71 protein-coding genes and 1 pseudogene (2 of these 72 running past the window's edge) are annotated in these 115,343 nt (G+C 64.3%); 29 read left to right on the top strand and 43 right to left on the bottom strand.

Annotation, left to right across the window (positions count from 1 at the left end; translation table 11 throughout):
- Positions 1 to 248, bottom strand: the beginning of a protein-coding gene (locus tag J5X93_RS15640; protein WP_043206929.1) for a nitrite/sulfite reductase. Its footprint begins 1,405 nt before the window's first position; the window shows 248 of its 1,653 coding nt (coding positions 1-248); its start codon is at positions 246 to 248; its stop codon lies beyond the left edge, outside the window.
- Between the two features lie 217 nt (positions 249 to 465).
- Between J5X93_RS15640 and J5X93_RS15635 the strand changes: the two genes are divergently transcribed.
- Positions 466 to 1,548 (top strand): ABC transporter substrate-binding protein, encoded by a 1,083-nt coding sequence (locus tag J5X93_RS15635; protein WP_182942963.1) that lies wholly within the window; start codon positions 466 to 468, stop codon positions 1,546 to 1,548.
- 265 nt (positions 1,549 to 1,813) lie between these two features.
- Here J5X93_RS15635 and J5X93_RS15630 read toward each other — a convergent pair whose 3' ends face one another.
- Together J5X93_RS15630 and metH are read right to left on the bottom strand one after the other, a co-directional pair.
- On the bottom strand, positions 1,814 to 2,032 hold the full coding sequence (locus J5X93_RS15630) for a DUF2970 domain-containing protein (protein ID WP_043206924.1): 219 nt from the start codon (positions 2,030 to 2,032) through the stop codon (positions 1,814 to 1,816).
- Between the two features lie 159 nt (positions 2,033 to 2,191).
- The gene (metH, locus tag J5X93_RS15625) at positions 2,192 to 5,899 is read right to left on the bottom strand and encodes a methionine synthase (protein WP_090344815.1); all 3,708 of its coding nucleotides are present in this window, start codon (positions 5,897 to 5,899) and stop codon (positions 2,192 to 2,194) included.
- Positions 5,900 to 6,072: 173 nt separating this feature from the next.
- Between metH and J5X93_RS15620 the strand changes: the two genes are divergently transcribed.
- The 5 genes from J5X93_RS15620 to J5X93_RS15600 all read left to right on the top strand — a co-directional run bounded on the left by J5X93_RS15620 (position 6,073) and on the right by J5X93_RS15600 (position 11,586).
- Positions 6,073 to 8,373, top strand: a complete 2,301-nt coding sequence (locus tag J5X93_RS15620) for a fatty acid cis/trans isomerase (protein WP_043206919.1) — start codon at positions 6,073 to 6,075, stop codon at positions 8,371 to 8,373.
- A gap of 214 nt (positions 8,374 to 8,587) precedes the next feature.
- The gene (locus tag J5X93_RS15615; RefSeq protein ID WP_090344817.1) at positions 8,588 to 9,622 is read left to right on the top strand and encodes an acyltransferase family protein; all 1,035 of its coding nucleotides are present in this window, start codon (positions 8,588 to 8,590) and stop codon (positions 9,620 to 9,622) included.
- Positions 9,623 to 9,680: 58 nt separating this feature from the next.
- Positions 9,681 to 10,265, top strand: coding sequence for a Fe-S biogenesis protein NfuA (gene nfuA, locus J5X93_RS15610; protein ID WP_043206916.1), 585 nt, complete (start codon positions 9,681 to 9,683; stop codon positions 10,263 to 10,265).
- A gap of 233 nt (positions 10,266 to 10,498) precedes the next feature.
- Positions 10,499 to 11,107 (top strand): SCO family protein, encoded by a 609-nt coding sequence (locus tag J5X93_RS15605; RefSeq protein ID WP_043206915.1) that lies wholly within the window; start codon positions 10,499 to 10,501, stop codon positions 11,105 to 11,107.
- A complete protein-coding gene (locus J5X93_RS15600; RefSeq protein WP_070571594.1) occupies positions 11,107 to 11,586 on the top strand; it encodes a copper chaperone PCu(A)C in 480 nt (159 codons plus the stop codon). Before J5X93_RS15605 ends, J5X93_RS15600 begins: the two co-directional genes overlap by 1 nt.
- Positions 11,587 to 11,704: 118 nt before the next feature.
- Here J5X93_RS15600 and J5X93_RS15595 read toward each other — a convergent pair whose 3' ends face one another.
- Complete coding sequence (locus J5X93_RS15595; RefSeq protein WP_043206911.1) at positions 11,705 to 11,932, bottom strand: hypothetical protein; 228 nt, start codon at positions 11,930 to 11,932, stop codon at positions 11,705 to 11,707.
- 255 nt (positions 11,933 to 12,187) lie between these two features.
- Between J5X93_RS15595 and J5X93_RS15590 the strand changes: the two are divergent.
- A pseudogene (locus J5X93_RS15590) lies at positions 12,188 to 12,311 on the top strand (MFS transporter); the annotation flags it as partial.
- Positions 12,312 to 12,376: 65 nt separating this feature from the next.
- Here the strand turns inward: J5X93_RS15590 and J5X93_RS15585 are convergent.
- From J5X93_RS15585 to J5X93_RS15555, 7 genes are all read right to left on the bottom strand, one after another.
- Complete coding sequence (locus J5X93_RS15585) at positions 12,377 to 13,210, bottom strand: AraC family transcriptional regulator (RefSeq protein WP_043206909.1); 834 nt, start codon at positions 13,208 to 13,210, stop codon at positions 12,377 to 12,379.
- Complete coding sequence (locus J5X93_RS15580; protein WP_043206906.1) at positions 13,207 to 13,521, bottom strand: AzlD domain-containing protein; 315 nt, start codon at positions 13,519 to 13,521, stop codon at positions 13,207 to 13,209. The genes J5X93_RS15585 and J5X93_RS15580 overlap by 4 nt, the downstream gene beginning before the upstream one ends.
- On the bottom strand, positions 13,518 to 14,219 hold the full coding sequence (locus J5X93_RS15575; protein WP_043207072.1) for an AzlC family ABC transporter permease: 702 nt from the start codon (positions 14,217 to 14,219) through the stop codon (positions 13,518 to 13,520). The genes J5X93_RS15580 and J5X93_RS15575 overlap by 4 nt, the downstream gene beginning before the upstream one ends.
- Before the next feature lie 93 nt (positions 14,220 to 14,312).
- Positions 14,313 to 14,975, bottom strand: coding sequence for a hypothetical protein (locus tag J5X93_RS15570; RefSeq protein WP_043207070.1), 663 nt, complete (start codon positions 14,973 to 14,975; stop codon positions 14,313 to 14,315).
- A 190-nt stretch (positions 14,976 to 15,165) separates the two neighbouring features.
- Positions 15,166 to 16,260, bottom strand: coding sequence for a hypothetical protein (locus tag J5X93_RS15565; RefSeq protein ID WP_090344819.1), 1,095 nt, complete (start codon positions 16,258 to 16,260; stop codon positions 15,166 to 15,168).
- A gap of 39 nt (positions 16,261 to 16,299) precedes the next feature.
- Entirely contained in the window at positions 16,300 to 16,929 is a 630-nt protein-coding gene (locus J5X93_RS15560; RefSeq protein ID WP_043206902.1) for a LysE family translocator, read from the bottom strand.
- Between the two features lie 2 nt (positions 16,930 to 16,931).
- Positions 16,932 to 17,708, bottom strand: a complete 777-nt coding sequence (locus J5X93_RS15555; RefSeq protein WP_043206900.1) for a YqcI/YcgG family protein — start codon at positions 17,706 to 17,708, stop codon at positions 16,932 to 16,934.
- Positions 17,709 to 17,862: 154 nt separating this feature from the next.
- Here J5X93_RS15555 and J5X93_RS15550 point away from each other — a divergent pair, with 154 nt between their 5' ends.
- From J5X93_RS15550 to J5X93_RS15535, 4 genes are all read left to right on the top strand, one after another.
- Positions 17,863 to 18,783, top strand: a complete 921-nt coding sequence (locus J5X93_RS15550) for a LysR substrate-binding domain-containing protein (protein WP_043206898.1) — start codon at positions 17,863 to 17,865, stop codon at positions 18,781 to 18,783.
- A 125-nt stretch (positions 18,784 to 18,908) separates the two neighbouring features.
- Positions 18,909 to 21,269: a DNA polymerase II gene (locus J5X93_RS15545; RefSeq protein WP_182819116.1), complete on the top strand. Its 2,361-nt coding sequence runs from the start codon at positions 18,909 to 18,911 to the stop codon at positions 21,267 to 21,269.
- A 101-nt stretch (positions 21,270 to 21,370) separates the two neighbouring features.
- The gene (locus J5X93_RS15540; RefSeq protein WP_182942965.1) at positions 21,371 to 25,894 is read left to right on the top strand and encodes an NEL-type E3 ubiquitin ligase domain-containing protein; all 4,524 of its coding nucleotides are present in this window, start codon (positions 21,371 to 21,373) and stop codon (positions 25,892 to 25,894) included.
- Between the two features lie 226 nt (positions 25,895 to 26,120).
- On the top strand, positions 26,121 to 26,684 hold the full coding sequence (locus J5X93_RS15535) for a DUF4174 domain-containing protein (protein WP_043206895.1): 564 nt from the start codon (positions 26,121 to 26,123) through the stop codon (positions 26,682 to 26,684).
- Between the two features lie 56 nt (positions 26,685 to 26,740).
- Here the strand turns inward: J5X93_RS15535 and J5X93_RS15530 are convergent, their stop codons facing one another.
- A complete protein-coding gene (locus J5X93_RS15530; RefSeq protein WP_043206893.1) occupies positions 26,741 to 27,697 on the bottom strand; it encodes a DMT family transporter in 957 nt (318 codons plus the stop codon).
- 106 nt (positions 27,698 to 27,803) lie between these two features.
- On the opposite strand from J5X93_RS15530, the gene J5X93_RS15525 reads away from it, so the two are divergent.
- Both J5X93_RS15525 and J5X93_RS15520 read left to right on the top strand, forming a co-directional pair.
- Positions 27,804 to 28,688 (top strand): LysR substrate-binding domain-containing protein, encoded by an 885-nt coding sequence (locus J5X93_RS15525; protein ID WP_090344825.1) that lies wholly within the window; start codon positions 27,804 to 27,806, stop codon positions 28,686 to 28,688.
- Between the two features lie 149 nt (positions 28,689 to 28,837).
- Complete coding sequence (locus tag J5X93_RS15520; protein ID WP_090344828.1) at positions 28,838 to 29,998, top strand: GGDEF domain-containing protein; 1,161 nt, start codon at positions 28,838 to 28,840, stop codon at positions 29,996 to 29,998.
- A gap of 50 nt (positions 29,999 to 30,048) precedes the next feature.
- On the opposite strand, the gene J5X93_RS15515 is transcribed toward J5X93_RS15520, so the two are convergent.
- Positions 30,049 to 30,864 (bottom strand): protein phosphatase 2C domain-containing protein, encoded by an 816-nt coding sequence (locus J5X93_RS15515; RefSeq protein WP_102081553.1) that lies wholly within the window; start codon positions 30,862 to 30,864, stop codon positions 30,049 to 30,051.
- A 293-nt stretch (positions 30,865 to 31,157) separates the two neighbouring features.
- Between J5X93_RS15515 and J5X93_RS15510 the strand changes: the two genes are divergently transcribed.
- Positions 31,158 to 31,637 carry a VOC family protein gene (locus tag J5X93_RS15510; RefSeq protein WP_043206885.1) on the top strand — a complete coding sequence of 160 codons (480 nt, stop codon included), beginning with the start codon at positions 31,158 to 31,160 and terminating at the stop codon, positions 31,635 to 31,637.
- A gap of 5 nt (positions 31,638 to 31,642) precedes the next feature.
- On the opposite strand, the gene J5X93_RS15505 is transcribed toward J5X93_RS15510, so the two are convergent.
- Complete coding sequence (locus J5X93_RS15505; protein WP_182942967.1) at positions 31,643 to 33,433, bottom strand: thiamine pyrophosphate-requiring protein; 1,791 nt, start codon at positions 33,431 to 33,433, stop codon at positions 31,643 to 31,645.
- Positions 33,434 to 33,681: 248 nt separating this feature from the next.
- Here J5X93_RS15505 and mqo point away from each other — a divergent pair, with 248 nt between their 5' ends.
- Positions 33,682 to 35,271, top strand: coding sequence for a malate dehydrogenase (quinone) (gene mqo / locus J5X93_RS15500; RefSeq protein WP_043206880.1), 1,590 nt, complete (start codon positions 33,682 to 33,684; stop codon positions 35,269 to 35,271).
- A 42-nt stretch (positions 35,272 to 35,313) separates the two neighbouring features.
- On the opposite strand, the gene J5X93_RS15495 is transcribed toward mqo, so the two are convergent.
- Positions 35,314 to 36,228 carry a LysR family transcriptional regulator gene (locus tag J5X93_RS15495; protein ID WP_182942969.1) on the bottom strand — a complete coding sequence of 305 codons (915 nt, stop codon included), beginning with the start codon at positions 36,226 to 36,228 and terminating at the stop codon, positions 35,314 to 35,316.
- A 96-nt stretch (positions 36,229 to 36,324) separates the two neighbouring features.
- Between J5X93_RS15495 and J5X93_RS15490 the strand changes: the two genes are divergently transcribed.
- The 3 genes from J5X93_RS15490 (at position 36,325) to J5X93_RS15480 (ending at position 38,691) form a co-directional block, all read left to right on the top strand.
- Positions 36,325 to 36,630 (top strand): putative quinol monooxygenase, encoded by a 306-nt coding sequence (locus J5X93_RS15490; RefSeq protein ID WP_090344839.1) that lies wholly within the window; start codon positions 36,325 to 36,327, stop codon positions 36,628 to 36,630.
- A gap of 14 nt (positions 36,631 to 36,644) precedes the next feature.
- Positions 36,645 to 37,490, top strand: coding sequence for a type 1 glutamine amidotransferase domain-containing protein (locus J5X93_RS15485; protein WP_182942971.1), 846 nt, complete (start codon positions 36,645 to 36,647; stop codon positions 37,488 to 37,490).
- Between the two features lie 154 nt (positions 37,491 to 37,644).
- Positions 37,645 to 38,691: a class I SAM-dependent methyltransferase gene (locus J5X93_RS15480; RefSeq protein ID WP_090344841.1), complete on the top strand. Its 1,047-nt coding sequence runs from the start codon at positions 37,645 to 37,647 to the stop codon at positions 38,689 to 38,691.
- A 116-nt stretch (positions 38,692 to 38,807) separates the two neighbouring features.
- On the opposite strand, the gene J5X93_RS15475 is transcribed toward J5X93_RS15480, so the two are convergent.
- Together J5X93_RS15475 and nspC are read right to left on the bottom strand one after the other, a co-directional pair.
- Complete coding sequence (locus J5X93_RS15475) at positions 38,808 to 40,052, bottom strand: saccharopine dehydrogenase family protein (RefSeq protein ID WP_043206871.1); 1,245 nt, start codon at positions 40,050 to 40,052, stop codon at positions 38,808 to 38,810.
- A gap of 33 nt (positions 40,053 to 40,085) precedes the next feature.
- Positions 40,086 to 41,183: a carboxynorspermidine decarboxylase gene (nspC, locus tag J5X93_RS15470; protein WP_043206869.1), complete on the bottom strand. Its 1,098-nt coding sequence runs from the start codon at positions 41,181 to 41,183 to the stop codon at positions 40,086 to 40,088.
- 310 nt (positions 41,184 to 41,493) lie between these two features.
- Here nspC and J5X93_RS15465 point away from each other — a divergent pair, with 310 nt between their 5' ends.
- On the top strand, positions 41,494 to 41,664 hold the full coding sequence (locus tag J5X93_RS15465) for a KGG domain-containing protein (RefSeq protein ID WP_070571654.1): 171 nt from the start codon (positions 41,494 to 41,496) through the stop codon (positions 41,662 to 41,664).
- A 7-nt stretch (positions 41,665 to 41,671) separates the two neighbouring features.
- Here J5X93_RS15465 and J5X93_RS15460 read toward each other — a convergent pair whose 3' ends face one another.
- From J5X93_RS15460 to J5X93_RS15425, 8 genes are all read right to left on the bottom strand, one after another.
- Complete coding sequence (locus tag J5X93_RS15460; RefSeq protein WP_182942973.1) at positions 41,672 to 42,589, bottom strand: pyridoxal-phosphate dependent enzyme; 918 nt, start codon at positions 42,587 to 42,589, stop codon at positions 41,672 to 41,674.
- Positions 42,590 to 42,772: 183 nt separating this feature from the next.
- Complete coding sequence (locus J5X93_RS15455; RefSeq protein ID WP_043215839.1) at positions 42,773 to 44,476, bottom strand: amidase; 1,704 nt, start codon at positions 44,474 to 44,476, stop codon at positions 42,773 to 42,775.
- A gap of 299 nt (positions 44,477 to 44,775) precedes the next feature.
- The gene (gene yghU / locus J5X93_RS15450) at positions 44,776 to 45,612 is read right to left on the bottom strand and encodes a glutathione-dependent disulfide-bond oxidoreductase (protein WP_090344847.1); all 837 of its coding nucleotides are present in this window, start codon (positions 45,610 to 45,612) and stop codon (positions 44,776 to 44,778) included.
- A gap of 223 nt (positions 45,613 to 45,835) precedes the next feature.
- Entirely contained in the window at positions 45,836 to 49,915 is a 4,080-nt protein-coding gene (locus J5X93_RS15445; RefSeq protein WP_250342644.1) for an inverse autotransporter beta domain-containing protein, read from the bottom strand.
- A 411-nt stretch (positions 49,916 to 50,326) separates the two neighbouring features.
- Positions 50,327 to 50,644, bottom strand: a complete 318-nt coding sequence (locus tag J5X93_RS15440) for a DUF2388 domain-containing protein (protein ID WP_043215867.1) — start codon at positions 50,642 to 50,644, stop codon at positions 50,327 to 50,329.
- A gap of 91 nt (positions 50,645 to 50,735) precedes the next feature.
- Positions 50,736 to 52,085, bottom strand: a complete 1,350-nt coding sequence (locus tag J5X93_RS15435) for an APC family permease (RefSeq protein WP_090346378.1) — start codon at positions 52,083 to 52,085, stop codon at positions 50,736 to 50,738.
- 49 nt (positions 52,086 to 52,134) lie between these two features.
- Positions 52,135 to 53,769, bottom strand: coding sequence for an amidohydrolase (locus J5X93_RS15430; protein ID WP_182815318.1), 1,635 nt, complete (start codon positions 53,767 to 53,769; stop codon positions 52,135 to 52,137).
- A 9-nt stretch (positions 53,770 to 53,778) separates the two neighbouring features.
- A complete protein-coding gene (locus tag J5X93_RS15425) occupies positions 53,779 to 55,107 on the bottom strand; it encodes a hypothetical protein (protein ID WP_182942977.1) in 1,329 nt (442 codons plus the stop codon).
- Between the two features lie 213 nt (positions 55,108 to 55,320).
- Here J5X93_RS15425 and J5X93_RS15420 point away from each other — a divergent pair, with 213 nt between their 5' ends.
- The 4 genes from J5X93_RS15420 to J5X93_RS15405 all read left to right on the top strand — a co-directional run bounded on the left by J5X93_RS15420 (position 55,321) and on the right by J5X93_RS15405 (position 69,571).
- Positions 55,321 to 56,250 carry a LysR family transcriptional regulator gene (locus J5X93_RS15420; RefSeq protein ID WP_182942979.1) on the top strand — a complete coding sequence of 310 codons (930 nt, stop codon included), beginning with the start codon at positions 55,321 to 55,323 and terminating at the stop codon, positions 56,248 to 56,250.
- 151 nt (positions 56,251 to 56,401) lie between these two features.
- The gene (locus tag J5X93_RS15415; RefSeq protein ID WP_182942981.1) at positions 56,402 to 61,066 is read left to right on the top strand and encodes an Ig-like domain-containing protein; all 4,665 of its coding nucleotides are present in this window, start codon (positions 56,402 to 56,404) and stop codon (positions 61,064 to 61,066) included.
- 143 nt (positions 61,067 to 61,209) lie between these two features.
- Positions 61,210 to 65,796 (top strand): Tc toxin subunit A-related protein, encoded by a 4,587-nt coding sequence (locus tag J5X93_RS15410; protein ID WP_182942983.1) that lies wholly within the window; start codon positions 61,210 to 61,212, stop codon positions 65,794 to 65,796.
- Positions 65,797 to 65,899: 103 nt separating this feature from the next.
- Positions 65,900 to 69,571 carry an Ig-like domain-containing protein gene (locus J5X93_RS15405; RefSeq protein WP_182942985.1) on the top strand — a complete coding sequence of 1,224 codons (3,672 nt, stop codon included), beginning with the start codon at positions 65,900 to 65,902 and terminating at the stop codon, positions 69,569 to 69,571.
- Between the two features lie 56 nt (positions 69,572 to 69,627).
- Here the strand turns inward: J5X93_RS15405 and J5X93_RS15400 are convergent, their stop codons facing one another.
- The 12 genes from J5X93_RS15400 to J5X93_RS15345 form a co-directional block, all read right to left on the bottom strand.
- Positions 69,628 to 70,239, bottom strand: coding sequence for a cell wall hydrolase (locus J5X93_RS15400; protein ID WP_102081861.1), 612 nt, complete (start codon positions 70,237 to 70,239; stop codon positions 69,628 to 69,630).
- A gap of 49 nt (positions 70,240 to 70,288) precedes the next feature.
- Positions 70,289 to 71,206, bottom strand: coding sequence for an AEC family transporter (locus tag J5X93_RS15395; protein ID WP_182942988.1), 918 nt, complete (start codon positions 71,204 to 71,206; stop codon positions 70,289 to 70,291).
- A 132-nt stretch (positions 71,207 to 71,338) separates the two neighbouring features.
- Positions 71,339 to 71,470, bottom strand: coding sequence for a hypothetical protein (locus J5X93_RS28320; protein ID WP_269475619.1), 132 nt, complete (start codon positions 71,468 to 71,470; stop codon positions 71,339 to 71,341).
- A gap of 426 nt (positions 71,471 to 71,896) precedes the next feature.
- Positions 71,897 to 72,823 (bottom strand): LysR family transcriptional regulator, encoded by a 927-nt coding sequence (locus J5X93_RS15385; protein WP_232092084.1) that lies wholly within the window; start codon positions 72,821 to 72,823, stop codon positions 71,897 to 71,899.
- 66 nt (positions 72,824 to 72,889) lie between these two features.
- Positions 72,890 to 73,765, bottom strand: coding sequence for a metal ABC transporter substrate-binding protein (locus J5X93_RS15380; RefSeq protein WP_102081862.1), 876 nt, complete (start codon positions 73,763 to 73,765; stop codon positions 72,890 to 72,892).
- On the bottom strand, positions 73,762 to 74,661 hold the full coding sequence (locus J5X93_RS15375) for a metal ABC transporter permease (protein ID WP_182942990.1): 900 nt from the start codon (positions 74,659 to 74,661) through the stop codon (positions 73,762 to 73,764). The genes J5X93_RS15380 and J5X93_RS15375 overlap by 4 nt, the downstream gene beginning before the upstream one ends.
- Positions 74,661 to 75,407, bottom strand: a complete 747-nt coding sequence (locus J5X93_RS15370) for a metal ABC transporter ATP-binding protein (RefSeq protein WP_102081863.1) — start codon at positions 75,405 to 75,407, stop codon at positions 74,661 to 74,663. The genes J5X93_RS15375 and J5X93_RS15370 overlap by 1 nt, the downstream gene beginning before the upstream one ends.
- Positions 75,404 to 76,306 carry a metal ABC transporter substrate-binding protein gene (locus J5X93_RS15365; RefSeq protein ID WP_182815303.1) on the bottom strand — a complete coding sequence of 301 codons (903 nt, stop codon included), beginning with the start codon at positions 76,304 to 76,306 and terminating at the stop codon, positions 75,404 to 75,406. Before J5X93_RS15365 ends, J5X93_RS15370 begins: the two co-directional genes overlap by 4 nt.
- 16 nt (positions 76,307 to 76,322) lie before the next feature.
- The gene (locus tag J5X93_RS15360) at positions 76,323 to 76,892 is read right to left on the bottom strand and encodes a DUF6162 family protein (protein ID WP_182942992.1); all 570 of its coding nucleotides are present in this window, start codon (positions 76,890 to 76,892) and stop codon (positions 76,323 to 76,325) included.
- Positions 76,889 to 77,206, bottom strand: a complete 318-nt coding sequence (locus tag J5X93_RS15355; RefSeq protein WP_182942994.1) for a hypothetical protein — start codon at positions 77,204 to 77,206, stop codon at positions 76,889 to 76,891. The genes J5X93_RS15360 and J5X93_RS15355 overlap by 4 nt, the downstream gene beginning before the upstream one ends.
- Entirely contained in the window at positions 77,203 to 77,736 is a 534-nt protein-coding gene (locus J5X93_RS15350; RefSeq protein WP_070571318.1) for a PA2404 family protein, read from the bottom strand. The genes J5X93_RS15355 and J5X93_RS15350 overlap by 4 nt, the downstream gene beginning before the upstream one ends.
- Positions 77,733 to 78,905, bottom strand: coding sequence for a PepSY-associated TM helix domain-containing protein (locus J5X93_RS15345; RefSeq protein ID WP_043214078.1), 1,173 nt, complete (start codon positions 78,903 to 78,905; stop codon positions 77,733 to 77,735). Before J5X93_RS15345 ends, J5X93_RS15350 begins: the two co-directional genes overlap by 4 nt.
- Positions 78,906 to 79,159: 254 nt before the next feature.
- Between J5X93_RS15345 and J5X93_RS15340 the strand changes: the two genes are divergently transcribed.
- The 5 genes from J5X93_RS15340 (at position 79,160) to J5X93_RS15320 (ending at position 105,328) form a co-directional block, all read left to right on the top strand.
- Complete coding sequence (locus J5X93_RS15340; RefSeq protein WP_182942997.1) at positions 79,160 to 88,351, top strand: non-ribosomal peptide synthetase; 9,192 nt, start codon at positions 79,160 to 79,162, stop codon at positions 88,349 to 88,351.
- A 67-nt stretch (positions 88,352 to 88,418) separates the two neighbouring features.
- On the top strand, positions 88,419 to 89,468 hold the full coding sequence (locus tag J5X93_RS15335; protein WP_182942999.1) for a TauD/TfdA family dioxygenase: 1,050 nt from the start codon (positions 88,419 to 88,421) through the stop codon (positions 89,466 to 89,468).
- A 12-nt stretch (positions 89,469 to 89,480) separates the two neighbouring features.
- The gene (locus J5X93_RS15330) at positions 89,481 to 92,549 is read left to right on the top strand and encodes a non-ribosomal peptide synthetase (protein ID WP_182943001.1); all 3,069 of its coding nucleotides are present in this window, start codon (positions 89,481 to 89,483) and stop codon (positions 92,547 to 92,549) included.
- The gene (locus J5X93_RS15325) at positions 92,546 to 104,284 is read left to right on the top strand and encodes a non-ribosomal peptide synthetase (RefSeq protein ID WP_250033727.1); all 11,739 of its coding nucleotides are present in this window, start codon (positions 92,546 to 92,548) and stop codon (positions 104,282 to 104,284) included. Before J5X93_RS15330 ends, J5X93_RS15325 begins: the two co-directional genes overlap by 4 nt.
- Before the next feature lie 84 nt (positions 104,285 to 104,368).
- Positions 104,369 to 105,328: an alpha/beta hydrolase gene (locus tag J5X93_RS15320; RefSeq protein ID WP_090346424.1), complete on the top strand. Its 960-nt coding sequence runs from the start codon at positions 104,369 to 104,371 to the stop codon at positions 105,326 to 105,328.
- 211 nt (positions 105,329 to 105,539) lie between these two features.
- Here J5X93_RS15320 and J5X93_RS15315 read toward each other — a convergent pair whose 3' ends face one another.
- From J5X93_RS15315 to pvdM, 6 genes are all read right to left on the bottom strand, one after another.
- On the bottom strand, positions 105,540 to 107,930 hold the full coding sequence (locus J5X93_RS15315; RefSeq protein ID WP_070571324.1) for a TonB-dependent siderophore receptor: 2,391 nt from the start codon (positions 107,928 to 107,930) through the stop codon (positions 105,540 to 105,542).
- Between the two features lie 131 nt (positions 107,931 to 108,061).
- Positions 108,062 to 109,708, bottom strand: a complete 1,647-nt coding sequence (locus J5X93_RS15310; protein ID WP_182943005.1) for a cyclic peptide export ABC transporter — start codon at positions 109,706 to 109,708, stop codon at positions 108,062 to 108,064.
- A gap of 27 nt (positions 109,709 to 109,735) precedes the next feature.
- Positions 109,736 to 111,070 carry a lysine N(6)-hydroxylase/L-ornithine N(5)-oxygenase family protein gene (locus tag J5X93_RS15305; RefSeq protein WP_182943007.1) on the bottom strand — a complete coding sequence of 445 codons (1,335 nt, stop codon included), beginning with the start codon at positions 111,068 to 111,070 and terminating at the stop codon, positions 109,736 to 109,738.
- 83 nt (positions 111,071 to 111,153) lie between these two features.
- Positions 111,154 to 112,062 (bottom strand): dihydropyoverdine dehydrogenase, encoded by a 909-nt coding sequence (pvdO, locus tag J5X93_RS15300; RefSeq protein ID WP_182943009.1) that lies wholly within the window; start codon positions 112,060 to 112,062, stop codon positions 111,154 to 111,156.
- 22 nt (positions 112,063 to 112,084) lie between these two features.
- On the bottom strand, positions 112,085 to 113,365 hold the full coding sequence (pvdN, locus tag J5X93_RS15295; RefSeq protein ID WP_043211589.1) for a pyoverdine-tailoring periplasmic protein PvdN: 1,281 nt from the start codon (positions 113,363 to 113,365) through the stop codon (positions 112,085 to 112,087).
- 17 nt (positions 113,366 to 113,382) lie between these two features.
- Positions 113,383 to 114,726, bottom strand: a complete 1,344-nt coding sequence (gene pvdM, locus J5X93_RS15290) for a pyoverdine-tailoring dipeptidase-like protein PvdM (RefSeq protein WP_043211591.1) — start codon at positions 114,724 to 114,726, stop codon at positions 113,383 to 113,385.
- Positions 114,727 to 114,911: 185 nt separating this feature from the next.
- Between pvdM and J5X93_RS15285 the strand changes: the two genes are divergently transcribed.
- Positions 114,912 to 115,343 carry the 5' portion of a hypothetical protein gene (locus tag J5X93_RS15285; protein WP_182943011.1) on the top strand. Its footprint extends 3 nt past the window's final position, so 432 of the gene's 435 nt are visible here — the first part of the coding sequence; it begins with the start codon at positions 114,912 to 114,914; its stop codon lies off the right edge, out of view.

Here is a 115,343-nt window from a genome sequence, read left to right as displayed (position 1 = left end):
GCGTAGCCCTTGTCGTAGTCACGGGCGATCTTCGCCAGTACGCGGACTTGGCGTGCGTTCAGCTGGCCATAGGGCACGGCGACACGCAGCATGGGCGCAAAACGTTGGATATACAGGCCGTTCTGCAGGCGCAGAGGGCGGAATTCTTCTTCGCTCAGCTCACCGGCCAGGTAGCGGCGGGTCTGATCCCGGAACTGCTTGACGCGGTCCTCGATGATCCGCTGGTCGTACTCGTCGTATACGTACATATAAGTCCTGTCTCAGGCTGCAGGCAGCTATTCGCGCGCACGGCCGCGCACTCCGCTTCGGAGCCGGAGCACGATATCAGGTTGTGTTTATGCGCTAAAGTGATGTTTTTGCATATGAAAAGAACCAATAGGACTAAGTGAGATCCACTGGCATTTGCCCGCCTTCAGGCCCCGTCCGTTTATACTCGCGCGTTTGTTTCGCAACGGATGTCATCGAATGCTCAAGGCCTTGTGCCAGGCCCTGTCGCTGAGCTTGCTCCTGGCAGCAGCGAACGCGCAGGCCGCCTCCGTGGTGTTCCTCAACCCGGGCTTTTCCCATGAGGCTTTCTGGGTCGGCTACTCGCGCTTCATGCAGGCGGCCGCGCAGGAGCTGGGCATGGACTTGCGCATCGAATACAGCGAGCGGCGCACGGACCTGGCGCTGGCCCAGGCCCGCGCGGTGCTGACCGGGCCCCAGCGCCCGGACTACCTGGTCTTGGTCAACGAGCAATACCTGGCCCCGGAAATCATCCGCCTGGCACAGGGGCTTGGCGTCAAGTTGTTCCTGGTCAACAACGGCCTGACCGAAACCCAGGCGCGCGGCATTCAGGCTCAGCCGGACCGCTATGCGCAGGTGCTGGGCACCCTGACTGCCAACGACGAGCAGGCGGGCTACCAGATGCTGCGGCAGATGGTTGCCATGCTGCCGCCAGGTCCGGGACCGGTGGACCTGGTGGCGTTCGCCGGGGTCAAGACCACCCCGGCCTCCCAATTGCGCGAGCAAGGCATGCGCCAAGCCCTGGCGGACTTCCCCCAGGTGCGCCTGCGCCAGGTGGTCTATGGCGGCTGGAGTCGCAAGCGCGCCTATGAACAGGCCCAGTTGCTGGCAGAGCGCTATCCGGATACGCAGTTGGTGTGGTCTGCCAACGACGAGATGGCTTTCGGTGCCATGCAGGCATTTGAAGAGAAGGGACGCACGCCTGGGCGTGATGTGATCTTCGGCGCCATCAACAGCTCTCCCGAAGCGCTGCGCGCGCGAATCGATGGGCGTCTGAGTGTGCTGATGGGCGGGCATTTCACTTTGGGCGGCTGGGCCATGGTGATGTTGCATGACGATGCCTTGGGGCTGGCGATCAATCGTGATGGTCTGCAAGCGCACACGATGCCGGTGTTGCAGTCCTTCGACCAGGCCAAGGCCCGCCGCTGGCTCAAGTTGCTTGAAAGCTGCGACGACATGGGGGTGGATTTTCTGCGCTACAGCGCAGAAGGGCGACCGGAAGGTTTTCGTTATCCGTTTTTGGCCAAGCCTGTCGACTATTGAAAGACCTTGCTTGAGAGAAGGCCATTGCTGGGCTTAACTGCTGGTTGAAGTGCATTCCCATAACCACTACAAGAGGCAATGCAATGGGAAACTCGACCAAGTTGCGCAAAGCTGACAGCACTGTCGACGCCTGGGCGATCCTCTGCCTGATCGTCCTGGTCGTCGTGGCCGCCGTGTATTGGGTCAGCCACCAATAGCGCCGATCTTCAGACCTTGAGCAAACCGGAACCGCCCGCGGAAGGGATATCCGCGGGCGGCTTGCGTTCTAGCGGGCGGTCAGGTGCATGGCCAATTGCACCAGGCCGATCAGTGCGAGGATGAACACCAGGGTGAACAAGGTGCCCAGTGCGATGAAGTGACTGGCCTTGCCATGGGTGAAGTCGCGCGCGCGGTTCTTGCCGCTCTGCACGCCGAAGGCGGCGGCGAGGATGCTGTGAAGCATCTGCCAGAAGGTGGGCGGTTTGCCGGGGTCGTTGTCATCCATGAAGGGCTCCTGAAAACAGAGACAATCACACGACAGTGTAGACAGGCCTGTGGACGCTGCGCAGGTCTTCGCGGGTAAACCCGCTCCCACAAGGATCACTGTGAACCCTATGGGAGCGGGTTTACCCGCGAGAGTGCCGCAGCGCGGCCGCCTAGCAGATCAGCTCTCGTAACCGAGGTTCGGTGCCAACCAGCGCTCGCTGACGCTGATGTCCTGGCCCTTGCGCGCGCTGTAGCGCTCGATCTGGTCTTTGTCCACCTTGCCCACGGCGAAGTACTGCGCCTGCGGGTGAGCGAAGTACCAGCCGCTGACCGCCGCTGCCGGGAACATGGCGAAGTGTTCGGTAAGGAACACACCGCTCGGCCCGGTCTCGCCGATGGCTGTGCCGTCGAGCAGGCGGAACAGCGTGGCTTTCTCGGTGTGGTCCGGACAGGCCGGATAACCCGGAGCAGGGCGAATACCGCTGTACTGCTCCTTGATCAGCGCTTCGTTGTCCAGGTGTTCGTCCTTGGCATAACCCCAGTACTGCTTGCGGACCTGCTCGTGCAGCCACTCGGCGCAGGCTTCGGCCAGGCGATCGGCCAGGGCCTTGACCATGATCGAGTTGTAGTCGTCGCCTTTGTCCTGGTAGGCCTTGGCCACTTCCTCGGCACCGATACCGGCGGTGGTGATGAAACCGCCGACGTAATCGGTCACGCCGCTGTCCTTGGGCGCGACGAAGTCGGCCAGGGAGAAGTTCGGCTTGCCGTCCGGCTTGATGGTCTGCTGACGCAGGTGGTGCAGGGTGGCGAGCTTCTCGCCGTTGTCGCCGTAGACCTCGATGTCGTCATGCTCGACCTGGTTGGCCGGCCAGAAGCCGAAGACCGCACGGGCACTGATGAGCTTTTCGTCGATCAGCTTGTCGAGCATCTCGCGGGCATCGTTGTACAGCGAGGTAGCGGCCTCGCCGACCACTTCGTCGGTGAGGATACGCGGGAATTTGCCGGCCAGGTCCCAGGAAATGAAGAACGGCGTCCAGTCGATGTATTCGGCCAGTACGCGCAGGTCGATGTCCTCGAGCACCTTGACGCCCGTGAAGGAGGGCACCGCTGGGGTGTAGCCGGCCCAGTCATACTGAGGCTTGGCGGCGATGGCCTGGTCGTAGCCCAGGCGCTCGGTGCGGGCGCTGCGGTTGGCGGTGCGCTCACGGACTTCCACGTATTCTTGGCGGGTCTTCTCGACGAAGGCCGGCTTGAGTTCCTTCGACAGTAGCTGAGTGGCCACGCCCACCGCACGCGAGGCGTCGGTGACGTAGACCACCGCGTCGTTGGAGTACTTGGGCTCGATCTTGACCGCCGTATGGGCCTTGGAGGTGGTGGCACCGCCGATCATCAGCGGCAGCTCGAAGCCTTGGCGCTGCATTTCGCGGGCGACGTGGACCATTTCGTCCAGCGACGGGGTGATCAGGCCGGAGAGGCCGATGATGTCGCATTTCTGCTCTCGGGCGGTCTGCAGGATCTTCTCCGCTGGCACCATCACGCCCAGGTCGACGATGTCATAACCGTTGCAGCCAAGCACCACGCCGACGATGTTCTTGCCGATGTCGTGCACGTCGCCCTTGACCGTGGCCATGAGGATCTTGCCCTTGGCCTCGGGGGTATCGCCTTTCTCGGCTTCGATGAACGGGATCAGGTGGGCCACGGCTTGCTTCATCACTCGGGCGGACTTGACCACCTGAGGCAGGAACATCTTGCCGGCACCGAACAGGTCGCCAACTACGTTCATGCCGCTCATCAGCGGCCCTTCGATGACCTCGATGGGGCGCGCGCACTGTTGGCGGCACTCCTCGGTATCCTCGACGATGAAGGCGGTGATGCCTTTGACCAGCGCGTGCTCCAGGCGTTTTTCCACCGGCAGCGTGCGCCACTGTTCGTTTTCCACTTCCTTGGTCGCGCCGCCGCCCTTGTAGTCGTCGGCAATCGCCAGCAGTGCGTCGGTGCCGTGCGGGGTGCGGTTGAGCACCACGTCCTCGACCTTCTCGCGCAGCGCCGCCGGGATCTCGTCGTAGATTTCCAGTTGGCCGGCGTTGACGATGCCCATGGTCAGGCCGTTCTTGATGGCGTGGTAGAGGAATACCGAGTGGATCGCCTCGCGCACCGGGTTGTTGCCGCGGAAGGAGAACGACACGTTGGACACGCCGCCGCTCGACAGGGCGAATGGCAGATGGTCGCGGATGTAGGCGCAGGCTTCGATGAAGTCCACGGCATAGTTGTTGTGTTCCTCGATGCCGGTGGCCACGGCAAAGATGTTCGGGTCGAAGATGATGTCTTCCGGCGGGAAGCCCACTTCATTGACCAGGATGTCGTAGCTGCGCTGGCAGATTTCCTTCTTGCGCGCGGCGGTGTCGGCCTGGCCGACCTCGTCGAAGGCCATCACCACCACGGCGGCGCCGTAGCGCTTGCACAGGCGGGCATGGTGCTTGAATTGCTCGACGCCTTCTTTCATGGAGATCGAGTTGACGATGCCCTTGCCCTGGATGCACTTGAGGCCCGCTTCGATTACCTCCCATTTGGAGGAGTCGATCATGATCGGCACCCGGGAGATATCCGGCTCGCCCGCGATCAGGTTGAGGAAGCGGACCATGGCAGCCTTCGAATCGAGCATGCCTTCGTCCATGTTGATGTCGATCACCTGCGCGCCGGCCTCGACCTGCTGCAGGGCCACTTCCAGTGCTTCGGTGTAGTTCTCCTCGCGGATCAGGCGGGCGAACTTGGCGGAACCTGTGATGTTGGTGCGCTCGCCCACGTTGACGAACAGCGACTGGCGATCGATGGTGAACGGCTCCAGACCCGACAGGCGGCAGGCCTTGGGGATGTCCGGAATTTCGCGTGGTTTGTACTTGGCCACGGCCTCGGCGATGGCCTGGATGTGCGGCGGGGTGGTGCCGCAGCAACCGCCGATGATGTTGAGAAAACCACTGGCAGCGAATTCCTCGACCACCGCGGCCATTTCAGCCGGGGTTTCGTCGTACTCGCCGAAGGCGTTGGGCAGGCCGGCGTTGGGGTGGGCCGAGACGTGGGTGTCGGCCTTGGTGGCCAACTCTTCAAGGTAGGGGCGCAGGTCCTTGGCGCCCAGGGCGCAGTTCAGGCCTACGGAGATTGGCTTGGCGTGGCGCACCGAGTTCCAGAACGCCTCGGTGGTCTGGCCCGACAGGGTACGGCCGGAGGCGTCGGTGATGGTGCCGGAGATCATGATCGGCAATTCGACGCCGTCTTCCTCGAACACTTGCTGCACGGCGAAGATCGCCGCTTTGGCGTTGAGGGTGTCGAAGATGGTCTCGATCAGCAGCAGGTCGGCGCCGCCTTCGATCAGGCCGCGGGTGGCCTCGGTGTAGTTTTCGACCAGCTCGTCGAAGGTGACGTTGCGATAGCCCGGGTCGTTGACGTCCGGGGAGATCGAGCAGGTGCGGCTGGTAGGGCCGAGCACGCCAGCGACGAAGCGAGGCTTGTCCGGGGTTTCCAGTGTCTTGGCGTCGGCCACCTGGCGGGCGATGCGCGCGCCTTCGACGTTGAGCTCGTACACCAGCGCTTCCATGCCGTAGTCGGCCTGGGAAATCTGCGTGGCGTTGAAGGTGTTGGTCTCGAGGATGTCGGCGCCGGCGTCGAGGTAGGCTTTCTCGATCGAGGCGATGACATCGGGGCGGGTGAGCAGCAGTAAATCGTTGTTGCCCTTGACGTCGCTTGGCCAATCGGCGAAGCGCGTGCCACGATAGTCGTGTTCCTCGAGGCGGTAGCTTTGGATCATAGTACCCATGCCGCCGTCGAGGATCAGTATGCGCTCCTTGAGTGCTTGCTGGAGTGCTTGGAAACGAGCGCTGCGGTCGGACATAGGAACTACCTGGTCGGGCGAATTTCGGAAGGTGCTGAATAATAACAAAGCTGCACGGATTTTAGGCGTGCCGGCCATTTGCATGAATTTCCTTCATGTTGGTGAGCGCGCCAAAGCACCCAAGGACCGGTCAGGCAATCGTGATGGCTTTCAGGAATCAGGACATTCGGCACATGGTGCATCGTTTACTTGCTGGCGCTTTCGCCCTGCTCATCAGCGGCGTGGCGTTCGGGCAAGCCCCTCAATCGAGCCCGGCGATTTCGTACACCCGGGACATTCAACCGATCTTCACTGAGAAGTGCGTGGCCTGCCATGCATGCAACGACGCGGCCTGCCAGCTCAAGCTGGAAAGCCCAGAAGGTGCAGTGCGCGGTGCTTCCAAGACGCCGGTGTACCAGGGGGAGCGCAGCAAGGCGGTGCCCACCACGCGGCTGTTCTATGACGCCCACGACGAGCAGGCCTGGCGCAAGATGGGCTTTTATTCGGTGCTCGACAACCAGGGCAGCCAGGCCGCGTTGATGGCACGTATGCTCGAGCTGGGTCACAAAACGCCGCTGACGCCCAACGCCAAGCTGCCCGAGGAGATCGTCTTGGGGCTCAACCGTAACAACATGTGCCCATTGCCCCATGAGTTCGACGCCTACGCCGGTGCCCACCCCAAGGAGGGGATGCCGCTAGCTGTCACCGGGCTCACCGATGCCGAGTACCAGACCCTGCAGCGCTGGCTGGCGGCCGGTGCGCCGGTCGAATACCAGCCGATCCAGCCCAGCGCCATCGAGTCCCGGCAGATCGCCGAATGGGAAGAGCTGCTCAACCGTCCGGGTTCCACCGAGGCCCTGGTGGGCCGCTGGCTGTACGAGCATCTGTTCCTGGCGCATGTCTATTTCACCGGGGGCGAGCCGGGGCACTTCTTCCAGTGGGTGCGTTCGCGCACCCCAAGCGGCAAGCCGGTGGACATCATCGCCACCCGCAGGCCCAACGACCCGCCCGGCACTGACTTCTATTACCGCCTGATCCCGGTACAGGGTGTGATCGTGCACAAGACACACATCACCTACCCGATGGGCCCGCAGAAGCTCAAGCGCGTCAAGCAACTGTTCTACAGCGGCGACTGGCACGCCACGTCACTGCCGGGGTACGGCCCGCGCCACCGCTCCAACCCGTTCGAGACCTTCGAGGCGATCCCGGCGGTGGCGCGCTACCAGTTCATGCTGGACAACGCCGAATACTTCGTGCGCACCTTCATCCGTGGCCCGGTGTGTCGTGGGCAGATCGCCACCGATGTGATTCGCGACAACTTCTGGGCGCTGTTCCAGGAGCCGGCCCATGACCGCTACATCACCGATGCCGAGTACCGCGGCAAGGCGACACCGCTGCTGGCGATGCCTGGGCAGATCGACGACGTGGGCAGTGTGCTGAGTCTGTGGCATGCCTATCGCGACAAGCGCAACGAGTACGAGAAGCTGCGTCGCGAAGCTTATGCCCAGATGCCTGCACCGAGCTGGTCGACCCTGTGGGCGGGCAATGACAATGCGCTGCTGACCATCTTCCGCCACTTCGACAGCGCGTCGGTGAGCAAGGGCCTGATCGGCGACGTGCCGCTGACCACCTGGTTGTTCGACTACCCGCTGTTCGAGCGCACCTACTATCAATTGGCGGTGAACTTCGATGTATTCGGCAACGTCTCGCACCAGTTGCAGACCCGCCTGTACTTCGACCTGATCCGCAATGGTGCCGAGATCAACTTCCTGCGCCTGATGCCGGCCGACCAGCGCGGCGCGATCCTGAGCGACTGGTACCAGAACAGCGGCAAGGTAAAGATGTGGCTCGACTACGAGGACATCGACACCAGTACACCAAGTGCGCTGAAGCTGGACGAGGCAAATCCCAAGCGTGATTTCGGCCTCAAATTGCTGCAACGCACTGGTAGCCTCAACGCGGCGCCCGATCCGATCAACCGCTGCACTGGTGCCCATTGCTCGCGTCCGCAGATGAGCGCCGAGTTCCAAGATGCCGAGCAGAGTCTTAGCCGCCTGGTCTCGCGCCCGGCTGCCGGGCTCAAGGTGATCAACCAGTTGCCCGAGGCGACCCTGCTGCGCATCGAAGGGCAGGGCGGCCAGCGCCAGGTCTACAGCCTGTTGCGCAACCGCGCCCACAGCAACGTCGCCTTCCTGCTCGGCGAGGCCTATCGCTACCAGCCAGGCCTGGACACGCTGACCCTGTACCCGGGCGTGCTCAGCAGCTACCCGAACTTCATCTTCAACATCCCGACCCAGGATGTACCGGAGTTCGTCGAGGATATGGAGGCTGCCCGCGACGATACGGCCAAGTTCGAGCGGATCGTCATGCGCTGGGGCGTGCGCCGCAGCCACCCTGAGTTCTGGCGCTACTTCCATGACCTGAACACGTTCATCAAGGAGACCGAGCCTGTGGAAGCGGGTGTGCTGGACATGAACCGCTACGAGAACCTTTGATCGGGTCGGGCTGACCTTTTCGGATACGTTGCGGTCGGACCTGCCGGGTGGTCCTGATCCATCGCGGGGGCTGCGTGGCAGCCCTTGGCGGGTAAACCCGCTCCCACGGTTTCGCCGCAAGCCGTGCGCAAGCGGGTTTAGCTTCGACGAGCGCGCAGTGCGCGCCGCTGCGTTCGATCGGGGCCTCAATGCACCGAAAACCGCAGGAACCGGCATGCTGTATTCGCTTCAGGCTCTCCGGGCATTCGCCGCCTGGGTGGTGGTCTGCCACCACTTCATGCAGATCTTCTTCGACTTCCACGCTACCGGGCCGATCGGCCGACTGCTCGCCGAACGAGGCGCCGTGGGCGTGGATATCTTCTTCGTCATCAGCGGGCTGGTGATATACCTCTCGACCCGCGACAAACCTATCGCGCCCGGGCAGTTCCTGCTCAATCGGGTGCTGCGCATCGTTCCTGCCTATTGGTTCTACACATTGCTGATGGCCTTGCTGTTGCTGGTGGCCAGTCGCTGGATGCCGCACCAAGTGTTCGACGGGCAGCATCTGCTGCTGTCACTGTTGTTCATCCCGGCGGAGAACCCCGGCGGCTACGGCTTGTATCCGACACTCAACGTCGGCTGGACGCTGAACTTCGAGATGTTCTTCTACCTGTTGTTCGGCCTGGCCTTCCTGGTGCGACGGCGACACCATCTGTTGCTGGTGAGCGCAGCTCTGTTGATGGTCAGTGAGGTGCTTGGACGCATGGGCGTACTGAGCCGCTTCTACAGCAACGGCATCATCTACGAGTTCTTGCTGGGCATCGGCATTGGCGTGCTGTACCGCCGCGGGCTGGTGCGCGAAGGGCTGTGGTTGCCGCTGATGGTACTGGGGTTGGCGGGGTATGCCTTGTATCAGCTGGATGCCTCCGTGCGCCTGCTGCACTGGGGCGTGCCGAGTGCGTTGGTAGTGTTGGCGTTTGTCGCACTGGAGCCGTATTTCCATGGCAACCGGGTGCTCAAGGCACTGGGCGACTGCTCCTATTCGGTGTACTTGATTCACGTGCTGGTGCTCTATGGCGGCTGGTTCGCCAGTCAGCGCCTGGGCTTGAATCCCTATGCGGTGTTTGCCGTCTGCGTGCTGTCCATTGGACTAATGTCGTGGCTCAGCTTCCACTGGCTGGAGCGCGGCCTGTACCGGCGTATGCAGGCCTGGTTGCGTGAAGACAGGGAGCCAGCCCAGGTGCTGGCGCTTTCCCGAGTCAAATACTAGGACTTTGTTCGGGGGCCAGGTTGGCGTACACTTGCCGACAAGTCTGTGAGGAACTTCCATGAGCGCTATAACCATTACCGACGCCGCCCATGATTACCTGGCCGATCTGCTGTCCAAGCAGAACACCCCGGGCATCGGCATCCGCATTTTCATCACCCAGCCGGGTACCCAGTACGCTGAAACCTGCATTGCCTACTGCAAACCAGGCGAGGAGAAGCCCGACGACACGGCCGTGGGCCTGAAGAGCTTCACCGCGTACATCGATGCGGTCAGCGAGCCGTTCCTGGAGGACGCGCTGGTCGACTACGCCACCGATCGCATGGGTGGTCAGCTCACCATCAAGGCACCCAACGCCAAGGTGCCGATGGTCAACGAGGACAGCCCGCTCAACGAGCGCATCAACTATTACCTGCAGACCGAGATCAACCCGGGACTGGCCAGCCACGGCGGCGCCGTGAGCCTGGTGGATGTGGTCGATGACGGCATCGCCGTGTTGCAGTTCGGCGGCGGCTGCCAAGGCTGCGGCCAGGCCGACGTCACCCTCAAGGACGGCATCGAGCGCACCCTGCTCGAGCGTATCCCGGAGCTCAAGGGTGTGCGTGACGTGACCGACCACAGCAACAAGGAAAACGCCTACTACTGATCCATGCTGCCTGGCGTGGGTTCATCCAGCGTTCTCTTTGCAAGATGTTGCACCTAGCAACAAAGTGTTACGGAATCAAGCCCTGCGACAACAGGCCGCAGCCCGGATTTCAAGGGCTGCAGGCCGATCCCTCCTTCGTCGGGTGGATGCCCCTGGGGTGTCATGCCAGAATGCCTCGGTTTTTTCGTCGGCCCATCCCAGGGGCCGGCACCTTCCCTATAAAGGATGGTTCCATGACTGATTTACTGACCCGGCGTGCTGTCGTCGCCGGGATGGGCGTTCTGGGGCTTGGCCTGCTGGCCGGTTGCAACCCGGCCCGGGGGCTCGAGTTCAAGTACGGCAAGAACATGAGCAACGAAATCCTCGGGCGCAAATTCCGCCTGAAGGACACCCAAGGCAACGAGCGCACCCTGTCGAGCTTCTATGGCTCCATGCCGATGATCTTCTTCGGCTTCACCCAGTGCCCGGCTGTCTGCCCGACCGCCATGGCGCGCGCGGCGCAAATCAGGAAGTTGCTCAGGGGCCGCGACCGCGACCTGTTCCAGGTGGTGCTCATCACCCTGGACCCGGAGCGTGATACCCCAGAAGTGCTCGATGCCTACGTCAAGGCCTTCGACCCGTCGTTCACCGCCCTGACCGGCACCCCCGAGGAAATCGCCGAGGTGGCCAAGGAATTCAAGGTGTTCTACGAGAAGGTCCCCGCCGGCGATACCTACACCGTCTCTCATTCGTCCACCAGCTACGTCTATGACACGCGTGGCACTCTGCGCTTGAGTCTTGGCCATTCCCTGACCGCCAAGGAATGCGCCGAAGACCTGGTCACCCTGATGGAGATTTGCTAATGGCTGTTTCACTGCAACCTGCCAAACGTGCGCTGGCCGTTCTGGCCATGATGGGCCTGGCCTTGCCGGCCCTGGCCCAGACCACCGTGAGTGATGCCTGGGTTCGCGCCAGCGTGCCGCACCAGCAGTCCACTGGCGCGTTCATGACGCTGACTGCCGACACCGACAGCAAGCTGCTCAGCGTGGCCTCGCCGGTCGCCAAGACCGTGCAGATCCACGAGATGAGCATGAAGGGCGACGTGATGAGCATGGGGGAGGTCAAGGCCGTCGACCTGCCCGCCGGTAAAGCGGTCTCCCTCGACCCTAACGGCTACCACGTGATGCTCATGGGCCTGACCCAGCAGGTCAAGGAAGGCGAGCAGGTGCCGCTGACCCTGACCATCGAAGATGCCAAGGGAACAAAGCAGACCCTGGAAATCCAGGCACCGGTTCGCCCGCTGGGGGCTGAAGCCGGGCATGATCACGCGCACATGCACTGATCGGTGGCATGGGCTGCCGCGCAGCCCAACGCGACACAAGGCCGCTCCCACCGTGTGGGCGCGGCCTTGCTACATAAAAGGGGCGCCAAAGCGCCCCGATCGACTTTACAAATACTGCTCAGCTACGAAACCTCGGCAAAGGTCGCTCGATGGTCAGCGAGGTCAAGGTCTTGCGTACCTGGGCGTCTTCGGCCTCCAGTGCCTTGAGGCTGGCGCGGATCTTGCCAGCCGCGGGCACATCGCCCTGCCGGTCGATCCAGTCGGCAATCTCCTTGCAGGCACTGCTCAGACAGGCTTGGCGCTGGTTCATCAGCGTCAGGAGGGTGGTGAGCTCTCTATCGGACATGGCAGGTTCCTCCGTTCAGCCCTTTCAGTGTAGCAGGGGGTGGGGCTCCTGCCTGATGTGGGGGCTAGGTACTCACTGCGCATCACCCTCACGTCTCGCGCGATGCACAACGACTGCATTATCCATTGAATGGCATATATACACGGCTTGGGTAAGACGGTCTTCATCCTCTCTATATGGGTCTTGTTCGGAGTGCGAGGCGTCTGTTGGAAGTGGTGTGGGGCAGATGTTGTTTACAATGTTTTGAGCGCGTGGTTCTCCTCGGAGGCGGCGGTTGGCTACGTTTTCTCGCTGCTGGCCACGGGTACCGTGCTGGGCGGCCTGCTCTACACCAGGGTTCAATCGACACACCTCGGTGCGTCTTGTGTTGCGCTATTGGGGGGCGACGCAAGGCATTGACCCGCCTGCAATTGGAGCTGCCTTTTTGAACTGTGTGACCGGGTGCTAAACGAACCGACACGCCTGCCGATACGCCCCCGGCGTCACGCCATAGGCCTGCTTGAATTGCCTGCTGAGGTGGCTCTGGTCGGCAAAACCCAGGGCGAAGGCGACTTCTGAGGCGGGGAGGCCGCTCTTGAGCAGCTCTCGGGCGCGGGACAGGCGGCGCTGCTTGAGCCAGGCGTGGGGTGGCAGGCCGGTGGCCTGGCGGAACACCCGGGCGAAGTGGAAGGGGGAGAGGTTGACCGCTGCGGCCAAGGCTTCGAGCGACGGTGGGTCGGCCAGCTGGCTTTCGAGCAGTTCGCGGGCGCGGGCCACAGCGCGCGGTTCGTTGCCGGGGGCGGGCGCCTCGGCGCCGTGGCCATGGCGTTGTACCAGCGCCAGGACTGCCTGGCGCCAGGCGGTCTGTTGTTCCAAGGCGCTTGCGTCGGACTCCGACAGCCGATGCAACTCGCTGAACAGGGCGGCCAAGGCGGGGTCCTGGATCACGCTGTCCTTGAAGTGCGGCATGCCATGGCGACCCAGCTCCAGCTCGTCGAGCACGCCGGTGACCCGTTCGTGCTCGGGGTAGAAGCCACGATAGCGCCAGCCTGCCTCGTGTGCCGTGGCGCCGGTGTGCAACTCGTCCGGGTTGATCAGCACCATGCTGCCCACCGGTGCCAGGTGCTCGCTGCCACGATGCCAGAATCGCTGGGCGCCGGACTCGATCACAGTGAACACGTAGCCTTCATGCACATGGGGGGCGAAGCGTTGCTGGAAATACCGCGCGTGCAGCATTTCCACATCGCCCAGTGCCGGGGCTTGCCAGAGGTGGGTCTGTTCGCGCGGGGGCGTGTTCATGCCAGCCAACTGCGCAGGAGGAAGAAGATCAACATGCTCACCAGCATGCTCAGCAACACACTGCGGGTCAACAGCACCAGGGCGATGGCCACCAGTGAGCCGAGCAGGTAGGGGTTGGTGAGGCTCAGGTCCAGTTGATGCCCAGGCAGGAAGATGATCGGCCCGCAGATGGCCGTCAGCATGCCAGGTACGGCGAAGCCCAAGAATTGCCGGGCATTGGAGCTCAGGCGCAGGGGCAGGCGCGGTTCCAGGAAAGCGTAGCGGTTAAGAAACACCACAAGGCCCATGGCGAAGATCAGCAGCCAGGTCATGAGCGGCCTCCGGTGAGTTTCTGGCAAGCGAAGCCGGCGCTCATGCCCAGCAGGCCGGCGGCGACCAGAGCGGTCTCCCAATGCCAGTGGCTGAACAGCACCGAACACAACAGCGACACCGCCACGCACACCACTGTCGGTAGGTTACGCACCAGCGGTGCGATCAACGCGACGAACGTGGCGACGATGGAAAAGTCCAGGCCCAGCTGGTCCAGGTGTGGAATGTTCTGGCCTAGCAGGATGCCGGCCAGGGTGAACAGATTCCAGGCCACATAGAACGTCAGGCCGACGCCCAGGGCGTACCAGCGGTTGAACTGCTGTTGGTCGTAGCGGCTGGTCAGGGCAAAGAATTCATCGGTGAGCAGAAAGCCCAGCCCCAGGCGCCAGCGCAGCGGCTGGCCGGACAGCACCGGACGCATGCTCAGGCCGTAGAGCAAATGTTGGGAAGTCAGCAACAAGGTTGTGAGCAGGATCGAGAACAGGTTGGCACCGCCCTTGAGCATGCCGATCGCTACCAATTGCGCGGCCCCTGCGAAAACGATGGCCGACAGCCCTTGGCCCTCCCAGGCGCTGAGGTTGGCCTCGATGGCCATGGAACCGGCGAGCAGGCCCCAGGGGGCTACGGCCAGGGATAAGGGCATGATGGCGATGGCGCCATGGAGGAATGCTTGGCGGGCGACAGGTGGGCTGCAGGGCATGGTGGTGACTTGAATCGGCAAGGCAGTCCAGCATGCCAGAGCGGATGGGGCATGGCTTGAACATTCTTGCTGCCTGCCCCTTGCTAAGCGAGTCTAGCGTTTGCTGGTCAGGTGTCGTTGGGCTGCGGCGCAACCATTGATGTCCACTGCCTTTTGCAGCAAGGTCTGGCGTTGTTGAGGATCGAGGTCGCCGAGCAGACGATACACCTCCGCCTGGTAGTCCCGCTGGCGCCCCCACTGCATTTCCAGGCCTTGGGGTTGACTGCGGTTGCAGGCCAGCCGTATCGCAGGCTGAGGGTAATAGGCGGCATAACGGGTGGCCATGCTGGGGATCGCTTCCAGCGCCTGACGGTAGGCGGGGCTTGCGTTGTAAGGCGGGCACCAGGTCGCGATCGCCGGGGCGGGTGGCGCGAATCCTTGTTGCAGGCTGGCTTCGAGCAGCGGGCAGGCCGCATCCGGAATTTGCGCCGTCGGCAGGTAGGTCATGTAGTACAGCGCCAGGCGGTACTGGGCGACCGGATGGTTGAGTGCCACCGATTTTTTCAGCAAGGCCACGGCGGTGGGTAGGGTTCGCGCCAGGGCCTGGCCTTGGCGGCTGAGTTCCGGGTCGCTGCCAATCGAGGTGCGCAGTGGGCTGGGGCTGTCGTCCTGGAGGTCGGCCTGCTCCAAGAGGGGCAGGGCCTGGCGGTAGAGCAGATCGGCATGGGGGTCGATCTGTACTTCCAGCGCTTGGGCGTCGAGCGCCAGCACGGCCATGAACAACGGCGACCAGAAGAAGGCGCGGTTCACAGGTAGGCCTCGCAGGCGGACTGGCCAGGGTGGGCCAGATACGGCAGGACGGCTTCGATCATCATGGCAGTTACGCATGTACCTCAAGCGAATCAAGAGCGACGACGCCGTATTCTAGCCACCCAACGCTGCCTGCCGAAAGGCCAATCCTGTTTTGTCAGACTAGCCTGACGGGCGGTGGTCGATAATTGGCGTGCTTTTCCTGGGCCAGCCCGAGCTTGGCGGTGATCACCTTGGCCAGTGCACTGTTGCCCAAGTCGTTGAAATGCAGGCGGTCGACGAACAACGGTTGGTCGAACATCGCGCAACTGCTGAGCATGCAGTTCATGTCATAGCAGGGCACCTGCGCGGCCTGTTGCTTGATGCGTCGAAAGAAGTCCGTGTGCAACTGGCTGTCGAAGACGTCGGCCAGCAGGCGGTCGAAGTTCGTCGGCTGGCGTTGCAGGTGCTGCAGCATGAGCTGCTCGCCCTGTGGAATGGCCTCCCGGCACCAGGGCAACAGGGGCTGAAGGATGAAGGTGAGGGTGGCGTAGCCACCGCCCAGCAGGCGGTCCCACTGCTGCAGGCTGCGGCCGATGGTGTCGGCGGCGCGTGCCAGGCGTTTGTCGGGGGGCGACAGCTTCCAGGCGGGGGCCGGCGATTGTCTGCGAGGCGCCAGGGCTTGGCCCAGGCGGCGCCAGAGCGACTCGCCGGGTGGTGGATGGGCGGTGTGCACGCCTTCGTTGAAGCTGTTGAGCAGGTCCTGGTAAGCCAGGGCGTGCCCTTGTTCGTGATCGCCCGCCAGCACTTCGCCCAACGCCTCGTGTGCCAAGGTGTTCAGGCCGCTGAGTACGACTACGTGGCCGACCTCTGTGAAGCGATGTTGGTGGGTCAGGAACATCAGCAGTTCCTGAGTGGCATTGAGGCCGCAGCCGGCCAGGCTCAGCCAGACCTCGCCGGTCAGCGCCGACAGGTAGGAGGCGATCGTGTGTTTGTCGGAGCTGGCGCCGATCCCCAGGGTGGTCGAACCACCTACCAGCAGATTGACCCGCTTGACGCCGCTGTGCTCGGTCACCGAGCAGCGTCTGTCGGCACAATGGCTGTAGCGCATGCCATGGCTGTCGGTGTTGATGGTGCCGGAGCGATAGCCTCGTTCATGCATGTAAAGGGTATGCGGTGCGCGACGGCTGCCCAGTAGCAGGAAGCGCTGATAGTCCTGCTGCAGGGGAAGAGGGCTGCCCTGGACGTTCGTGTCATGGTCGATCGGTCTCATGGGCGCTCCTTTGGCACGCGAGGTCGAGGGTGGCGCGGTTCAGCCGGCCAGCTCCTTGATGTTGTAGGCCAGTCCGGCAAGGGCAATCAGCAACAGGGCAATGCCCGAGGCAAGTGTGATGATGCGGTTGCTGCGTTGCGAGGCGATCTTGCCGATGGCGAATATGTACAGGCTGAGCACGGCGAAATCGATGGCAATCCACAATAGCGACAGCACCACCATGCTCTTGCCGAACGATTCGGTGATCTGGATGAACTGCGGGAAGAAGGAAATGAAAAAGATGATGTCCTTGGGGTTGGAGATGCCCACCATGAACCCCTGGAGCAGCCCGCCGCGTCCAGGCTGTTCAGGGGCCTGCGCTGGCACGTCGAGGGCTGGCGCTTGCAGCGCTTCCCGAAGGGTAGTGATGGCGATGTAGGCGATGAACAGGCAGCCCAGCAGGCTCATGCCGCTGAGCCAGGTCTTGTCGACCGCAGCGCTGGTCATGATGATCCAGGCAGCGGCGGCGATCAGGACAAGCGAAGCCCAATTGGTGCCGATGGCGGTCGACAGCGCCTTGCGCGAGCCTGAGGTAGCCGCGGTATTGACGATCAGTGCCACCACTGGGCCAGGGGTGGCGATCAGCAGCAGCACGGTGAGGGCATAGGTGGCGGTGAGTGCGGTGTTCACGGTCAGTTCTCGATCAGGGTTTCAGGTGTTGCATGCGCATGGAATGGGCAGCGCGAAGGGTTGAGCGAGCCCGGTTCCTGGAGTTGATACTGGCGCCATTCGAAATTGTCCTCCTGGCCGAAGAAGCCCAGGGTATCGGGTACGACGCCATCGTTGTAATGGCGTACCCGCTCGCGAATGCGTGCACGGATGCGACGGCCGCTTTCGGTGGCGGCGCTGGCGACCTCGTCGAAGCTCTCCCGCGGGTTGATGACGAAGGCGATGTGCGCGCCCAAGTTGCGGCTTTTCATCTGCCGGTGGGCCGGGAAATTCATGTTGATGAACAGCGCCATGCCAGCGAAGCAGAACGACCAGCCGCTGTCATGAGGGTCTGTGGGTAGCGTCCGAGGCCAGGGTTGCGGGTCCAGTTCATGGACTTGTTGCAGCACCGACCAGGCCAGCGCCTGCTGTTCGGCCAGCGTGCTGTCTGGCTCGGTTTCGAGAAACACCAGCAAGGGGTTGCCGATGCGCTGCCTGAGCGGGATGGGTTCGAGGATGCTCACGTAATCGGCGAGCCCTCGGGCAATGTCTGTCGCCAGTTGCGTCGCGCGCGCGAAGACAAGATGGCAGGTGCCGGCGGCGACCGCCTTGCGGCCGAACAGGCAGGGAAAGTCGGGATGGCCGAGCAAGGTACGAAACTGTGCGAGGGTTTGATACGCCCAATGTTGGCATTTTTGGATATGTTCAGCGGCCAGCTCTAGCGCATCCAGGCGATAGCAATTTCCATAACCCGTAAACATGGTGTCCCCAGAGATTCAGTGACATCTAAGCAAGATGTATGCGGTTTCCATTGTAAATTTGTGATTTAACAGCATTTTCTGAGAACCCTCCGACGTTGTAAAACGTGTGGAACTATGACCTACTATTAGTCTCACTCATGCTTTGGGCAGGACCATGTCAGAACGGATTCAAGCACTCCACGCCTTACGCGCCTTCGAAGTGGCCTCGCGCTACGGCTCCTTCACCCGAGCAGCCCAGGAGTTGGCCTTGACCCAGGGAGCGGTAAGCCATCACGTCAAGACCCTAGAGGCCATGTTCGGCTGCGACCTGTTCGAGCGGCGCGGACCCAAGCTGCGCCTGACCGAGCATGGCCGGTTGCTGGCCCAGGAGCTCAAGGTGGGTTTCAAGATCATCGAAAACGCCTGCGCCTTACTGCGTCAGGACCGCTACGGCCTTCGTCTGAAGGCGCCTTCGACGCTCACTGTGCGCTGGTTGCTCAAGGCGCTGGATGGCTTCAAGAAAATCGACAATAGCTGCACTGTGCAGTTGTCGAGCGTCTGGATGGACATCGACACGGTGGACTTCTATTCCGAGCCCTACGACTGCGCCATCCTGTTGGGCAATGGACGCTTCGCCGCGGATGTCGAGAGCCTGAAACTGTTCGACGAGTGGCTGATCCCGGTGTGCCATCCTGAGTATCTTCAAGGCGCTGAGCCGGGGCTATCTGCGCTGCAGCATTGCGACCTGTTGCACCCCTCGCCGGATCGGCGCGACTGGCGGCGCTGGCTGGCGCGGATGGACGCCCAGGACATCAGCATCGACCAGGGACAGGTTTTCGACACTCTCGACCAAGGTATTTCGGCGGCCCAGCAGGGCCTGGGCATCTCGGTGGTCGACCTGGTGCTGGCCAGCGCCGACCTGGCTGCGGGCCGTCTGGTGACGCCGTTCAAGCACGCGGTGGCCACAGGTGATGGCTATTACATGACGTGGCTCAAGTCCAGCCCCAAGGCGCGCCACATGCAGCGCCTGCGGGACTACTTGCTCAGCCAGGTGCCGCCACTGGCTCACAAGGACATCGATTACCTCTACGGCTGATGACAAGCCCAGCGTACGGATCGGGCGCGCCCTGGATTGAATGGCCCCATGCAATCAAGACAGTCGCTCCCGTCCCGGCGCGGTAGAATGACGCTTTGCCAACGAACATGATCGAGGTCGACGCGGTGCAGTTGCAGCAGGGCTTTGTCCTCACCCGCCATTGGCATGACACGCCCGAGGGCACCTGCGTGGAGTTCTGGCTGGCCACCGACCAGGGCCCACGGCAGTTGCGTCTGGCGCCGCAGGTGTCGGTGGCGTTCATCGCAGCCGGGCAAGGCGAGCACGCGCGGCTGTTGCTGGGGAACGAGCAAGGGGTCGAGCTGCGCCCGCTTGGCTTGCGCGACTTCGAACAGCGTCCGGTATTGGGCCTGTATTGCCGGCAGCACCGTCAATTGATGCAACTTGAGCAGCGCCTGCGCAGCGCCGGCATCGAGGTTTTCGAGGCTGACATCCGCCCACCGGAGCGCTACCTGATGGAGCGTTTCATCACCGCGCCGGTGCTGTTCAGCGGTCAAGCCGATGCCCAGGGCGTGATCTGCGATGCCCATCTCAAACCAAACCCTGACTACCGCCCTGCGTTGCGCCTGGTGTCGTTGGACATCGAGACCAGCGAGCGCGGCGAACTCTACAGTATCGCCCTGGAAGGCTGCGGCCAGCGGCAGGTCTATATGCTGGGGCCGGCCAACGGCGATACCGGCGAAGTGGATTTCGACCTCGAATACTGCGAGGACCGCGCCCAGTTGCTTGAGCGCCTCAACCAGTGGTTCGCACGCCATGACCCGGACGCGATCATCGGCTGGAGCCTGGTGCAATTCGACCTACGCCTGCTGCATGAGCATGCCGCGCGTCTGCAGGTGCCACTGACCCTGGGACGCAACGGTGCGCCGCTGACTTTGCGCGCCCATGGCAGCCGCAACCACGTGTTCGCCGATGCCCCAGGCCGGCTGTTGATCGACGGCATCGAATCACTGCGCTCGGCCACCTGGAGCTTTCCGTCGTTCAGTCTCGAGAGTGTCGCCCAGACCCTGCTGGGCGAGGGCAAGGCCATCGACTCGCCCTACCAGCGCATGGACGAAATCAACCGCATGTTCGCCGAGGACAAGCCTGCGCTGGCGCGCTACAACCTCAAGGACTGCGAACTGGTCACGCGCATTTTCGCCCATACCCGTCTGCTGGAGTTTCTCCTGGAACGCGCCACAGTCACGGGCCTGCCGGTCGATCGCAGCGGTGGTTCGGTGGCAGCGTTCTGTCATTTGTACATCCCGCCCATGCACCGGCTGGGGTATGTCGCGCCGAACCTGGGCAGCCGCCCGGACGAAGCCAGCCCCGGCGGCTTTGTCATGGATTCGCGCCCTGGGTTGTACGATTCGGTGCTGGTGCTCGATTACAAGAGTCTGTATCCCTCGATCATTCGTACCTTCCTGATCGATCCGGTGGGGCTGGTCGAAGGCCTGGCCCAGCCGGACGATGCGCATTCGGTGGAGGGATTTCGCGGGGCCCGGTTCTCCCGTACCCGGCACAGCCTGCCGGCGATCGTCGAGCGGGTCTGGCAGGGCAGGGAGGCGGCCAAGCGCGCAGGCAATGCGCCGTTGTCCCAAGCACTGAAGATCATCATGAACGCCTTCTATGGTGTGCTGGGTTCCAGTGGCTGCCGGTTCTTCGACCCCCGGTTGGCATCGTCGATCACCATGCGCGGTCATCAGATCATGCGTCAGACCCGGGCGCTGATCGAAGCCCGTGGCTTCGATGTGATCTATGGCGACACCGACTCTACATTCGTCTGGCTCAAAGGGGCGCACAGCGAAGAGGCCGCCGCGCGTATCGGCCGTGAGCTGGTAAACGAGGTCAACCAGTGGTGGCGCCAGCACCTTGAGACAACCATGGGCCTGGACAGCGCCTTGGAGCTGCAGTTCGAAACCCACTATCGACGCTTTCTCATGCCGACCATCCGCGGTACCGACGAGGGCAGCAAGAAGCGCTACGCCGGCCTGGTCCGCCGCGCCGAGGGCCAGGAGGAGATGGTCTACAAGGGGCTGGAGTCGGTGCGCACCGACTGGTCACCGCTGGCCCGGCAGTTCCAGCAGGAGCTGTATGGACGTATTTTCCGCGGCCAGCCCTATCGGGATTATGTGTGCGATTTCGTGCGACGCACTTTGGCCGGTGAGCAGGATGACTTGTTGGTCTATCGCAAGCGCCTGAGACGTCCTCTGGCCGACTACCAACGCAACGTGCCCCCGCATGTGCGCGCCGCGCGCCTGGCCGATGAGTACAACAGCCGCCTGGGGCGAGCGCAGCAGTACCAGAACGGCGGCTGGATCAGCTACGTCATCACCACGGCCGGTCCCGAGCCGTTGGAAAACCAGCAGTCTCCGATCGATCACGAGCATTACCTGTCGCGTCAGTTGCAGCCAGTGGCCGACGCGATCCTGCCTTTCGTCGGTGATGACTTCGGCACATTGACCGGTCGGCAACTGCAGTTGTTTTGAGGTGGTAGCTATCTAGCGTTCCTTCGCCAAGCCAGGCGCCTAGCCTCGTCGCTCCAGTCAACCAGGAGATGGACATGGGCGGCGAGCGCAATGAACCGCAAGTGAACGAAGCAACGCAGCTGGCAGCGGAGCGTGCCTATCAGGATGGCTTCATCGCCGAACGCCTGCCGCTGTGGATGAAGTCGGCGACGCCGCAGCAACGGGCTCGGTTTGCAGATGCGATGGACGAAAGCGTGGTGCTGCGTTCGCATCTCAAACACGTGCTGGGGCGCATCGAGGCGCTGGACGGCTTTATCAAATCCAAGCTGCAGGCTGCATTGCGAGCGCGCTATTCGGCTCAGTTCAATCTTCATCAGTGGAGCTTTATCGGCGGGTACCCGGAGCCTGTGATCAATGCCCAGCCCGTTGGCGTCCACCTGACCAAGCAGCAGTACGACCAGCGTTCGCTTCTGGAGGTGGCAGTACGCAACTTCACCGCTGAGGAAGCCGTAGCGGGCGGGCAACCGCGCGGCAATCGCTTGACCAGCGCCAGGCAGGGCAGGATCAAGGCGCCGTCTGCAACCGAGTTTGCCAAGCTGTGTCGTGAACTCGATCTTGGCAGCGCGTACCAAGCGCATCTGGCCAAGGTTTTGAGCGGACCTGTGACAGACGACAAACCGGCATGGACCGTCCCATGCTTGCTGGCTGACTGGAGCCGCCATGCCATGCTGTTTGATGCCTACCAGGCCCGTGACCGCGCTGGACTGAGCGAGCGTGAGCTCGAGACGATTGCCGAACTCTGCGCGAAACAGGGCGCGCAAAACAAGGCTTCGACCGTGACAGCGCAACGTCTGCGTCTGCTGGACTGCGACCTGCAGCAGATCGTAGTCATCGATGAGTCGCACAACGACGGAAGGTTGCTGCTCTATGTGCCCGGCGATCCAAACGGGGCCTGGAGCGCGTTCTCCAGCCTTCGCAAGCTCGCCAACGAACTGGGAAGGCGCCTACGCAGCCAGGCGTACCAGACATTCTTTCGCCGCTTCGTGCGCAGACGCGACAGTCATGCGTTCTATTCAATCGTGATCCCCGCGTACAAAGACTTGGTCATCTGGGCCAACATCAGCCTGGATGAAAGCCTCGTGCCCTATGGCACGCCGTTTTTTCAACGCCTGGCCCATGCGCGTATCGAGCAGATAAAAGATGACGCGAAGGTGCTCGTGGCGCCGGTTGAAGAACTGGACCGCACCCTGCAGCGCGAATACGACGAGCGCCTCGCTGCCGATGGCCAGGCATTGTTGTCCGCCGCAGGCCTGTTTGTGCCGGTGCTTGGCGAGGTGCTTTTGGCCGTCAGCGCCTGGGATACGCTCACAGAGGTCTACCACGGCATCGAGGCCTGGCAAGACAACCACACCCGCCAGGCATGCAAGCACCTGCTCAATGTCGTTACCGCGGTGTCGGTGGCCGGCGCCACCACCGCGGCGGTCGCTGGGGTAGAGGCCCTCTCGGCGCGCTCGAGCATCATGGACAACCTGCTGCCGGCCTATCTGGAAGACGGTTCGGCAAAGCTGTGGGCTGCGGACGTCAAGGCCTTTCGCAGTGACGTGCCACCGTCTGGCGCGACGAGCGATACAGCCGGGGTCTTCCGGTTGGGGGAGCAGGCCTGGATCGAGATGGACGGACATTACTACCGCGTGCGTCAGCGAACCCAGGACGGGCAATGGCAACTGCTGCCGCAGGCTGGGCATGGGCCGTTGTTGAGACACAACGGTGCGGGTGCCTGGCGGTTGTGGTTCGAGCAGCCGGCCCAGTGGGAAGACGTCCATTACTTGTTCCGTCGATTGGGTGGGCACTTTCGCGAGCTGGATGACGAGCGGATCGATCTGGTCCTTAGTTTCCACGGGCTAAAGGCGGATGATCTGCGGGGGTTGCACGTGTATGGTCGCGCGCCGGCTTCCGGGTTGCTGGACAGCACGGTCCGTGCCCACCTGGACTTGCGCATCCGCGACATGGTCGAGCGCTTGCGCTCGGGCAAACAGGTGGAGGATGCCTTCGCATTGCAAGGCGCCCAACGTCTTCCCGGAGCTGGCGGGCTGCCTGACCAGGCATTGGCCGAGGTGGCATGGAAGGCTCGGCGCGAGTTGCTGCAGGATCTCTACGAACACATGCCCAACGGCGAGAACCTCGCCAGCACGATGTTGCGTCGGGTGTTTCCCAGTCTGCATTGGCGTGCTGCGCAGGGGTTGGTGGACGCGGCGACGACTACGGACCGGCAACGCTTACTCGACAGTGGACGGGTGCCGCTGCAATTGGCGGAATCGTCCAGAGCGTATGTACAAAACATGCGTGTGACACGCGTGTATGAAGCGCTGCACCTGGACACGCCGCAAAACGCTGATGTGGCCCGGGTCGCCATCGGCATGCTGCGCTATTTGCCCGGTGCTGCCACGGGTATCCGCTGGCGTTTGTTCGAGGGCAGTGCGAGCGGCCTCTTGCTCGTTGCGAGCGAGCAGGGGGCCACCGCCTGCGATCTGATACACGTCGAGGGTAAGTTCCTGGTCGTCGATCCCAAAACGAACCTGTTAAGTGAGCCGCATGAGTTGTTCGACGCGATGGCCACCGCCTATAAAGGCCAGCAAGCGGCCATGGGCATTGCCGATCCCTTTGCCCACAACCTGCGCGTGCTGCTGGCCCGCCAGGCGATCGAACGCCCCAGCGAGGTCGGGGAGCTGTTGAACAAAGGGCAAGGCAAGGACCGCTGGCTGGCCCCGCTGCGCCAGGACGATGGCCGGCTCGGTTATCCCTTGAGTGGGCGCCTGTCCGGTAGCAGCCGGAGCCGAGGAGGGCCCTGGATGATCCAGGCGGAACTGCGGCGGATCTATCCCACTTACTCCGACGCCCAGGTCAGCGCCTGGCAAGTGAAAATGCAGCGTACCGGCAGGGACATGGCGCAGGAACTGCGTCAGCTTCGTCACGAACTCAAGACCCTGGAACAATCGCTCAATACTTGGCTCACAGCCACCACTGCGCTGTTGGAAAGGTCAGACCGCAGGCGGGTCACGGGACAATTGCTGGCGTGCTGGCAGCGAGTCATCGACGAGCCTTCGCAGCTCAATTCGTTGGCGATCGACTATCGCTTGGAACTTAACGGCCTGAGGCCAGGATTCTTGCCCCCTCTGCCTACCCGCAGCTTCTCCCATGTTTCTGAGCTGGCGATTCTGGATATGGACTTGGCGCATGTGCCGGACTATTTCCTGCAGGCGTTTCCCAACCTCCGGACGCTGCGGGTCAGCGGCAACCGACTGTCTCGACTGCCGGCACGCCTGCATCAACTGCCGCGCCTGCGTGAACTGAACCTGTACGACAACCAAATCGCCCTGGATGACAGCCAAGCCTCTGAGCTGACTCGCTGCTCCCGCCTGGAATACATCAATCTTTCGCACAACCCTCTGGGGCTGGTGTTTTCCGTCAGCGGATTTTCCAGGCTCAGGCGACTGCTGCTGCGCAACACTTTCATCGATGTGCTGCCTCCGGGATTGCTAGAGTGCACGGAGCTGGACTATGCGGACCTGAGCGACAATCGAATCACCCGGATACCGCCGATGTTCCATCAGGCCCCCTTGTGGCTCAGGCATCGCGTGCTGTTGATGGGCAATCCGCTGGCCGAGGACGATGTACAGGCCTTGCGCGTGGCGTTCCAGTCCGTCAGGGGAGCCAATACCCATGCCATAGCCTGGAGCAATGCCGTTGCGAGCGCTGACCGGGACCGGCTGCTCGAACTGTGGCACTCGATCGAGGCGGTCGAGGGCTCGGCTGGGCTCATGACTCTTCTGCGCAGGTTGCTCGATACCGCGGATTTCCAGAAACAACCGCAGGTATTGGCCCAGCGTGTGCTGACCATGCTGAAAAACATGCACGAGCAGACTGATTTGCTTACAGAGTTGTTTACCCATGCTGACGATGACCTGACTTGCCAGGACAGTGTGGCGTTGCGGTTTCACAATCTGGAGGTGCGGATGTTGGCGGTCCAGGCCAAGGCCCAGGCCGGCACCGAGCAGGGCGCTACGACGCAGGCATTGCTTAGGCTCGGACGGCGCCTGTGGCGCCTGGCGCAGGTCCAGGATCATATCTTGAGCTTCCTACGTGCCCAGGCTGAAGCCGGCACCCCCCTAGATGAGGTCGAGGTAATGCTGGGCTATCAGCTGGCATTGCGTGGATCACTCGATTTACCCATCGAGGCGGGCGAAATGGCGTTTCCCGAGTATGCCCATCTGGATCCGGCCCGGGTCGACCGGATCCGTACACAGGTTCGCGCCGCAGAACAGCATGAAGCGCTGGCCAGCTGGATGGTGGATCAGGATTTCTGGCGTGAGCATCTGTTGGCGGAAAACCCAGGACACTTCGACCAAGGCAACGCACGGCATCACCGACAGCTTGAGCAATTGACGGCGCAGCGGGATGCGTTGACGCAGGGCGACACCCAGGCGCAGGCCTTATCGGCCCAAGTTCTGCAACAGGTGGAAAACATCGAAGACCAGATGAAACAAATCCAGAAGCTGCAAAAAGCTGATGAGCGATACGAGATGCGTGTATTGACCAACCGGGTGCTGGGGACGGCCCCGGCCGGTGCTGGCATCGATGTCCGTTGATGCAAGTATTGCCTGCAGGTGCCGCGCTGGCTGGAGGGCTTTGGACTATGCTCAGTTCGGGGGCCCGCGGTTTCTGCAGAGGTCGCAAGCCTGGTTCGACGCGCTGCTGGTAATGGCCAGTTACCTTTCGCCTTATCACCTGACTTGTCAGGTGGTTTAGGCTCGCACGTCGGATCTTTCTCAATGATCTGTAGTCTTTGAGTTATCGAGAAATAAGGAGATGCGCATGCTCGTCCGGTCACTGACCCTCGCCACTCTGCTTGCCCTCGCAAGCCCTGTGTTCGCTGCGGACAGCGATGCTCCGCTGGCCAAAGAACTGGGCAAGGCAAGGCCCTTGGTCATCATCGCACCCAGCAGCGCCGACCCGACCTTGCGCGGGTTGAACGAGGCACTCCAGGACCCCGCTACCCAAGCCGCCTTCAAAGAGCGCAGCCTGGTGCTGTACAGCGTTGCCAACATGATGGGCAAGCGCGAGGACAAGAACCTCGAACAGCAGACCACCATGGCGTTGATTCGCGAACTCAAGCTCGGCGCCAGCAAGGGCACCAAGGTGATCCTGGTGGGCAAGGATGGCGAGCGGCATGTGCTCAAGGACGACGACAGCGGCGAGAAGATCGATCCGCAGGTGATCATCAAGGCCGTGGACGAACTACCTGCCAGCGAGAAGGCTGTGAGCGCGCCGGAGCCGGTGGCGGCTTCCGCGCCTGCTGAGCCCAAGTCCAAGGGCAAGGACAGCAAGCCTGCCAAGCCGGCAAAACCGGCGGCACCGCCAAAGCCGCTCGAGGACTGATCGATACAAGCAAGGCGCCGGTTGGCCTGGCGCCTTGCCTGCGTGAGCAGATGACCCTACGCTTCGGCTTGCTTGGGCTGCGTCGAAGCTTGCTGTTTCTTCGCAGGCTTCAGGCGTGTCACGCCGTACAACACCAGCGCCAGACCCGCCAACTGATACCCCGAGATCTGCTCGCTGAGGATTGCCCACGACGCGAGCATCGTCAGCACCGGACCCAGATTGCCCACCGCTGCGGTATGGGTGGGGCCCAGGCGCTGGATCGCCAGGGCCACCCAGTAGATCGGCAACACCGTGGAAAACACCGCCATCAGCCCCGCATGTATCCAGATCGCCAGTGGCTGCTGCCACAGCTGGCCGATGTCCGCCACCAGCAGGTAGTGCGCCAGCACCATCAATGACGAGGCGATGCCGCAGAGCCCAGCCAGACGCATCGAGCTCATGCGCTTGAGCATGATGCCGGTACCCGAGTAATAGAGCGCGTAGCTCACCGCACTGGCCACCACCCACAACGATCCCAGCACCACTTGCTCGCCGACCCCGGCCACACTGACATCGTGTACGAAGGCGATGCCCAGGCCCAGGTAACACAGGCCCATGGCCGTCAGGGTCCGCAGGGTAGGGCGCTCGCGCAGGGCGATGGCCTGGAACACCAGCACGAGCGTGGGATAAGTGAACAGGATCAGCCGCTCGAGGCCGGCGCTGATGTACTGCAGACCATAGAAGTCGAACAGGCTCGCCAGGTAGTAGCCCAGCAACCCGAGCCCGGCCACGCGCAGGCCGTCCCCAAGCCCCAGCTTCGCAGCGGACTGGCCACGGCTGAGCCAGGTCAGCCAGGCGAACAGCGGCAGTGCCAACCCCATGCGCATGGCCAACAGGGTGATGGCGTCCACCGGACCTGCGGCATAGGCCAGCTTGACGAAGATGGCCTTGAAGCTGAATCCCAAGGCCGCCAGCACGGCATAGACACCGCCGTTGTGGATCGCAGTCTGAAGGCGAAGGTGCAAACGCGTCATGGCAAAGTCCAGGCAATTGAAGGCAGGACTTATTCTGTACAGAACGGGTTGTGGCTAGAATCGCTTTTTCTCGAACATGGCTTTCGCTTTTGGAGAACGCACAAGGATGCACTTCGACTTGCCCGATCTGCGCCTGTTTGCCGCCATTGCCGTTACCGGCAGCCTGAGCAAGGCGGCGGCGACCATTCCGGTGGCGGTGTCCGCCGCCAGCACCCGCCTGCGCCTGTTCGAGTCTCGCTGTGGCTTTGCCCTGTTCGTTCGCAAGGCTGATGGCATGCAACTGACCCCCGCTGGCCGGCTGGTACTGGAGGCGGCCCGTGGTGTGCTGGGGGAGGCGCAAAAGCTGCAGGACACCTTGAAGGAGTTGGCAGGGCAGCGGCGCATCACGCTGCACCTGGCGGCTTCCACCGTCAGCAACAGCACGCTGTTGCCGGCGGTGCTCGGACCGTTTCTGGCCGACTACCCTGAGGTCGACCTGCAACTGGTCGAGCACAAGAGCATCGATGTATTGCGCGTGGTGCTGGCCGGTGAATGCGAGTTAGGGGTGTATGACGGCAACCTGATCGACGAAGGCATCGTCTCGCTGCCGTTTCGCAACGAGCGCCTGGTAATGCTTGTACCAGTGGATCATCCCTTGGCCGGTCGCGAACAATTGCGCTTGGTTGATGCCCTGGGTTACCCGTTTGTGTGTCTGCCGGCAGAGCGGGCGATGCAGCGCTTCGTCGAGGAGCTGGCGATGAATCTGGCCATGCCGTTGAAGGTGCGTGTGCGTGCGCCGAGCTTCGAGGCCATCGCTCAATTGGTGGCCCAGCGCGCGGGTATCGCCATGCTGCCGGAAACCGCCGCTGTGCGCGCCGAGCAGGAGCTGGCGGTTCGCAGGGTGATGCTGGAGGAGCGCTGGGCCACCCTGGAGCTGCGTATCTGTTTTCGTGACTGGGAGCGCCTGAGTTCTCATGGTCGGCAATTGGTCAGCTATCTCTCGACGGCGTGAGCCCACCGGATCGGCGACTGACATGTTGATGTTTCGCCGCCCGCGAGGCGCTTTTGAAAAGACCCTCCAGTCGGTAGCGACCTGCTAAAAGTGCATCCGAACGCTTACAATCCACGCCCTTCAATACGATCGCTCAGGCCTGTCCGCTCATGGCTCTAGACCCCCTCACGATGTTGACCATCAGCATTGCCCTCGCGGCTGCGGCTGCTTTGTACCTGGCGGTCGAGTGGCGCACCGTGCGTGCCACCTCGCTGCTGTTCTGGGCCGCTGGGTTCGCCACCATCAGTGTGGGGTCGACCTTGGCATTGTTGCGCGTCAGTGGGCTGATGCTCGTCGGGGTGTGGTTCGCCAATGGCTTGCTGGTGTTGGCGCATTGGTTCTTTCTCGTGGGTGTGGCGCGGTTTACCGAGATGCGGCTTTCCCGTGGCTGGTACCTGTTGCCGGTTGTCTGGCTGATGCTGTTGCTGCTGCCTGAAAGCCCGCAGTGGTCGAAGGTGATGTTGCTGGCCAACTCGCTGCTGGTGGCCTTGCCCACCCTGTGGGCCTGCGTGCTGCTGCGGCCCCATGGCAAGTCGTTGCGCGTGGGGGCGGTGCAGCTGCGTTATGTGCTGCTGGCCCACGGCATCTTCTACCTGGCCAAGATGATTCCGCCGTTGGTGCCTGGGACGCTGATCGATCTGGCGGCCTTGCGTGGCGCGATCATCCAGGTGTCGCTGGTCGAGGGCACGATGGCGATCATGCTCATCGCCTTGTCCATGACTGGCACCGAGCGCCACCGACGCGAACGGCAGATCGCCCGGCTGGCGGCGCGCGATCCCTTGACCGCCCTGTATAACCGGCGCGCCTTGGAGGCACGCGCCCCGCGTCTGCTGGATGACGTGGCAACGGACCGCCCCGGTGCGCTTTTGCTGATCGACATCGACAACTTCAAGATGGTCAACGACCTGCATGGCCATACTGCCGGTGATCGCCTGCTGGTTGCATTGGGCGAGATGATTCGCGCCTCGACCCCCGCCAGTGGCTTGGCCGCCCGGTTGGGCGGCGATGAGTTCGTCATCCTGCTGGGTAACGCGACCCGTGAAAAAGTCGAAGGGTTGGGGAGCGCTTTGCGCGAGCAGTTCCATCGGATGACCGCGCAGACGTTCCCTACGCCTGCGGCGGTCACCCTCAGCATCGGCGTCAACCTGTTCGATCGGGCGCCTGCCAGCCTGGCGGCACTGATCGAACAGGGTGACGTTGCACTCTACGAATCCAAGCGAGGCGGGCGTGACAGCATCCGCCTGGTCGATCGCACCCAGCCTAAGGCATAGCGAAGGGTCGTCTTGGCATCGGAACCGCATCGGCCCGGCGTTTTTCTTCTTCAGCCCACCCGCAACCAGAGCGCCGATGCGTCGTCGCTCATTTTGAACCGTGGATAACGAACGCAGGCGGCATCGTCGCGCTCGATCTGCCGTAGTCGCAGCGCAAGTTCTGCCAGGCCCTGCTCGCGCAGCTGGGTCATGAAGGTGTGGGGCGTGCAGGCCCGGTAGGTATCGAACAGGGCCGCGAAACCATCGCTCATCAGCACCAGGTCGTCGCCGCGCCTTACCGGTGCGCGGGTGTATACGGTACCAGCCCTGGCCACTTCGGCATCGACGCTGAGCACGGCCTTGGGACGCTCCCGGGCGATGCGCCGATCTGCCTGCACGGCAGGTGTGCGCACGCCATGGGCGCCGGTGCCAGGGCCCAGGGCGAGCGCCTCGGCGCGCTCAGTTTCGCGGTCCGGCTCAGGTGTCAGGAAGGCAATGCCGTGCTCGCTGCGGTGAAGTACGACGCAGTCCGCCAGATGGGCGCAGACTACTTCGTCATCTTCCAGCGCCACCGCCGCAAAGGCCGCGCGGGGCAGCTCCCAGCCGGCGACCGGCTCACGTCGGCGGTCGCGTTCGTAGGCTGCGGCCACGGTAGCGAACACCTGTTCGCACAGGCTCTGCAACGGCCCGCTTGCGCTGACAAAGGCAGCCTGCGCTGCCGCTGCCAACCAGGCCGCGCCCCCTTGTTCACCCAGCAGACCAGGCGGGCCCAGATCGGTTGCGCCGTCGATGACCCAAGCATGACGGCTTGCACAGCCAATACGGTCGTCATTGGGAACATCGGCCCTGCCGGCCAGGTTGAGACTTTGGATCAGGTCGAAATGCATGGTGTGTCTTCTATCTCGTGAAAAAAGAAGCTTCGACAAGCGCGGCTACCTTGAGTTGTGCTGCGCCGGCTCGTTGTGCAGCCGATGCTGGTGAAGCAGCGCCAAGCGCTCGAGACTAGGCCAAATACCGTTTCAATTATGTAGGAAACCACCGTGAACCACGCTCTGACTGCGCGACTATCGCCTGGCCCATCCGCAAGCGTCTGCAACCGACGAAGCGCTTGCCCAGGCCATCGCCTGCCAGGGGTGAAGGTCTAGACTCTAACCTTTGCGATGTGATCGTGGAGACTCCAATGCCCAGCAAAAACACCATCTGCCTCTGGTTCGACGACGATGCCCTGGAGGCGGCGACTTTTTACGCCAAGACCTTCCCCGACAGCGCAGTAGGGGCGGTGCATCACGCACCGGGCGACTACCCGTCGGGCAGGGCCGGCGATGTCATCACTGTCGAGTTCACCGTGGCCGGTATTCCCTGCGTCGGCCTGAACGGGGGGACCGCGTTCAAGCACAGCGAGGCATTTTCGTTCCAGATCTGCACGGAGGATCAGGCCGAGACCGACCGTCTGTGGCAGGCCATCGTCGGCAACGGCGGCCAGGAAAGCGTCTGCGGCTGGTGCAAGGACAAGTGGGGCATCTCGTGGCAGATCTCGCCCCGGGTGCTGCTCGAGGCCATGGACAACCCAGACCGGGCCGCCGCCAAGCGCGCATTCGACGCCATGATGCAGATGGGCAAGATCGACATCGCCGGGATCGAGGCGGCGCTCAAAGGTTAGCGGCATCATGCTTTGCCGTGCCCTGGCAATAGCCCGCTGATCAGCTGGCGCGCGGTTTGGCGCAGGATGCCGGCTTGGTCCGGGTCGCCTTGCAGCAGGGCGCCGGCGAACTTCTTCGCCTGCTCCAGGGTGATGTGCGGCGGCAGCGGCGGGACATCGGGGTCGGTACGAAAATCAATGACCACGGGCACCTCGCTGGCCAAGGCCTGCTCCCAGGCGCCGGCCACGTCCTGCTCGCGTTCGACATACAGGCCCTTCAGACCGATCGAGAGGGCGAACAGGTGGTAGGGCACGTCAGGAATGTCCTGGCTGGCGGCAAACTTGGGGTCTCCCTCCATCACCCGCTGCTCCCAGGTGACCTGGTTGAGATCCTGATTGTTGAACACCGCGCAAATCCAACGTCCGTTGCCCCATTGTCGCCAGTACTTGGCCACGGTGATCAGTTCGGCCATGTTGTTCATCTGCATGGCACCGTCGCCTACCAGGGCCACCACGCAGCGCTCGGGGTGAGCGAACTTGGCTGCGATGGCGTAGGGCACTGCCGCGCCCATCGAGGCCAAGCCCCCGGACAACGAACATTCCATACCCGGGCGGATCCGCAGGTCGCGGGCGAACCAGTTGGCGCAGGAGCCCGAGTCGCACGTGATGATGGCGGCGTCCGGCAGGCGAGGCGAGAGTTCATGGACGACCCGCTGCGGATTGATCGGCGCAGCCTTGCTCAGGGCGCGTTGCGTCAGCTTCTTGTCCCACGCCTTGCGCCAACCTTCGACCTTGGTTCGCCAACTGCGGCGGGTCTTATGCTCGATCAGCGGTAGCAGGGCGTCCAGCGTCTGTGCGGCATCGCCCATCAAGTTCACTTCCATGGGATAGCGCAGGCCGAGCATGTCGGCAGCGATGTCGATCTGTACGCCGCGGGCCTGACCTTCCTCTGGTAGGAACTCGGCGTAGGGGAAGCCTGAACCGATTATCAGCAGCGTGTCGCATTCGTTCATCAGCTTCAGGCTGGGTTCGGTACCCAACAGACCGATGCAACCGGTGACCCAAGGCAGGTCATCGGGCAATACGGCCTTGCCCAGCAGGGCCTTGGCGACGCCTGCACCGAGCTTTTCGGCGATTGCGCTCACCTGCTCACGGGCCTGCAGCGCGCCGGCCCCCACCAGGATCGCGACTTTCTTGCCGGCGTTGAGTATCTGCGCAGCCTGCTGCAATGCGTCGGGGTGGGGCACGATCCTCGGTGGGTTGAAGCCTGTGCCCGAATGCAAGGTGCCATGGGCCCGTGCAGGCGACTCGTAGGGCGTTTCCTGCAGATCGTTGGGCAGCACCAATGCGGTGACCCGGCGTTCGCCCAGCGCCGTGCGTACGGCGCGATCCAGCAAATGGCGCACTTGGGCCGGGGCCGTGGCCTGCTGGACGAATGCACCGGCCACGTCCTTGAACATCGAGACCAGGTCCAGCTCCTGCTGGTAATGCCCACCCAGCGCGGTGCGGGCCTGCTGGCCGACGATGGCCAACACCGGCATGTGGTCCAGGCGGGCGTCATACAGGCCTGTCAGCAAGTGCGAAGCGCCAGGCCCGGACGTTGCGATGCACACGCCAAGCTCACCTGTGAACTTGGCATGGGCGCTGGCCATGAATGCCGCCATTTCTTCATGGCGGCACTGCACGAATTCGATCGTACCGGCCCGACGCAGTGCACCGAACACGCCATTGATGCCATCGCCCGGATAGCCGAATACCCGCTTCACGCCCCATTGGCTCAAGCGCTCAACCAGAAAATCGCCTACGGTGCTCGCCATCGTTCCTACCTCCATGCAAACCGTCACAGCAGTGAAACTTCCGACGACCCCCAGGGCCGGATGTTCAGATTCATTTGACAGGCTGAATGAATCCAACTGGTGGCTTGGGGAAAGTTGCGCTAACTATCTAGAGGGCTGACTTCGCTTGCGAGGCCGATCAGGCGCAGGGGCGGCAGACAGATACGCCGCACGAGCCTTGCGCACGACAGGGAGTACACAACGAGGCATCACGTCTCGCAGGAGGAAACATGAACACCACGAAGACGTTGCGATGGGCCTTGGTAGGCCTCACGTGCGGCATGCTCAGTGCCCAGGCCGCCGAGACCAAACGGGTCGACGTACTGCTGGTCGGGGGCGGGATCATGAGTTCGACCCTGGCGGTCTGGCTGAATGAGCTGGAGCCGGGTTGGTCGATGGAAATGGTCGAACGCCTGGACAAAGTCGCCGAGGAAAGCTCCAACGGCTGGAACAACGCAGGCACCGGGCACTCGGCGCTGGCAGAGCTCAACTACACACCGGAGAAGAACGGCAAGATCGACATCGCCAAGGCCATCGAGATCAACGAGTCGTTCCAGATCACCCGGCAGTTCCTCGCCTGGCAGGTCAAGCAGGGCGTGCTCAAGGACCCGCATTCGTTCATCAACACCACACCGCACATGAGTTTCGTGTGGGGTGACGACAACATTCGGTTTCTGAAAAAACGCTACGAGGCCCTGCAGGCCAGCCCCCTGTTCAAGCCCATGCAGTATTCGGAGGACCCGGAACAGATCAAGCAGTGGGTGCCGTTGATGATGGAGGGCCGTGACCCCGCGCAGAAGCTCGCGGTGACCTGGACCCCCATCGGCACCGACGTCAATTTTGGTGAGATCACCCGCCAGTACGTGGGCTACCTGCAAGGCCGACCGAACTTCGACCTGAAGCTCTCGAGCGAAGTCCAGGACATCACCCGCAACGATGACGGCTCCTGGCACGTCGAATACAAGAACCTCAAGGACGGTACCACGTCCGCCACCGACGCCAAGTTCCTGTTCATCGGCGCCGGCGGCGCCGCCTTGCCGCTGCTGCAAAAGTCGGGCATCCCTGAAGCCAAGGACTATGCGGGCTTCCCGGTGGGCGGCTCGTTCCTGGTGACCGACAACCCGGCCATCGCCCAGCGGCACATGGCCAAGGCCTACGGCATCGCCGCGACCGGCGCGCCGCCCATGTCGGTACCCCATCTGGATACCCGCGTGCTCGATGGCAAGCGCATGATCCTGTTCGGCCCATTCGCCACCTTCTCCACGCGTTTTCTAAAAGAGGGCTCGCTGCTGGACCTGTTCGCCAGCATGTCCGTGCACAACACCTGGCCCATGGTGCGCGTCGGGGTACGTGAATTCGACCTGGTGCAGTACCTGATCGGGCAATTGATGCAATCCGACGATGACCGCTTCGAGGCGCTGCAGACCTACTTCCCCCACGCCAAGAAAGAGGACTGGCGCCTGTGGCAGGCGGGGCAGCGGGTGCAGATCATCAAGAAGGACCCGGAGCTGGGCGGGGTCCTCAAGCTCGGCACCGAAGTGGTGATGGCCAAGGACGGCAGCATCGCTGGCTTGCTGGGCGCATCGCCGGGGGCCTCGACCGCGCCGCCGATCATGCTCGACCTGCTGCACAAGGTGTTCAAGGACAAGGCTGCCTCTGCGCCCTGGCAGGAGAAGTTCCGGCAGATCATTCCGTCCTACGGGATTCGCCTGAACGATCATCCTGACAAGCTCGAACAGGAGTGGGCCTACACCAACGAGTTGCTCCAGTTGGCGCCGCCGTCGAGCCACGCAGGGCAGACCGAAATCGCAGCGCCGTAGTGTGCACGATGCCCCGGGTGGCCTTGCGCCTCCCGGCGGCTTCTACTCCACGTGATTGGCCACCTCCCAGACTTTTTGGCGGAACCACCTGCGCAATGGATCGGCGTGCGTGCGCTCGTGCCAGATCTGCATCAATTCGACCCTCGGTAGCGCCAGGGGCAGCGGGTATACCGCAAGCTCCGGGTCCCGTGCCACCGCATCTTCGGCCAGCGAACGCAGGCAGGTGAGCAGCAGGTCGGTGCCACTGACCAGGCGGGCTGGGGCAAGAAAGCTCGACAACCCCGCAATCACACGTCGTCGATGGCCTTGGGCGCGCAGCGCGCGGTCCACCAGCCCATCGAGGTCACCGGTGAGGGTGGTCAGCACATGCTCGCAGGCCAGAAACGCCTCCAGGTCCAGGCCGTCGGTCAGGTGTGGGTTGCTCCTTGCGGCCAGCACCACCAACTCTTCGCCGAGCAGACGCTGCTGGTGGAAGGTGTCCGGCAGGTCGGTGAAGAATCCGGCGATGGCCAAGTCGCACGTGCCTTTCTCCAGGGCTTCGCGCGGCAACTGGCCACGGGTGTTGTGGGTGACCAGCACCAGGTTGGGGGCCTGGCTGCGCAGTATCGGCAGCAGACGGGGCAGCAGGGTTTGCTCCAGATAGTCGGTGCTATACAGGTGCAGGCGGGCAGGGCGGGTGAGCATGTCCGCGCCGTCGCAACGTTCGTAGAACAGCTCCAGCTGCTCCACCAAGTGCTGAACCTGAGGCGCCAGCTCATGGGCGCGAGGTGTCGGTGTCAGCCCGCGAGGCGCCCGGACGAACAGCGGGTCGCCGAATTGATGGCGCAGCTTGTTCAGCTTGTGGCTCAGCGCCGGCTGGCTGAGCGCCATGCGCTCGGCGGCCAGGGACGCGTTACGTTCCTGATAGAGCATCTGGAAGACCAGCAGCAGGTTCAGGTCCTTGTTTACGATATTCATATTTTGGATCGCTGAAATTAGATCTTTAGAATTATCGAATCATAGCGCAGTCGATAGCATGGCCTCACTGACCGATACCGACCTTGGAGTCCAGTCATGCCTATCAGCATCTTCGCCACTATTTTCCCCAAGCCCGAACACCGCGACGCGGTGGAACAGGCCCTGCGGGTGATGGTGGAGCACTCGCGCGCCGAGCCCGGCAACCTGCGCTATGACCTGTTCGTTCGTGAAGCAGACGAACTGGCCTTCGACCTGTTCGAGCTGTATGTCGACTCGGCGGCCATCGATGCACACCGCAACAGTGCTCATTACCAGGCCTATCGCGCTGCCACCGCTGACTGGGTGGCTGCACCGACCCAGGTCCGCGTTGCCCACCCACTCGACATTGTCCCCTTCGCCTGAACAGGAACCTGACCATGAACAAGATTTCCACCCTGGCGCTCACGGTGGCTGGCGCATTGCTGGCCGGCCAGGCCACTGCCGCGTCCAAAGGCGAGGTGCTGGTCTTGCTGTCGAGCGAGCATCAACTGCAGCTCAAGGACGGCAAACCGTACCCGACCGGCTATTACCTCAACGAGTTCGGCGTGCCGGCCGACCAACTGCTCAAGGCCGGCTACACGCTGGTGCTGGTGACGCCCAAGGGCAATGCGCCGAGCGTCGATGAGCGTTCGGTCGACCCGCAGTATTTCGGTGGCGATGCGGCCGAGATGCAGCGTATTCACAAGATTGTGCAGAGTCTGCCGGGCATCGACGACACCTTGCCGGTCAAGGAGGTGTTGGCGGGTGACCTGGACCGTTACGCCGGCCTGTTCATCCCCGGTGGCCATGCGCCGCTGATCGATCTTGCCAACAACCCTGACGTCGGGGCATTGCTGCGCCACTTCCATCAGGCAGGCAAACCGACCGCCGCGATCTGCCATGGCCCGATCACCCTGCTGTCGGCCCAGCAGGACCCGGTTGCCTACCGCGCGGCCTTGGCACGCGGCGAGACGCCGGCCGCCAGTGACTGGGTGTACCAGGGCTATCGCATGACGATCTTCTCGGATCCGGAAGAACAAGTGTTCGAAAGTTCGCTCAAAGATCAACGCCTGCAGTTCTACCCGGCCAAGGCCATGGCTGCGGCGGGCGGCGACATGAGCTACGCGAAGGCCTGGGCGCCCCATGTGGTCATCGACCGTGAGCTGATCACCGGACAGAACCCGTTCTCCGACAAGGCGCTGGCCAAGGCATTGGTGGAGAAACTGGACGGTGCCAGGCAGTAAGGCCAAGCCTTCGGTGCCGGCGGTGGCACTTGCCATGCTCGTCTAGACTTAAAGCCCGGGCCTGTTTCGCGCAGGCCCGGCAATCATCCATCCGACCACCGCCTCCCGGCCCGGACGTCGCCGACGGTGGCCTTCTTGCAGAGGAGGGCAGGTCATGGACGAGGCAAGACTTCACGAGTTCATGGGCAAGCTGGTGGGCGACATGGGCGCGGCGGCGACACTGGCCAACGTGATCCTGGGCGATGAGCTGGGGCTGTATCGGGCCATGGCCGATAGCCAACCCGTGACCCCCGAGGTGCTGGCTCAGCGAACCGGCTGTCATCCACGGCTGCTGCGAGAATGGCTCAGCGCCCAGGTAGCAGCCGGCTACATGGTTCACCACGACGGTACGTTCAGTCTTCCCGAAGAGCAGGCTCTGGCCCTGGCCATCGAGGAGTCGCCAGCCTACATGGCCGGCGGCGCGTCGGTGGTAGCGGCACTGTTTCATGACAAAGACAAGCTGATCGCCGCCATGCGTGGCGATGGAGGGCTGCCCTGGGGTGACCATCATCCGTGCATGTTCAGCGGCACCGAGCGTTTCTTCAGGCCCGGTTACCGCACCTTCCTGGTGGCTGAGTGGCTACCGGCGCTGGAGGGGGTGACCGCCAAGCTGCAGGCCGGAGCCAAGGTGGCCGATGTGGGATGCGGCCACGGCGCCTCGACCATCGTCATGGCCCAGGCTTTTCCCGCGTCTCGCTTTATCGGCTACGACTACCATGGGCCCTCGATCACGACCGCCACTGCGCGTGCCGAGGAGGCGGGCGTAGCCGGGCAGGTCAGCTTTGCCCAGGCCTCGGCCAAGGACTATCCGGGGCATGATCATGACCTGGTGTGCTTTTTCGATTGCCTGCACGACATGGGGGATCCGGTCGGTGCGGCCAGGCATGCCTACCACGCGCTCAAGGACGACGGCACGGTGATGCTGGTCGAGCCCTATGCGGAGGATTCGCTGGAAGGCAACCTGAACCCGGTGGGGCGGTTGTTCTACGCGGCCTCGACATTCATTTGCACCCCCAACTCGCTGTCTCAGGAGGTAGGGTTGGGGCTGGGGGCCCAGGCCGGCGAGGCGCGGCTGCGGGCGGTGTTCGAGGAGGCGGGGTTCACGCGGTTCCGGCGGGCGACGCAGACACCGTTCAACCTGATCCTGGAGGCGCGCAAGTAGCGGGCGAGCCTGTGAGAGCGTTGCGACTTCAAAAAGAGCACCGTGCGCAGTGGGGCGTCTGTGGGCACTGGCCACACGCAGAAGGGGCGCCATCTGGCGCCCCTTCTGTTTGCTGCTTAGGCTTCAGCGTCCCAAGGACGATCGCCTTTTTCGTCTTTGATGCGGGTCGGCAGGCCCATCACGTCCAGCGCCTTGAGGAACGGCTCGGCCGGCAGCTCCTCGACGTTGACCATGCGCTTGGCATCCCATTCGCCACGGGCGACCAGCAGGGCCGCGGCCACTGGCGGCACACCAGCGGTATAGGAAATACCCTGGCTGTCGGTCTCGGCGAACGCCTCTTCGTGGTCGGCCACGTTGTAGATGAACACTTCACGCGGCTGGCCATCCTTGGTGCCCTTGACCAGGTCACCGATGCAGGTCTTGCCGGTGTAGCCCGGAGCCAGCGAGGACGGGTCAGGCAGCACGGCCTTGACCACTTTGAGTGGCACCACTTCCAGGCCTTCGGCGGTCTTGACCGGCTGCTCGGAGAGCAGGCCCAGGTTCTTCAGGACGGTGAACACATTGATGTAATGCTCGCCGAAGCTCATCCAGAAGCGGATGTTCGGCACGTCGAGGTTCTTCGACAGCGAGTGGACTTCATCGTGGCCGGTCAGGTAGAGGTTCTGCGAGCCCACCACCGGCAGGTCGTCGGTGCGCTTGACCTCGAACATTTTGTTGCTGGTCCATTGGCTGTTCTGCCAGCTCCAGACTTGACCTGTGAATTCGCGGAAGTTGATTTCCGGGTCGAAGTTGGTGGCGAAGTACTTGCCATGGGAGCCGGCATTGACGTCGAGAATGTCGATCGAGTCAATGCGGTCGAAATACTGTTGCTGCGCAAGTTTGGCGTAGCTGTTCACCACACCCGGGTCGAAGCCGACGCCGAGAATGGCGGTGATGTTCTTTGCTTGGCACTCTTCGAGGTGTTTCCACTCGTAGTTGCCGTACCAAGGCGGCGTTTCGCAGATCTTGCCCGGCTCTTCGTGGATCGCGGTGTCCAGGTAGGCGGCGCCGGTATCGATGCAGGCACGCAGCACCGACATGTTGAGGAAGGCGGACCCGACGTTGATCACGATCTGCGATTCGGTCTCGCGGATCAGCGCCTTGGTTGCCTCGACATCGAGGGCATTGAGCGAGAAGGCCTGGATGTCGGCGGGTACCTTGAGGCTACCCTTGGCCTTGACGCTGTCGATGATGGCCTGGCATTTGGAGATGTTCCGTGACGCAATCGCAATACGACCGAGCTCGTCGTTATGCTGTGCGCACTTGTGGGCCACCACCTTGGCGACACCTCCTGCACCAATGATAAGAACGTTCTTCTTCAATTTACCTTTTGCTCCTTACTGAAAGGGCCTGCCTCAGGACAGGCTGGAAACGTAGTCTTCGAAACCGAACTCGCGCACCACCTCGACGCTGCCGTCGAGCTGCTTGACCACGATGGCCGGCATTTTCAGACCGTTGAACCAGTTTTTCTTGACCATGGTGTAACCGGCGGCATCGACGAACGACAGGCGGTCACCGATAGCCAGAGGCTTGTCGAACTGATACTCGCCGAAGATATCGCCGGCCAGGCACGACTTGCCGCAGACCATGTAGGTGTGCTCGCCGTTGTTGGGGGCCATCTTGGCGTTGAGGCGATAGATCAACAGGTCGAGCATGTGCGCTTCGATGGAGCTGTCGACCACGGCCAGGTGCTTGCCGTTGTACAGGGTGTCGAGAACGGTGACTTCCAGCGAGGCGCTCTGGGTGATGGCTGCTTCGCCGGGCTCCAGGTAGACCTGCACGCCGTACTTCTCGGAGAAGGCCTTCAGGCGCGCGCAGAATGCGTCCAGGGCATAGTCTTCGCCGGTGAAGTGGATCCCGCCACCGAGGCTGACCCACTGGACCTTGTGCAGCAGGTGACCGAAGCGCTCCTCGATGTGCGAGAGCATCTTGTCGAAGAGGCCGAAATCGCCGTTCTCGCAGTTGTTGTGGAACATGAAGCCGGAGATCTGTTCGATCACCTTCTCGATCTTCTCAGGGTCCCATTCGCCCAGACGGCTGAACGGGCGTGCCGGGTCGGCCAGCAGGTAGTCGGAGCTGCTCACCTGCGGGTTGACGCGCAGACCGCGCACCTTGCCCTGGGACTGTTCGGCATAGCGTTGCAGCTGGCCGATGGAGTTGAAGATGATCTTGTCGCAGTTCTCGAGCATCTCCTCGATCTCGTCGTCGGCCCAGGCCACGCTGTAGGCGTGGGTTTCGCCGGCAAACTTCTGGCGACCTAGCTTGAGCTCGTAGAGCGACGAAGAAGTGGTGCCATCCATGTACTGCTGCATCAGGTCGAACACCGACCAGGTGGCGAAGCACTTGAGTGCCAGCAGGGCCTTGGCCCCGGAGTGTTCGCGCACGTAGGCAATCTTTTCCATGTTGCCCAGCAGCTTTTGTTTATCGATGAGGTAGTACGGCGTCTTGATCATTTAAAGGCCCCCGGCCAGGCCGGCCAAAAAAAGGACACGCATTGTGCCTTCACTTGCCCCGGATCGAAAGGGTCGAAGGCGCATTTCGTCCGAGTTGCACGTGTATTTGTTGTCCCTTTGCCATCAAGGCATCGGTCGCTTCGGTCAGAGGAGCCTCATCAGGGTATCTGCAGCCTCGTGGCAGACCCAGTTGAGCAGATGAATGTGACCGTTGCGGTCACAGGGTTTGCGCCGCCATCTGTCGGAAGGAGGGAGCAGGGCATGTGCCGTGGGGCTCGAACCTTCAGAACTGATCCATGAGGAGAACCCCATGACCAAGCATCACGAAAGCTCCCACGGTTTTGCCGACGACCCACAGAAAGTCCACGATGCCGGCCGCAAGGGCGGCACCAACCAGGATGTGAAGACCGACCGGGCAGAAAAGGCCCGGGTCGGTGGCCAGCACAGCCATGGCGGTACCCCGCGGCGCAGCGATCGCTGAGCGCCGTTCAGCCCTGGGCCGCCAGCCACGCCTGGATCTGCTCCAGCGTGGCGGTGGCCCCGCCGCAGACGATCACCAGGACATTGCGGTACGCCGCCACGGCCTCGGGTTGGTAGGCCAAGGCCAGTGCCGCGCCGCAGGCCGGCTCGACCAGTACGCGGTGATCCAGTAAAAAACGCTCGCAGGCCTGCAGCGCGGCGCGGTCGCTGACCAGGCAACTTTCGACTGGGTGACGCTGTGCACAGGCCAGCGCCTGTTCTGCGACGCGCTTGGCGCCCAGGGAGGTGGCCACCGAAGTGATGCGTGGCAGTTCCACGGTCTGTCCGGCTTCAAGGGCTGCATGCAACGAGGCCGCACCGTCGGTTTCCACCGCCAGCACCGGCACGTCGTGCCAACCGTTGCGTTCGAGTCCTTCGACCACGCCACTGAGCAGGCCGCCGCCACCCACCGAGAGCACCACGGCATCGGGCTTCATGCCGGCGCGGGCGACTTCGTCGATCATGCTGGCATGACCGGCCCACAACAGTGGATCGTCGAACGGGTGGATGAAGGCATCGTCTGGCCCGACCAATGTCTGCGCCAGTTCGTTGGCCTCCTGCCAGGAGCTGCCGTGCACCACGACCTTGGCGTCTTCCAGGCGCAGCAGCGCCTTGGCGCGTTCGGTGGTGGTTTCTGGCACCACCACGGTCACCGGCACGCCGAGCTTGCGCCCGGCATAGGCCACAGCCAACCCCGCGTTGCCACCGGAGGACGAGACGAAGTGGCGCGCACCGCGGGCATGATGGACCTGGCAGGCATGGCCAACGCCACGCAGCTTGAATGAGCCGCACGGCTGCAGGGCTTCGAGCTTGAGCCAGACCGAGCGGCCGGCGATCAGCGAGAGAGGACGGGATTCGATCAGGGGCGTCTGGATGTGCAGGGACATGTGGGCTCTCCAAAGGGATGCTTCATTGTTCCGGCAGACGCAATCGCGGGGCAAGGGCGTTTTTTCAGGTGTATCGGGCTGTGCCCGTTTGCGCGTTGGCGATGATCGTAGTGGGAGCGGGTTTATCCGCGAAGCAACCGATTCAGTGCTTGCGGATAAACCTGTTTCCAGCCAGGCGTTGGATCAGCCCAGTGGCGGGGTGCGCGGCGGAATCATGCGACGCGAGCCGGTGGCCTCGAAGGCGGCACCGAAGCTCAGCAGTGCATTGTCGCTGTAGGCACGGCCTGCGAAGGTCAGACCGACCGGCATACCGATGTCGGCCATCACGCCCATGGGTACGGTGACAGTGGGCACACCCAGGTGACGGATGGCCAGGTTGCCGTTGGCGACCCAGACGCCGTTGCTCCAGGCGATATCTGCCGATACTGGGTTGACGTCGGCATCGGCCGGGCCCACGTCGGCCACGGTCGGGAACAGCACCGCGTCCAGGCCCAGGTTGTCCATCCAGTCTTCCAGGTCCATCTTGCGGGTCTTTTCCAGCCCACGCAGGCCGTCCGGCAGGGTCTCGATCTGATCCCAGGTCTTCAGGCCGCGCTTGGCCATGTTGACGTACTCATCCATGCCGGCCGCCAGGTCGTCCTCACGGTTGGGCAGGGTGCCCGGGTCGTGGGGGAAGATCTGCGGGCCGTCGACGTCGGCCAGGCGGTTGAGCTTCGGATCATTGTTGGCGCGCAGGAAGTCATCGAAGGCCCAGCCGGACAGTTCCCACAGTTCATCATGCAGGAATTCCTTGGAGACGATGCCGCGGTTGTACACCGTCGGAGCGCCCGGGCGGTCGCCTTCGCAGTTGGACACCAGCGGGAAGTCCACTTCGATCACTTCGGCACCGGCCGCTTCCAGGGCTTGACGCGCCTGCTTCCACAGGTCGATGACGCTGGCGCGGGTATTGATGCGTTGGCCGGTCGGGCCACCGATGCCAGGTTTTTCCGAGGTGCCGGCGTCAGGGTCGGCATTGATGTACATCTTCGGCACGCCAAAACGCTTGCCCTTGAGGGCGCTGGCGTCGACGGCCAGATCCAGGTAGGAAGCCGGGCGTACCGAGGACGCAGCCGGGATCGGCACCCATGGCTGTAGACGCCACAGGTCGCCACGCTTGTCGGCGTCATCGGCAACGACGACATCGAGGATTTCCAGCAGATCGGCCATGGTGCGGGCGTAGGGCACCACGACGTCCATGGTCGGCGTCAGCGGCCAGTTGCCGCGCACCGAGATGACCCCGCGCGAGGGGGTATAGGCGCACAGACCATTGTTCGAGGCAGGGCCACGGCCGCTGGACCAGGTTTCTTCTGCCAGGCCGAAAGCCGAATAGCTGGCAGCGGTGGCGGTCCCGGCACCGTTGGACGAGCCGGAGGCGAACGGCGCGGTCAGGTAGGCGGCGTTGTACGGGCTTTCGGCGCGGCCATAGACGCCACGCTGCATGCCGCCGTTGGCCATCGGTGGCATGTTGGTCTTGCCCAGGCAGATGGCACCGGCGGCGCGCAGGCGCTCGATGGTGAAGGCGTCGCGCTGGGCCACCAGGTCCTTGAAAGCCGGGCTGCCGGAAGCGGCGGTCAGGCCTTTGACCAGGTAGCTGTCCTTGGCGGTGTAAGGGATGCCATCGAGCGGGCTCAACGTCTGGCCCTTGGCTCGGCGAGCGTCGGAGGCCTCGGCCTCCTTGAGCGCTTCAGGATTGCGTACCACCACAGCGTTCAGGGCAGTGGCGGTGTCGGCTCCGTCATAGGCGTCGATGCGGGCCAGGTAGGCCTTGACCAGCTCAACCGCCGTCGTGCGGCCGGACTCGAGCGCGTCGCGCAGCTCGGCAATGGAAACCTCAGTTACCTCGATCATGCTGTCACCAGTTATGCAGGTGGAAACTCGTGGCGCGAGTGTAGCAAGAAGCCCTTGCCCGGCGCAGGCATGCAGCGTGGCAATGGTCATTTGCACGGCGGCAGTCTCGTGCGCTGCATGCGTGCGTCAGTGCATGTGTCGAGGTCGAGGCTCAGACCGCCTCGAATGGCGTTTTTTCTGGTTTGCGAAGGCCACTACGCGCCTCATCCGCAGTCTTCGTCAGCGTCTACAGGTTCCGTAGGCGCTTGCTCGGTGGAAGCTGGCAAGCCTGCGATGGGCTGCAAGGCAGCCCAGGCATTTCACACCAAGTCTGCCGCCGAATGCCGCTCCGGCACCTGGCTTTGCTCATCCCCCCAGGTCCGGTTCACCCGGGTACCTCGCTGCACAGCCGGCCGTTGGGCGATGGCCTCGGCCCAGCGCTGCACATGGGGGTATTCATGCACAGCAAGAAACTCTGCCGCGCCATACAGGTTGCCGCGCACCAACTGGCCATACCAGGGCCATACGGCGATGTCGGCAATGCTGTATTGCTCGCCGCCGAGGTAGTCGCTTTCGGCCAGACGTCGGTCGAGCACATCCAGTTGGCGCTTGGCCTCCATGGTGAAGCGATTGATGGCGTACTCGAACTTCTCGGGTGCATAGACATAGAAGTGACCAAAACCACCGCCCAGGTAAGGCGCCGAGCCCATCTGCCAGAACAGCCAGTTCAGGCACTCGGTCCGGGCAGCTGGGGCCTTGGGCAGGAAAGCGTCGAACTTCTCGGCCAGGTACAACAAGATCGAACCGGACTCGAAAACCCGCACGGGCGGCTCGACGCTGCGATCGAGCAGGGCGGGGATCTTCGAGTTGGGGTTGACCTGCACGAACCCGCTGGAAAACTGGTCGCCTTCGCCGATGCGGATCAGCCAGGCGTCGTACTCGGCGCCGGCATGGCCGAGAGCCAACAGCTCCTCCAGCAAGATGGTCACCTTGACCCCGTTGGGCGTGGCCAGTGAGTACAACTGCAGCGGGTGCTTGCCCACCGGCAGCGCCCGCTCGTGGGTGGGGCCGGCGACAGGCCGGTTGATGTTGGCGAACTGACCGCCGGACGGCGCCTCGTGGGTCCAGACCTTGGGCGGGACGTAGGGTTTGCTCATGGGCGAAGTCTCCTGAAGGCTCGAGGTAGGCACATCGTAAGGTGGACCTGCATCTATGCCATGGGTTCGCCGCCGGGGGCAAATGCATTGTGGGCGTGCGTTGGGTGCATCACGCCATGCGCTGAAGGCGTGGCGGTATGGGTGCGGGCCCTCGCTTACAGTGGGCGGTGACGCTGTAAGCGAGGGAATGGGCTAATAGAAAGCGGCGCTCACCACGGCGCGATTACATTATTGGCTGGCGACAGATGGTGCCTCGGAACCAATGATCAGGCCGCGTCTGGGTCCCCCCGACTGGAAACCCGGCATATTGTGGCGTCAGCATCCAACGCATGCCTGGCCCCGCTGCATCAGGTAGCCAGACCTCATATGTTAGCCAGTTGATTTGCATATAGCCCCATTCTGAGGTCGGGGTGCCCAGGGCGCGAACATTATCGCCTTTTGTCGCTTCGGCTTTTGATACTTGTACAAGTCCCAGGGAACTACAGATTTTCATCGCGTCCTTCCAAGGTTCCATATAGTCATGCGCCATATGGAACCAGTTACTTACCTTGAAGGTATAACGGTGTGTCACTGCGCTGCCCTTGCGAGCGCCGGTAATCGTTATCGTGCCCGAGTCGGTATCACTGGGTTGCGCAGTGAACTCGAAGTATCCATTGCTTGAGGGCGTTAGCCAACTTGCCGTTGAAGTCCATGTGTAATCCACTGGGTCGGCGCCGTTTGCCAATTCCACCACAAAACTGGCTTCCAAATGAGCGATAGTCGGGAACCCGGTACTTACAGGAAATCGATGCCGGGGCCGGCCGGCATTCAGCGCCACGATCTCGGTACTCATCAGCTCGATGGGGCGCTTCAATGAGTTCATGTTGATGCCATCCAGGCGTGGGACAACTTCATAACGGCCTACCTTCGGCCCTTGCAGTTGCACCTGATAGCCCTTGGCCGTTGATGTGACTGCGCTTAGCGTGACATCGGACGTGGGCTTTCCAGCGCTGTCCGTCACGAGGAACGAGACCCGATCGAGCAGGTCGGCTATCGATTGATCGAGCTCGTTGCGCACGTCAAATGTAATGGCGGCTTGGTGCACGTCATCGGCGAATATTTTGGAGTTCGACAGCGTGATCGTGGAGTGCGCCTCTGATGGCAGCAACGTCAATACGGTCAACTCCGCTGTCAGGCTATCCATCGAGTCGTTTTCAACGCGAGGGGTGATGGTCAGGTCGCCCGGTATCTTCGTTTTGAGCGTGGTGCGGTAGTTGCCCTCCACGGTTTCCTGCACAGGGTCCAACTTGAAGCCCTCAGGTGGCAGTGGTTGGTTGCTGGCGTCCCGGACGATGAATGTCAGTGCATCGGCCAATCCACTCACCGGCTTGTCGTTGATGTCCTTGGCGGTGAAGTTCAGGGTGGAGAACTCCTTCAAATTGGCCTTGATCGTGTCCGGCTTGATCTGAAACTTCGAGTGGCTTGCAGCTGGCGGCAGAGGCAGCAGCTCGACGTCGGCTTTCAGCGTGCCGAACGGGGCGCCGTTGTAGTGCGGTATGAAGGTGTAGTGGCCTGGGATAGTGCCCTGGAGCGTTGCACGGTACTCACCGGTCTTGGCTTCTGAAATGTCGCCGAGCGTAATGCCCGGGGCCGGGCCGTTGGCCAGTTCGAACTTCAGCTGATCGGCGAGACCTCCCACGGGCTTGTCGTTTGCGTCCCTGGCGGTGAAAGTCAGCGTCGATGGGTCGGTGCCACTTGCCGGGATCCTGGGCGGTGCGGCCTCGAACGTCGAGCGGCCCAGTGCAGGCGGCAAGGCCTTCAGTTGCACGGTGGCACTCAAGCCATTGACCGGCTGGCGCCCGATGGTCGGGACAAAGGTGTAAGTGTCTGCTTGCAGGCCGCGCACTGTGGTGACGTAGATGCCGGTATTGCCGCTCTCCTGGATCGGCTCGAGGGTGAGCTCGTCAGGTGCCGGTGGCAGGCCGCTGCTATTGGTGGCATTCACTGCCAGCCGGTTGCCCAGGCCGGTGACGGGATTACCGTTGATGTCCTTGGCCACGAAGGTCAGTGTCGAGGGATCGGAGCCGTTGGCCGGGATGATGTCTGGCTTGGCCTCCCATTTCGAAGTGGACGGCACGGGCCGCAACGCCTGCAGCTCAACCTCGGCGTTGAGGCGGCCGATGGGCTTACCGCCCAGCTGGGGGGTGACGGTGTAACGGCCGACCAATTTGCCCTTGAACGTCGCGGTGTAGCGGCCCTGGGCGCTTTCCACGATGGGGCTCACCGTCACATCCGGAGGCGACGCGCTGCCCTTGTCGCTGTGCACCGCGAACTTCAGGTGCTTGGCGATGCCCTCCACCGGTGCGCCATTGGCGTCCTGAGCGGTGAAGGTGAGTACAGCATGGGTTTTGTCGTCCGCCGGGAGTGAGCTGCGGTCTGCGGCGAAGGCGGATTTGCCGTCGTCCGGCACAGAGCTGACCGTGCTGACCTGCGCTTGCGACAGCGCAGTCCCTTGAACGGACGGGGTCAAGGTAATCGATTGCGGCGCGCTGCCCGCGGTCACCCGTACTTCATAGTTGCCCGCCGAAACACGCTCAGGCTTCGAAACCACGATGCCGCCGGCGCGCGTTTGCGTCTCGGCGACAGCGATCTGAATATCCGCCAAGGCGATGTCCACCGGCTGCTGCTGCTCGTCGCGGATGGCGAGGGTCAGGGTTTGCTGAGTCTTGCCATCGGCCGGCAGCACGGTATGGGCAGGGGTGAAGGTCGAGTGGCGCGTGCTGACCGCGGGAGCGTTGACGGTCACGCGGGTCTCGCTGCGCCCGGAGCGGTTGCCTTTGCTGTCCACGGCCACGCCATGGAGGGTGTAGACGTTGGTTTGCTGGGTTTGGTAGTCGGGCAGCACCACGCTGTAGTGGGGGCCGCCGTCGTGCACGAGCCGGCCGCCGGCCTGCAGCAGCGCCGGGGCTGTCCAGTCGATGTGCGACAGCGGGTACTTGCTGTTGACCCACACGCTCAGGGATTTGGTCTCGCCGCCTTGGCCGCTGACGTGGGCGGCGGCGGCCATTTGGATGACCTGCTTCTTGCGGTACTCGAGGACGATGTGGTTGTTGCGTTCGACCAGGTCGTAACGGCTGCCAGCCAGGGTGCGCAGGGCGCCGACGCCGGCGGGGTCGACCTGCTTGGCCCAGGGCTCGCCGATCTGGTAGCTGAACTCGGCACCGACGGTGGTCTCGTTGCCGCCGTTGCCCTTGCGTTGGTCGGCGCTGAGGGTCAGCAAAGGGATGGGCGTGTAGGTGAGACCGACGGTGACGGCGCTGGGGTCTTTCTTGCGGTTGTCCTTGCCGAACAGGCCGACTTCATCGCCGTAATACTGCTCGTAGCTGAGCTTGCCGCCGAGCTGCGGCATCGACGGCAGCCAGGCCTCGGTGCGCAGGTCCCAGCCGTTGGCCGGGCGTTCCTGGTAGTCCTCGACGTCGGGCGAATCCTTCCAGCCGGTCAGACGGGTGTAGCTGTTGGCGTTGACTTTGAGAAAGTCGCGCCAGTACTCGACCCCCAGGCCCAGACGGGCGTGTTGGCGGGACAGGTCGTAGTCCAAAAAGCTATTGGCGCCGAGCATGTAGCCGTCGTTGAAACGGCGCACGCCCAGGCCCAGGGTGGTCTGCTGGCGGTCGTCCTTGCGGTGGACGCTGCCCTGGGTGAACAGCAACTGCTCGGGGGTGTCGTGCAGCGGGGCGAGCAGTTCGACCTGGGAGTTTTTCAGCGAGAACTTGTCGTCCACATCGATCTGCACCCGGGCGGTGCCGAAGCGGCTGAGCCACTGCTGAGCCTGGCTGCTGGCCTCGCGGGTGGCCAGACCGCGGGCCATGGCGGCAGCGGCGTCGCTGTCAGGGTTGTTGCTGAGGAAGTTGCCGGTGCCGCTGGCCATGGCGGCGAGCTCGCGGGCCTGTTCGTCCTGGGCGTCGGTGGAGGCCTGCGGGTCGGGCGAGTTCAGCTTCGGCAGCGGGTGCGCGGCGGCCGAGGGTACGACCAAGCGATCGCCGGGCTTGAGGGTCTCGAGGTCACGGCCGGGGTTGAGGCTGCGCAGGGTGGCGATGGTGGTGGCGTATTGGATGGCGATCGAGGCCAGGGTGTCACCCATGGCGAAGGTGTGAAGACGGGAAGGCGCGGGTGATCGCTTGGCCGGTTCAGTGGTGGGGGCGGCACTGGCTGAAGGCGTGGCCAATGCCAGGGTCAACGGAAGGACCGCCTGGACGCCGATGTTGAGCCAGGCAACGGTCCGGGTCGCGATGGGCGGCCCGCCGTAAAACGTGTGCTTTTTCAATGAAGTTATCATTCCCTGAAGGCCTGAAATGTAACTTCGCGATGGAGCTGTTTATTCGCCCGGCCATTGCCCGTTCGCAAGCAATGGACAGTTTTAGGTGCACTGGAGGAAAAGTGACAAAGAGGAAATAACCAACACCAAGGCGAAGCGGTTGAAAGCAACTTCCATCTTTTCGATAGATGTTACGAGGCCGCCAAACGCAATGGATTGGAAATGCAGTATTTGCGAGTTTCTAACAGCGTCAGGAGGCTTTCAGGGGCAGAATTTACGAAAACGAAAAGAGCGGATCTGTAGGGGGAATCGCATGGAGGTCTTGAATAACGGGATTGTTGTGTTGCGCATCTTCAACGAAAAGGGCCGCAGGAATGCGGCCCTTGGTTTGACGCAGCGTCGAGTGAACGCAGGTCGACGTCAGTTATCAGTCAAGGGATCATCCTGGGAAAGCAGCGCATTGGCCAGTTCCTCGTCACTGGCCTGCAACCCAGGGTTGTCCTTGCGGGCCTGCTCCAGCGCCGATTCCACATAGGCACCGCGAATGACGCCGCCGCTGGCCACGAAGGCCGACAGCTCATCGCGGGCCGGGATGATCCGTTTGTCGTCCTTGAAGGTCGAGTACAGCGAGGCGGAGACCCCCGCAGATGTGGCGACATCGCCCGCATCCACACCAGCCAGGGCAGCCCCTGCCGGGAGCAGGAGCAAGAACGAAGGAACGAGCAGTAGACGGCGCATGGCAAGACCTCCAGGTGAAGCCCAAGGGATTTACTGCATGTTGTTAAGAGCGGTGGCGGTGCTCAGGAGTTCCATTGGCCGCGCCTGTCTGTCACACCTGTAGCGCCATGCGCCCTTGACCACGCAGGTAGAGGCCGTAGCCCAGGCCCAGTGCCAGCCATAGGCTCCCGAACGCCAAGGTCGCGGCGCTCATCCCACCTATTACCGTCAGTACAACGGCGATCCCCACCACGGGCACCAGCCAGTGGGCGAACCACCGCCGGCTACGGCCTTGGATGCCCAGTTTCACCAGCACCGAAAGGTGCAGCAGCACGAATGCACAGAGCGCACCGAAGTTGACGAACGACGCCAGACTGTCGATCCGCTCGCACATCACGATGGCGATCACCAGCGACAGTGCGGTCGACAACAGCAGCGCCACGTGAGGCGTGCCATGGCGCCGGTGCAGACGGGCGAACAACCCCGGCAACTGGCGATCGCGGCCCATGGCGAACAACACCCGGGACACACCCACCTGCATCGGCAACACATTGGTGAACCCACACATCAAGGCGATCAGCCAAGCCACCGCCACGGCGCTGAAGGGGCTGATCTGCACGGCCAGCAGTTGATAGATCGCACCGGAGGCATCCGCGATGCGCAACCCCGGCATCAGGTTGCCCAGCACCCAGGTGCTGAGGACGAACAGCACCGCGCAGATCAGCAATACCGCCAGAATGGCCCGCCCGACCAGGCGCCGGTCGCCACCCTTGACCTCCTCCGAAAGGGTCGAAATGGCGTCGAAGCCCAGGAACGACAGCACGCAAATCGAGGTGGCCGCGAACACCTTGCCCAACTCGAGCTGGTTGGCGTCATACAGCGGCGCCAAGGTCAGCGCACCGGCGCCTTTGCCGTCGGCCAAAGCATTTACCGCGAGCATGATCAGCCCCAGCATGACCGCGAACTGCACGACCACCGAGACCAGGCTGATGCGGGTGGTCACCGATACGCCGAACCAGTTCACCGCCAGCGAAACCACCACCAGGCCCACCAGGCAACTGGCGCGGTCCAGGCCCGGCACCAGCGTTTGCAGGCCGACCGCCATGACCAGGAACACCAGCGCCGGAATCAGCAGGTAATCGAGCAGAATCAGCCAGCCGGCGATGAACCCCGGCAACTCGCCCAGGCTGTGCCGGGCAAAGCCGTAGACCGAGCCTGAGCAGGGCACTTCGGCCGACATGGTGGCGTAGCTCTGGGCGGTGAAGTACATGCACAGGGCGCCGAGCAGGTAGGCCAGGGCGATCAGCCCGCCCGAGGCCTCCCAGACGAAGCCGAAGGTGGTCAGAGGCGCCATCGGCGCAATGTAGGCCAGCCCGTAGGCGAGCAGGTCTTTCATGCCCAGGGTGCGCCGCAGTGTCGCGCCGCCCTCAAGGCTCACAGGTTTCTCGGTGGCAAGGCCCATGGTGAGCTCCGGTTCTTGTCGTTGTTGGAGGGGGCGGCGCAGGTGCGGGTCAGCCGACGAAGCCTGCGTGGCGGTGGACTTCCTGGCCTTCCAGGAGGGTGAGCAGGACCTCGGTGGCGCCGATCTCATGGGGCGCGATGCTGTACAGGTCGCGGTCGAGCAGGATCAGGTCGGCGTACTTACCCACGCTCAAGCTGCCGGTGCTGTCATCGCGCCAGGCGGCATGGGCGGCGTTGAGGGTGTAGCCACGGATCGCCTCGTCGATGCTGATCCGGTGCTGCGGTGTGTGCGCCGGACTGTCGGGGCCGTGGGCAGGGTTCTGGCGGGTGACCGCGCACTGGATGATCTGGAACGGGTCGAATGTGGTCACGCCCCAGTCGCTACTGACCATGCAGGTCACGCCCTGGCGGATGAACTCGCCGATCGGGTAGGTCCATTGCGCACGGGCCTCGCCAAGCATGGCATCGACCAGCGGGTCGGCGTCGGGGTTCGGTTGTGCCCAGAGGGTCTGGTAGTTGGCCAGGATGCCCAGTTCGCGAAAGCGTGGGATGTCCGCCGGATGCACCACTTGTAGGTGGGCGATCTGGTGGCGCGCGTCCCACGGGCCATTCTGGCGCCGGGCATGTTCGATACCGTCGATGGCCGCACGGGTGGCGCCATCGCCGATGCTGTGCACGTGCAACTGGAAGCGCTCGCGGTCGAAGGCGGCGAAGCACTCGTTGATCTGCGCCTGGGTGAACATCAGTTCGGCATTGCCGCCCGTGTCGCAACGCGGTTCGAGCAACACGGCGGTGCCGTTCTCCAGCACGCCATCAAGGAAGAACTTGGCCGAATGCAGCGACACGCGCTCGCCCTGATAGGTGTTGCGCAGGTCGATCAGCTCGCGCAATTGCTCATCCAGCGGTTTGTGGGCGAACACCTTGGCGGTGGCGCGCACGCGCAGGGTGAGGTCACCGCGCTCAAGGCACGCCTGGTAGTTCTTCATGTAGTTGCGGCTGACCATCGCATCGAGCACGCCGGTGATACCGCGGCTGTTGAATACCTTGCTGTAGTGGGCCATGGCTTGGAGGTAGTCCGCCTCGCTGTAGCCTGGGGCAATGCGGCCCATGGCCCAGATGGCGTCTTCGACCAGCCAACCTTTGGGGGTGCCATCGGCCAGGCGCAGGTAGCTGCCGTTGTCCGGCTCCGGACTGCCGGGTCGTACGCCGGCCGCTGCGAAGGCGGCGCTGTTGGCCCAACCGTTGTGGTAGTCGCTGGCGAACATCAGCGCCGGGCGGCCGTCGGTGACGCTGTCGAGCCGCTCTTTGGTCAATTGCTCGGGGGTGAAGCGCGCCGAAGAAAAGCCCACACCACGGATCCAGGGTTTGTCCGGGTTGGCCTGGGCGAAGTCGCGGATGATCGCCAGCAGGTCCTCGACGCTGGTGGCGTCGTACAGCGCCGCGTTGTGGTAGAGGTCGGCGCTGCTGAGCTGGAAATGCACGTGGGTATCCTGCAGCCCCGGCAGCATCAGCTTGCCTTGGGCATGGATGCGCCGGGTGGCGGCATCGGCCAGGCGTTCGATGGTGGCGTTGTCGCCCACGGCCAGGATGCGGCCGTCGCGCACGGCGATGGCCTCGGCCCTGGGCAGGTGCGGATCCTGGGTACGGATGTCGGCGTGGGTGATGATCAGTTCGGCGGTCTGCATGGCAGGTCCTCAGTAGAGGTAGGTGAAATACATTTCCAGGGCGCGGAAGGTGTCGTCGCCCAACGCCTGCTTGGCTGCGCCCTGGGGTTTGACCCAGTTGTAGGCCAGCGAGGTGTGCAGGTGGGGCGTGGGGTTCCAGTCGAGAAAGACCACGTTCTCGTCGGCGAAGCGGCGATCGTCCACGGGCATGCCGTTGAAGTGCTTTTCGTCCAGCGAGAACTGGTAATGGATGCCGCCCAGCGTCACGGTATCGCTCAGGTGGGTCTTGAGGGTCCACTGGCTGACCCGCTCGTTGCTGTTGAACAGCAAGTAGTTGCCGACCACGTCGCCGATCAACCAGGTGCTCCAGTCGATGAAGCCCTTGCTCAGCGGGTCCCAGCTTTTCTGGGTGCGGTCGCCGGGGGCGTCGTCACCGGAGAAGCGCGCATGGCGATAGCTGAGGATCGGCGTAAGCGGCAGGTGCGCGAACCGGTAGTCGGCCTGGGCGTACCAAGCGTCGGCGTGGTAGTGCATGCCTTCGCCGCTGCCGCGTTGCGCGGCGTACTCACCGTGCAGGGTCAGGGCATCCAGGCTTGGCAGCTGGCCGTTCAGGGCACGCAGATTGAAAACCTGCATGCCATCGCGGGCAGTCAGGTTCTCGCCATGGCCGGCCAGGGAGTCGACCGCCATGACCATGGCACCGAGGGTGACGCGGTCGGCCAGGCGGTAATCGAGGTTGATGCCGTTGAGGCGAAAGTCGCCTTGGTGATTGTCGCTGCGCAGGCTGAAGACCTGGGCCTGGAGCACGTCGTGGGTATAGCCGAGCAGCGCCGAGTCGCGAAACGCGGTGCGCGGGGCGAGCCAGTAGGCGCCGTCATCGAACATGTCGAGGTTGCCGTCGGCGACGATGAACCCCGTGCCGACCATGAAGTTCTGCCGGCCTGCGGTCAGGCGCCAGTCGCCTACGCGCAGTCCGCCGTAGGCCTCTTCGAGGGCGAAGCGGCCATCGGCGCTGCGGGTGTAGCCACCGGCATCGCCGTCGCCCTGGGTGGTGGCGCCGATCACCGACGCACCGCCAAGCACTTCCACATCCGGCGCCAACGCATAGCCGAGGGTGACTCCCGGCTTGATGTAGAGCTCTTGCCAGTCCACGCGGGTGCCGCCGTTACTGGCGTCGCGCAGGTCCATGCGTCCGGCGCCGAAGTTCACGCCGCGGCTCACGATGTTGGCGGCGCCAGCACCGATGGTGAGCTCGCCCTGCAAGCCATCGAGGTCGAAACGCTGGCCGGCCCAACCGTGCTGGCTAGCGGCGAGTCCACAGAGAAGCAACGCCCGGGCGGGCGAGAGGGTGCGATGCATCGAGGGTGTCCTTTGTTCTTGTTGTTGTCGGCGGGGCAGTGCCGGGCTTTGCGGCCCAGGAGTTCAAAGTGCCGGAGCCAGGGTGGCTTTGCTGGCGCGGTGCGCTGTGGCAGTCTTTCCCGTCACCTTTGGCTTGCGGCACAGGTTAAAGGCCTTCGCTGTGGCGAGTTAGTTATCGCCTGGCATAACACTTGGGAATTTCTGGACTAGATCATGGACAAGTTCCTCAGCCTGCAACTGTTCGTTGCCAGTGCCGAGTACGGCAGTTTCAGCCGGGCCGCCGAGCAGCGGGACATGACACCCTCGGCGGTGGCCAAGTCGATCCGCCGCCTGGAGGCAGAGGTCGGAGCGCGGTTGTTCGAGCGCACCACGCGCAGCATGGCGTTGACCGAGGCCGGCCTTTTGTACCTGGAAAACGCCCGGGACATCCTCGAGCGCATGCGCGAAACCGAAGAGGAAATCGCCCAGTTGCAGCACAGCCTCAAAGGCACGCTGCGCGTCACCGGGCCGCTGTCGTTTGGCCGGCCATTTCTCAACGCCGCCTGCGCGCGCTTTTTGCAGGCGCATCCGCAGATGTCCTTGCAGGTGGACCTGAGCGACCAGTACATCGACCTGCTCGACGGCCACTACGACATGGCCTTGCGCCTGGGCCAGAGTGATCTGCCGGGCCTGATCGCCCAGCCCATCGGCGAGAGCCGAGTGGTGCTGTGCGCAAGCCCTGAGTACCTGCGCCGTCACGGCACGCCAATGCACCCGATGCAGTTGGCCACGCACGAGTGCCTGGTCTATCGGCACCCGGCATTGGGCGATTCCTGGGTGCTGGAAAAGGATGGCGAGCGCCATGCCATCAAGCGCAAAGGGCGGCTGGGCAGCGACAACCTGGAGCTGTTGCTCGAGGCCTGCCTGGCCGGGCAAGGAGTGATTGCCTGCCCGTACTGGAGCGTGCTGCCGTATTTGCACGCGGGGCGGCTGCAGGCGTTTCTCGGCGACTATGCGTTCGATCGCAAAGCCCTGGGCGCGCAGTTGCAGGCGGTGTACCCGAGTACCCGGCGGGCGACGCGCAAGATCGCGGTGTTCATCGAACACCTGCGCACGTACTTGAACGAGGAGGGGATGAGCGCACGCTCTGGGGAAGGGGCTTGAGGCAACTTTTCCCATAGGTCAACTGGTAGACGCCCTACAGATCTGCGAGTTCAGGCGCCAAGGCAGCAGGAATAGCATCCATCGAAACGCCCGGCAGTGCCGTCAGACGGCCAGATCGGGATGGATCGCTCGTATGCCAAGGGAGCCCTAGATGTCTGACCACAGTGATCATGAACCCAACCTGCTTGACCAAATCCTCGAAACCGAACCCGGCATCAAAAGCGCTTTAAGTACCCATGCAGTGGCCCAGGACACAGTCCTGGACCTGCAGGGCAAACCTCCTGCCGCCTTGGTCCAGCGCTTTTGCGGTTTGCGTATGAAGCAAGCCCAGCGACTCAAGGATCGCCTGGACGTGGCCACGGCAGCGATGATGCGCGTATTTCGGGAAAACCGTCTGAGCGCCGCGACACGCCGGGCAGCGGACGAGCTCAAGGGCCCACTAGCACAGAGCAATGGCCCGACGTTCGAGAATCAGTTCTCGCCGTCCTGGGGCAACCACACCCATCCGCAAGCGGTGGATGCCACTACCTCGCCGGCGGCCTACCTGATCGACCTGCTGACTTTCGTGGAGAAGGAGCTGGAGCCGGAGGGGAATGTGCTCAAAGCCGTGACGTTGAAAACGCGGCGTCCTGATCTGTACGACCTTTCGCTCGATGAAGACACCATGAATCGCACGGTGACCCAGGTCGAGGTGGTCAACCATGTGATGGAAAGCGCCATCGAGCGCCAGCGAAAACTGGCCGACGACACCACCGCCACGCAGGACAAACTCCTTCAGGTGCGCTATCCGCTCAAGCAGTTTCCCTATGAGCACTACTGGGAACAGATCCGCACGGTGCTGGCCCATCATGAGCTGTCGGTGAGTGACATTTCGCGCTTGTCCGACATCGATGCGCCTTATTTCATCCAGCCCGGAGCCCACTCCCAGTGGTCGGACGTCGCTCTGCAACAGGATGCAGGCCTTGGCCCGGCCTTGCGCGCGATCCTGCTCGAGGCACCCTACTTCGGCACGGGCGGTGAGGTGCGTTTCAACCCCCAGACCCGGCGACTGCTGGCTCCGCCGCACACGTCTGGGGCATGGCGCGCCGAACAAGTGGCGAGCAACAGCGTGAGTTTTTTCAAGGATAACTTTGGTGTCCAGGCCTACCCGACGCTGCAGAACGTGGTGACCTTCTGCCAGGCCCTGCACATGAGCCAGGATGAAATGGAGTCGTTGTTCGCCCTGGCCGCTTACGCACCGGTTCGCTCCGATAACGTAGTCGTCGAGGCCTCTCGTGCTCCTGCATCGCCCGTGCAGTTCGGCGCGCGTTTCATCAACAGCGGCAGCGATACCCCGGTGTCGGTGGCCAGCGATAACGACGAACCTACGCTGCACCATTTCCAGCACCTGACCGAAGACCGCTGCGACCGGATCAATCGCCTGGTGCGCCTGGCCACGGCGCTCAAGCTCTCCTACGCCGAAACGGACCAGATCGTCTGCGCAGCCATCGAGGCGGAGCGGCGTGCCGCTGTCAGCCAAGAGACTGCCAGTGAGGCGCCGTTGTGGATGACCGCCAATACGATCCGGGCGCTGGGTGTGTTCCAGTTTCTACGTGAGCGCTTCTCGTGCGGCGCCGAAGACTTTTCCGCCCTGCTGTCGGACATGTCCATTTTTGCAAGTGGCGATACCCTCAGCCATTTCGATCGGGTGTTCAATGCAGAGACGACCACGCCGCTGGTGCTCGATGATGCGCCATTCAGCCTGGGCAGCGAGGATGTCCAGAGCAAACGCACGGTCGATCAGCTGTGCCAAGGGCTGGGGATCAACATGGAGACCTTCCGCTACCTGTCGCGCCTGGTCATGCAGGGGCAAAGCCAGTCGACTCTCGCACGCACCTTGCCGACGGTCAGCGCGTTCTACCGCATCACCTTGCTGGCCCGGTTGCTGTCGATCACTACCATCGAATTGTTGTCGTTGCTCGAAGTACTGAGCCCTGAGGGCCAGTACGCCCTGCAGCTGGCCGGTGCCCCGCAGAACGCGATGTACAACAGCTACATCCAGACCGACACCCTGAGCGTCATCCATGCCCTGAGCCGTTGTGTGGCGTGGTGCCAGACGCAGCAACTGCCCATCGCCTGGCTGGTGCAACAACTGCTACCGGTCGAGACCACCGATGTGGTGCCCGAGGAGTACCGCACGCTACTGGGCGAGCTCAAGAGTCATCTGGTGCCGTTCCAGGACTTCGACCGTCTGCTCGCCGAAGCTGGCGTAACACCTCTGAGAACCCAGAGCTGGATGCAGAATCTCACGCAGATTGTCGACGCCCAGGGCCTGATCACCGATACCGGCCATTCCGAAGAAGACTTCGATCCTGTCTATTACGAGCACTTCGCCGCACGGGAAATCGAAGTGGTGATCGAGCGACTGATGCGTGTGCCACCTGAAGAAGGCAAAGGCGAGGGGCAAACGCAAAGCGAGGACAGCGAACTGCCTCTGCTCACGGCCGATGAAGCCGAACGCTTGAAGACCCTGATTCTTGGCGTCGTGTTGCGGATTCGTTCGCAGCAGTGGGGCGTTGTCCAGGAGCGCCTGTCGCACTTCTTGTCGCTCAAGGCCGACAGCGTGATCCCGGTTATCTACTGGGCTGGAGGTAAAGCGCATACGTTGCTTGAAAGCGCGACGAACTTCGAGCCGGATCAGCTTCAGTCCGAAGCCCTCAAAGCCATGATGCCCCTGATGCAACGCATGCAACGCTGTGCCCGGGTCGTCAACCAGTTCGCCCTGAGCCCAGCGATGTTCTCCAGCCTGCTGGTGCGCGCCCAGCGCCCGCGCTGGAGCATCAAGAGCACTGAGCTGACTCTGCAGACCTTGTACTTTCTGGAGCGCTACTCGCGGTGCCTGCGCCAGGCCAAGCAGTCCGAAGAACAGTTGCTGGGCTATTTCGACCTGATCGAGTCGCTGGGTGAGCTGAGCCACAACGAGCACCGCCTGATCAAGGACGCCGCGGCCGAGAAGATCGCCGCCTGGCTGGGCTGGGGCATCCGCGAGGTACTCGATGTGGCGGCCCAGGTGACCTCTGACGGCATCATTCGCAACCTGGCGCAGCTGTGCGCCTTGGTCGATACCCGCCAGCTGTGCGAAAAAACCGGTCTGAGCGCCGGCTCCCTGATGAAGCTCAGTCGCCTCAGCGGTCACTCTGACACCCAGGCTTACCGCAGCGCCGCACACGAAGTCCTGAGCAGTCTGCGCCAGGCGCCCGAACAGCGCCGCGACGAGGTTGAGCTGCGTCAGAGCTTGTCCACGCGTTGCCTGGTCAGCAATCCACGGCTGGTTGCCAGGAAGACGAATGAGGAAACCGCTGTGAGCCTGACGCTGCTGGACATGAACAACCAGCCGGTGTCCGACATTCGGGTCAGATGGTCCACCGATTTGGGAAGCCTGCTCGACCATTACAGCTACACCGATGAGCAGGGTATCGCGACGGTGCGCCTGCAGGCCGGACAACAGATCGGGGTTGCGCATGTTCAGGCCACCTATTTGCTCGACAGCAAGGCCTTCGCCCCGCCGGTGGTCATCGATTGTCATGAATCATTGTGGCTCCATGAAACCACGGTACCCAAAAAGCCGGTGCTGGCGGGCAACAGGGGCCGCTTCAACTTACAGGTTCAATTATTGGATGGCCTGGGTAACCAAGGTGTCGATCGCCTGGTGAACTGGACCAGCAGCATCGGCGAGTTCATCGACAGTTCGGGCGAGACACTGACCGACAGCGAAGGCATCAGCAGGATCTCGCTGCGCAGCATGCAGGCGGGTAAAGGCATCGTGGCTCTTTGGTACGCAGGCAATCCTGAAAACGTCCAGAAATTCGAGGTTGTCTTCGATGACCTGCCCTATGTCGGTTCACTGGCGCTCACCTCTTGGGCGGTCGTCGGTGATGACATCCGCATCAGCGCGACGATTCTGGGGCTCGATGGCAACCCGTATCCCGACCAGGCACTGAAGTGGGCCTGCGCCGGCGCCGAGTTGGTCAGCCAGGAAGAGCTGAGCGACGCGAATGGGCAGGCCAAGGCGGTGTTGAGTGCCAAGGCTGCTGGCCTGGTTGAGGTCACCGTCATGCTCAGCAAGTCTGGTGACACCGAGGACGACTATTACACCGAGACGCTCAGCTTCGAGGTACTGTCCAATGCCACGTGCGCGAAAGCCTCGACCAGCGGGAAATGGCCAATCGCCAACGGTATCAGTGCAGCCGAGTACGCGCTTCATATCCTTAGCGACGATGGCAAGCCGGTCGAGCGTTATCCGGTCACCTGGACCGTGCAGGAGGGTGAAGTCGAAGCGGTCACGAGCCTCACGGGGCCTGACGGCATGGCCCATTACTTGCTCAAGAGCACGCAGGTGGGCGAACGGACCGTGGTCGCGAGCTGGGGGGATGACGGGTCTTATCCGTTCGAGGCGGTGAAATTCCTGCCCGAGCAGGGCCTGGAAATCCTGTTCGAGCAACAACCGGTCGAAGGCCCGGTCGTCATTACCCAGCCGACCGAAGGTGAGGCCCAGTACACCCTGTCCTGCCGGCTGCCAGAGGGCCATCCGCTGCTCGAGGCAGAACTGTACTTGCTGTATTCCGGGCGTTTTTCCGCGTCCTCTCTGGGTCTTGAATTCGATCCAAGGCTGGGTGAGGCCAAACCCTTCGAAGCATCGGCGGTGCAGATGGACTGGAAGATCACGAGCCTGCCTACCGGCTCGAACCAGGAAGCCTCCCTGCAACTTGGCGTGTCCTACAAGCAAGCCATGGAACCGATCTGGATCGACGTCATCGTCAAGCCTTCCCCCGCCTGACGGACCGGCACAACCACATCCCTGCCTCCGGTGGCAGGAATAGCCCTAATTCATTTGGCGCGATAGCAGGCAGGGCAGCTGGCCCTGCCTGACGGGCGGTGTTTGGCCGCCCGACGCCTTCGACCCCACCAACCGAGGTCTCCATGAGCAATGCATTGACCCATAAACTGGCCGAGCAGTGGCGCGACGCCCTCAGTGCCTATGTCATCCACCACGTGCTGCCGGACCAATCCCAGGCCGCTTCGCTCAACATGTTGACAGCCGAGCATCTGGATCGGTACTTCATGATGGACACGCAGGTCACCTCTGCCGTGACCACCTCTTACCTGGCGCAGGCACTGGCCACGACGCAGACATACATCAATTCGGTATTGGGCAACCTCGAGCCTGGCTACGACCATGACTTCTCTGCGAAATTGATCCGCTTCTGGCAACAGGCGATGTCGAACTATTCGCTATGGGCCGCCTACCAGATGCTGGAGGATTATCCGGAGAACTACATCCGCGCCGAGATGCGCCTGGACAAGACCGAGCCATTCAAGACCCTGGAAAACGATCTGGGGCAAGGCAAGATCAACGATGCGAACGTGCAGAACGCGTTGTTGACTTACCTCAAGCACTACGAGTACCAGAACAGCATCCGCGTGCAGTCCGGCTACATCGATTACCGAGGTGATCATGAGGATGGCGAGCGCTTCGACGGCTATACCTTCGCCAATTCGGACTACTACCTGCTGGGCAAGGATACGGCGACGCCCGCGCGTTATTACTGGCGAAAAGTCGCCGTGCGCCTGGATCAGACCTCCTCGATCATTCAACCCGATGCCTGGACGGAGTGGCACGCGATCTCCATGCCGACTAGCACCAAGGTGATCCTGGCCCGCCTGGTGCTGTTCTGCGGCCGGTTGCATCTGGTCTGGATGCACCATGGCGAGCCGGTGCAGGAGCAGCCTGAGGGCGGCAAGGAAACCAAGCGCTATACCCTGAAACTGGAAGTCATGCACCTGGGGCTTGACAACCAGTGGACGACGCCGGAAACGCTTTGGAGCGTGATAACCGACCCGATAGACAACAACAAAGAGCTGGACACGACGCCATACCGACTGTTGACGGTAGCCGTTGCCCGATCGCATGGCAGTGACGATGAGCTGTGCGTCGCGTTACGCGGGGAGGCGGGCGCACAGTTGTTCAATGTCCAGCGTGACGTGCTCAAACGTGAGGCAGCGCCGCACCTGGCCTTTGACAAAGAGTCCCTGAATCGTCTGTTCGAGCATTTCGAAGACAAGAACGGCCACCTGTCGTTCCAGCGCCGCATGACCAACAGCAAGTGGTCGATCAGAAGCGTGATGCCTTCACCAGGCGGCGATCCCTGCCTTGATCTCGATGCATTGTTGGAGGAGCAAGGCGATGGCCAGCATCAATTGCATCTGCGTGGCCGCTCCTCGCAAGTGAAGACTACGCCCAAGCCTGTGGCAGTGTACGTAGCCCGTGTATTGAAAATCGCAGAGGGTGTCTGGATGCGCGCCCAGGTGCACACCACCCCTGCAGGCACGGTCGAATTCCGTTGCATGATGAACAAGGCGCCTCAGTTCCAAGTCGTGAAGCTGATCCATCCTGTAGAAGGGGCGGGGGTGAAACTGCTCGGGACCAGCTTCAAGAGGAATTTCTTTGGATGGTATGAAAACTCCGAGGAGGTGAAGTCCGCCGAGCTGCCTGCAGCACTGGCCGAGTACGACGCGCAAGGGGTGAGTCAAGGTGCGGGTTTCAGCGTGCAGATCGACGCTGTCGACGAACAACCCCTGGAAAGCGCTGCCAACTTCATCACCGTTCACGCCGAAACCGCGACTAGCACAAAAATGGAGCTCGGTATTGGTGAGAGCAGTCTCTGGACAGGCACCTTCCTGCTCAACGGCAATGCGGCCACGCCGTGGGTAACTGAGGCTTGGACACCAGAGGGGGTCGAGCGGCCTACGGTTAAGGTCACACTAAAACCGTTCACGGCCGGCGCCAGGGCCGACGAAGGTGTCAGCAAACAAACCGATTTCACTTTGACAATGGGCCTTCTGGTCGAGATCAGCCAGGCCACCATGCCCTACATTGCACGCCAGGAAAGCGGCACCGATTTTCTGGTGTTCGAAAGCATCGGTCAGCTCGCAACAGGGCAACGCAAGCCCCTGGTCGCACGCCTTAATTCCCAGCATGTACCGGACTTGATCAATCGCGCCCAGGCCTCGTCTGAGGCGGTGTTCGACTGGGACGCCCAGCACTTGCGCGAGCCGGCCTACGTCGAAGGGGCCAACAGCAAGGGCTATGGCGGTTGGTTGCGTAGCCAGGAAGATGCGCCAATGGATGCCTACGACGCCAACGGTCTGTACTTGCGCGAGCTGTTCTTCCACGTTCCGCACTTGATCGCCTCGCGTTTGCAGGAAGAAGAACGCTACGAAGAAGCCCGCCGCTGGCTGGGCCTGATCTTCGATCCGCAGCGCAAGCAGCCGTCGACGGAAAACCCAGGGCTTGAGTACTGGAACTGCGCCTGGATCATGGCCCAGGACACCCCGGCGGCCGGCCTGGAACACCAATTGCTCGATCCACATACCATTGCGTTGCATGCACCTTCTCATTATCGCAAAGCGATTTTCCACCAGTACGTGCACCTGCTGATCGGCGAGGCCGACCTACATTATCGTCAGCCGACCCGTGACAGCCTGGCCGCCGCCTGGCTGCTCTATCGAAGGGCGGCCGACTTGATGGGCGAAGCGCCGAATGCGCGTGCGATCAACACCTGGCAACCCCAGACCGTGGCGCAACTGCTCGGCACATCGCGTGGGGGACAATTGCTGGCCTGTCAGGCACAGGTGCGTGCCCCGGCGGACCTGCCCAAGCGCCTGGCTACGTTCGTGTGGACCGGCGTGGCGGCGCACGAAGCTTTCCGCCTGCCCGTCAATCAGCACCTGATCGATACCTGGCAACTGCTGGAGCAGCGCTTTTACAACTTGCGCCACTATCTGACGATCGATGGTCAACCGCTGCTGCTGCCACTGTATGCGCCTGCGGCCAATCCGTTCGATTTGCTCATGGCAAGGATGGGTGGCAATGCCAGCCTGTCGCACCTGCTGGGGTATCGCACCGTGGTGCCGCCGTATCGCTTCCGTACCATCGCCGCAAAGGCCCATGAAGTGGTCACGGCGCTGATCCAGTTCGGCGAGCAACTGCGTGGCTTGATGGAGCAGGAAGAGCGTACCGAACTGGAAGCCTTGCAGTTCCAGCAGGCGGCGGAGATCGCCAGCTACACCATTGGCATCCAGGAGCAGCTCTATCACCAGCAGCAAAAGAGCCAGGACGTATTGCAGGCGCAACGGGTCGCCACCGAGCTGCGTCAGGCGCACTACACCAAGCTCTACGAGGATCACATCTCCGACGGGGAATACGCGGCAATGAGCTTGCATGGCATCGGTCGCAGCCTGACGCACGTAGGCACCGGCGTGGTCGGGCTAGCCCACTTGGCGGAACTGGCGCCCAACACGTTCGGGTTGGCAAACGGTGGTATGCGCTACAAGGCCCCGATGACGGCGATAGGGCATGGGATGCAGGCAGCGGGCGGGCAGATGGTCACGGCGGCTGAACTACTGCGTGAAACCGAAGGCTACCGCCGCCGCCGCCAAGAATGGCAGCTGCAAGCCAAACTGGCGGGCAAAGAGCTCCATGTCCTAGACAAGCAGCTGGACGCTCAACAGCATGCCACGTTGGCCGCCGAGCAGGCGCTGGCACATAGCCGCAAGGCGCTGGCCCATACCCAGCAGCTGTATGCCTACTACCAGAACAAGTCCACCAGCGTGTCGCTGTACCGCTGGTTGCGCTCGCAGACCGCGACCCTGCAGGCAACCCTGTTCGACGTGGCGGTCAGCCTGTGCAACAGCGCCGAGGCATGCTGGCAGTTCGAGACCGGCCAGTTCGACAAGCGCATCGTCCGGGCGCCGATCTGGCAGGCGGACCGCTATGGCCTCAATGCCGGCAACGAACTGCGGTTGGACCTGCACCGCCTGGAATCCGAAGCGCTGCTGCGCAACGAGCGGCACCTGGAGGTGCACAAGACGGTTTCCTTGCAGGCGCTGCTCGACAAAGGCCTGGTATCCACCAAGGACGGTACCCCCGTCGAGGAGGGAGCCCGGCTTGGCGAGCTGCTCAGTGAGCATGGCGAAGTGGCGTTCTCGCTGTCCGAGACGCTGTTCAACGAGGACTACCCCGGCCATTACCTGCGCCGCCTGCACAGCGTGGCGCTGTCGATGCCTGCCCTGCTTGGGCCGTATCAGAACATCCGCGCGACGCTGACTCAGACGCAGAGCCGCTTGTTGGTCAAGCCCGACATCGAGGGCGTGAAGTTCCTGACGCCCAAGGCGACCCGGGCCGATGACCAGGGCGACGGCAGTAACGTGATGATGAGCCTGCGCGCGCGGCAACAGGTGTGCCTGTCGTCCGCCAACCAGGATATCGGGATGGTCGGCAATCCAGAGGCTGACGACCGCTACCGGCCCTTCGAGGGTACCGGAGCAGTATCGGACTGGCTCCTGCGGTTCCCACGGCATACCCAGCAGGCCGACACCCTGGCGAGCCTGAGCGACGTCATCCTCGAGGTTCGCTACCACGCCCTGCATGGCGGGCCGCTGTTTGAAGAGGCGGTCGAGCAATTGCTGGCAACGGACCCGAAACGCACGCGCTCACTGCCGGCCTGAAACGAAGGCATCTACGCAACTTTTGACATTTTCATCCGCCGCGCCCAGGCAAGGAAGGGCCTTGCCCGGGCATTCGGCAGATCTACAACACCTTGGAGCAACCATGTCCTTTGCAATGAACGGCAATATTGATTCATCGACACGCGGCCACAACTTGGTCCAGGCCGATTCGTTTCCCCTGGGCTCGATCAGCGAGTTCGCTGAGTCGGAAGCGACTGTCTGGAAAGCCCACAACAGCCGATATTCCCACTATGAAGATTCCAGTGGCATGCCTTACGTGGGGCTTACCTATGACCAGCAGCTTTGGCAAATCATCGAGCTTCCTGTCCAAGCCGCCGTCGAGGGACGCCCTGAGTACTGGCTGGGCTGCGAGTACGATGCCACTGCATTCGAAGAGTGCTGGCTTCGGGTCTACGATGCCGACGAGGATGGGAAGGGGCACTTCTATGAAGGCGTCATGCAAGGCAAACCGTTGGAGCTGATTCAGCCGATCGATGAAGCGCCTTCGGTCATTCCGGCCAAACCGGATGCCACCTGGCATGTTTTGTCCGAGCGCCGCATCGCGATACCGGAAGGCGTTCGCCGGCTGCGCGTGCAGTTCGAAACGCCGGAAAATAAGGGTCCCTATCTCTATCTCAGAAAAGTGACCTCTCACTTGCGCCTGCCGATGTTCAACGACGCGAGTGAGCTTCAGCTCTTGGTTGAGCGTCCTGGCGATGACCCGATCGTCCAGGCTGAAAGACCGTTTCTGCTGTGTCACGGCGCCACTCACCGCCTGCAGGTGAAGGTGCCGGCTGGCGACGCCTGGGAAGCACAAAAAACCAGCCTGCTATGGATGGGCACCGATCAACTGCCGATCGAGTACGGCCTGGAAGCTGAGCCTGGGTTCAACCGTGGTGGCGACGAGGAGGACCGCTACCAGCCGCTGTCCAGCACAGACGGGGCCTGCTGGAGGCTGACCGCCGATGCCACGTTGGCCGAAGGGGATCTGCCCCCTGACATCCCTTTGGGGCTGGGCAGCTACTGGCAGGCGGAGAAACACCCCATCGCGGCCCAGATAGGGGATTTCCATCACATCATCGAAGAGATCCGCTGGGATTTCATCGTGCCCGTCGTTGGCGAAAACTCCACCACTTTGACTGCCATCGTGAAAAACCCCTTCGCACCTGATCGGCCTGTAGTCGGCCAGGAGGTCATCTGGTCCTACCGAGGTAAGCAGCATGTCAGCCAGACCGACGCCAACGGCCACGCCACGCTGACTTATATCCCTGAACTGGGAGATGCAGGTGAGGCGAACCAGGTGATTTTCGCTGCACAGTGCAAGGATGCACTGCAGCACACCAGCAGCGCTGAACGTACCTTGCCGGTCTTCGACGAGTCCCCTTGGCTCAAACAGGTGGAGGTCACGCTCGATGGCAAGCCAATTGCCGACCTGTCGGCCCTGGCCCTGCGCCTGACCCGGGGTACGCGTCACACGCTGACGCTCAAGCCCACGAGCGCCGAGAGCTATTTTGTCGGCAAGGACATCGCCCTGAGCTGGCCGGATGAGTCGAAGTTGGGCATCACCCTTGAGCCGAAGGCTGATGTTGCGCAGCGCATGGGCGAGGACGGTATCAGCTGGACGATCGAAGGCGGTACCGGCATAAGTGGTCTGTTCAGCTTGTACGCCAAGGAAGTCGCCGAGGCAGGCCTGAAAGTGCCGCTCTCGCTCTTGGGTGTTCAGCTGTCGACCGACCTTCACGATGAGGCCGTTCTGAAACTAGGGGAGGGCGAGCCTGTAAGCCCAACGATATTCCGCCGGGAAATGGCACAAAAGATCGGTTTTGCGATCCGGCCTGGCAGCCCGCTGAAGGAGTTGGGCCTCGAATTCTGGTTGGATTTCGATGTCAGCGGCACGCTGGCCGAGGCGGATGTCCACGCTGTTCCAGACTATCGCAAGCGTTTCACCGACTTGAGCGCCCCGGCCTGGAGCCTCACCGGACAGAGCGCCAGCGGTATTTTCGGCGTGCAGGTCCATATGGAGGGTTTCACCACACCGCTGAAGCTGAGCAATGCTCTGCTGTTGTCATTGGACTTGAACGACGAAGTCGAGATGACTGTCGACGGTAGTGCGCAGACCGATTCGATAACGTTCCGACGCAAGGTGCCGCAAACGATCAGTTTCAAGCCCAAGAAAAACAGCCCCATAAGCCAGTCGAAACTCAAGTATTGGCTCGCCTTCGATGACTCCGGTTCGCTGAGCAGCCAGCAGGTAGGGTCCGTTCCAAACTATGGCAACCAATTCAGTGGCCACACCAATCCGGCATGGACGGTCACGGGAACGGACGTCAGCGGCACCTTTGGTCTGCAATTGCACATGGAAGGCTTCACGACGCCTGTGAAGCGAGGACTTTGGCTGCTTCTGTCGCAAAAGGTGGAGGATGAATTCGATCTTTTGTTGGAAGGTTCGCCTGCGACTGAGGTGGGGTACTTCTGGCGGGGCCAGCCGCAGCGGGTCACGCTCAAGCCCAAGGACACGAGCCCGTTGAGCGCAGGTACGGCGCTTAAAAGCCGACTGCAATTCCGTGATGCCCAAAGTTTGCCCGTATCGAAGCTGGTGGCGAACCCGGATTACGGTGTCCCGCGCCCGATACCGGTCGATGGCAACGAATGGACACTGACTGGGGCGTCGGATACCAGTGGACGGTTCGGTCTGGAAGTCTGGGTGGAGGACTTCGATACCCCAAGGGTGCTGTCCACAGCTGTACTGATGTCGAGCCACTTGGACGATGAAGTGGATTACACGTTGTCAGGCTCCGATATAAGCGAACCGCCCATCTTCCGACGCAATGTGGGGCGCACGATCAGCTTGAAGCCCAAAGCTGGCAGCCCGCTCACCCAGTTGGATCTCGTCGCCCGTCTGTCATTCAACGATGGCGGCACGTTGAAGCAGACCGATATGAACGCTGTACCTGGATATGGTCAGCCCACGACGGTCGCCAAAGGACTGAACTGGACATTGACCGGGACAGATGTCAGTGGCGTGTTCGGTGTAACGGTGACGATGGAGCGATTCCAAACGCCCTTTGTGCTTGGAACGTGCGGGCTGTTGTCTACCCGGCTCGAAGACGATGTGAGTAACGGCCAACGCACAGGTGTATTCATCAAGCGGGGGGCGAAAAATCCTCGCGGGGCGGAGGCGACCTATCCTGCAGACAGCCCGCTCATAACGCTGGGGGCCAAACTGTCGCTCAAGATCACTGACAGTACCACTGGACTCGTGACTGCCGTGCCAAGCGAAGGCAAGCCGGCGGACATGAATGCGACGGGTGTCACCAGCTGGGCGTTGACAGGCGCCTCCTCGAAAAGTGGTCAAGGCATGGCGAACATCCATTGCTCGCTTTACCCGGACTCTTTCATCAAGGCGAATCTGTTCTTCGTGCACATGCCTGATATCGCGGATGAAGTGGAGATATCCTGGAAGGGCGTTGTGATACCACGAGCTAAGTGGACAGAAAATGCCTTTGAAATAACCGCCAAAGCAGAAAAGCTGTCGTTCAGGTTCAAGAACTTCAAGGGCGATCCTCTCGGACTCAAAATAGAGCGTCTGACGTCCGATGCAACGGTGACCTGTAATCCTGGCGTGTCTTCGAGTGTGCCGGCGTCCAAAGGCTATTGGGAAATAAAGGGAGCCACTGACCGCAAACGCACCTGCTCGATGCAAATCAGTGTGACCTATAACTCGACAACGATCGGGCTGGGCGGGTTCACCCTCTGGTCATCGGTGATGCCTTGAGAGAACAGGCGCGCTTTCAGCATCGCCTGGGAAGGGCAGGTCGATGATCCGTGCGGTCACCGTGCCAACGCCTGATTAGGCCTGTAAAACAAGAAATGCGTGGTCTCGGCCGTCTTGCGATAGGCCTTGGCCCACTGCGGCCGCACCGTGCGGTCATGGAAATACAGCGCGCCGCCCGTGGGGTCCTTCAACTGCTGGTTGAGGGCCTTGCGGGCGATTTCTTTGGCCAGGGCATAGCGCTGCTCCTCCTCGACCTGATCAGGTCGCCCATCGCACCACCAGGAAAACTGGCAGGCCTTGGTTTCCACCCCTTGCTTGACCACCCCGCAAATCGTATCGGGGAAGCCTTCGTGGCCCAGACGGTTGAGCACCACACTGGCCACGGCGCTCATGTCCTGGGCGTTGGCGCCTTTCGATTCCCAATAGATGGTGCGCGCAAGGCAGGTGATGCTGTCATCCAACGGCGCCTGGCCGGCGGGGTCGACCGCTTTCACTTCACCGGGCGTGAGGGTTTCTTTCTTCTTGGGCGGTGGCGCGTCATCGACCACTTTCTCTTCCAGCACTTGCGCCTTGTCCTCGGCCACGGCGGCCTTGGGGCTGTCGGCTGCGTGCAGCGGGCCTGCGAGCAGGGCCAGGGTCAGGCCGAACACCAGCGACGAGGTGCGCATGGTCGAGTTTTCCGCGAGGTGAGGTGAATCACAGTCTAGCCAAGCGGATTCAACTCAGCGCCAGGCTCAGCACCAGTGGCAGGGTGACGGCGGCAGCGACGGTCTGCAGGGCGATGATCGTGGCCATCAGCGGTGCGTTGCCGCCCATCTGTCTGGCCATCACATAGGACGACGACGCGGTCGGCAGGGCCTGGAACAGCACGGCCACCACCGCCGCCTGACCGCCCAGGCCCAACAGTCGGCACAGGCCCCAGGTGGTCAGTGGCATCACCAGGAACTTGAACGCCGAGGCCGCCACCAAGGGCCGCACCTGCCGGCCCAGGCGAGCGCCGCCCAGCGCTGCGCCCACGCACAATAACCCCAGGGGCAGGGCGGCCTGGCCCAGGGCCTTGACCGTGGGCTCGAGCCCAGGCGGCAGGCCCAGCCCGGTCACCCGCAACAGCAGGCCGCCGGCGCAGCCGACAATCAACGGGTTAGCGAAGATCGCCCGCAGCACCGTGATTGGTGAGCTGTGCCGGTCGCTGAAACGGGCGAACACCAGCACACACAGCAGGTTCACCAACGGCACGATGGCAGCGTTGGCCACCGCCGCCAGAGCGATGCCGGCACTGCCGTAAAGACCTGCGGCGAGGGTGGCACCGATGTAGTTGTTGAAGCGCACGCCCCCCTGGAACACCGAGGTGAAGTCAGCGCCGTCGTGGTTGACCGCGCCCTGGTAGAGCACCAGCAGCAGCGCGCCGAGCACGGTCGAAAGCATCAACACGCCGACCATGCCCAACACTGGCACGCCGTCCAGGTTGGCCGTGGCCAGGCCATGCAGAAACAAAGCGGGCAGCAGCACGTAGTAGCTCAGACGCTCGGCACCGGGCCAGAACGTCTCGCCCAGAACCCCCCGCAGCCGCAGCACGGTGCCCAAGGCGATCAGCAGGATGATGGGGAGCAGGGTAGTCAGGAGCAGAGGGAGCATGGCGGCAGTCCGTGTCGGGTTCCGGCACAGACTAGCCGCGCCAGTCAGCATAAAAAAACGTTGTTTTCTGCAGTGACCCTTGAGGAAAACTGCACGGTCAGCGGTCAGCGTCTCGTGCAGTCACAGCCATGGCTAGTCGATGGTCTTTGTCACCTGCTGTCTCTCCAGCCCATCCAGCAGCGCCTCCACCAATGCCTTGCCGGCCTCCAGTGCATGGTCATTGCCCAGCAGCAGGTCATGGCAGGTGCCGTCGGTTATTTGCAAGGCTTTGAGGTTGCTGGCGCAGGCGCCTTTGAGCAGGGAACTGAGATGGACCAGGGCGTCTTCGAGTTCGACGCCAGCGCAGACGCTGAAAAGGGGAGGATGGCTGTGTTCGCAGCTGCCGAATGCGGCGGAGCCGTGGTGCTGCGGTGGGGTGGGTCCGGGATGGCTTTCGTCATTGTGTCGCTCCTTGATTCAATGGAGCCGCCACAATTCGCTACCAAACGAATGGTGACGGCTGTACGCAGGTTGGTAGGCCGGGAATCAAGGAAACCGGCGCGCACGAGTGCGCCCTACGCACAGCCGCCATGACACGAAACAGCCAGGCACTAAAAAAGCGCCAGCTGAAACGCAGAGCGGGCGCTTGTGCGCCTTGATTGATCGCGGGCTACCAAACCCGGCTGCTGGATTGACAGCAGCGCGCACAGGTTACCGGCCCAGGGCAGGCGATTCAAGGCGCGATTCCGGCAGGGGGCCGCTGCGCGGCTCATCGCAGGCCTCCAACGCGGTCTTGAGCACGGCGCTCAGGTGCCGCCGCTGGCTCTTCTCATGCTCGAGCAACACCACCCGGCGGACTAGCTGCGGCTCGCCGAACGGCAGGCGGATGGCCGGGGGCAGGCGTTCGAGGTCGTCGTCGGCCATGGGGATGATCGCGACCCCAAGCCCCATGGCCGCCATGCGCGCGAGCGCCTCCTGGCTGTCCAGCTCCATCTGTTCGTGCACTTGCAAGTGCTGGCGGCGCAGCTCCTGTTCGATCTGCCGCCCGGCCCAGGCGCGCTTGTCAAAACGCAAGAAGGGCTGGCTGGCGAGCAGCTCGGGCAGGCTTTGGCCAGCAAGCTCGGGGCTGGCGATGGCCCAGAAGCGGTCTTCGAACAGCGGGGTGTGGTTCAGGCTCTGAGGGTAGGGTGGCACTGGCTCGGTGGTGATCGCCGCATCCAGCTCGCCGTCCTCCACGCGCCGGGCCAGCTCAGCTGACATGCCGGAAAAAACGCTGATGTGCAGCTGCGGATGATGGGCTTTGATCCACACCAGCGCCTTGGGCAGGCGCCGGGCCAGCACTGTGTGGATCGCCCCGAGGCGCAGGCGCCCCCGCAGGCTCGGGCCATTGGCCAGGGCATCGGCCAGCTCGTCATAGGCGGCCAGGATGCTTTCGGCGCGGGCCACGGCCAGTTGCCCGGCCTCGGTCAGTACCACCTGACGCCGGCTGCGGTCGAACAGCGGGACCTGCAGTTCGTCCTCGAGGGTCTTGATGTGCAGGCTCACCGCCGAGGGCGTCAGGCTGAGCAGATCGGCGGCGCGGGCGAAGGTACCGTGGCGGGCGATGGTCACCAGGGTGCGCAGGGCTTTGAGGGACACGCAGGCGGCTCCGGGCTGGAATGAGCGCACGTTACAAGTTCGCAGCCGCGCACGGCAAGGGCCGGCTCAGCCTTGGCGCAACGCGGCCACCACCTGCTCGACGCTGGCCTTGAGGCCACCGACGGTGTCGTCCGGGTCGCTGTCGAGCACCAGCAACCGGGCGCCCGCGGCCTTGATCGCCTCGGCCACCGGAGGGGCGGGCTGGCGGTGGTGCAGCACCAGGGCCACGTCCTGGGCCTTGAGGGTGTCGCCCAAGGCCTTGAGGTCGGCCTCGTGCCAGGTGTCCTGGACGGGCACCGGTTGCTCCACCACATCCAGGTTCAGACCGCTGGCCAGGTAACCCAGGCGGTCGGACAAACTCACCACGCTCAGGTTATCGACCTCGGCCAACTGCGTCTGGGCCTCGGCGGCCAGGCTCAGCAACTGACGCTTGAGGCTGGCGAGGTTGGCCTGGATCTTTGCTTTGTCCGCCGGCGACAGGCGCTCCAGGTCATTGGCCACCACGTCGGCCATGCGCCCGAGGTTGGTCGGGTTGAGCCAAGGGTAGGCGGTGAAGGCGTCTTCACCTGTGACCGCGATGCCCGGCAGCGCACCATCGACCGGCCGCGCCGCATCGATCTCGACGATACGGATGTTGCTGCGCCGGGCCATGGGGTAGAGCGGGTCGTCGCGCCAGATCGAGCGCACGCCGATCACCGCGTCGGCCTGTTGCGCCGCCTTGTGCAGACTGGCGCCGCCCCGGCCGCTGAAGTACGACGGCTGGCGCGTGGCTGGCAAGTTGGCCGGTGCTGCGCGCTTGAGCTGCACCGAGGTGCCGTCGAGCAGAGCCTGCGCCAGGCTGTGGGTGACCGGTAATGTGGTGAGTACTTCGGTGCTGTAGGAGAGCGTGGGCACGCCGGCCAGGGCGAGGGCCAGCGTCAGGTGCTTGAGGGAGAGGGTCATGCCGGGTTTCCTTGCAGGCGGGGGACGAGGGCGCGGGCCAGGGCGGCGAGGGCGAAGCACCCGCCGGCCACCAGGATGATCGCCGCGCCCGAGGGCACAGGCAGGTCGAAGACGATCGGCAGCAAGATGCCGAGCAGGGTGCTCAGGGTGGCGATGATCACCGACAGGAAGAAAAACCCCTTGAGCGACTGGCTGACCAGCCGGGCCGCCGCCGCTGGAATCACCAGCAGGGCGCCCACCAGGATCGCCCCGATCACCTTCACCGAGGCCACTGTGACCAGCGTCACCAGCACCACGAACAGGTAGTCCAGGGTCTTGACCGCCACCCCGCGTACCGCCGCCAGTTGCGGGTTGAAGCTGGCCAGCATGATGCGGTTGTAGAGCGGCAGGGCCAGGGCCAGGACCAGGAGCGCGACGATGCCCAGCACCACCAGGTCCTGGGCGCTGACGGTGAGCACCGAGCCGAACAACACGTTCTCCAGAATGTGTACGTTGATCTTGCCGGCCAGCATCAGCAGCAAGCTCGCGCCCAGCGCCAGGGACACCGAGAGGAACACGCCGATCAACGTGTCCGGCGAGAGCCCGGTGCGGTTGCGCAAGAAATTGAGCAGCAGGCCAAACAGCAGGCAGTAGCCGAACAGGCTGCCGTAGGGCCCGGTGTAGGGCTCGCCCAGCAGGATGCCGATGGCCACGCCGGTGAGCGCCGCGTGGCCGACCGCCTCGGAAAAGAAGGCAAAGCGCTTGACCACCACCAGGGTGCCCAGCCCGCCCAGCACCGGGCCGATCATCAGGCCTGCGAGCAGGGCGTTGATCACGAACCCGTAGGCCAGGGCCTCGGGCAGGTAGCCAGCGGTGGCCCAGGCCTGGACCAACTGGCGGAAGGCGTCATAGCTCATCAGGCAAGGCTCCCGCTGCGAGGGTGAACGCTGAACAGGCCAAGCAGGCGCTGCGGTGTGAGGGCCTGGGCGGGTGGGGCGTCGAACAGCACCTGGCGGTTCAGACCGGTGACCCGGTCGGCCAGGCGCAACACGGCTTCAAGGTCGTGCTCGATCCACAGCACCGTGGTACCCGCCTGGCGCCAGGCCGTGAGCAGTTGCTCGAACACCTGGATACCGGCTTCGTCCAGGGCCGACATGGGTTCGTCGAGTACCAGCAGCTGAGGTTCGGGGATCAGCCCTTGGGCCAGCAGCACGCGCTGGCGTTCGCCCCCGGAGAGGGCGCCCATGCGCCGTTTGCGTTTCTCGAGCATGCCGACCCGCGCCAGGGCCGCGTCGATGGCTGGCCGCACGCGACCGGCCAGGCCCAGGAAGGCCGGGCGACGCTGGCACAGGGCGGCCATGAAATCGTCCACGGTCATCGGCAGGCCCCGGTCGAACTCCAGAGCCTGGGGCACATAGCCGATCACTTCGCGCTCGGTCGGCCAGTGCAGGGTCAACTGGCCCTGGTGCGGCATCTGCCCAAGCAAGGTCTTGATCAACGAACTCTTGCCGCCGCCATTGGGGCCGACGATGGCATGCACGCTGCCGGCGGCGACGCTGAAGGCCACGTTTTCGAGAATGCGCGTACGCCCCAGGGTCAGGTCGATGCCGGCGAACTCGATGCGCGGCCCGCAGGCGGCGCCGAGGTGGGCGGCTGCGGTCATGTGCGGGTCTCCTGGATGGCGCGTACCACGGTGTCCAGGTTGCGCTTCATCTCCACCTCGTACTTGTCCTGGGTGTACTCGCCGTAGGAGATGTGGGTCAGCGGGTAAATGCGCACGCCCGCTTCGCGCTGGATGGTGTCGACATAGGCTGACGGGAAGTCCATCTCCGAGAAGATCACCTGCACATCCAAGGCCTTGAGCTGGTCGATGGTCTTCTTGAGCTGCGCCGGGCTCGGCTCGATGCCATGGGCCGGCTCGACCACGGCGGTGACTTCCAGACCGAAGTCGCGCACCAGATAGTCGTAGGCGGCGTGGATGGTGGCTACGCGCAAGGTGGCGTCCGGTGCCTGGGTGACCTGGGCCAGGGCCTCGGCGCGCAGCGTGCGCAGGCGCTTGGCGTAGGCGCGGGCGTTCTGGGTGTAGGCCTTGGCGTTGTCCGGGTCGAGCTTGCCCAGCTCGCGGGCGATGTTGTTGACCTGGGCGATGGTCGCGCTGATCGACAGGAAAGTGTGCGGGTTGACCACCTTGCCCGCGCCCCGGGCGGCGATCCCGGTGGCGGCCAGCAGCGGCACGTTGGCGTTGGACTCGATGGTCTTGATATCGGGTTTTTCGCTGGCGGCGATCATGCGGTCGGCAAAGTCATCGTGGCCCACACCGTTGAGCACGATCACATCCAGGGTGCCGATGCGCTTGATGTCTTCGGCCCGCGGCTCGTAGGCATGGGGGTTGAAGCCTGCCGGAATCAGCGGCACCACCTCGGCCTTGTCGCCGACGATATTGGACACATAGCTGTAGTAGGGGTGCAGGGTGATGCCGATGCGCAGGGGCTTGCCGTTGTCGGCCTGGGCCAGGGCCGGCAAGGCGCAGGCCAACAGCAGGGTGAGGACGAAGCGGAGCATGGGGGAATCCTTCGGTTCAGTGGCGGTGTTGGCGGGTGACCCCGGCGTCGTAGTGGCTGACCACCTGCTGCCAGCCGGCGGCGATCAGCGCGGTCTGGCCCAGGTCGTCCGGGGCCAGGGCGCTGCGGTCACGGCGCAGCCAGACATCCGGCTGTTCGCCGTCGCCAGAAGGCAGGATCAGCAGCAGGCTGCCCGCCACCTGGGCGTCCTGGCTGAGGCCCAGGTAGGCGCCGCTGGGCAGTCGCTGCCAGTGGTGACCTCCGCGGCGCTGGCTGCTGGCGTCGGGCACGAAGGGCGGCAGGCCTTCCTCGGCCAAGGCCTCCACGTCCGGGACCTGGCCGCTTTCCTCGCGCAGCAGCGCGATCTCCTCGACCGCTACCCACAGGTCGGTGTACAGGCCTTGCTCGGCGGCGGTGAGGTCGCGGCGGGCATCGATCTGGTGGGCCGCGATGGCCACTTCGTCTTCGCGCTCACCGCGCAGCACCACCACCGTGGTGGCGAAGGTGATGATCAGCAGGGCGGCGAGCAGCACGTACAAGGTCTCGTGCCCGGCACCGGCCGGGCGTACTACCTGGGCCCGGCTCATGGCGCGCCTATGTCGGCATGGTCGACTTCCACCACATGGCCGGGGCCTGCGTCGAACAGCACATAGAACTCACCCTCGGGGCGCTTGAAGGTCAGGGTGGAGTCTTCGCCGAGCTTGCTGGCCAGCAGCACCTGTTCGTCATAGCCGATCACGTCCAGGGTCACTCCTGGTGCGCCGCTGCCGTCGGAGAACCCGCCTTTGCAGGTGATCTGGTCGGCCGATTCGGTGCATTCGCACATGGGGTTATGGGCCTGCGCAGGCAGCGCGACGCCCAGCAGCAGGGGCAGGGCGAGGGCGCCCATCCAGTGTTTCATTGCTTGCCTCCTTGTTTCTGAAGCCACGCCACGGTGGCCGGCGATGCCTTGGCCAGCGGAATCGAGGCCTGGTGCATCTGCCCGTCCCAGCCTTCGAAGGTGAGCCACAGCTCGGCGTCGGGCCGGGTCTTTTGCGGAATGTTGACCTCGCCGGTCATGCGATAAGGCGTGCCGACGAACAACGCGCCGGCTGCCCGCAGGCTGCGCGGTTTGCCCACGCGCAGGTACACCGCCTTGATGTCGCTGCACTGCTCGCACAGGGCAATCTTGAACTGCTTGAAGTAGCCCGCCGGGCCGTCGGAGCGCGGCGCCTCGTCGAAGCGCTCGGCCAGGCGCACGCTCCACGGGCCGGCATTCAGTTCGCCCAATTCACGTTCGCCCAGGCCGATTTCGCCACGGTCCATCGAGGCTTCATGCAAGTACTTGGGCATCAGCCCGAGGGGAATCAGCACCAGCAGGATGTTCAGGTGAAATCGCCACTTCAGCCAGAAACGTTTGACTGGCGACTGGGGTGGGGTGTGCTTGCTCATAGGCTGGCCTCCGACGCGGTCGCCGCGCGTGCCCGGGGCTGGCGCTTGAGCGCAGCGGCGGTGGCCTGGGCGGTGCGCTTGGTCCAGATCAACAGGCCGCTGAGCACCATCAAGGTCAGCATCAGGCCAAAGAAGGCCCAGATCAGCTTGACCCAGATACCGCCGAAATCACCGGTGTGAAGCGGGCGCATGGACTCGGTGACGAACTCCAGGGCCGAGCGATCCGAAACCATGAACGAAGCCTCGACCTTGCTGTTGTAGGGGTTGACGTTGACTGTTTCGAACATCAGCGGATACCAGCCGCGCCCGCCCATGTAGTAATGGCTGTAGGCATTGCCCGGCAGGGTGATGAAGGTCACCTCGAAGCCTGGGAAGCGCTCGGTGGCGGCGCGCTCGGCCTCGTCCAGGCTGATCGGCGTGGGCGCCTGGCCGTCGGCGGTGCGCGGCACGTCTTCGCGGGCGATGGCCGGCACGATCGGCTCGCTGGAAATCGTCACGTGGTTATCGGCCAGCGTGGCCTGGATCAGGAACCAGGTGCCGGTGATGGAGATGGTGGCGATGAACCAGATCGACCAGACCCCGCTCAGGCGGTGCAGATCGCCCCAGAAGATCCGCGAACCGTGGCCCAGGCGCGGCAGCTTGAAAAAGCCTTTCCAGAAGCGCTTGTACACCACCAGCCCGGTGACCAGCGAGGCGAGCAGCGGCAGCCCCAGCAAGGACACCAGGTACCAGCCCCAGCTGTAGCCGTTGGTGAACGGCACCAGCCACCAGCCGTGCAGTGCCCGGGTGAAGGCTTCGAAATCGAAGGTCGGGCTCTTGCCCTGGATCGCTCCGGTGTAGGGGTTCACGTACAGGATCGGTGACGTGCCGTCGGGGTAGGTGACGCTGGCGGTGAGGGCGAAGTGCGCCTCGCCCGGCTTGCTGATGTAGTTCACCGCGATGGCCGGGTCGGCGCGGTGGATCGCGTCGAGCACCTGCTGGTAGCTCAGCGGCTGGGCGTCATCGTGGGGCTTGCTGGCGCGCACGTCTGGGTTGGCCAGCCAGACGATTTCTTGGCTAAGCACGGCCAGGGTGCCGGTCACGCAGACGATCAACACGAAGAACCAGATGGGCAACGCCAGCCAGCTGTGCACCAGGAACCAGGTTTTGGAGCGGGACTTTTTCGACATGAGTACCGGTCTTGTTGGGCAAATGAGCCACGACATCGCGCAACGGCCCAGGCGGGCTTTTCGCGACTGAATCGCATTCGTTTCTATATGTGACGAATGAGCGGCAAAAACCTGCGGGGCAAAATGCAAAAAAATATTTCAACGCCTCTGGGCCGCGGCGTTGCGCCGAGCCTAAATCCGCCGAATTGAGTTTCGTTCCTAACTGCATGCGAGTGCCCCGGCACTACGAATGAACTTTTAGGAAGACGCCCAGCATGAAACCTGAAGACGCCGAGAAGCTTGCCCGTCGCTTTATCGCCCTGCCGTTGGACAAGCGGCGCCTGTTTCTTCAGGCCTTGGCGCGAGAAGGGGTGGAGTTCTCGCTGTTGCCCATTCCTGCGCAGGTCGAGGGCATCGCCTGCGCGCAGCCGTCCTACGCCCAGCAGCGCATGGGGCTGTTGTGGTTGCTCGATCCAGAAGGCGCAGCCTACAACCTACCCGGAGCGGTGCGCCTACAGGGCGTGCTGGACCTGGACGCACTGAGCGCGGCCTTCGAGGCGCTGGTGGCGCGGCATGAGCCGCTGCGCACGCTGTTCCGCCTGGAGGAGGGCATCTGGTATCCCCGCGTGCAGGCGCCTGGGCCACTGGCGCTGGAGCGCCACGATCTTGCAGGTTGCGCCGAGCGCGAGCAGCGCTTGCAAGACATCGCCCAGCAGCAGGCGGGCCTGCCGTTCGACCTGCAGGAAGGGCCGTTGCTACGGGTATGCCTGGTACGCCTGGCCGAGGACGAGCACGTGCTGTTGCTCACCTTGCACCACATCGTCGCCGATGGCTGGTCGATGAACGTGCTGATCGACGAATTCAGCCGCCTGTACGCCCAATGCGTGGCGGGCCAGGTACCCCAGTTGCCGCCGCTGCCGATCCAGTACGCCGACTACGCCCTGTGGCAGCGAAGCTGGCTGGAGGCGGGCGAGTTGCAGCGCCAGCTCGACTATTGGACGGCCCAGCTGGGCGATGAACAGCCGGTGTTGGAATTGCCGACCGATTTTCCCCGGCCAGCCGCACCGAGTTATCGCGGCGTGCGCCTGGAGTTCGCCATCGACCCTGCGTTGGCCACGGGCCTGCGCACACTGGCCCAGCAGCAAGGCGTGACCTTGTTCATGGTGCTGCTGGCCTCGTTCCAGGCCCTGTTGCACCGCTACACCGGCCAGCAGGACATTCGTGTCGGCGTGCCGGTCGCCGGGCGCGGCAAGGCCGAGACCGAAGGGTTGATCGGCTTGTTCGTCAACACCCAGGTGCTGCGCGCCCAGCCGCGTGGGGATCAGCCGTTCAACGCACTGCTGGCTGAAGTCCGTACGGCAGTGTTGGGTGCCCAGGCGCACCAGGAGCTGCCGTTCGAGCGTCTGGTCAACGCCCTTGAGCCTTCGCGCGATGCTGCCCATTCGCCGCTGTTCCAGGTGCTCTACAACCACCAGCCCGTGGTCGCCGACCTCGAGCAGTTGTACATCGCCGACGGGCTCAAGGCCTCGCGCCTTGAGTTGGGTGGGCGCACCACCCAGTTCGACCTGGCCCTGGACACGCTGGAAAAGTCTGGCGCCCTGCACGCAGCCTTGACCTACGCCTGCGACCTGTTCGAGCAGGCCAGCATCGAGCGCTTGCGCGAGCACTGGCTGAACCTGCTGCAGGGCATCGTCCAGGCGCCGGATGCACGCCTGGGCGACCTGCCGCTGCTAGGGCATGCCGAACGCGAGCGTCTGCTGCGCGGCTGGAACGCCACCGCCGAGCACTACGAAAACGGCCCCTGCGTGCAGCGCCTGATCGAGGCGCAGGCCCTGCGCACGCCGGATGCCCCGGCCTTGGTGTTCGGCAGTACGCAGTTGAGCTATGCCGAACTGAACGCCCGAGCCAACCGCCTGGCCCATCGCCTGATCGAGGCAGGCGTCGGCCCTGAGGTGCTGGTGGGCATTGCCCTTGAGCGTTCGCTGGAGATGGTGGTCGGCCTGCTGGCAATCCTCAAGGCCGGCGGTGCCTACGTGCCGCTGGACCCGGACTACCCCGCCGAACGCCTGGCCTACATGCTCGAAGACAGCGGTGTGAACCTGCTGTTGACCCAGACCGCGCTGCGGACACGCCTGCCGCTGAACGCCGACCTGCGCATCTTGTGCCTGGACAGTGCCGCCGCCGACTGCGCCGGGTATCCGCACAGCGATCCCGCCTGCCAGGTCAGTGGCCACAACCTGGCCTATGTGATCTACACCTCCGGTTCCACCGGCCGCCCCAAAGGTGCTGGCAATAGCCATCAGGCGTTGTTCAACCGCCTGGCCTGGATGCAGCAGGCCTATGGGCTGCAGGCGTGCGACAGCGTGTTGCAGAAAACGCCGTTCAGCTTCGATGTGTCGGTGTGGGAGTTCTTCTGGCCGCTGATGGTCGGTGCGCGCCTGGTGGTGGCCCAGCCCGGTGCCCATCGCGACCCGGCACAACTGATCCAGATCATCACCGAGCAGGGCATCAGCACCTTGCACTTCGTGCCCTCGATGCTCCAGGCCTTCATCCATGAGCCGGGCGTCCAGGCCTGCACCAGCCTGCGACGCATTGTCTGCAGCGGCGAGGCCCTGCCGGCCGAAGCCCAGGCCCAGGTGTTCGCCCGTTTGCCTGGGGCGGGCCTGTACAACCTCTACGGCCCGACCGAAGCCGCCATCGACGTGACCCACTGGGCCTGCATCGAGGATGGCCGCCACAGCGTGCCGATCGGCCGGCCCATCGCCAACCTGCGCAGCCACATCCTCGATGCCGAACTCAACCCGGTGCCGGTTGGCGCCGCCGGTGAGCTGTACCTGGGCGGCGTGGGCCTTGCGCGTGGTTACCACCGCCGCCCGGCGCTGACCGCCGAGCGCTTCGTGGCCGACCCATTCGGCTCCGGTGAGCGCCTGTACCGCACCGGCGATCTGGCGCGTTACCGCGAAGATGGCGTGATCGACTACTTGGGGCGCCTGGATCATCAGGTGAAAATCCGTGGCCTGCGCATCGAGCTGGGCGAGATCGAGGCCGGCCTGATGGCTCACCCGGCGGTCAAGGAAGCGGTGGTGCTGGCCCAGGACAACAAGCTGTTGGTCGCCTACCTGGTGCCATCGGCGCCTGTGGCCGATAGCGGCGCGCTGCAGGCGCAGCTGCGAGCCCATCTGCAACTGAGCCTGCCGGTGTTCATGGTGCCGGAGTGCTTCATGCTCCTGGAGCGTCTGCCGGTCACTGCCAACGGCAAGCTCGACCGCAAGGCCTTGCCACGCGCCGGAGCGGTGCGCCAGCAGCACGAGGCGCCGCACAGCGAACGCCAGCGCGCCTTGGCGCAGATCTGGCAGCCGTTGCTGGGCGTCGAGGCGGTCGGGCTGGACGATAACTTCTTCGCCCTGGGCGGCGATTCGATCATCGCCATCCAGGTGGTCAGCCGCGCCCGCCAGGCCGGCCTGCGCCTGAGCCCCGCCGATGTGTTCAAGCACCAGACCCTGCGCGAGCTGGCCGAAGCCGTGGAGCAGGCGCCGCTGGTGCAGGTCGAGCAAGGGCCGCTGCAGGGCGAGGTGGCGTTGACGCCCATCCAGCATTGGTTCTTCGAACAGACGATTCCGACGCGCGAGCATTGGAACCAAGGCCTGCTGCTGACCCCGCGCGAGCCGCTGCAGCCCGAGCGTCTGGAGGCGGCCCTGGTGCGCCTGGTCCAGCAACACGACGCCTTGCGCCTGCGCTATCGCCACACATTGACCGGCTGGCAGCAAACCCACGCCGAGGCGGCGCCTGTGCAGCTGTGGCATCGTCAGGCTGCGTCGGCCCAGGCCTTGCGCGCCCTGTGCGACCAGGCCCAGGCCAGCCTGGACCTCGCCGACGGCCCACTGCTGCGTGCGCTCTTGGTGCAGATGGCCGATGGCAGCCAGCGGCTCTTGCTGGTCGCCCATCACCTGGTGGTGGACGGGGTGTCCTGGCGCGTGCTGCTGGAGGACCTGCAGCAGGCCTACCGTCAGCAGGCCTTGCCGGTCAAGACCAGCGGCTACCAGCACTGGGCTGCACGTTTGGGCGATTACCTGCCACGAGCTCGTCAGCAATTGCCGTTCTGGCTGGCGCAGCGCGCCAGCGCGCCACTGCCGCACGACAACCCGAATGGGCGCAGGGTCAACGCCAGCGCGGCCGTGCTGACCTGGCGCCTGAGCGCCGAGCGCACCCGCCAATTGCTGCAGCGCGCAGGCCAGGCCTACCGCACCCAGGTCAACGACCTGCTGTTGACCGCCCTGGCCCAGGCCGTGGCTGACTGGAGCGCTCAGGCGGACTGCCTGGTACTGCTCGAAGGCCACGGTCGAGAGGCGCTGTTCGACGACATCGATCTGAGCCGCACCGTGGGCTGGTTCACCAGCCTGTTCCCCGTGCGCCTGAAGGCTGCGCCGACGCCGGGCGAGGCGATCAAGGCGGTCAAGGAGCAGTTGCGCGCGGTGCCGGACAAGGGCGTCGGCTATGGTGTGCTGCGCTACCTGGATGCCGAGGCCGGCGCACAGCTGGCCGCCCAGGCGCAGGCGGGCATCCTGTTCAACTACCTGGGCCAGTTCGACCAGCAATTCGGAGACGACGCCTTGTTCGCTCCGGCCATCGAAGGCAGCGGCCAGGCCCAGGATCCTATGGCGCCGTTGGCCAGCGCTTTGAGCCTGGAAGGGCAGGTGTACCAGGGCCAGCTGGTGCTGGAGTGGCGCTACTGCCGCGAAAGCTTCGCTACCGCCACCCTCGAGCGTCTGGCCGAGGGCTTCGGCCAGGCCCTCGAGGCGTTGCTTGACCATTGCCTGGCCCCCGGCACCCTCGGCGTGACACCTTCGGACTTCCCTTTGGCGCGGCTGAACCAGGCACAACTCGATGGCCTGGCCTTGGACTGGGCTCACGTCGAGGATGTGCTGCCGCTTTCGCCCTTGCAGCAGGGCATGCTGTTCCACAGCCTCTACGCGCCCGAGACCGGCGCCTACATCAACCAGTTGCAGGTGTGCATCGACGGCCTGGACGTGGCGCGCTTCGCCGCCAGCTGGCAGGCCGTGCTCGCACGCCACGACGTGCTGCGCAGCCAGTATCACTGGGAGGCCCTGGCGCAGCCGGTGCAGTCGATCGCCCGCGAGGTAGCACTGCCACTGCAGGTGCTGCCGGGCGAAGGCGCGGATATCCAGCGCATTGCCGATCAGGAGCGCACCCGCGCCTTCGCCCTGGACCGCGCACCCTTGCTGCGCCTGGTGCTGGTGCACCTGGGCGGCGAGCGCTACCAGTTGATCTACACCAGCCACCACATCCTCATGGATGGCTGGAGCAACGCCCAACTGCTGGGCGAGGTGTTGCAACGCTATGCAGGCGGCCAACCGCCGGTGAGTGCGGGCAAGTACGCCGATTACCTGGCCTGGCTGCAACGGCGCGACCCGGCCTTGGACGAGGTCTTCTGGCGCGGCCAGCTCCAGGCGCTCGAAGCACCGACCCTGCTGGGCGAAGCGCTGCCCCGCGAGGCGGGCGAGGAGGGTTTCGGCGAGTTGGTCCACGGCTTGGACGAAGCCTTCAGCCAACGCCTGGCGGCGTTCGCCCGGGCCCAACAGGTGACCGTCAGCGTGGTGTTCCAGGCGGCCTGGGCGTTGCTGCTGCAGCGCTACTGCAACCAGCCATCGGTGGCCTTCGGCGCCACCGTGGCCGGGCGCCCGGCGCAGTTGCCGGGCATCGAGCAGCAGGTCGGGTTGTTCATCAACACCTTGCCGGTGATCTGCGCGCCGCGTGCGACCCAGCGCGTGGCTGCCTGGCTGGGCGAGGTGCAGGCGCTTAACCTGCAACTGCGCGAGCACGAGCACACTTCGCTGGTCGACATCCAGCGCTGGGCCGGCCAGCAGGGGGCCTTGTTCGACAGCCTGCTGGTGTTCGAGAACTTCCCGGTGGCCGAGGCGCTGCGCCAAGGGGCACCGGGCGGCTTGCGGCTCTCGCAGGTCAGCAACGTCGAGCAGACCAGCTATCCGCTGACCCTGGGCATCGAGCAGCACCAGGGCCTGGTACTGACCTTCAGCCACGACCGCACCCGGATCGGCAGTGCACAGGTGGCGCAGCTGCGCGATGCCCTGGTGCACCTGCTTGCGCAGTTCGTGGCCGCGCCTGAACAGCCGCTGGCGAGCCTGGGCCTGCTCGATGCCGCGCGCCACGCCGAGCGCCTAGCCCAGGGCGGGCAGCCGCGGCTGACGCTGGACAGCCCGCTGTTGGCGCACCAGCGCTTCGAATGCCAGGCAGCGCTCACGCCACAGGCGCTGGCCCTGATCGCCGGCGAGCAGCGCTGGACCTACGACCAACTCAATGCCCAGGCCAACCGCCTGGCCCATCGCCTGCGCGCATGCGGCGTGGGTCCTGGCCAGCGCGTGGGGCTGTCGGTGCGACGCGGGCCGATGATGATCGCCAGCCTCTTGGCGGTGCTCAAGGCGGGCGCCGCCTATGTGCCGCTGGACCCCGACTACCCGGCCGAACGCCTGACCTACATGATCGAGGACAGCGCCCTGAGCCTGTTGCTCATGCAGCCTGGTTTGCTCCAGGCGCCGGCCGGGCTGCCTTGCCTGCTGCTGGAGGCGGGCGAGGGCTGGCTGGAGGGCTACAGCCCGGAAAACCCGGTCAACCTGGCCAGTGCCCAGGACCTGGCCTACCTGATCTACACCTCCGGTTCCACCGGCCAGCCCAAGGGGGTGTCGATTGCCCATGCGGCACTGCGCGAATTCTGCGTGATCGCCGCCGACTATTCGCAACTGGTCCCCGAGGATCGAGTGCTGCAGTTCGCCACCTTCAGCTTCGACGGCTTCGTCGAGCAGTGCTACCCGCCGCTGTGCGTGGGCGCCTGCTTGGTGCTGCGCGGCGATGAGCTGTGGGACACCACGACCCTCTACGAGCAGATCATCGCCCAGGGCATCACCCTGGCCGACCTGCCGGCGGCGTACTGGTTCCTGCTGGCCCAGGAGTGGGCCGCCAGCGCACCGCGTGAGGCCGGGCGCCTGCGCCAGGTGCATGTGGGGGGCGAGGCGATGTCCGCCGAGGGGCTCAAGCTGTGGCACGCGGCTGGGCTGGGGCATGTGCGGCTGGTCAACACCTACGGCCCCACCGAGGCCACGGTGGTGTCGAGCACGCACCTTTGCACCTTGGCCGACAGCGCGGGCGCCATTCCGATCGGCCGCGCGTTGCCGGGGCGGGCGCTGCACATCCTGGACGGCCACGGCCACCTGGCCCCGGTGGGCCTGGCCGGCGAGCTGTGCATCGCCGCAGGCGCGGGCCTTGCCCGTGACTACCATGGCCGTGCGGCGCTGACCGCCGAGCGCTTCGTGCCAGACCCGTTCGCCGGCACCCCGGGCCAGCGCTTGTACCGCAGCGGCGACCTGGCGCGGGTGCGCGCCGATGGCGTGGTCGAGTACATCGGCCGGGCCGACCATCAGGTGAAGATCCGTGGTTTCCGGGTCGAACTGGGTGAGCTGGAAGCGCACCTGCAAGCGTTGCCCATGATCCGCGAAGCAGCGGTGCTGGTGCACGAGGGCGCCACCGGCAAGCAATTGATCGGCTACGCCGTGCCCACCGCGCCTGCGCATACCAGCGCCGAACTGACCCGCGCCGTGCGCCAGGCGCTCAAGGCCCGCTTGCCGGACTACCTGTTGCCGGCCCAGGTGGTGGCGCTGGCAGCGCTGCCGCTCAACCGCAACGGCAAACTCGACCGCACGGCCTTGCCCGCGCCCGAGGCCCTGGCGCTCGAGGGTGGCGAGCCGCTGCGCGAAGGCCTGGAGCAGCAGCTCGGGCAGATCTGGCAGCAGGTGCTGGGCCTCGATGGCCTGGGCCGCGAGGACAACTTCTTCGACCTGGGCGGCCACTCCCTGCTGGCCACCCAGATCGTTTCCCAGGTGCGCCGGCAAGTGGGGCGTGCAGTGAGCCTGCGGGCGCTGTTCGAGCATCCGCGGCTGTGCGATTTTGCCGAGCAGGTGCGCGCCAGTGCCGATCAGGCCGTACTCGCCCGCCCGGCCATGGCGCGAGACTCAGGGCCGGGCGAGCAGCCATTGTCGTTCGCCCAGCAGCGCCTGTGGTTCCTCTGGAGCCTGGAGCCGCACAGCTCGATGTACAACATGCCCGGCGCCCTGCGCCTGCGCGGCCCACTGGATCCGGACGCCCTGCGCCGTACCTTCGAAGCCTTGCTGGCGCGTCATGAAGTGCTGCGCAGCACCTACCACGAGGCGCGCGGAAGTACCTGGCAACAGGTGCGTGACGACCTGCCGCTAGCGCTGCGTTACCGCGACTTGCGTGGCCTGGCCGATGCCGAGGCCAGTGCCCAGGCACTGGCCCGCGAGGAAGTCGCGCAGCCGTTCGATCTGGCCAACGGCCCACTGCTGCGTGTGCAGGTGCTGCAACTGGCCGACCAGGACCATGTGCTGCTCATGACCTTGCACCACATCGTCGCCGACGACGGCTCGTTCCGTGTGCTGATCGACGAGTTCGTCAGCCTCTACAGCGCATTCGCGGCAGGCGAGCAGCCGACCCTGCCAGGGCTGAACCTGCAATACGCCGACTTCGCCCGCTGGCAGCGCCAGTGGCTGGAGCAGGGCGGCGAACTGCAACGCCAACTCGCCTGGTGGCAGGCCCATCTGGGCGAGCATCACCCGGTGCTGGAGCTGCCGCCGGACCCGACTGCCGAACCCGGCGAAGCCGGGCAGGGCGCGACCTGCCACTTCACCTTCGACCGCGCCCAGAGCGCGGCCTTGCGCCGGTTCGCACGGCAACGCCAGCAGTCGCTGTTCAGCGTGCTGCTGGCCGCGTTCAACGTGGTGCTGCAACAGCGCACCGGGCAGGCCCGCCTGCGCATCGGCACCGACATCGCCAACCGCAACCATGCCGAGCTCGAGCGCATGGTTGGCTTCTTCGTCAACCAGCTGGTGCTGCAGGTGGAGCTTGTGCCGGCGATGACTGCCGATCAGCTGCTGACCCTGTGCAGCCGAACGTTGATCGAGGCATCCGAGCACCAAGACCTGCCGTTCGAGCGCCTGGTCGAGGCCCTGCGCCTGCCCCGGCGCAACGGCCGCTCGCCGCTGTTCTCGATCAAGCTGATCCACCAGGAAGGCGTGGGGCGCCTGCCGTCGATGGGGGCGCTGCAGGTCAGTGACTTCCCGTCCGGGCGCCAGGCGGCCGAGCTGGACCTGGTGGCGGCGTTCTACAACGACGACGAGCACCTGCACCTGAGCTTCGAGTATCCGGCCGGGCGTTTCGCTCCGGCCACGCTGGAGGCGATGTTCGAGCAGGTCCGGGCGGTGCTCGCGGCGCTGGTCGGGGGCGCAGCCACCCTGGGCGAGCTGTCGGCCCGGGCCGAGCAGGTCTGGCGTGACCACCAGCAGCGCCAGAGCAGCGAACGCGCCGCCCGCCTCAAAGGGCTGCACCCGATCCGCCGGCGTCGCTCCAGCGCCGTCGAATGACCTGATTGTTCAACGACTTTTGCGGCGGCTCGCGACGAGCCGCCATGGTCCAGTTCCAGGAGGCGTCATGTCTGTCACTTCATTGTCCTCTCGCCCCATGCGCGGTGTGCGCAAGCGCATTTCCAGCGACACGTCCAGCCTGGTCAGCTTCCGCCCGTTGTTCGAGGCGGGCTTTCCGCTGCTGTGTACGCCCACCGTGCCAGGGGTCGATCTGGTCGCCTGGGCGGCGCAGAACCGCGCGCTGATCCAGCAGCAGTTGCACCAGGGGGCGGCGATCCTGTTCCGCGGCTTCGATGTGGCAGGTATCGATCAATTCAACCAGTGTATCGACGCGATTTCCGGCGGCGCCCTGCAGTACCTGTTCCGCGCCTCGCCACGCACCCAGATCACGGACCAGTTCAACATCTACAGCTCCACTGACTACCCGGCCGGTGAGCGGATCTTCCCGCACAACGAGCACTCCTATTCGCCGGTGTTCCCGCTGCATTTGTACTTCTACTGCGACACCCCCTCCCAGACCGGTGGCCAGACGCCGCTGGGCGATACCCGGCTGATCCTCGACCGCGTCGATCCGCAGGTGCGCGAAGCCTTCGCCCGCAAGGGCATTCTCTATGTGCGCAACTATGGCGACGGCATGGGCCTGCCGTGGCAGACCGTGTTCCAGAGCGAGGTGCGCAGCGAAGTGGAAGCCTACTGCGCGCAAATCGGTGTAGAGGCCGAGTGGAAACCAGGCAACCGCCTGCGCACCCGTCAGCGCGGCCCGGCCATCGTCCGCCACCCGCAGACCGGCGAGCGCATCTGGTTCAACCACGGCACCTTCTTCAATGCCCTGACCCTGCCTGACAGCATCCGCGACAACCTGCTGCGCGAGTTCGGCCCGCTGGACTTGCCGCAGAACACGTTCTTTGGCGATGGCACGCCGATCGGCGATGACGTGGTGCGCCACCTGCAACAGATCTACCGCGACGTGATGGTCGAATTCGACTGGCAGAAGGGCGACGTGGTGCTGCTGGACAACATCCTCACCGTGCATGCGCGCAACGCCTTCACGGGCCGTCGAAAAATTCTCACCGCCATGGCGATCGCGCAGAAAAGCGCCGATCTGGCCCACGATTAAGGAGCTCCACACATGACCCTCTCCCTCCAGCCAGGCCATGACGACGTAGGCGGTGAACTGTTCCAGGCCTCTGCCCAGCAGGCGCTGGCTTTGGCCAACCAGGGCGAGCACCCAGGGCACGCCTGGGTGGTGCTCAGCGTCGCACGCCTGCCCGATGCCAGCGCGCTGTCCGCGCACCTGGCGACCCTGGGTGCGCGCCACGAAATACTGCGCACCCTATACCGCCGCCTGCCGGGCATGACCTGGCCGCTGCAGGCCGTGCAGGCGCAAGTGCCTGGCGCCGTACATGCCGAGGCCGACCGCGACCTGGACCAGGCGCTGGCCTGGGCCAGGGCCCAGGTGAGTGCAGCCGGTGCCTGCAGCGTGGCGGTGAGCGCCCTGGCCGGTGCCCAGCCACGCCTGTTGCTGCTGGGCAGCGCGGCCAGCCTCGACCGCGCCAGCCTGCTGATGGTGGCGGGCGAGTTGGCCGCCTTGTGCGAGGGCCGCGTGCTCGCCGACAACCACGAGGCGTTGCAGTACGTCGACTTCGCCGCCTGGCAGCAGGAACTGCGCGAAGATGAGCTGGGCCGCCAGGGCGCGGCGTTCTGGCAGGCGCTGGTGCGCAGCCATCAGGTCAACCACCGCCTGGCCTTCGAAACCCCAGGCCACGCCAACGCTCGCCACCAGGCCAGCCGTGCCGATCGGACGCTCGAGGCGCTGCTGTCGAGCGACGGCGGCGAGGCGCGGGTGCTGGCGCTGTGGGGCGCTTTCCTGGCCCGTATCAGCCAGCAAGAGCGTCTGCTGATCGGCCTGCACGTGGAGGGCCGTAACGAGGATCTGGCCGATGCCTGTGGCGTGTTCGCCCGGGCCCTGCCGGTGGCCTTCGACCAACGCCAGGGCGCCAGCCTCGATGGGTTGACCGACGAGATGACGACCCGCCTCGAACAGTCGCGCTCCTGGCTGGACTGCCTGAACGAGTTCGACCTGGGGCTGTGCCGCTACGGCTTCGTCCATCGCCCGAGCGCCGCTGAACAAAGCGTTTTGGCGCTGGACGCCGAAGGGCCGGCCGAGCGCCTGCGCCTGGTGCTGGGCGAAGGCCTGGTGCGCCTGGATGCCGATGCCGCTGCCTTCAGCGTCGAGGCCTTGCAGATGCTGCTGGGGCAGTTCCTGCACTTTGCCGGTCAGGCTCTGGTCGCGCCAGCGCAGGACCTTGCCGAGGCCGGCTTGCTCGATGAGGCTGGGCGCCGGCTGGTGCTGCAGGGCTTCAATCCCCAGGCCGCCTCCCTGCGCCAGGCGCGGCAGTTGCAAGCGTTGTTCGCCGAGCAGGCCGAGCGTCAGCCCCAGGCCATCGCCTTGAGCGTGGGCGGCGAGCGGCTGACCTATGGCGAGCTGGAGCGCCTGTCGAACCAGGTGGCCAACACCTTGCGCGCCCAGGGCACAGGCCCGGACCAGGTGGTGGCGGTGTATGGCCAGCGCAGCCGCGAGCTGGTGGTGGCACTGCTGGGCATCCTCAAGGCCGGAGGCGCCTACCTGCCGCTGGACCCGAACTACCCGGCCGAGCGCCTGGCCTTCATGCTCGCCGATGCCGGTGCCGAGCAGGTGCTGGCCTGCCTGCCGCTGCCTGCGGCCTGGCAGCAGGACCCGCGTTTGACGGTCACTTCCCTGGCCGCCGATGCGCCCGTGTGGTCGGCCAGCGAGCAGGCCCCGGCGCCACTGGGCGATGCCGACAATCTGGCCTACGTGATCTACACCTCCGGCTCCACCGGCAAGCCCAAGGGGGTCATGGTCAGCCACGCCAACGCCGTGGCCTCGACCTTGGCCCGTGGGCATTTCTACCGCGAAGCGCTGGGCAATTTCCTGATGTTGTCGTCGTTCTCCTTCGACAGCTCCGTGGCCGGTGTCTTCTGGGCGTTGAGCCAGGGCGCGACACTGACCCTGCCGGAGGAGCACAGCTACAAGGATCCGCAACAGCTGGCCGCGCTGATCGCCCGGGAGGGCGTGACCCATTACCTGACGTTGCCCTCGTTCCACGGGCAGATCCTCGAATACCTCGATGCACCGAGCCTGCGCTGCGTGATCGTCGCCGGCGAGGCCTGCACCCAAGAGCTTGCGCGGCGCCACGGCGAGCGTCTGGCAGGGGTTTCGCTGGTCAACGAGTACGGACCGAGCGAAGCCACCGTGTGGTCCACCGCCACCTATTTGGACCCGGCCGACGGCCATGGCATCGCCATCGGCAAGCCGGTCCAGGGCCTGCGGGTGCATGTGCTGGACGCGCAGTTCGAACCGGTCGCGCCGGGTGTCGAGGGCGAGCTGCACGTGGCCGGCGATGGCCTGTGCCGTGGCTACCTGGCGCGGCCGTCCCTGACCGCCGAGCGCTTCTTGCCGGACCCGTTCGCCCAGGAACCGGGGCAGCGCCTGTACCGCACAGGCGATGTAGCGCGCTACCGGGTCGACGGTACCCTGGACTGCCTTGGGCGCCTGGATCATCAGGTCAAGCTGCGCGGTTTTCGCATCGAGCTGGGCGAAATCGAAAACGCCCTGCGCGCCGGGCGCGGCGTGGACGATGCGCTGGTGATCGCCCATGACACCGCGGCGGGTAAACAATTGCTGGCCTTCGTCGTTTCTACTCAGGAAGGTCACGAGCAACTGGGCCTGGACCTGCACAGCCACCTCTCCCAGGTGCTGCCCGAGCACATGCTGCCGGCGCGCATCCGGGTGCTGGAACGCTTCCCGCAGACCCCCAATGGCAAGCTCGACCGCAATGCCTTGCTGGCCCTGGACAGCCGACGCAGCCAGTACATCGCACCGCGCACGGACCTTGAGCGCACCCTGGCCGGTATCTGGGCCGAGGCCCTGCAGGTGGACAAGGTCGGTGTGCAGGACAGCTTCTTCGAGCTCGGCGGCCACTCGCTGCTGGCCACCGCGATCCGTACCCGGATCCAGGAAGCCTTGGGCCTGACGATCCCGCTGCGGGTGTTCTTCGAGGGCGAGACCCTCGAGCGCCTGGCGCAGGAGATCGATGCATTGCGCGAGCAAGCCGGTAATCAGCAAAACACAGTGGACTCCCTGGAGGCGCTGTTCGACGAGGTTGAAGCTCTATGAATGCGGTACCGGACAGAATGCTGGCGCTGGCGCAACGGTTTGCAGGGATGTCGGCCGAAGCCCGACAGGCGCTGCAAGGCAAGATGCGCGAGCAGGGCCTGACCCTGGAAGCCCTGCCGATCCCGCCGCGTGCGGCGGGTTTGCAGGTGGTGCCGGCGTCCTACGCCCAGCAGCGGCTGTGGTTCATCTGGCAACTGGAGCCACAGGCCAGCGCCTACAACCTGACCGGTGCCTTCCGCCTGCGCGGCCCGCTGGACCGTGCGGCCCTGGAGCAGACCCTGGCCGCGCTGCTGGCGCGCCATGAAGTACTGCGCACCACCTTCCGCCTGGAGGCGGGGGCTGTGCAGCAAGTGATCCACCCTGCGATGGCCTGCCCGCTGGAGCAGGTCGAGGCGCACGAGGCAGGCCTTCAGGCTGCCATCGCCAGCGCTGCCCGGGCACCGTTCGACCTGGCCCACGGCCCGCTGATGCGCGCCCGGTTGGTCCGGCTCGGCGCCCAGGATCATGTGTTGGTGCTCACGCTGCACCATATCGTCACCGATGGCGCCTCGTTGCCCATCCTGATCGAGGAATTCACCCGCCACTACGCGGCGTTCGCCAGCGGCCAGGCGCCGCAGGTCGAGGCCCTGCCGATCCAGTACGCCGACTTTGCCCTGTGGCAGCGGCTGTGGCTGGAGGCGGGCGAGGGCGAGCGGCAATTGCAGTATTGGCGCGAGCAGTTGGGCGATGAACACCCGCTTTTGAGCCTGCCGCTGGACCGCAAGCGCCCGAGCGTGCCCAGCCAGCAGGGCGATTGCGTCAGCGTCCAGGTGCCCGCCGCAACCTTGGAAGGCCTGCGCCAGTTGGCCCGCGAGCAGGGCTGTACGCTGTTCGTGGTGCTGCTGGCGTCGCTGCATGCGTTGTTGCACTGCTACAGCGGCGAGCACGACATCCGTGTCGGCGTGCCGGTGGCCAACCGCACACGCCAGGACGTGCAGACGCTGCTGGGCTTTTTCATCAACACCCAGGTGCTGCGCAGCCAGCCGCAGCCCGAGCAACCCTTCCTGGACCTGCTGCAGGCCCTCAGGACTGCGGCCGTGCAAGCTCAGAGCCATCAGGACGTGCCGTTCGAACAACTGGTGGACGCGCTGCAGCCAGAACGCAGCTTGAACCAGAGCCCGCTGTTCCAGGTGATGCTCAATCATCAGCAGGCCGCCGAGGGCAGTGCCCGCTGGTCGTTGCAGGGGCTGGAGGTCGAAGTACTGGCGGTCGATGAACGCAGCACCAAGTTCGACCTGATGCTCGATACCGTCGAAGGGCCCGAGGGCCTGAGCGCGGCGTTCACCTATGCCACCGACCTGTTCGAGGCCGCCACCCTCGAGCGCATGGCGCGCCACTGGTTGAACTTGCTGCAAGCGATCGTGCGCAATCCGGCCACGGCCCTGGGCGAGTTGCCGATGCTCGATGCCGCTGAGCGCGCTGCCACCCTGGCCGAGTGGAACCCCAGGCCGGCCCGGCATGAGCTGCGCGAGTGCCTGCACCAGCGCATCGAGCGCCAGGCGGCCTTGCGCCCAGCGGCCACCGCGGTGGTCTGCGAGGGCGAGCGCCTGAGCTATGGCGAGCTCAACCGCCGGGCCAACCGCCTGGCCTGGCACCTGCGTGCCCAGGGTGTGGGCCCGGACGTGCGCGTGGGCATCGCCTTGCCACGCTCGCTGGAGATGCTGGTGGGGCTGCTGGCGATCCTCAAGGCCGGTGGCGCCTATGTGCCGCTGGACCCTGAATACCCCGAGGAGCGCCTGGCCTATCTGCTCGAAGACAGCGGCACGCGCCTGCTGATCAGCCAGGCGCCGCTTGCCGCGCGCCTGCCGCAGGTCGAGGGCCTTCAGACGCTGTTGCTCGACCAGGCCGGTGCCTGGCTGAGCGAGGCGCCCGAGCACGACCTGCCCAACCTGACCGACCCCGACAACCTGGCCTACGTCATCTACACCTCAGGCTCGACCGGCAAGCCCAAGGGCACCTTGTTGCCCCATGCCAATGTGTTGCGCCTGTTCCAGGCCACCCAGCAGTGGTTCGGCTTCGACGAGCACGATGTGTGGACGCTGTTCCATTCCTATGCGTTCGATTTTTCGGTGTGGGAGATCTTCGGCGCATTGCTGCATGGCGGCACGCTGGTGGTGGTGCCCTATGCCACCAGCCGTTCGCCCCAGGACTTCCACCGCCTGTTGCGCGAGGAGGGCGTGACGGTGCTCAACCAGACGCCGTCGGCCTTCCGCCCGCTGATCGAGGTGGCGTGCGCGGCCCGCGACCAGGGGCCGCTGGCCCTGCGCACGGTGATCTTCGGCGGCGAGGCCCTGGCGGTGGCCGACCTGCGGCCTTGGTTCGAAGCCTTCGGCGATCGCCAGCCGCAACTGGTGAACATGTACGGCATTACCGAGACCACGGTGCACGTGAGTTACCGGCCACTGGGCTGGGCCGACCTTGAATCGAGCAACAGCAGCCCGCTGGGCGAGCCGATCGGCGATTTGTCGTGGTACGTGCTCGACAGCCGTTTGAACCCGGTGGCCAAAGGCTGCGTGGGCGAGCTGTACGTGGGCGGGGCGGGCTTGGCACGGGGCTACCATCAACGCGCGGATCTGACTGCCACGCGCTTTGTGGCCGACCCCTTCGCCGAGCGCCCTGGGGCGCGCCTGTACCGCACGGGCGATCTGGCCCGCTACAGCGCCGACGGCAGCCTCGAGTACATCGGCCGGATCGACCATCAGGTGAAGATCCGCGGTTTTCGCATCGAGCTGGGCGAGATCCAGCGCTGCCTGCAACAGCATCCGCAGGTCGCCCAGGCCCTGGTGCTGGTGCACGAGGCTGGCGCCAGCAAGCAACTGGTCGGCTACCTGGTGGCCAAGGCTGGCGTCGAGGCCGGCAGCAGCACCTTCGGCCAGGGCCTGCGTGACTACCTGCGCGGCGAGCTGCCTGACTACATGGTGCCCGCACACTTGATGGTGCTCGACGCCTGGCCGCTGACCAGCAACGGCAAGCTCGACCGCAAGGCGCTGCCCGCGCCGGGCCTGACGCCGTCGCGAGGGGCCTGGCAAGCGCCGCAGGATGCGCTGCAGGCTGACCTGGTCACGCTCTGGGAAGAGGTGCTCAAGCGTGCGCCGGTCAGCATCGATGACAACTTCTTCGAGCTCGGTGGCGACTCGATCATCGCCATCCAGCTGGTCAGCCGTGCCCGTCAGAGCGGCATCCGCTTCAGCCCCAAGGACCTGTTCCAATACCAGACCGTGCAAAGTCTGGCGCGGGTCGCGGTGCGCAGCGAGGCGGCCGTCCACAGCGATGCGCCGGTAGTTGGGGAGGCGCCGCTGACGCCGATCCAGCAGTGGTTCTTCGAGCAGCCCGTGGCCCATCGCGCCCACTGGAACCAGTCGGTGTTGCTGGACCTGCGCCAGCCGGTCGATGCGCAGCAGCTGCGTAGGGCGCTGGCCTGCGTGATGCGCCAGCACGACGCCCTGCGCCTGCGCTTTGTGCAGCAGGCCGGCCAGTGGCGTCAATGGCATGCCGAGGAGGGCGCCGAGCAGCCAGTGCTGAAGCACGCCCACGCCTGTGACGAGCAGGCCTTGCTGGCGCTGTGCAACCAGGCTCAGGCTAGCCTGGATCTGGCCGAGGGACCGCTGCTGCGCGCCCTGCTGGTGGACATGGCAGAGGGCGGGCAGCGCTTGCTGTTGGTGGTCCATCACCTGGTGGTGGACGGGGTGTCCTGGCGGGTGCTGCTGGAGGATCTGCAGCAGGCCCTCCAGCAATTGGCCGCCGGCGAGCCGCCGCGCCTGCCGGGCAAGACCAGCGCCTACCAGCAGTGGGCCGGGCGCCTGGTACAGCATGCGCAGAGCCCGTCATTGCTGGCCGAGGCCGCGTACTGGCACGCCCAGTACCAGGACGTGACGCCAGGCCTGCCGAGCCAGGCTGTGTCCCACCCGGTGGCGCAGGAGATCTGCGCCGTGCAGACCTGCCTGGACCCGAACCTCACCCGCCAATTGCTGCAGCAGGCCCCGGCAGCCTACCGCACCCAGGTCAACGACCTGTTGCTGACCGCCCTGGCCCAGGTGATCTGTGCCTGGACCGGCCAGGCCTCGACCCTGGTGCAGCTCGAAGGCCATGGCCGCGAAGACCTGTTCGAGGACATCGACCTGAGCCGCACGGTGGGGTGGTTCACCTCGATCTTCCCGGTCAAGCTGACCCCGGCGCTGGATGCCGGCGCCAGCATCAAGGCCGTCAAGGAGCAACTGCGTGCGGTGCCGAACAAAGGTATCGGTTTCGCCATCCTGCGCTATTTGGCCGACGTGGGGCTGGGGGCGCTGCCGGCACCGGCCATCACCTTTAACTACATGGGCCAGTTCGATGCCAGCTTCGATGCACAGGCGGCTTGGCAACCGGCACGCGAGCGCGGCGGTGACGAGCAGGCGCCGGGCAACACAGTGCTCGAAGGCCTGAGCATCAATGGGCAGGTGTATGGCGGCGAGCTGTGCCTGAGCTGGTCGTTCGACCCGCGCCGCTTCGCCCAGACCCAGGTGCAGGCCCTGGCCGACGCCTATGGTCAGGCCTTGCGTGCGCTGGTCGAGCACTGCCTGGCCAGCGATGGCGGGCTGACACCGGCCGATGTACCGCTGGCGCAACTGCACCAGGCGCAGCTCGATGCCCTGAACCTTGTGGCACGCGACGTCGAAGACCTTTACCCGCTGTCGCCGATGCAGCAGGGCATGCTGTTCCACAGCCTCTACGACGATAAGCCAGGCGCCTACGTTCACCAACTGCGCCTGGACGTCGAAGGACTGGACGTCGAAGCCTTGCGGGCGGCCTGGCAGGGGGCGCTGGACGCCCATGACACCCTGCGTGCGCGCTTTTTGTGGGGCGATGAACTGCGCCAGCCGTTGCAGGCGATCGGGCGCCAGGTGCGTCTGCCGCTGGAACGGCTGGACTATCGCGGCCAGCCGCGCAGTGCCCTGGAGGCATTCGCCGAAGCTGACCGTCAGCGCGGTTTCGATCTGGCCCAGGCACCGCTGCTGCGGGTCAGCGTGCTGGACACCGCCGAAGGCCGGCAGCACCTGATCGTCACGCACCACCACATCCTGCTCGATGGCTGGAGCACCTCGCAGTTGCTCGGCGAAGTGATGCAGCGTTATGCCGGCCAGACCCCGGCCAGCAGTGCCAGCCGCTACCGCGACTACATGGCCTGGCTCGTCGTCCAGGATGCCCAGTCCGCCCAGGACTTCTGGAGCGCCCAGCTGGCGCCGCTCGAAGAGCCGACTTTGCTGGCCAATGGTGCTCAGGCCGAGCCTGGCGCAACGGGCTTCGGAGAATATTTCCAGGTGCTCGACCCGGCGACCAGCGAGCGCCTGGGCGCGTTTGCCCGGCAGCACAAGGTCACCCTCAACAGCTTGGTGCAGGCCGCCTGGCTGCTGCTGTTGCAGCGCTACAGCGGGCAAGCCTGCGTGGCTTTCGGCGCCACCGTGGCTGGCCGTCCGGTAGACCTGCCGGGCATCGAGCAGCAGTTGGGCCTGTTTATCAACACCCTGCCGGTGATCGCCCGCCCTGAACCCGGGCAATCGGTGGCGCAGTGGGTACAGGCGATCCAGGCGCTGAACCTGGACCTGCGCGAGTACGAGCACAGTCCGCTGGCCGAGGTGCAGCGCCTGGCAGGGCTGGGCAATCTGTTCGACACCTTGCTGGTATTCGAGAACTACCCGCTGGCCGAGGCGCTGCAGCAGGGACCGGACACGGGCTTGCGCATCCTGGATGTGCAAGGTCGCGAACAGACCCATTTCCCGCTGACGGTTTCGGCCGACTTCGGCGCGCGCCTGTCGCTGCGCTACAACTATGCCCGCAGCGCCTTTGGCGACACCTTCATCGCCAGCCTGCACGAGCACCTGTGCAACCTGTTGCAGGCCATGGCCGCAGCGCCTGAGCAGGCGCTGGGCCAATTGACGCTGCTGGGGGATTCGGAGCGCGATTTGCAACTGCTGGCCTGGAACGACACCCAGGTGGCCTTCGCGCCAATGCAACCGGTGCATCGGCTGTTCGAGTCGCAGGCCGAGCGTGCGGGGCAGGCGCCGGCACTGGTGTTTGGCGATCAGCAACTGGACTACGCCGAGCTCAACCGCCAGGCCAACCGCCTGGCGCACCGCTTGCGCGCGCACGGGGTGGGCCCGGAGGTGCTGGTCGGCATCGCCGCCGAGCGCTCCCTGGAACTGGTGATTGGCCTGTTGGCTGTCCTCAAGGCCGGTGGCGCCTACGTACCGATGGACCCGGACTACCCGGCCGAGCGCCTGCAGTACATGCTCGAGGACAGCGGCGTGGGCTTGCTGCTCAGCCACAGCACCCTGGTAGCGCGCTTGCCGCTGGTCGATGGCGTCCAGGTGCTGTGCCTGGATCAGCTGGACCTCACCCAAGGCCCGGACCACAACCTGGACCTGGCCCTGGACGGCGCTTCGCTGGCGTACATGATCTACACCTCGGGTTCCACCGGCCGACCCAAGGGCGCGGGCAACCGTCACGACGCTTTGTACAACCGCCTGGCCTGGATGCAGGCGGCCTACCCGCTGGGCGCGGGGGACACGGTGTTGCAGAAGACGCCGTTCAGCTTCGATGTGTCGGTGTGGGAGTTCTTCTGGCCGCTGATGGTCGGCGCCCGCCTGGCCATCGCCGAGCCCGGGGCGCATCGGGCCCCGGCGCAACTGGTGGCGCTGATCAACCGTTACCAGGTCGATACGCTGCATTTCGTGCCGTCGATGTTGCAGGCGTTCGTGCGCGACGAGGGCGCGGCCTCCTGTCACAGCCTGCGCCAGGTGATCTGCAGTGGCGAGGCGTTGCCCGCCGAATTGCAACGCCAGGTGCTGCGCGTGCTGCCCAAGGCCGGGCTGTACAACCTGTACGGCCCCACCGAGGCGGCCATCGACGTGACTCACTGGACCTGCCGCGACGACGGTGGGCACAGCGTGCCGATCGGCCGTCCCATCGCCAACCTGCGTACCTATATCCTCGACGACAGCCTGCAGCTCCAGGCCGTGGGCCGGGTCGGTGAGCTGTATTTGGGCGGCGTGGGCCTGGCGCGCGGTTACCACCAGCGCCCTGGGCTGACCGCCGAGCGTTTCGTCGCCTCGCCATTCGACGCCGGCCAGCGGCTGTACCGCACCGGCGACCTGGCCCGCTACCGCGCCGACGGGGTGATCGAATACATCGGCCGAATCGACCATCAGGTGAAGATCCGCGGCCTGCGCATCGAACTGGGCGAAATCGAGGCCGCCCTGGTCGAACAGCCCGGCGTCGCCGAAGCCGTGGTACTGGCGCTGGAGGTGGGCAAGAGCACGCAACTGGTGGCGTATCTGGTACCCAGTGCCGGCGCGCTCGACCCTGCGGTGCTCAAGGCTGCCCTGGCCGAGCGACTGCCCGAGCACATGCAACCGGCTCAATTGATCGAACTCGAACGCATGCCGGTGACGGCCAACGGCAAACTCGACCGGCGCCGTCTGCCGGCACCTGAGGCGCGCACGCGTCAGGGGCGCGCACCGGCCACGCTTGAGGAAGCGAGCTTGCTGGCGGTCTGGCAGGCGCTGTTCGAGCGCGACGACATCAGCGTCGAAGATGACTTCTTCGAACTCGGTGGCGACTCGATCGTGTCGATCCAGGCCGTGGCCCTGGCGCGCAAGGCGGGGCTGTCGATCACGCCCAAGGATGTGTTCAGCCACCCGACCCTGGAGGCTTTGGCCCAGGTCGCCACCGCCCTGGCACCGGCGCTCGAGACGCCGGTGGCGCGGGTGTCGGTGGGGCTTTCGCAGGCCCAACTGGCGCGCCTTGGGCTCACTGCCGCGCAAGTGGAGGACGCCTACCCGCTGTCGCCCATGCAGCAGGGCATGCTGTTCCACGCGCTGCAGGACAGCGACGATGGCCTGTACGTCAACCAGATCGAAGTAGGCGTGGTGGGCGTGGATCCGCAGCGCATGCTTGCGGCGTGGGAGGCGGTAGCCCGCCGCCACGCGATCCTGCGCACCGCGTTCCTCTGGGAGGGCGAGCAGGAGCCGCTGCAGGTGGTGCTGCGCGAAGTGCCGCCGCTGCTGAGCGTGCTCGACTGGCGCAACCGCGCCGACGCCCGGCAGACCGTGCGCGTGCTGGCCGATGCCGAGCGCGAGCAGGGCTTTGCCCTGGGGAGCGCGCCGTTGCTGCGGGTGCTGTTGGTGCGCATCGATGAGCAGCGGTACCGGCTGATCTGGACCTACCACCACATCCTCATGGATGGCTGGAGCGTCTCGCGGCTGATCGGTGACGTGCTGCGCCACTACAGTGGCCAGGCGCTGTCTCCGGTGGCCGAGTACCGTCATTACATCGGCTGGCTGCAGCGCCAGGATCCGCTGACCAGCGAAGCGTTCTGGAAGACTGCGCTGGCAGCGCTGGAAGGGCCGACGCACCTTGCCCGTGCCGTACCGGTCAAGCAGCCGCAGGCGGGCTATCACGCGCTCTACACCCAGCTGGACGCAACGCAGACCACGCGCCTGCAGCAGTTCGTCCAAGGGCAAAGGGTGACCCTCAACACCTTGGTCCAGGCGGCCTGGCTGCTGCTGTTGCAGCGTTACAGCGGCCAGCGCACGGTGACCTTCGGCGCCACCGTGTCGGGGCGTCCGGAAACCCTGGAAGGCGCCGAGCAGATGCTTGGGCTGTTCATCAACACCTTGCCGGTGGTCAGCAGCGTACCGACCACCCAGGCCGTGGGCGACTGGCTGCGTGAGCTGCAGGCCTACAACCTGCGCATCCGCGATCACCAGCACACGCCACTGGGCGACATCCAGCGCTGGGCCGGGCAGGGCGGCCAGGCGCTGTTCGACAGCATCATCGTGTTCGAGAACCAGCCGGTCGATCGCACGCTGCGCGAGTGGGACGGCGACTCACTGCGCTTTGAGGAGGTATCGGACTTCGGCCTGACCAGCTTTGCCATGGACCTGATGGTCAGCGTGGAGGAGGGCGGTCTGCGCATCGAGTACATGCACCAGCGTTCGCACTTTGATCTTGCGACGGTCGAGCAGATACGCGCGCACATGGAAAGCCTGCTTTGCAGGCTGTGCGACGATGCCCTCCAGCCGGTCGGCTGTCTGGGCCTGGTCGAGGACGCGCCACGCCAGTTGCAGGCGGCCGCGCCAACTGTGGCCAACACCCCGGTGCATGAGCTGATTGCCCGTCGCGCCCGGGAGCTGCCACAACACCCGGCGTTGGTGCTGGGCGAGCAAGTGCTCGACTACGCTACCCTCGAGCGCCGCGCCACGGCCTTGGCCGTGCGTCTGCAAGCGTTGGGTGTAGGGCCGGAAACCGTGGTGGGCGTGTTCATGGAGCGCTCGCTGGAGCTGGTGGTGTCGCTGCTGGCGGTGCTCAAGAGCGGCGGTGCCTATGTGCCGCTGGACCCGGAGTACCCAGCCGAGCGCCTGCGCTACATGATGGCCGACGCGGGCATGGCGGTGCTGCTGACCCAGCACCGCCTGCAGGATCGGGTGACCCTGGCGCCATCGGTGACCTGCCTTGCGGTCGATACGCTGGTACTCGATGAAACGGTCGATGCCTCGGGCTTGCCGGCGGTTCAGGACCTGGGCCTGGCCTACCTGATCTACACCTCGGGTTCTACCGGCAAGCCCAAGAGTGTCGCCGTGGCCCATGGGGCGATCAGCATGCATGTGCAGGCTATCGCCCAGCTCTACGAGATGGACCACGACAGCCGCGAGCTGCACTTCATGTCGTTCGCCTTCGATGGCGCCCATGAGCGTTGGATCACCACGTTGATCAGTGGCGGCACCCTGGTGATCCGTGACAACAACCTGTGGACCGCCGAGCAGACCTTGCAGGTGCTCAAGGCGCAACGCATCAGCATCGCCTGCTTCCCGCCGGCGTACTTGCTGGAGCTGGCCGAGCAGGCCGAACGCCAAGGCGAGGCGCCGGCCGTGCGCATCTACTGCTTTGGCGGTGATGCAGTACCGGATGCCAGCTTCGAGCGGGTCAAGCGCAGCCTGGCGCCACAGTACCTGGTCAACGGCTATGGCCCGACCGAGACCGTGGTCACGCCGCTGCTGTGGAAGACCCCGGCGAGCGGGCATTGCCAGGCAATGTATGCGCCGATCGGTCTGGCGGTGGGGGCGCGGACCCTGTACGTGCTCGATGGCGACCTCAATCCCTTGCCGCCGGGCCTGGTCGGTGAGCTGTTCATCGGTGGCGAGGGCGTTGCCCGCGGCTACCATCACCACCGCGGCCAGACCGCCGAGCGCTTCATCGCCGACCCGTTCGGCGCGCCGGGAGCGCGGCTGTACCGCACGGGCGATTTGGTGCGCATGCGCGCCGATGGCGTAGTGGATTACGTGGGGCGCGTCGACCATCAGGTCAAGGTTCGGGGCTTCCGGATCGAGCTGGGCGAGATCGAGGCGAGGCTGCGCGAACAGACCGGGGTCAAGGATGCCTTGGTGGTGGTGCGCGACACACCGCAAGGCCGCCAGCTGATCGGTTATGTGGTCGCCGCTGCCGAACAAGGGTTGAGCCAGCGCCTGCTGGCGGCCCTGCGCGAGCGCCTGCCGGACTACATGGTGCCGGCCCAGGTGGTGGTGCTGGCGCAGTTCCCGCTCACGCCCAATGGCAAGCTCGACCGCAAGGCGCTGCCGGACCCTGACTTCGGTGCCCGCGAATTCGTTGCACCGCGCACGCCCCTGCAGACGGCGCTGGCGCAGGTCTGGCAACAGGTGCTGGGTGTCGATCAGGTGGGCATCACCGACAACTTCTTCGAGCTGGGCGGCGATTCGCTGCGCACCTTGAAGGTGATCTCCCAGGTACGGGCGATGCCGGGGCTGGGCTTCGAACTCAAGCTGCGCGACATGATGGCCAACCCGACCATCGCCGGCCTGACCGCCGCCCAGGGCCAGGCGCCGGAGCCGTTGCTGCTGCTCAACCAACCGGTGACGGATGCAGCGCCGCTGTTCTGCCTGCATGCAGGGTTCGGCACAGTGTTCGACTACGAGCCCCTGGCCCGGCGCCTGGAAGGGCAGCGCACGGTGTACGGCGTGCAGTGCCGGATGCTGCTGGACCGCCAGTGGCAAGACTTGTCGCTGGCGCAGATGGCCAGTGACTACGCCGCTGCCATTCGCGCTCGCCAGCCCCAGGGGCCGTATCACTTGCTGGGCTGGTCGCTCGGCGGCAGCCTGGCACTGCTGGTGGCTCAGGTCCTGGAGGGCCAAGGGCAGAGCGTACGCTGGCTGGGCCTGGTGGACAGCTACGTGCCGCTGGACACCCGTGAGCAGGCCGAAGCGCTGCGCGAAGACCTGCAGGCCTTCCTCTGCGCCACCCTGGGGATGGACCCGGACGCGGTGCAACCAGTGCTCGACGGGCACAGGGCGATCGAGGCCCAGGAGGTGGGTGGGTTGATTGCCGAGGTGATCCAGCGTCAGCCACAACAAGGCGCGGGTTATGCCTTGCTCGGGGCCGATGAGCTGGCGCATACCTTCATGGTCAGCCAGCGGCTCAAGCAACTGTCGCGCGAGCTGCCGATGTTGCCGGTGGTCAAGGCCGAGCTGCGTTGTTGGTGGGCCAGTGCCAACCCGACCGGTGAGCGAGCGGCGCTCGAAGCGCAGCAACCGCGTATTGCCCACACCGAGGTGGTGCGCGCCAGCCACTACGACATCCTGCATAGCCCCGGCTGCCTTGATGGGGTGTTGGCGACCCTGGAGCCGGTGCGGCTGCCTCAAGCCTGACCGGCCAGTCTGGCGGTTTGCAGTAAATAGCCACGCCCGGCTTACGTTAGTGAGTCGAGCGTGGTTTTTTTTGGAGACCGATCGATGCCGCTGCACCCTGATATTGAAGGATTTCTCGAACTGGTGGAGTTCGGTCGCCTGACCGGCAAGAGCCAGCCCATGCATGAACTGTCGCCGCAACAGGCACGCGAGCAGTTCGCCCAAGCTTCACGGCTGCTGGACAGCGCCCCGGCCGGCAACCTGGAAATCACCCAGCTGACGATCCCCAGCCGCGACGGCCAGCCCCTGGCGGCGAGGGCCTATCAGCGTGCCCAGGGTGCGGAGCGACTGCGTCCGGTATTGGTGTATTTCCATGGGGGTGGCTATGTGGTGGGGAGCCTGGATTCCCACGACACCCTATGTCGTCGCCTGGCCTTGGCGGGGGACTTCGTGGTGCTGTCGGCGGACTACCGGCTGGCGCCGGAGCACAAGTTCCCCACCGCATTCAACGATGCTGAGGACGTGGCGCTGTGGCTGCTCAATGAAGGCGCCCGTCATGGCCTGGATGCCGGGCGGGTGGCGTTGGCAGGCGACAGCGTCGGCGGCAGCCTAGTGGCCGCGCTGGCGATTCGCGCCGCTTCGGCCCCGGAGCAACTGGCGTTGCGGCCGAAGGTCCAGGTGCTGCTGTACCCGGTGTTGGACGCGGCGGTGGAGCGACCCTCGCTGGAACGCTTCGCCGAGGGCTACCTGCTGGAGAAGCAGTCGCTGCGCTGGTTCTACCGGCAGTACGAACGTGATACTGCAGACCGGCTGGACTGGCGCTTCTCGCCGATCCATGCCCAGCTGCCAGCGCAACTGGCGCCGACGATCCTGTGGCTGGCCGAGTTCGATCCACTGCTCGATGAAGGCCTGGCTTATGCCGAACGGGTGCGCGGGGCTGGGCTCGAGATCGACTGCGAGGTCAAGGCAGGCATGACACACGACTTTGCACGCATGGGCGAGGTGGTAGGCGAAGTGCCCGAAATGCTGACGACGCTGGCGCAGGAAATCCAGCGGCGGCTCTGAGCGCTTGGGGGCCGCTGCGTGGCCCATCAGGGGCGCAGCGGTTTTGCTTGCTTTTTCCAAGAAAAAAGTAAGCCGCCGTAAGGGCGCAAGGGTGAATCAGCGTCACCCAGCTCAATGGCTAAGCCCACAAACCTCAGAACCGACACAGCCCCAACGAAAAAGCCGGAGCCCACACACGTGGCTCCGGCCTCCTGGTCCTGCCTGGCGCCGATCAGTAGCGGGCGCGCAAGGTCAAGGTCAGATTCCGCGGTTCGCCATAGAAGTTCGACCCCCAGGCACTATCAACCCGGTCGTAGTACTTGCGATCGAACAGGTTGTTGGCGGTCAGGGTCGAGCTCAGGTGCTCGCTGAATTTGTAGCCCACCTGCGCGGTGGTCACCGCGTAGCCACCCTGAACGAAGTCGACATCACCGCGTCTGTAGGAGGTTTCGCTAACCACACGGGTACCCCCGGCCACATGGAAGCCTTTGAGCGCGCCGTCGAGGAACTCGTATTTGGTCCACAGATTGAAGTTGTGCTTGGGCGTGATGGTGCTGAACTGGCTGCCTTTGCTCACGCCGTTGGTGGTGTCGTCCTCCAGCAGCTTGGTCATGGTGAAGGCATAGCCGGTGGCGATGCTCCAGTTGTCGGTCAGGTTGCCGGTCAGCTCGGTTTCCCAGCCTTGGCTGCGCACCTTGCCGCTGGCTTCGTAGCCATTGACGCCGTTCCACTGGGCACGGTTCTCGTCGAAGATCTGGAACATCGCCAGGGATGCGTTCAGGCGACCATCGAGCAGTTCCTGCTTCAGGCCCACTTCATACTGCTTGCCCTTGTGCGGGCCGACCATCTGCTTGCCGGTGGCGTCGGTTTCGCTCTGGGGCTTGAACACGCTGGTGTAGCTGGCGTAGGCCGAAAGCTCGGGGGTCAGCTTGTAGACGATGGCGCCATAGGGAATGGCCTTGGCGTTGGTCTCGGTGGACGGGTTGCCGAAGTTGTTGAAGAAGGTGTTGGCGTTCTTCGCGTCAGCTTCGAACCAGGTCACGCGGCTGCCCAGGATCACGTCCAGCTCGTCGGTGACACTGAGCTTGGTGCGGCCATAGATCCCGTACTGCTCACTCTTGGAGTAGTTGAAGTTGGTGTGCGGCATGTCCAGGTGCGGCAGGTCGTTGGCGCCGCCGATGCCGATCGGAAAGCCGTCCGCCCAGCCGTCGCCGTCAAGGTCCGCTGTGCCGTAGGTGAAGGCTTTGTCCAGGTGCTGGTATTCGCCACCGAGGGTGAACTCGTGGGTACGACCGGCGAAGGTGAATGGCGAGGTGACGAAGCTGTCCAGACCCATGGTCTTGATGCGGGTGTAGTAGGAGTACATCGACGCGATGGCGGTATTGGTCGCCGGGTCCACGCCGTCGGTGGTCCAGGTGAACTCGCGGGTGGGGGTGCGGGCATCGCGGTAGGTCAGCGAGGTCTTCCACTGGCCGCCATTGTCCAGGGCGTGGTCGAGTTCGGTGAAGGCTTCCCAGGTCTCTTCCTTGAGCGTATTCCACTTGGCATCGATGTAGGTGTGACGGCCCACATCCAGCAGCTTGCCGTTGGCATAGGCCGGCAGGCCGAACGCCGGAGTGGAGTCGTTCTTCTGGTAGGCACCACCGAACGACAGGGTGGTGCTCGGGTCCAGGTCCATTTCCAGGCGACCATAGAACATCGGGCGCTCGTTCTCGACATAGTCGACGAACGATTTGTTGTTCTCGTAGGCGGTGACCGCACGGCCGCGGATCGTGCCTTCGGCATTCAGCGGGCCGGTGACGTCGACCATGGTGCGATAGCGGTCCCAGGAACCTGCGGCCACCTCGCCGTTCAGGGCGAAGGTGTCCAGGGCGCGCTTGCGCACCACGTTGATGGTACCGGCCGGCTCGCCGGACCCTGCGTACAGGCCGCTCGGGCCGCGCAGCACTTCGACGCGGTCATACATGGCCAGGTCGAAGCTGGTGGCCATGTCGCCTTGGCCGGTGATCTGCGAGACGCCATCGACCTGCACCTGGTCCACCAAAAAGCCGCGCATGTACACGTCGTTCAGGCTTGAGCCGGTGTTGTAGGTCTTGATGGTGGCGCCAGTGACCTGGCGCATCGCGTCCTGCAGGTTGTTCATGTTCTGGTCATCCATGCGCTGGCGGGTGACCACGGTCACCGACTGCGGGATGTCCTTCAGGCGCTCGGTGCCTTTGCCGATGGTGACCGCCTGGGCCGCGTAGGAGTGCGTGCCTTCGGAGGTGGCGCTCAGGGCCTGGCCGTCGATCTGGATGTTCCCCAACTCCAGAGCGTCGCCCGCCGAGGGCCCCTGCAAGGTGACCTGGGAGCCGTCGATGCTGTAGCGCACGCCGGTGCCTTGCAGCATCTGGCGCAGCGCTTGCTGCGGCTCAAGGCGACCGTTCACCGCGGTGGAGCGCTTGCCGCCGACGGTGTCAGGGCTGAACAGGATCTGCAGGTTGGTCTGCTGGCCGAGGGCTTGCAGTGCCGAGCCCAGCGGTTGCGACGGGATGTTCAACTGGATTTCCTGGGCCTGGACCAGCGCTGCGCAGGGCAGCATGAGGGCCAGGGCCAACGGTGACAGTGCGTGTTTGACAGACATCGTGCTTCCTTTGAAGGAACTTGTAATTTTTTGGGTGAATGAGAGTTGTTCGTATTCAAGGAGAAGACGCATAGCCTTCTGGAAACCGGAAAAAATTCTTGCAAGTAGGGGTAAAAAAGACGCGCCTGGGGTCAGGCGCGCTCGGTCAAGGGATGCAATTGGCCGCCACGTACTTCGATGAGCTGGTCGGCCAGGTCGAAGTAGCGGTCGTCGTGGGAGATCACGATCACGGTCTTGCCCTGGCGTTTGAGGTCCGGCAACAGCTCGGTGTAGAAGACCTTGCGAAACGCCGGATCCTGATCGGCGGCCCACTCGTCGAACACCAGCACCGGACGCTCGTCGAGCCAGGCGTGCAGCAGGGCCAGGCGTTTGCGCTGACCGGTGGAGAGGTCGGTGGTCGAGAACGCGCCGTCGCGGATGGTCACCTTGTGCGCCAGCTCCAGGCGCTCGAGGTAGGCCTGGGTGTGCTCGGGGAGCACGCCCTTGCGTTCGAGCAGTTCCTGGAAAAGGAAGAAGTCGGCGAACACGGTGGTGAACAGCTGGCGATAGTCGTCACGCTGGGCAGGGCCGACGGCCTGGCCGTTGAGCAGTACCTGGCCGCTGTCGGGTTCGTACAGGCCCAGCAACAGCTTGATCAGGGTGGTCTTGCCGCTGCCGTTCTGGCCGACGATGAACAGCAGTTCACCTGGCGTGACCGTCAGATCGAATGGCCCCATGCGAAATGGTGGCAAGCCGTCGACGCTGGGGAAGGCATAGGTCAGTCCACGCAGCTCCAGGCTTTTGAGCACAGGGCGTGCGCCGGTCTCGTTGGCGGGGAGCAGGAACGGCTCGGGCGTGGAGAACGCGGCGTTCATGTCGGCGATGCGCTTGAGGGCGACGGCGTTGCGGCTGATCAGCGGCAGCAGGCTGAGCACCGATTCCATCGGGCCTTTCATGAACAGCAAGGTCATGATGAAGCCGCTGAGCACGCTGTTTTCGACCGGCACCCCCCAGGTCTGCTGGGCCAGGCACAAGCCGATGACCATGAAGAACAGCAGCGAGCCGAAGGTGCTGGCACTCAGGAAGATGTTCACCGAGCGGATTTGCAGTGCGGCGATGCGCTGCACGGTGGGAATCACCTGCTCGCGGTACAGCGTGTGCCGGCGCTGGCGGTGCATGCGCAGTTCCTTGGCGCCCTCGGCCATGCTGCGGTAGTACTTCTGCAACTGGTCTTCTTCTTCGCGGGCGGCTTCGAAGCCGCCCATGCCATGGCTGCGCGCCACGTACTGGGCGATGCAGCCAAGCACCACAGCGCTGGCGGTGATCAGGAACAGCGTCCCATCGAGCATGGCCAGGTAGCCCAGGCAACCCAAGGTCACGGTCAGCGAGACGATCAGCTGCGGCAGGCCGAAGGTGAAGTCGCTCACGGTGTCGATGTCGTGGGTCAGCACCGGGATCAGGCGATGGCTGCGGTAGCGTTCCAACTGCTCGATTGGGGCGCAGAGTACCTTGCCGCCCAACGAGATGCGCAGGCGCGCGATCACCTGCTGGCCAACGTAATTGGTGCCGATGTTCGCGGCGATGGCGCAGCCCAGGGCCAGCGCGCACAGCCCGGCGAAGCCGAGCATGACCGCGCTGGCGAAAGCCTGCTCGCTGTGCATCAGGGCGTTGATCCGCGCCAGCAGTGCGGTCACGCTCAGGCCGCCGACGATCCCCAGCACGATGGAGACGGCCAGGGTGGGCAGCAGCGGGCGCAGGATCGACAGCAGTTCGCGGGATGTAGCCTTTGTCGAGCTCATGAAGCGTCCTCAAAAAACGGCCGCGCGTCACGCGCGGCTCAGGGCGACGGCTTCACGCAGCCCGGCACGCTGGCCGGCCAGGGTCTGGTACAGCGACTGACCGATTTCGCTGGCGCGCATCGGCAGCACCGAGAGCAAGGTGTCGGACAGGCCGTGTGAGCTTTCGCAGAACCCTTGCAGGTACACCGCCGCCTGCAGGTCGTCGCTGGCCAGGGCCCGGTAGTCGCGATCGACCACGAAGTCCTTCAGGTGCTGCTGCAGGGGCGCCAGAAGCTCGCGGTGCGAACGGCGTTCGTAGCCGGTGGCAAGGATCACCGCGTCGTAGCGATGGGTCTGCTGCTGGTGTGTGGCCAGGTCCTGCAGGGTCAGCTCGATGCCCTCGGCAGTGGCGGTGGCCGCTTCGACTTGACGGCGGCAGAGCACGGCGTGACGGAACTGGTGGGCGACTTTCTGGCGATAGAGGATGCCGTAGATGCGCTCGAGCAGGTCGATGTCCACCACCGAGTAGTTGGTGTTGTGGTACTCATCGATCAGTTTCTTGCGCTCGGGCTGGCTCTGGTTGAACACCAGGTCGGTGTACTGCGGCGCGAAGATTTCGTTGACGAAGGGGCTGTCGTCGGCGGGTTTGAGCGCCGAGGCGCGTACGATCATGTCGACCTTCACCGATGGGTAGCTGTCGTTCAGGTCGATGAACGCCTCGGCCGCGCTCTGGCCAGAGCCGATGATGGCGATGCGCATCGGTTTGCCGTCGCTGCAAGGCAGGGCCGCCAGGCTCTTGAGGTAGGTGGAGTGGTGGAAGACCCGTGGATCATGCTTGAACGCGGCGAAGGTCGCCGGCACTTTCGGCGTGCCGCCAGTGCCGACCACCACCGCGCGGGCCAGGCGGCGGCGCTCCTGGCCGCCCGCCTCGCGGGAGATCACTTGCAGGTGCTGGATGCGCCCGGCTTCCAGGACCGGCTCGATGCGCACCACTTCCTCACCATAGGCCGCCTGGGTGGCGAAGTGTTCGGCAGCCCAGCGCAGGTAGTCGTTGTACTCCAGGCGGCAGGGGTAGAAGGTGCCCAGGTTGACGAAGTCCACCAGGCGCTGCTTCTGGTGCAGGTAGTTGACGAAGCTGTAGGGGCTGGTGGGGTTGCGCAGGGACACCAAATCCTTGAGGAAGGAGATCTGCAGTTCGCTCTGGGTGGCCAAGGTGTCGCCGTGCCAGCGGTAGTTGCGCTGCTTGTCGATGAACAGGGCATCGAGGGCGTAGCCGTGGGTGTCGGCGAGTTCTTCCAGGGCGATGGCCAAGGCCAGGTTGGAAGGGCCGAAGCCTACGCCAATCAGGTCGTGAAGGGGCTCGGAGGTTGGGTGCTGGCTCATGGTGACGATTCCTCGGGGTCTGTCGGAGGTGGGTGCCTTGAAGGCACCCGGGTCCTGCGCATGTACACCGATAGAACGAGCCGTCAGCCGTGCAATTTAGAACTCTTCTCGTTCTCCAGTTCCCGGACGACGCGAAAGCCGATCCAGTCGCCGCGATCGCCCGGATAGGTCTGGTTGCGGTTGCCCGAGCGGGAGAAGATCGGTGCTTCGCCCCAGTCGTTGCCGCGCAGTTGCACCAGCTCGCAGTTGGGTTCCTTCCAGGCGCTGCCATCGCTGGGCGCGCCGACGTAGCTGTCGTGATAGCAGTCGGCAGTCCATTCGTAGACGTTGCCGTGCATGTCGTACACGCCGAAGGCGTTAGGCGGGTAGCTGCCCACGGGAGCGGTATAGCTGAAGCCGTCCTTGGGGCCGTAGACGTTGGCGTGGCGGGTGATTTCGTAGTCGGCATCCGGGTCCAGAGGGAAGGGGAATGGCCCAGTGCTGCCGGCACGGGCCGCGTATTCGCGTTCTGCCTCGCTGATCATGCGGTAGGTATGGCCAGTCTTTTTCGACAGCCAGGCGACATAGGCCTCGACGTCCTTGTAGCTCATGCACACGGCAGGGTGGCGGTCGACGGTTTTGGGGTCGAGCTTGTAGCTGGGGACGCTGTTGGTGCAGCGCCGGCCTGGGCGATCGTCACCGTCGGCGATCACCGTACCGGTCTGTTTGAGGTAGGCCTGCCACTCGCCTGCGGTAACGTGGAAGCGGCTGATGGCGAAGGGTTTGTCGAAGGTCACCAGGTGCAACGGGCCCTCGTCAGGCTGACGGCCGACCTCATCGTCCGGGGTGCCCATCTGGAAGCTACCGGCGGGCAGTACCACCATCTGCGGGCAGTCCTCGCAGTCCTGGAACACTTCGCCGGGCTTGTGGTCGTGCGCGCCTCGGGCCGGGCCTGCGAGCAGGCAGCCGAGCAGGCCGAGTAGGGATAGCGGGCGTAGCAGGTTCGTGGGCATCGTGGATTCCTTGCTGTGGCGGTCATAGCGTGCGCTTGAGCAGCGCGAGGGTACGGTCGAGTTCCTGTTCGTCGTTGAGCAGGCCCGGCGCGGTGCGGATCACCGGGCCTGCGTCGCGGTACACGGCGTCGACCATCACCCGGTGTTCGATCAGGTAGTTGGCGAACCGGTCCTGGTCTTCCTCGGCCTTGACGCGGAAGAAGGTGAACCCGGCCGAATGGGTGCTGCCTTGGGGGGTGACCAGTTGGAGTTGGTCGATTTCCGCCAGGCGCTGCTTGAAGTAGTCGTTGAGCTGGTGGATACGCGCCTGCACATCGGCCTTGCCCAATTGCAGGTGCAGCTCGAAGGCTTTGCCGACTGACCAGCGGTGCTCGAAGCTGTGATAGCCCCCGGGGGTCATGATGGTGGCGAAGTCCTCGTCCTCGGAGAACGTGGCGAAGGTGGGTACCAGATGGTCTTGCAGTTTTTCGCTGGCGGCGCAGATCAGGCCGGTGCCCCGGGGGCCGAACATCCACTTGTGGGTGCCGGCGATGAAGTAGTCGCAGTTGAAGTCGGAAAACTGCGCATCTTCCACGCCGAACCCATGCACGCCATCGACCACGTAGACGATGCGATCCTGCTCGTCGCGGTCGCGATTGTGCCGACGCACCAGCTCGCCGATCTGGCCAATGGGCAGTTTCACGCCGCTGCCCGAATGCACCCAGGTCATGCCCAGGACGCGGGTATGGGGCCTGATGGCGCGGTCGATGGTCTCCAGGATGCGCTCGGTGCTGACGTTCCAGGCCTCGTCGAACAGGCGAAGCTTTCGCACCTGGGTGCCTTGCCGGCGTTGGCGAAGGTCGAAGCTGGTGTTGGCCGAGTAGTGTTCGTGCTCGGTGGTGAGGATCTCCTGGTGCGGCGCCACCTTCAGGCCCGCGTAGATCATCCCCAGGCCTTCAGTGGTGCTGCCGGTCAGGGCAATCTGGCGGGGTTTGACGCCCAGATAGCGTGCGGCCCACTCGCGGACCTCGGCCTCGCGCTTCCACACTGCCTGGCTGTGCCAGTCCATCCACTGCGCCGGGTTGCGGTCGAGTTCGGCGCGGTAGCGGTCGATGCTCTCCTGCACTGGCCGAGGGTGGGTGGTCACCAGGAAATTGGACAGGTGAATCACCTCCGGCGCCTGGGGAAACAATGTGCGCAGCTGGCGCCATTTGTCCTGGCCGGTCAGCGACGCGGGTGCGGCGACGGCCAGGGCGTGGGGCATCATGGGAAGGCTTGCGGCCAGCAGGCCGGCTTGCTTGAGGAAGGTACGGCGATTGCTCATGAGCGGTCAGGCCTTGATCAGCGGTGGGCGACAGGGTGGGCGGATTTCTGGACCTGCTCCCACACGCGCAGGAAGTTGCCGGCCCACAGCTTGGCGATGTCGGTTTCGCTGTAGCCGCGGGTGAGCAGTTCGGCGGTGACATTGCGGATTTCGCTGACGTCCTTCCAGCCCTCCAGGCCGCCGCCGTCATTGAAGTCCGAGCTGATGCCGACATGGTCGATGCCGACCTTCTTGACCGTGTAGTCGATGGCATCGACGTACTGCTTGAGGGTGGCCTTGGGCTCTTCCTCGAGGATGCCGTAGAGCGAACTTGCGTACTCGCCGAAGCGCGCCTCGGGCCAGATGGCGATCACCGCATCGCCTGGCATCAGGGCGTTGGCCAGGCCCTGCAAGGGCGGCAGGTCGAAACGCGTGCGCAGGGCCTGGAGCTTGTCGAGTACTGGCTTGCCCAGCGGTTTGAGGTACTGGCCGAAGCCGACCACCTGGATCACGCCGCCGCTGTCCTTGATCAGTTGCATCTCCTTGTCGGACAGGTTGCGTGGAATATCCACCAGCGCCCGGGGCGCGGAGTGGGAGGCGACGATCGGCGCGCGGGAAAGACGGGCGACATCTTCCAGGGCCAGCGTGGACATCTGCGACACATCGATGATCACGCCCAGATCGTTCAGGCGCTTGACCGCCTGCTCACCCAGCGGCGACAGCCCGCCAAGGGCATCGGCGGTGTCGTTGAAGAACGGCAGCGGTCGCGAGGAGTCGGCCCAGTCGTTGTTGCCGGTGTAGCTGAAGCCGAACATGCGCATGCCACGCGCCGCCCATAGGTCGAGCTGGGACAGGTCGTGGCCGAGCGGGTAGGCATTGAGCATGCTGATGAAGATGGCGAACTTGCCTTCGCCGTTCAGGCGTCGGAAGTCTTCGGGGGTGTAGGCGATGCCCACTTGGTTGGGGAAATCGCGGACCATGCCGGTGATGATCTTGTAGCGCACTTCCTGCTGGTGGCGGGCCTCGTCGACGAAGCCCGGGGTGGGACGGTGCGGGGCGTTGGGCCCGTTCCAGATCTCCGGCCAGCCGAAAATCGTCAGCGCCGCGCCGGAGAGTCGTCCACGGCCGGCCTTGACCAGGTCGAACTGGCCCGGACCGTCCTTGTCGAGCTCGTTGCCTGCTGTACCCAGGTCCAGTGGCACGGTCACATGGCTGTCGAAAGAGAGCATGTGCTCGTGCAGGGCATTGGCCTGCTCGACGATGGGGCGCGGGTAGCCAGGATCCTGGCCGAACCAGTGGAAGTAACCGGCAGCGCCAAGGGCGGCTGCCAAGGCCAGGGGCAGGCCAATGTACAGGGCTTTGCGGGAGCGGGTCGTGGTCATTGCCATCTCGTTGCAGGGCTGATCGGGGCGAGGTGCCGGGCAGGTGTGGGCCAGGGCAGGGCTCGGGTATCAGGTGGACGAATGGCGGGACGGCAAATTTATTGGCGGGCGCTGACGCTCAAGAAGTGCGCCGGGCGGCCGATAGTTACTGCGTCTAAATGGCCCTAATGGGCAGGGAGAAACACATGGTAGGCATCACAGGGATCAACATCGCCAGCCCATCGCTGGCCACGACCACCCAGGCGGGCGAGGCGGACAAGACCGAACAGGGCAAGGCGACGGGCGTGCAGGTCGATCTTTCCGGGCTGCGTGATACCACGCAGGCCAAACAGGCCAAGCAAGCGGAAAGTGCCGAGGACAGCGGTGAGCCGCCGCACATCAAGCAATTGCGGGAGATGATCAAGAAGCTGCAGAAGCAGCTGGCCGAGGAGCAAAAGCAACTGGCTCAGCTGGCGGCCCAGAACATGGACGAAACCAGCAAGCTGGCAGCGATCACCGCCAAGCAGGCGAGCATCGCCACGATCAGCGGTGAAATCCAGGCGGCCACCGCGCAACTGTTGGAAGCCCTGAGCAAAACCGGCGGCAGCAGCGCCGGTGGCATGGTCAGTACCCAGGTT

The sequence above is a fragment of the Pseudomonas sp. BYT-1 genome (assembly GCF_023611805.1).
Taxonomy (GTDB): domain Bacteria; phylum Pseudomonadota; class Gammaproteobacteria; order Pseudomonadales; family Pseudomonadaceae; genus Aquipseudomonas; species Aquipseudomonas guariconensis.
Note: the sequence above shows the minus strand (reverse complement) of the source record. Positions and strands in the feature narration are given on the sequence as shown.

What these genes read in the sequence shown, in the direction of transcription:
- J5X93_RS15635 (WP_182942963.1), top strand. Translation starts at nt 466, where the DNA reads ATGCTCAAGGCCTTGTGCCAGGCCCTGTCGCTGAGCTTGCTCCTGGCA.
- J5X93_RS15630 (WP_043206924.1), bottom strand. Translation starts at nt 2,032, where the DNA reads ATGGATGACAACGACCCCGGCAAACCGCCCACCTTCTGGCAGATGCTT.
- metH (WP_090344815.1), bottom strand. Translation starts at nt 5,899, where the DNA reads ATGTCCGACCGCAGCGCTCGTTTCCAAGCACTCCAGCAAGCACTCAAG.
- J5X93_RS15620 (WP_043206919.1), top strand. Translation starts at nt 6,073, where the DNA reads ATGGTGCATCGTTTACTTGCTGGCGCTTTCGCCCTGCTCATCAGCGGC.
- J5X93_RS15615 (WP_090344817.1), top strand. Translation starts at nt 8,588, where the DNA reads ATGCTGTATTCGCTTCAGGCTCTCCGGGCATTCGCCGCCTGGGTGGTG.
- nfuA (WP_043206916.1), top strand. Translation starts at nt 9,681, where the DNA reads ATGAGCGCTATAACCATTACCGACGCCGCCCATGATTACCTGGCCGAT.
- J5X93_RS15605 (WP_043206915.1), top strand. Translation starts at nt 10,499, where the DNA reads ATGACTGATTTACTGACCCGGCGTGCTGTCGTCGCCGGGATGGGCGTT.
- J5X93_RS15600 (WP_070571594.1), top strand. Translation starts at nt 11,107, where the DNA reads ATGGCTGTTTCACTGCAACCTGCCAAACGTGCGCTGGCCGTTCTGGCC.
- J5X93_RS15595 (WP_043206911.1), bottom strand. Translation starts at nt 11,932, where the DNA reads ATGTCCGATAGAGAGCTCACCACCCTCCTGACGCTGATGAACCAGCGC.
- J5X93_RS15585 (WP_043206909.1), bottom strand. Translation starts at nt 13,210, where the DNA reads ATGAACACGCCCCCGCGCGAACAGACCCACCTCTGGCAAGCCCCGGCA.
- J5X93_RS15580 (WP_043206906.1), bottom strand. Translation starts at nt 13,521, where the DNA reads ATGACCTGGCTGCTGATCTTCGCCATGGGCCTTGTGGTGTTTCTTAAC.
- J5X93_RS15575 (WP_043207072.1), bottom strand. Translation starts at nt 14,219, where the DNA reads ATGCCCTGCAGCCCACCTGTCGCCCGCCAAGCATTCCTCCATGGCGCC.
- J5X93_RS15570 (WP_043207070.1), bottom strand. Translation starts at nt 14,975, where the DNA reads ATGGCCGTGCTGGCGCTCGACGCCCAAGCGCTGGAAGTACAGATCGAC.
- J5X93_RS15565 (WP_090344819.1), bottom strand. Translation starts at nt 16,260, where the DNA reads ATGAGACCGATCGACCATGACACGAACGTCCAGGGCAGCCCTCTTCCC.
- J5X93_RS15555 (WP_043206900.1), bottom strand. Translation starts at nt 17,708, where the DNA reads ATGTTTACGGGTTATGGAAATTGCTATCGCCTGGATGCGCTAGAGCTG.
- J5X93_RS15550 (WP_043206898.1), top strand. Translation starts at nt 17,863, where the DNA reads ATGTCAGAACGGATTCAAGCACTCCACGCCTTACGCGCCTTCGAAGTG.
- J5X93_RS15535 (WP_043206895.1), top strand. Translation starts at nt 26,121, where the DNA reads ATGCTCGTCCGGTCACTGACCCTCGCCACTCTGCTTGCCCTCGCAAGC.
- J5X93_RS15530 (WP_043206893.1), bottom strand. Translation starts at nt 27,697, where the DNA reads ATGACGCGTTTGCACCTTCGCCTTCAGACTGCGATCCACAACGGCGGT.
- J5X93_RS15525 (WP_090344825.1), top strand. Translation starts at nt 27,804, where the DNA reads ATGCACTTCGACTTGCCCGATCTGCGCCTGTTTGCCGCCATTGCCGTT.
- J5X93_RS15520 (WP_090344828.1), top strand. Translation starts at nt 28,838, where the DNA reads ATGGCTCTAGACCCCCTCACGATGTTGACCATCAGCATTGCCCTCGCG.
- J5X93_RS15515 (WP_102081553.1), bottom strand. Translation starts at nt 30,864, where the DNA reads ATGCATTTCGACCTGATCCAAAGTCTCAACCTGGCCGGCAGGGCCGAT.
- J5X93_RS15510 (WP_043206885.1), top strand. Translation starts at nt 31,158, where the DNA reads ATGCCCAGCAAAAACACCATCTGCCTCTGGTTCGACGACGATGCCCTG.
- J5X93_RS15505 (WP_182942967.1), bottom strand. Translation starts at nt 33,433, where the DNA reads ATGGCGAGCACCGTAGGCGATTTTCTGGTTGAGCGCTTGAGCCAATGG.
- mqo (WP_043206880.1), top strand. Translation starts at nt 33,682, where the DNA reads ATGAACACCACGAAGACGTTGCGATGGGCCTTGGTAGGCCTCACGTGC.
- J5X93_RS15495 (WP_182942969.1), bottom strand. Translation starts at nt 36,228, where the DNA reads ATGAATATCGTAAACAAGGACCTGAACCTGCTGCTGGTCTTCCAGATG.
- J5X93_RS15490 (WP_090344839.1), top strand. Translation starts at nt 36,325, where the DNA reads ATGCCTATCAGCATCTTCGCCACTATTTTCCCCAAGCCCGAACACCGC.
- J5X93_RS15485 (WP_182942971.1), top strand. Translation starts at nt 36,645, where the DNA reads ATGAACAAGATTTCCACCCTGGCGCTCACGGTGGCTGGCGCATTGCTG.
- J5X93_RS15480 (WP_090344841.1), top strand. Translation starts at nt 37,645, where the DNA reads ATGGACGAGGCAAGACTTCACGAGTTCATGGGCAAGCTGGTGGGCGAC.
- nspC (WP_043206869.1), bottom strand. Translation starts at nt 41,183, where the DNA reads ATGATCAAGACGCCGTACTACCTCATCGATAAACAAAAGCTGCTGGGC.
- J5X93_RS15465 (WP_070571654.1), top strand. Translation starts at nt 41,494, where the DNA reads ATGACCAAGCATCACGAAAGCTCCCACGGTTTTGCCGACGACCCACAG.
- J5X93_RS15460 (WP_182942973.1), bottom strand. Translation starts at nt 42,589, where the DNA reads ATGTCCCTGCACATCCAGACGCCCCTGATCGAATCCCGTCCTCTCTCG.
- J5X93_RS15455 (WP_043215839.1), bottom strand. Translation starts at nt 44,476, where the DNA reads ATGATCGAGGTAACTGAGGTTTCCATTGCCGAGCTGCGCGACGCGCTC.
- yghU (WP_090344847.1), bottom strand. Translation starts at nt 45,612, where the DNA reads ATGAGCAAACCCTACGTCCCGCCCAAGGTCTGGACCCACGAGGCGCCG.
- J5X93_RS15440 (WP_043215867.1), bottom strand. Translation starts at nt 50,644, where the DNA reads ATGCGCCGTCTACTGCTCGTTCCTTCGTTCTTGCTCCTGCTCCCGGCA.
- J5X93_RS15435 (WP_090346378.1), bottom strand. Translation starts at nt 52,085, where the DNA reads ATGGGCCTTGCCACCGAGAAACCTGTGAGCCTTGAGGGCGGCGCGACA.
- J5X93_RS15430 (WP_182815318.1), bottom strand. Translation starts at nt 53,769, where the DNA reads ATGCAGACCGCCGAACTGATCATCACCCACGCCGACATCCGTACCCAG.
- J5X93_RS15425 (WP_182942977.1), bottom strand. Translation starts at nt 55,107, where the DNA reads ATGCATCGCACCCTCTCGCCCGCCCGGGCGTTGCTTCTCTGTGGACTC.
- J5X93_RS15420 (WP_182942979.1), top strand. Translation starts at nt 55,321, where the DNA reads ATGGACAAGTTCCTCAGCCTGCAACTGTTCGTTGCCAGTGCCGAGTAC.
- J5X93_RS15415 (WP_182942981.1), top strand. Translation starts at nt 56,402, where the DNA reads ATGTCTGACCACAGTGATCATGAACCCAACCTGCTTGACCAAATCCTC.
- J5X93_RS15410 (WP_182942983.1), top strand. Translation starts at nt 61,210, where the DNA reads ATGAGCAATGCATTGACCCATAAACTGGCCGAGCAGTGGCGCGACGCC.
- J5X93_RS15405 (WP_182942985.1), top strand. Translation starts at nt 65,900, where the DNA reads ATGTCCTTTGCAATGAACGGCAATATTGATTCATCGACACGCGGCCAC.
- J5X93_RS15400 (WP_102081861.1), bottom strand. Translation starts at nt 70,239, where the DNA reads ATGCGCACCTCGTCGCTGGTGTTCGGCCTGACCCTGGCCCTGCTCGCA.
- J5X93_RS15395 (WP_182942988.1), bottom strand. Translation starts at nt 71,206, where the DNA reads ATGCTCCCTCTGCTCCTGACTACCCTGCTCCCCATCATCCTGCTGATC.
- J5X93_RS15380 (WP_102081862.1), bottom strand. Translation starts at nt 73,765, where the DNA reads ATGACCCTCTCCCTCAAGCACCTGACGCTGGCCCTCGCCCTGGCCGGC.
- J5X93_RS15375 (WP_182942990.1), bottom strand. Translation starts at nt 74,661, where the DNA reads ATGAGCTATGACGCCTTCCGCCAGTTGGTCCAGGCCTGGGCCACCGCT.
- J5X93_RS15370 (WP_102081863.1), bottom strand. Translation starts at nt 75,407, where the DNA reads ATGACCGCAGCCGCCCACCTCGGCGCCGCCTGCGGGCCGCGCATCGAG.
- J5X93_RS15365 (WP_182815303.1), bottom strand. Translation starts at nt 76,306, where the DNA reads ATGCTCCGCTTCGTCCTCACCCTGCTGTTGGCCTGCGCCTTGCCGGCC.
- J5X93_RS15360 (WP_182942992.1), bottom strand. Translation starts at nt 76,892, where the DNA reads ATGAGCCGGGCCCAGGTAGTACGCCCGGCCGGTGCCGGGCACGAGACC.
- J5X93_RS15355 (WP_182942994.1), bottom strand. Translation starts at nt 77,206, where the DNA reads ATGAAACACTGGATGGGCGCCCTCGCCCTGCCCCTGCTGCTGGGCGTC.
- J5X93_RS15350 (WP_070571318.1), bottom strand. Translation starts at nt 77,736, where the DNA reads ATGAGCAAGCACACCCCACCCCAGTCGCCAGTCAAACGTTTCTGGCTG.
- J5X93_RS15345 (WP_043214078.1), bottom strand. Translation starts at nt 78,905, where the DNA reads ATGTCGAAAAAGTCCCGCTCCAAAACCTGGTTCCTGGTGCACAGCTGG.
- J5X93_RS15340 (WP_182942997.1), top strand. Translation starts at nt 79,160, where the DNA reads ATGAAACCTGAAGACGCCGAGAAGCTTGCCCGTCGCTTTATCGCCCTG.
- J5X93_RS15335 (WP_182942999.1), top strand. Translation starts at nt 88,419, where the DNA reads ATGTCTGTCACTTCATTGTCCTCTCGCCCCATGCGCGGTGTGCGCAAG.
- J5X93_RS15330 (WP_182943001.1), top strand. Translation starts at nt 89,481, where the DNA reads ATGACCCTCTCCCTCCAGCCAGGCCATGACGACGTAGGCGGTGAACTG.
- J5X93_RS15325 (WP_250033727.1), top strand. Translation starts at nt 92,546, where the DNA reads ATGAATGCGGTACCGGACAGAATGCTGGCGCTGGCGCAACGGTTTGCA.
- J5X93_RS15320 (WP_090346424.1), top strand. Translation starts at nt 104,369, where the DNA reads ATGCCGCTGCACCCTGATATTGAAGGATTTCTCGAACTGGTGGAGTTC.
- J5X93_RS15315 (WP_070571324.1), bottom strand. Translation starts at nt 107,930, where the DNA reads ATGTCTGTCAAACACGCACTGTCACCGTTGGCCCTGGCCCTCATGCTG.
- J5X93_RS15310 (WP_182943005.1), bottom strand. Translation starts at nt 109,708, where the DNA reads ATGAGCTCGACAAAGGCTACATCCCGCGAACTGCTGTCGATCCTGCGC.
- J5X93_RS15305 (WP_182943007.1), bottom strand. Translation starts at nt 111,070, where the DNA reads ATGAGCCAGCACCCAACCTCCGAGCCCCTTCACGACCTGATTGGCGTA.
- pvdO (WP_182943009.1), bottom strand. Translation starts at nt 112,062, where the DNA reads ATGCCCACGAACCTGCTACGCCCGCTATCCCTACTCGGCCTGCTCGGC.
- pvdN (WP_043211589.1), bottom strand. Translation starts at nt 113,365, where the DNA reads ATGAGCAATCGCCGTACCTTCCTCAAGCAAGCCGGCCTGCTGGCCGCA.
- pvdM (WP_043211591.1), bottom strand. Translation starts at nt 114,726, where the DNA reads ATGACCACGACCCGCTCCCGCAAAGCCCTGTACATTGGCCTGCCCCTG.